Source organism: Microcella sp., assembly GCF_046293215.1.
Taxonomy (GTDB): Bacteria; Actinomycetota; Actinomycetes; order Actinomycetales; family Microbacteriaceae; genus Microcella.
In genome coordinates, this window is sequence record NZ_JBKBPI010000009.1 from 1 (window position 1) to 114,134 (window position 114,134).

109 protein-coding genes, 2 tRNA genes, 1 other RNA gene and 1 pseudogene (1 of these 113 running past the window's edge) are annotated in these 114,134 nt (G+C 68.6%); 29 read left to right on the forward strand and 84 right to left on the reverse strand.

All coding sequences use genetic code 11. The features are described 5' to 3' along the window. Positions 1-90 precede the first annotated feature (90 nt). The 4 genes from ACK4SC_RS08890 to rpsB all read right to left on the reverse strand — a co-directional run bounded on the left by ACK4SC_RS08890 (position 91) and on the right by rpsB (position 3,652). Positions 91-981 carry an EamA family transporter gene (locus ACK4SC_RS08890; protein ID WP_409617179.1) on the reverse strand — a complete coding sequence of 297 codons (891 nt, stop codon included), beginning with the start codon at positions 979-981 and terminating at the stop codon, positions 91-93. A gap of 13 nt (positions 982-994) precedes the next feature. Continuing rightward, complete coding sequence (pyrH, locus tag ACK4SC_RS08895) at positions 995-1,708, reverse strand: UMP kinase (RefSeq protein WP_409617180.1); 714 nt, start codon at positions 1,706-1,708, stop codon at positions 995-997. 116 nt (positions 1,709-1,824) lie between these two features. After that, entirely contained in the window at positions 1,825-2,652 is an 828-nt protein-coding gene (gene tsf, locus ACK4SC_RS08900) for a translation elongation factor Ts (protein ID WP_409617182.1), read from the reverse strand. Between the two features lie 28 nt (positions 2,653-2,680). Continuing rightward, on the reverse strand, positions 2,681-3,652 hold the full coding sequence (gene rpsB, locus ACK4SC_RS08905) for a 30S ribosomal protein S2 (protein WP_409617184.1): 972 nt from the start codon (positions 3,650-3,652) through the stop codon (positions 2,681-2,683). Between the two features lie 349 nt (positions 3,653-4,001). Here rpsB and ACK4SC_RS08910 point away from each other — a divergent pair. After that, positions 4,002-4,406: pseudogene (locus tag ACK4SC_RS08910) on the forward strand (peptidoglycan DD-metalloendopeptidase family protein); the annotation flags it as partial. 54 nt (positions 4,407-4,460) lie between these two features. Here the strand turns inward: ACK4SC_RS08910 and ACK4SC_RS08915 are convergent. Together ACK4SC_RS08915 and ACK4SC_RS08920 are read right to left on the reverse strand one after the other, a co-directional pair. Continuing rightward, a complete protein-coding gene (locus ACK4SC_RS08915; RefSeq protein WP_409617185.1) occupies positions 4,461-5,387 on the reverse strand; it encodes a tyrosine recombinase XerC in 927 nt (308 codons plus the stop codon). 4 nt (positions 5,388-5,391) lie between these two features. Continuing rightward, the gene (locus tag ACK4SC_RS08920) at positions 5,392-7,566 is read right to left on the reverse strand and encodes an MMPL family transporter (RefSeq protein ID WP_409617187.1); all 2,175 of its coding nucleotides are present in this window, start codon (positions 7,564-7,566) and stop codon (positions 5,392-5,394) included. A 92-nt stretch (positions 7,567-7,658) separates the two neighbouring features. Here ACK4SC_RS08920 and ACK4SC_RS08925 point away from each other — a divergent pair, with 92 nt between their 5' ends. After that, positions 7,659-8,183, forward strand: a complete 525-nt coding sequence (locus ACK4SC_RS08925) for a MarR family winged helix-turn-helix transcriptional regulator (RefSeq protein WP_409617188.1) — start codon at positions 7,659-7,661, stop codon at positions 8,181-8,183. Positions 8,184-8,186: 3 nt separating this feature from the next. On the opposite strand, the gene ACK4SC_RS08930 is transcribed toward ACK4SC_RS08925, so the two are convergent. From ACK4SC_RS08930 to rplS, 8 genes are all read right to left on the reverse strand, one after another. Then, positions 8,187-9,122, reverse strand: coding sequence for a phosphodiesterase (locus tag ACK4SC_RS08930; protein WP_409617190.1), 936 nt, complete (start codon positions 9,120-9,122; stop codon positions 8,187-8,189). Next, positions 9,119-10,456, reverse strand: coding sequence for a DNA-processing protein DprA (gene dprA, locus ACK4SC_RS08935; protein WP_409617192.1), 1,338 nt, complete (start codon positions 10,454-10,456; stop codon positions 9,119-9,121). The genes ACK4SC_RS08930 and dprA overlap by 4 nt, the downstream gene beginning before the upstream one ends. Continuing rightward, positions 10,453-11,982, reverse strand: coding sequence for a YifB family Mg chelatase-like AAA ATPase (locus tag ACK4SC_RS08940; RefSeq protein WP_409617194.1), 1,530 nt, complete (start codon positions 11,980-11,982; stop codon positions 10,453-10,455). The genes dprA and ACK4SC_RS08940 overlap by 4 nt, the downstream gene beginning before the upstream one ends. Next, positions 11,982-12,332, reverse strand: coding sequence for a YraN family protein (locus ACK4SC_RS08945; protein ID WP_409617196.1), 351 nt, complete (start codon positions 12,330-12,332; stop codon positions 11,982-11,984). Before ACK4SC_RS08945 ends, ACK4SC_RS08940 begins: the two co-directional genes overlap by 1 nt. A gap of 97 nt (positions 12,333-12,429) precedes the next feature. Continuing rightward, positions 12,430-12,753 carry a DUF2469 domain-containing protein gene (locus ACK4SC_RS08950; protein WP_409617198.1) on the reverse strand — a complete coding sequence of 108 codons (324 nt, stop codon included), beginning with the start codon at positions 12,751-12,753 and terminating at the stop codon, positions 12,430-12,432. A 10-nt stretch (positions 12,754-12,763) separates the two neighbouring features. Continuing rightward, on the reverse strand, positions 12,764-13,444 hold the full coding sequence (locus ACK4SC_RS08955) for a ribonuclease HII (RefSeq protein WP_409617199.1): 681 nt from the start codon (positions 13,442-13,444) through the stop codon (positions 12,764-12,766). Positions 13,445-13,448: 4 nt separating this feature from the next. Beyond that, positions 13,449-14,216, reverse strand: a complete 768-nt coding sequence (lepB, locus tag ACK4SC_RS08960; protein WP_409617201.1) for a signal peptidase I — start codon at positions 14,214-14,216, stop codon at positions 13,449-13,451. Between the two features lie 117 nt (positions 14,217-14,333). Beyond that, on the reverse strand, positions 14,334-14,681 hold the full coding sequence (gene rplS, locus ACK4SC_RS08965; RefSeq protein WP_409617203.1) for a 50S ribosomal protein L19: 348 nt from the start codon (positions 14,679-14,681) through the stop codon (positions 14,334-14,336). A 224-nt stretch (positions 14,682-14,905) separates the two neighbouring features. Here rplS and ACK4SC_RS08970 point away from each other — a divergent pair, with 224 nt between their 5' ends. Then, a complete protein-coding gene (locus ACK4SC_RS08970) occupies positions 14,906-15,565 on the forward strand; it encodes a TetR family transcriptional regulator (RefSeq protein WP_409617204.1) in 660 nt (219 codons plus the stop codon). Next, complete coding sequence (gene map / locus ACK4SC_RS08975; RefSeq protein ID WP_409617205.1) at positions 15,562-16,329, forward strand: type I methionyl aminopeptidase; 768 nt, start codon at positions 15,562-15,564, stop codon at positions 16,327-16,329. Before ACK4SC_RS08970 ends, map begins: the two co-directional genes overlap by 4 nt. Here the strand turns inward: map and ACK4SC_RS08980 are convergent. The 7 genes from ACK4SC_RS08980 to ffh all read right to left on the reverse strand — a co-directional run bounded on the left by ACK4SC_RS08980 (position 16,313) and on the right by ffh (position 21,857). Next, on the reverse strand, positions 16,313-16,753 hold the full coding sequence (locus ACK4SC_RS08980; protein ID WP_409617207.1) for a hypothetical protein: 441 nt from the start codon (positions 16,751-16,753) through the stop codon (positions 16,313-16,315). The two genes, map and ACK4SC_RS08980, sit on opposite strands and share 17 nt — an antisense overlap. After that, complete coding sequence (gene trmD, locus ACK4SC_RS08985) at positions 16,750-17,433, reverse strand: tRNA (guanosine(37)-N1)-methyltransferase TrmD (RefSeq protein WP_409617209.1); 684 nt, start codon at positions 17,431-17,433, stop codon at positions 16,750-16,752. Before trmD ends, ACK4SC_RS08980 begins: the two co-directional genes overlap by 4 nt. A 2-nt stretch (positions 17,434-17,435) precedes the next feature. Continuing rightward, positions 17,436-18,038: a ribosome maturation factor RimM gene (gene rimM / locus ACK4SC_RS08990; protein WP_409617403.1), complete on the reverse strand. Its 603-nt coding sequence runs from the start codon at positions 18,036-18,038 to the stop codon at positions 17,436-17,438. After that, a complete protein-coding gene (locus tag ACK4SC_RS08995) occupies positions 18,038-18,217 on the reverse strand; it encodes an RNA-binding protein (RefSeq protein WP_409617211.1) in 180 nt (59 codons plus the stop codon). Before ACK4SC_RS08995 ends, rimM begins: the two co-directional genes overlap by 1 nt. Before the next feature lie 5 nt (positions 18,218-18,222). After that, complete coding sequence (gene rpsP, locus ACK4SC_RS09000) at positions 18,223-18,690, reverse strand: 30S ribosomal protein S16 (RefSeq protein ID WP_409617213.1); 468 nt, start codon at positions 18,688-18,690, stop codon at positions 18,223-18,225. A gap of 126 nt (positions 18,691-18,816) precedes the next feature. Next, on the reverse strand, positions 18,817-20,238 hold the full coding sequence (locus ACK4SC_RS09005; protein WP_409617215.1) for an amidase: 1,422 nt from the start codon (positions 20,236-20,238) through the stop codon (positions 18,817-18,819). Between the two features lie 35 nt (positions 20,239-20,273). Further along, positions 20,274-21,857 (reverse strand): signal recognition particle protein, encoded by a 1,584-nt coding sequence (gene ffh / locus ACK4SC_RS09010; RefSeq protein WP_409617217.1) that lies wholly within the window; start codon positions 21,855-21,857, stop codon positions 20,274-20,276. Between the two features lie 31 nt (positions 21,858-21,888). Between ffh and ACK4SC_RS09015 the strand changes: the two genes are divergently transcribed. Next, positions 21,889-22,449, forward strand: a complete 561-nt coding sequence (locus ACK4SC_RS09015) for a gamma carbonic anhydrase family protein (protein WP_409617219.1) — start codon at positions 21,889-21,891, stop codon at positions 22,447-22,449. A 15-nt stretch (positions 22,450-22,464) separates the two neighbouring features. On the opposite strand, the gene ftsY is transcribed toward ACK4SC_RS09015, so the two are convergent. From ftsY to ileS, 5 genes are all read right to left on the reverse strand, one after another. Then, positions 22,465-23,337 (reverse strand): signal recognition particle-docking protein FtsY, encoded by an 873-nt coding sequence (gene ftsY, locus ACK4SC_RS09020; protein ID WP_409617221.1) that lies wholly within the window; start codon positions 23,335-23,337, stop codon positions 22,465-22,467. Between the two features lie 63 nt (positions 23,338-23,400). Continuing rightward, positions 23,401-23,823, reverse strand: coding sequence for a nucleoside-diphosphate kinase (ndk, locus tag ACK4SC_RS09025; RefSeq protein WP_409617405.1), 423 nt, complete (start codon positions 23,821-23,823; stop codon positions 23,401-23,403). Next, complete coding sequence (locus ACK4SC_RS09030; protein WP_409617223.1) at positions 23,824-24,231, reverse strand: DUF4233 domain-containing protein; 408 nt, start codon at positions 24,229-24,231, stop codon at positions 23,824-23,826. It lies immediately after the preceding gene. Next, the gene (locus ACK4SC_RS09035; protein ID WP_409617225.1) at positions 24,228-25,586 is read right to left on the reverse strand and encodes a bifunctional folylpolyglutamate synthase/dihydrofolate synthase; all 1,359 of its coding nucleotides are present in this window, start codon (positions 25,584-25,586) and stop codon (positions 24,228-24,230) included. Before ACK4SC_RS09035 ends, ACK4SC_RS09030 begins: the two co-directional genes overlap by 4 nt. 45 nt (positions 25,587-25,631) lie before the next feature. Next, on the reverse strand, positions 25,632-28,907 hold the full coding sequence (ileS, locus tag ACK4SC_RS09040; RefSeq protein ID WP_409617227.1) for an isoleucine--tRNA ligase: 3,276 nt from the start codon (positions 28,905-28,907) through the stop codon (positions 25,632-25,634). A gap of 275 nt (positions 28,908-29,182) precedes the next feature. Here ileS and ACK4SC_RS09045 point away from each other — a divergent pair, with 275 nt between their 5' ends. After that, positions 29,183-30,580 (forward strand): MFS transporter, encoded by a 1,398-nt coding sequence (locus ACK4SC_RS09045; protein WP_409617229.1) that lies wholly within the window; start codon positions 29,183-29,185, stop codon positions 30,578-30,580. Positions 30,581-30,589: 9 nt separating this feature from the next. On the opposite strand, the gene ACK4SC_RS09050 is transcribed toward ACK4SC_RS09045, so the two are convergent. Further along, a complete protein-coding gene (locus tag ACK4SC_RS09050; RefSeq protein ID WP_409617230.1) occupies positions 30,590-31,312 on the reverse strand; it encodes a flavodoxin family protein in 723 nt (240 codons plus the stop codon). Positions 31,313-31,418: 106 nt separating this feature from the next. Between ACK4SC_RS09050 and valS the strand changes: the two genes are divergently transcribed. Genes valS through ACK4SC_RS09065 form a run of 3 tightly spaced genes read left to right on the forward strand, consistent with a single transcriptional unit; the run spans position 31,419 to position 34,757 of the window. Beyond that, entirely contained in the window at positions 31,419-34,007 is a 2,589-nt protein-coding gene (gene valS / locus ACK4SC_RS09055) for a valine--tRNA ligase (protein ID WP_409617232.1), read from the forward strand. Between the two features lie 54 nt (positions 34,008-34,061). After that, complete coding sequence (locus ACK4SC_RS09060) at positions 34,062-34,505, forward strand: N-acetyltransferase family protein (RefSeq protein ID WP_409617234.1); 444 nt, start codon at positions 34,062-34,064, stop codon at positions 34,503-34,505. A 3-nt stretch (positions 34,506-34,508) separates the two neighbouring features. Continuing rightward, positions 34,509-34,757, forward strand: coding sequence for a hypothetical protein (locus ACK4SC_RS09065; protein WP_409617236.1), 249 nt, complete (start codon positions 34,509-34,511; stop codon positions 34,755-34,757). Positions 34,758-34,896: 139 nt separating this feature from the next. On the opposite strand, the gene ACK4SC_RS09070 is transcribed toward ACK4SC_RS09065, so the two are convergent. Further along, positions 34,897-35,106 carry a hypothetical protein gene (locus ACK4SC_RS09070; RefSeq protein ID WP_409617238.1) on the reverse strand — a complete coding sequence of 70 codons (210 nt, stop codon included), beginning with the start codon at positions 35,104-35,106 and terminating at the stop codon, positions 34,897-34,899. Beyond that, on the reverse strand, positions 35,103-35,714 hold the full coding sequence (locus tag ACK4SC_RS09075) for an ArsR/SmtB family transcription factor (protein ID WP_409617240.1): 612 nt from the start codon (positions 35,712-35,714) through the stop codon (positions 35,103-35,105). The genes ACK4SC_RS09070 and ACK4SC_RS09075 overlap by 4 nt, the downstream gene beginning before the upstream one ends. Positions 35,715-35,863: 149 nt before the next feature. On the opposite strand from ACK4SC_RS09075, the gene ACK4SC_RS09080 reads away from it, so the two are divergent. Together ACK4SC_RS09080 and ACK4SC_RS09085 are read left to right on the forward strand one after the other, a co-directional pair. After that, complete coding sequence (locus tag ACK4SC_RS09080) at positions 35,864-37,894, forward strand: M3 family metallopeptidase (RefSeq protein ID WP_409617242.1); 2,031 nt, start codon at positions 35,864-35,866, stop codon at positions 37,892-37,894. Between the two features lie 124 nt (positions 37,895-38,018). Next, positions 38,019-38,405 carry an aldehyde dehydrogenase gene (locus tag ACK4SC_RS09085; RefSeq protein WP_409617244.1) on the forward strand — a complete coding sequence of 129 codons (387 nt, stop codon included), beginning with the start codon at positions 38,019-38,021 and terminating at the stop codon, positions 38,403-38,405. A gap of 13 nt (positions 38,406-38,418) precedes the next feature. On the opposite strand, the gene ACK4SC_RS09090 is transcribed toward ACK4SC_RS09085, so the two are convergent. The 6 genes from ACK4SC_RS09090 to clpX all read right to left on the reverse strand — a co-directional run bounded on the left by ACK4SC_RS09090 (position 38,419) and on the right by clpX (position 44,055). Then, the gene (locus ACK4SC_RS09090; protein WP_409617246.1) at positions 38,419-38,763 is read right to left on the reverse strand and encodes a hypothetical protein; all 345 of its coding nucleotides are present in this window, start codon (positions 38,761-38,763) and stop codon (positions 38,419-38,421) included. Positions 38,764-38,847: 84 nt separating this feature from the next. Continuing rightward, positions 38,848-40,176 (reverse strand): GNAT family N-acetyltransferase, encoded by a 1,329-nt coding sequence (locus ACK4SC_RS09095; protein WP_409617248.1) that lies wholly within the window; start codon positions 40,174-40,176, stop codon positions 38,848-38,850. Positions 40,177-40,201: 25 nt separating this feature from the next. Beyond that, a complete protein-coding gene (locus tag ACK4SC_RS09100) occupies positions 40,202-41,002 on the reverse strand; it encodes a hypothetical protein (RefSeq protein WP_409617249.1) in 801 nt (266 codons plus the stop codon). Continuing rightward, positions 40,999-42,186, reverse strand: coding sequence for a benzoate/H(+) symporter BenE family transporter (locus ACK4SC_RS09105; RefSeq protein ID WP_409617250.1), 1,188 nt, complete (start codon positions 42,184-42,186; stop codon positions 40,999-41,001). Before ACK4SC_RS09105 ends, ACK4SC_RS09100 begins: the two co-directional genes overlap by 4 nt. Before the next feature lie 19 nt (positions 42,187-42,205). Further along, positions 42,206-42,730 carry a pyridoxal 5'-phosphate synthase gene (locus ACK4SC_RS09110; protein WP_409617252.1) on the reverse strand — a complete coding sequence of 175 codons (525 nt, stop codon included), beginning with the start codon at positions 42,728-42,730 and terminating at the stop codon, positions 42,206-42,208. Positions 42,731-42,777: 47 nt separating this feature from the next. Beyond that, complete coding sequence (clpX, locus tag ACK4SC_RS09115) at positions 42,778-44,055, reverse strand: ATP-dependent Clp protease ATP-binding subunit ClpX (protein ID WP_409617254.1); 1,278 nt, start codon at positions 44,053-44,055, stop codon at positions 42,778-42,780. 175 nt (positions 44,056-44,230) lie between these two features. Here clpX and ACK4SC_RS09120 point away from each other — a divergent pair, with 175 nt between their 5' ends. Further along, positions 44,231-44,917, forward strand: a complete 687-nt coding sequence (locus ACK4SC_RS09120; protein WP_409617256.1) for a copper resistance protein CopC — start codon at positions 44,231-44,233, stop codon at positions 44,915-44,917. Between the two features lie 76 nt (positions 44,918-44,993). Here the strand turns inward: ACK4SC_RS09120 and ACK4SC_RS09125 are convergent, their stop codons facing one another. From ACK4SC_RS09125 to ACK4SC_RS09140, 4 genes are all read right to left on the reverse strand, one after another. Continuing rightward, entirely contained in the window at positions 44,994-45,656 is a 663-nt protein-coding gene (locus ACK4SC_RS09125) for an ATP-dependent Clp protease proteolytic subunit (protein ID WP_409617258.1), read from the reverse strand. 35 nt (positions 45,657-45,691) lie between these two features. After that, positions 45,692-46,282 carry an ATP-dependent Clp protease proteolytic subunit gene (locus tag ACK4SC_RS09130; protein WP_409617260.1) on the reverse strand — a complete coding sequence of 197 codons (591 nt, stop codon included), beginning with the start codon at positions 46,280-46,282 and terminating at the stop codon, positions 45,692-45,694. Between the two features lie 172 nt (positions 46,283-46,454). Next, positions 46,455-47,798: a trigger factor gene (gene tig / locus ACK4SC_RS09135; RefSeq protein WP_409617262.1), complete on the reverse strand. Its 1,344-nt coding sequence runs from the start codon at positions 47,796-47,798 to the stop codon at positions 46,455-46,457. 35 nt (positions 47,799-47,833) lie between these two features. Further along, positions 47,834-47,910: transfer RNA gene (locus ACK4SC_RS09140), tRNA-Pro, on the reverse strand. A gap of 151 nt (positions 47,911-48,061) precedes the next feature. On the opposite strand from ACK4SC_RS09140, the gene ACK4SC_RS09145 reads away from it, so the two are divergent. After that, positions 48,062-48,132 (forward strand) — tRNA-Gly (locus ACK4SC_RS09145). 168 nt (positions 48,133-48,300) lie between these two features. Here the strand turns inward: ACK4SC_RS09145 and ACK4SC_RS09150 are convergent. Then, complete coding sequence (locus ACK4SC_RS09150) at positions 48,301-49,722, reverse strand: hypothetical protein (RefSeq protein WP_409617264.1); 1,422 nt, start codon at positions 49,720-49,722, stop codon at positions 48,301-48,303. 32 nt (positions 49,723-49,754) lie between these two features. Then, positions 49,755-50,249, reverse strand: a complete 495-nt coding sequence (locus ACK4SC_RS09155) for an RNA polymerase sigma factor (RefSeq protein ID WP_409617266.1) — start codon at positions 50,247-50,249, stop codon at positions 49,755-49,757. A 140-nt stretch (positions 50,250-50,389) separates the two neighbouring features. Here ACK4SC_RS09155 and ACK4SC_RS09160 point away from each other — a divergent pair, with 140 nt between their 5' ends. Then, positions 50,390-53,953 carry an SCO7613 C-terminal domain-containing membrane protein gene (locus ACK4SC_RS09160; protein WP_409617268.1) on the forward strand — a complete coding sequence of 1,188 codons (3,564 nt, stop codon included), beginning with the start codon at positions 50,390-50,392 and terminating at the stop codon, positions 53,951-53,953. Between the two features lie 130 nt (positions 53,954-54,083). Further along, positions 54,084-54,569, forward strand: coding sequence for a Dps family protein (locus ACK4SC_RS09165; protein ID WP_409617270.1), 486 nt, complete (start codon positions 54,084-54,086; stop codon positions 54,567-54,569). Positions 54,570-54,605: 36 nt separating this feature from the next. Here ACK4SC_RS09165 and ACK4SC_RS09170 read toward each other — a convergent pair whose 3' ends face one another. Genes ACK4SC_RS09170 through ACK4SC_RS09185 form a run of 4 tightly spaced genes read right to left on the reverse strand, consistent with a single transcriptional unit; the run spans position 54,606 to position 58,189 of the window. Beyond that, the gene (locus tag ACK4SC_RS09170; protein ID WP_409617272.1) at positions 54,606-56,087 is read right to left on the reverse strand and encodes an amidohydrolase family protein; all 1,482 of its coding nucleotides are present in this window, start codon (positions 56,085-56,087) and stop codon (positions 54,606-54,608) included. After that, positions 56,068-56,706 (reverse strand): FMN-binding negative transcriptional regulator, encoded by a 639-nt coding sequence (locus ACK4SC_RS09175; RefSeq protein ID WP_409617274.1) that lies wholly within the window; start codon positions 56,704-56,706, stop codon positions 56,068-56,070. The genes ACK4SC_RS09170 and ACK4SC_RS09175 overlap by 20 nt, the downstream gene beginning before the upstream one ends. 8 nt (positions 56,707-56,714) lie before the next feature. After that, complete coding sequence (locus ACK4SC_RS09180; RefSeq protein WP_409617276.1) at positions 56,715-57,698, reverse strand: Fpg/Nei family DNA glycosylase; 984 nt, start codon at positions 57,696-57,698, stop codon at positions 56,715-56,717. A 5-nt stretch (positions 57,699-57,703) separates the two neighbouring features. Further along, a complete protein-coding gene (locus tag ACK4SC_RS09185) occupies positions 57,704-58,189 on the reverse strand; it encodes a ribose-5-phosphate isomerase (RefSeq protein ID WP_409617278.1) in 486 nt (161 codons plus the stop codon). Between the two features lie 118 nt (positions 58,190-58,307). On the opposite strand from ACK4SC_RS09185, the gene ACK4SC_RS09190 reads away from it, so the two are divergent. Then, the gene (locus ACK4SC_RS09190; protein ID WP_409617280.1) at positions 58,308-59,084 is read left to right on the forward strand and encodes an SDR family oxidoreductase; all 777 of its coding nucleotides are present in this window, start codon (positions 58,308-58,310) and stop codon (positions 59,082-59,084) included. A 30-nt stretch (positions 59,085-59,114) separates the two neighbouring features. Here ACK4SC_RS09190 and ACK4SC_RS09195 read toward each other — a convergent pair whose 3' ends face one another. Then, entirely contained in the window at positions 59,115-59,462 is a 348-nt protein-coding gene (locus ACK4SC_RS09195) for a cupin domain-containing protein (protein WP_409617282.1), read from the reverse strand. Further along, positions 59,459-60,880: an NAD(P)/FAD-dependent oxidoreductase gene (locus ACK4SC_RS09200; RefSeq protein ID WP_409617284.1), complete on the reverse strand. Its 1,422-nt coding sequence runs from the start codon at positions 60,878-60,880 to the stop codon at positions 59,459-59,461. Before ACK4SC_RS09200 ends, ACK4SC_RS09195 begins: the two co-directional genes overlap by 4 nt. A 51-nt stretch (positions 60,881-60,931) precedes the next feature. On the opposite strand from ACK4SC_RS09200, the gene ACK4SC_RS09205 reads away from it, so the two are divergent. From ACK4SC_RS09205 to ACK4SC_RS09225, 5 genes are all read left to right on the forward strand, one after another. Further along, on the forward strand, positions 60,932-62,887 hold the full coding sequence (locus ACK4SC_RS09205; protein ID WP_409617286.1) for an alpha-amylase family protein: 1,956 nt from the start codon (positions 60,932-60,934) through the stop codon (positions 62,885-62,887). Positions 62,888-62,950: 63 nt separating this feature from the next. Further along, positions 62,951-65,497 carry an aminopeptidase N gene (gene pepN, locus ACK4SC_RS09210; protein WP_409617288.1) on the forward strand — a complete coding sequence of 849 codons (2,547 nt, stop codon included), beginning with the start codon at positions 62,951-62,953 and terminating at the stop codon, positions 65,495-65,497. A 91-nt stretch (positions 65,498-65,588) separates the two neighbouring features. Then, the gene (locus ACK4SC_RS09215) at positions 65,589-66,602 is read left to right on the forward strand and encodes a mechanosensitive ion channel family protein (RefSeq protein WP_409617289.1); all 1,014 of its coding nucleotides are present in this window, start codon (positions 65,589-65,591) and stop codon (positions 66,600-66,602) included. Beyond that, positions 66,603-67,016, forward strand: a complete 414-nt coding sequence (locus ACK4SC_RS09220) for a globin (RefSeq protein WP_409617291.1) — start codon at positions 66,603-66,605, stop codon at positions 67,014-67,016. 1 nt (position 67,017) lies between these two features. Then, positions 67,018-67,614, forward strand: a complete 597-nt coding sequence (locus ACK4SC_RS09225) for a DUF2510 domain-containing protein (RefSeq protein ID WP_409617292.1) — start codon at positions 67,018-67,020, stop codon at positions 67,612-67,614. Here ACK4SC_RS09225 and ACK4SC_RS09230 read toward each other — a convergent pair. Genes ACK4SC_RS09230 through ACK4SC_RS09250 form a run of 5 tightly spaced genes read right to left on the reverse strand, consistent with a single transcriptional unit; the run spans position 67,595 to position 73,698 of the window. Further along, complete coding sequence (locus tag ACK4SC_RS09230; protein WP_409617407.1) at positions 67,595-68,431, reverse strand: HpcH/HpaI aldolase/citrate lyase family protein; 837 nt, start codon at positions 68,429-68,431, stop codon at positions 67,595-67,597. The two genes, ACK4SC_RS09225 and ACK4SC_RS09230, sit on opposite strands and share 20 nt — an antisense overlap. Before the next feature lie 11 nt (positions 68,432-68,442). Then, the gene (locus ACK4SC_RS09235; RefSeq protein WP_409617294.1) at positions 68,443-68,943 is read right to left on the reverse strand and encodes a MaoC family dehydratase; all 501 of its coding nucleotides are present in this window, start codon (positions 68,941-68,943) and stop codon (positions 68,443-68,445) included. Further along, a complete protein-coding gene (locus tag ACK4SC_RS09240) occupies positions 68,940-70,091 on the reverse strand; it encodes an acyl-CoA dehydrogenase family protein (RefSeq protein WP_409617296.1) in 1,152 nt (383 codons plus the stop codon). The genes ACK4SC_RS09235 and ACK4SC_RS09240 overlap by 4 nt, the downstream gene beginning before the upstream one ends. Next, positions 70,088-72,103, reverse strand: a complete 2,016-nt coding sequence (locus ACK4SC_RS09245) for a biotin carboxylase N-terminal domain-containing protein (protein WP_409617298.1) — start codon at positions 72,101-72,103, stop codon at positions 70,088-70,090. Before ACK4SC_RS09245 ends, ACK4SC_RS09240 begins: the two co-directional genes overlap by 4 nt. A 5-nt stretch (positions 72,104-72,108) precedes the next feature. Next, complete coding sequence (locus ACK4SC_RS09250) at positions 72,109-73,698, reverse strand: carboxyl transferase domain-containing protein (protein WP_409617300.1); 1,590 nt, start codon at positions 73,696-73,698, stop codon at positions 72,109-72,111. Between the two features lie 110 nt (positions 73,699-73,808). Here ACK4SC_RS09250 and ACK4SC_RS09255 point away from each other — a divergent pair, with 110 nt between their 5' ends. Then, complete coding sequence (locus ACK4SC_RS09255; RefSeq protein ID WP_409617302.1) at positions 73,809-74,414, forward strand: TetR/AcrR family transcriptional regulator; 606 nt, start codon at positions 73,809-73,811, stop codon at positions 74,412-74,414. A gap of 40 nt (positions 74,415-74,454) precedes the next feature. Here ACK4SC_RS09255 and ACK4SC_RS09260 read toward each other — a convergent pair whose 3' ends face one another. The 4 genes from ACK4SC_RS09260 to ACK4SC_RS09275 all read right to left on the reverse strand — a co-directional run bounded on the left by ACK4SC_RS09260 (position 74,455) and on the right by ACK4SC_RS09275 (position 78,564). Further along, entirely contained in the window at positions 74,455-74,625 is a 171-nt protein-coding gene (locus tag ACK4SC_RS09260; RefSeq protein WP_409617303.1) for a hypothetical protein, read from the reverse strand. A 32-nt stretch (positions 74,626-74,657) separates the two neighbouring features. Next, complete coding sequence (locus ACK4SC_RS09265) at positions 74,658-75,713, reverse strand: hemolysin family protein (protein WP_409617305.1); 1,056 nt, start codon at positions 75,711-75,713, stop codon at positions 74,658-74,660. Beyond that, on the reverse strand, positions 75,710-77,050 hold the full coding sequence (locus ACK4SC_RS09270) for a hemolysin family protein (RefSeq protein WP_409617306.1): 1,341 nt from the start codon (positions 77,048-77,050) through the stop codon (positions 75,710-75,712). The genes ACK4SC_RS09265 and ACK4SC_RS09270 overlap by 4 nt, the downstream gene beginning before the upstream one ends. Positions 77,051-77,124: 74 nt before the next feature. Then, positions 77,125-78,564, reverse strand: a complete 1,440-nt coding sequence (locus ACK4SC_RS09275) for a GuaB1 family IMP dehydrogenase-related protein (protein WP_409617308.1) — start codon at positions 78,562-78,564, stop codon at positions 77,125-77,127. Between the two features lie 154 nt (positions 78,565-78,718). On the opposite strand from ACK4SC_RS09275, the gene ACK4SC_RS09280 reads away from it, so the two are divergent. Beyond that, positions 78,719-82,492, forward strand: a complete 3,774-nt coding sequence (locus tag ACK4SC_RS09280; protein WP_409617310.1) for a multifunctional oxoglutarate decarboxylase/oxoglutarate dehydrogenase thiamine pyrophosphate-binding subunit/dihydrolipoyllysine-residue succinyltransferase subunit — start codon at positions 78,719-78,721, stop codon at positions 82,490-82,492. A gap of 373 nt (positions 82,493-82,865) precedes the next feature. On the opposite strand, the gene ACK4SC_RS09285 is transcribed toward ACK4SC_RS09280, so the two are convergent. Both ACK4SC_RS09285 and ACK4SC_RS09290 read right to left on the reverse strand, forming a co-directional pair. Next, entirely contained in the window at positions 82,866-83,108 is a 243-nt protein-coding gene (locus ACK4SC_RS09285; RefSeq protein WP_096422484.1) for a zf-HC2 domain-containing protein, read from the reverse strand. Beyond that, a complete protein-coding gene (locus ACK4SC_RS09290) occupies positions 83,105-83,776 on the reverse strand; it encodes a sigma-70 family RNA polymerase sigma factor (protein WP_130284249.1) in 672 nt (223 codons plus the stop codon). The genes ACK4SC_RS09285 and ACK4SC_RS09290 overlap by 4 nt, the downstream gene beginning before the upstream one ends. Positions 83,777-83,806: 30 nt before the next feature. On the opposite strand from ACK4SC_RS09290, the gene aroA reads away from it, so the two are divergent. Genes aroA through ACK4SC_RS09310 form a run of 4 tightly spaced genes read left to right on the forward strand, consistent with a single transcriptional unit; the run spans position 83,807 to position 87,610 of the window. Continuing rightward, a complete protein-coding gene (gene aroA / locus ACK4SC_RS09295; RefSeq protein WP_409617312.1) occupies positions 83,807-85,195 on the forward strand; it encodes a 3-phosphoshikimate 1-carboxyvinyltransferase in 1,389 nt (462 codons plus the stop codon). Beyond that, complete coding sequence (rsgA, locus tag ACK4SC_RS09300) at positions 85,192-86,247, forward strand: ribosome small subunit-dependent GTPase A (RefSeq protein ID WP_409617314.1); 1,056 nt, start codon at positions 85,192-85,194, stop codon at positions 86,245-86,247. Before aroA ends, rsgA begins: the two co-directional genes overlap by 4 nt. Positions 86,248-86,256: 9 nt before the next feature. Beyond that, a complete protein-coding gene (locus tag ACK4SC_RS09305) occupies positions 86,257-87,078 on the forward strand; it encodes an inositol monophosphatase family protein (RefSeq protein WP_409617316.1) in 822 nt (273 codons plus the stop codon). Positions 87,079-87,091: 13 nt separating this feature from the next. Then, entirely contained in the window at positions 87,092-87,610 is a 519-nt protein-coding gene (locus ACK4SC_RS09310; protein ID WP_409617318.1) for a septum formation family protein, read from the forward strand. 9 nt (positions 87,611-87,619) lie between these two features. Here the strand turns inward: ACK4SC_RS09310 and ACK4SC_RS09315 are convergent, their stop codons facing one another. From ACK4SC_RS09315 to prfB, 17 genes are all read right to left on the reverse strand, one after another. Next, a complete protein-coding gene (locus ACK4SC_RS09315; RefSeq protein ID WP_409617320.1) occupies positions 87,620-88,447 on the reverse strand; it encodes a phosphate ABC transporter ATP-binding protein in 828 nt (275 codons plus the stop codon). Between the two features lie 11 nt (positions 88,448-88,458). Then, positions 88,459-89,325, reverse strand: coding sequence for a sortase (locus tag ACK4SC_RS09320; RefSeq protein WP_409617321.1), 867 nt, complete (start codon positions 89,323-89,325; stop codon positions 88,459-88,461). Positions 89,326-89,521: 196 nt separating this feature from the next. Beyond that, positions 89,522-91,339 carry an Ig-like domain repeat protein gene (locus tag ACK4SC_RS09325; protein WP_409617322.1) on the reverse strand — a complete coding sequence of 606 codons (1,818 nt, stop codon included), beginning with the start codon at positions 91,337-91,339 and terminating at the stop codon, positions 89,522-89,524. A 77-nt stretch (positions 91,340-91,416) separates the two neighbouring features. Next, positions 91,417-93,882, reverse strand: a complete 2,466-nt coding sequence (locus ACK4SC_RS09330) for a hypothetical protein (protein ID WP_409617324.1) — start codon at positions 93,880-93,882, stop codon at positions 91,417-91,419. Positions 93,883-93,938: 56 nt separating this feature from the next. Further along, positions 93,939-95,687, reverse strand: coding sequence for a phosphate ABC transporter substrate-binding protein PstS (gene pstS / locus ACK4SC_RS09335; protein WP_409617326.1), 1,749 nt, complete (start codon positions 95,685-95,687; stop codon positions 93,939-93,941). After that, the gene (gene pstA / locus ACK4SC_RS09340) at positions 95,684-96,952 is read right to left on the reverse strand and encodes a phosphate ABC transporter permease PstA (RefSeq protein WP_409617328.1); all 1,269 of its coding nucleotides are present in this window, start codon (positions 96,950-96,952) and stop codon (positions 95,684-95,686) included. The genes pstS and pstA overlap by 4 nt, the downstream gene beginning before the upstream one ends. 121 nt (positions 96,953-97,073) lie before the next feature. Next, positions 97,074-98,051 (reverse strand): phosphate ABC transporter permease subunit PstC, encoded by a 978-nt coding sequence (gene pstC / locus ACK4SC_RS09345; protein WP_409617329.1) that lies wholly within the window; start codon positions 98,049-98,051, stop codon positions 97,074-97,076. A 307-nt stretch (positions 98,052-98,358) separates the two neighbouring features. After that, positions 98,359-99,381 (reverse strand): NAD(P)-dependent alcohol dehydrogenase, encoded by a 1,023-nt coding sequence (locus tag ACK4SC_RS09350; RefSeq protein ID WP_409617331.1) that lies wholly within the window; start codon positions 99,379-99,381, stop codon positions 98,359-98,361. A gap of 24 nt (positions 99,382-99,405) precedes the next feature. Next, positions 99,406-99,627, reverse strand: a complete 222-nt coding sequence (locus ACK4SC_RS09355; RefSeq protein WP_409617333.1) for a helix-turn-helix transcriptional regulator — start codon at positions 99,625-99,627, stop codon at positions 99,406-99,408. Beyond that, positions 99,621-100,094, reverse strand: a complete 474-nt coding sequence (locus ACK4SC_RS09360) for a hypothetical protein (RefSeq protein WP_409617335.1) — start codon at positions 100,092-100,094, stop codon at positions 99,621-99,623. Before ACK4SC_RS09360 ends, ACK4SC_RS09355 begins: the two co-directional genes overlap by 7 nt. Before the next feature lie 41 nt (positions 100,095-100,135). Further along, positions 100,136-100,507, reverse strand: a complete 372-nt coding sequence (locus ACK4SC_RS09365; RefSeq protein WP_409617337.1) for a YccF domain-containing protein — start codon at positions 100,505-100,507, stop codon at positions 100,136-100,138. Positions 100,508-100,572: 65 nt separating this feature from the next. Next, positions 100,573-100,943: a transfer-messenger RNA gene (gene ssrA / locus ACK4SC_RS09370) on the reverse strand. Positions 100,944-101,114: 171 nt separating this feature from the next. Beyond that, positions 101,115-102,587 (reverse strand): MFS transporter, encoded by a 1,473-nt coding sequence (locus ACK4SC_RS09375; protein WP_409617339.1) that lies wholly within the window; start codon positions 102,585-102,587, stop codon positions 101,115-101,117. Positions 102,588-102,638: 51 nt separating this feature from the next. After that, complete coding sequence (gene smpB / locus ACK4SC_RS09380) at positions 102,639-103,115, reverse strand: SsrA-binding protein SmpB (RefSeq protein WP_130284229.1); 477 nt, start codon at positions 103,113-103,115, stop codon at positions 102,639-102,641. 133 nt (positions 103,116-103,248) lie between these two features. Then, positions 103,249-104,163, reverse strand: coding sequence for a permease-like cell division protein FtsX (gene ftsX / locus ACK4SC_RS09385; protein ID WP_409617341.1), 915 nt, complete (start codon positions 104,161-104,163; stop codon positions 103,249-103,251). Next, on the reverse strand, positions 104,160-104,894 hold the full coding sequence (gene ftsE / locus ACK4SC_RS09390; protein WP_096422510.1) for a cell division ATP-binding protein FtsE: 735 nt from the start codon (positions 104,892-104,894) through the stop codon (positions 104,160-104,162). The genes ftsX and ftsE overlap by 4 nt, the downstream gene beginning before the upstream one ends. A gap of 88 nt (positions 104,895-104,982) precedes the next feature. Next, positions 104,983-106,092: a peptide chain release factor 2 gene (prfB, locus tag ACK4SC_RS09395; protein WP_409617343.1), complete on the reverse strand. Its 1,110-nt coding sequence runs from the start codon at positions 106,090-106,092 to the stop codon at positions 104,983-104,985. 96 nt (positions 106,093-106,188) lie between these two features. On the opposite strand from prfB, the gene ACK4SC_RS09400 reads away from it, so the two are divergent. Further along, positions 106,189-106,908 carry a hypothetical protein gene (locus ACK4SC_RS09400; RefSeq protein WP_409617345.1) on the forward strand — a complete coding sequence of 240 codons (720 nt, stop codon included), beginning with the start codon at positions 106,189-106,191 and terminating at the stop codon, positions 106,906-106,908. On the opposite strand, the gene ACK4SC_RS09405 is transcribed toward ACK4SC_RS09400, so the two are convergent. From ACK4SC_RS09405 to ACK4SC_RS09425, 5 genes are all read right to left on the reverse strand, one after another. After that, positions 106,905-107,864 (reverse strand): SDR family NAD(P)-dependent oxidoreductase, encoded by a 960-nt coding sequence (locus tag ACK4SC_RS09405; protein ID WP_409617347.1) that lies wholly within the window; start codon positions 107,862-107,864, stop codon positions 106,905-106,907. The genes ACK4SC_RS09400 and ACK4SC_RS09405 overlap by 4 nt on opposite strands. Positions 107,865-107,987: 123 nt before the next feature. Beyond that, positions 107,988-108,458: a pilus assembly protein TadG-related protein gene (locus ACK4SC_RS09410; RefSeq protein WP_409617349.1), complete on the reverse strand. Its 471-nt coding sequence runs from the start codon at positions 108,456-108,458 to the stop codon at positions 107,988-107,990. Further along, positions 108,455-108,958, reverse strand: coding sequence for a hypothetical protein (locus ACK4SC_RS09415; protein WP_409617351.1), 504 nt, complete (start codon positions 108,956-108,958; stop codon positions 108,455-108,457). Before ACK4SC_RS09415 ends, ACK4SC_RS09410 begins: the two co-directional genes overlap by 4 nt. After that, entirely contained in the window at positions 108,933-109,325 is a 393-nt protein-coding gene (locus ACK4SC_RS09420; protein ID WP_409617353.1) for a TadE/TadG family type IV pilus assembly protein, read from the reverse strand. Before ACK4SC_RS09420 ends, ACK4SC_RS09415 begins: the two co-directional genes overlap by 26 nt. 47 nt (positions 109,326-109,372) lie before the next feature. Next, entirely contained in the window at positions 109,373-109,549 is a 177-nt protein-coding gene (locus ACK4SC_RS09425) for a hypothetical protein (protein ID WP_173826884.1), read from the reverse strand. 126 nt (positions 109,550-109,675) lie between these two features. Here ACK4SC_RS09425 and ACK4SC_RS09430 point away from each other — a divergent pair, with 126 nt between their 5' ends. Continuing rightward, entirely contained in the window at positions 109,676-110,383 is a 708-nt protein-coding gene (locus tag ACK4SC_RS09430; RefSeq protein WP_409617355.1) for an alpha/beta fold hydrolase, read from the forward strand. Between the two features lie 29 nt (positions 110,384-110,412). On the opposite strand, the gene ACK4SC_RS09435 is transcribed toward ACK4SC_RS09430, so the two are convergent. The 4 genes from ACK4SC_RS09435 to ACK4SC_RS09450 all read right to left on the reverse strand — a co-directional run. Continuing rightward, positions 110,413-111,351, reverse strand: coding sequence for a type II secretion system F family protein (locus ACK4SC_RS09435; protein WP_409617357.1), 939 nt, complete (start codon positions 111,349-111,351; stop codon positions 110,413-110,415). Further along, positions 111,348-112,211: a type II secretion system F family protein gene (locus ACK4SC_RS09440; protein ID WP_409617359.1), complete on the reverse strand. Its 864-nt coding sequence runs from the start codon at positions 112,209-112,211 to the stop codon at positions 111,348-111,350. The genes ACK4SC_RS09435 and ACK4SC_RS09440 overlap by 4 nt, the downstream gene beginning before the upstream one ends. Further along, positions 112,208-113,440, reverse strand: a complete 1,233-nt coding sequence (locus tag ACK4SC_RS09445) for a CpaF family protein (RefSeq protein WP_409617361.1) — start codon at positions 113,438-113,440, stop codon at positions 112,208-112,210. The genes ACK4SC_RS09440 and ACK4SC_RS09445 overlap by 4 nt, the downstream gene beginning before the upstream one ends. A 100-nt stretch (positions 113,441-113,540) precedes the next feature. Next, positions 113,541-114,134 carry the 3' portion of an aldo/keto reductase gene (locus tag ACK4SC_RS09450; protein WP_409617363.1) on the reverse strand. 351 nt of this gene lie beyond the right edge of the window, so the window shows 594 of its 945 coding nt (coding positions 352-945); its start codon lies beyond the right edge, outside the window — the gene reads right to left on this strand; its stop codon occupies positions 113,541-113,543.

Below are 114,134 nucleotides of genomic sequence, written 5' to 3' on the forward strand. Positions count from 1 at the left end.
AACCTCGATCCTGGACACCCTCAACCACTGCTTGAGACAGGCGCGCCGCCGGTCACCCCTTGGAATCAATCATCTAGTGGGCGGCACCCGTCAGACAGCGAGGAGCGCGACGCCGGACAGCACGACGACCGCTCCGGCGAGGCGGCGCGCCGGGTGTGGCTCGCGAAACAGCAACCAGCCGGCGAGTGCGACGAGCACGACACTGAGCTCTCGTGCCGGGGCAACGATCGACACGGGCGCGAAGCCGTACGCGGTAAGGATCGCAAGGTACGAGGCGGTCGACAGCACCCCGACGGCGACCGCGACGGGGAGGTGGCGGCGCACCTCCCTGGCGAGGATGCGCGGGGCGTGCCGATCACGCAGCGCAAGCACCGTGAGCACCACCGCCTGCCCCACGAGGCTCCCCCAGAAGTGGCCAAGCGGCGTGAGCCCCGCGCCGGTGACCGCTGCCGCGTCCCACAGGGTGTAGGCCGCAATGCAGACGCCCACGGCCGAGCCGTACACGACTCCGCGGCGCAGACGCGACCGCGCATCGACCTCCGGGCGCGGCCCCGTGCGTGCGCTCGAGCGTGCTGACGCCGTGCCAATGATGACGACTCCCGCGACGACGAGGACGGCGCCGGTGATGCTCACCGGGGCCGGCCGCTCGCCGAGCAGCAGGACGGCCCCGAGCACCGACAGCAGGGGGCCGGTACCCCGCGCCAGCGGGTACACGACACCCACGTCAGCGACGCGGTAGCCGCGCTGCAGCAGCAGCATGTACGCGGTGTGCAGAAGAGCACTTCCCGCCGCCCACCCCACCCAGCCAGCGGAGGGCGCGCTTGTGACGAGGAGCGGGATCGCGAACGGCGCCGCCAACACCGCCGCCGACCCGGCGACGAGCGCGAAGAAGATCGGTCCGGATGCGCCCTGCCGCTTGACGAGGACGTTCCAGGCTGCGTGCGCAACCGCGCCGACGAGAATCAGCAGCGCCGCGGTCACGCGCGTGATCGACTCAGCGGGTGACGCGGGTGCCGAGGGCCTCGCCGCGGATGGCCTTGGCGATGTTCCCCTGGGGTTCCATGCCGAAGACGACCATGGGCATCCCGTTGTCCATGCAGAGGCTGAAGGCGGTGGAATCGACGACCTTCAGGCCCTTGACGAGCGCGTCCTGGTAGGTGATCTCGTCGAGCTTGAGCGCGTCGGGGTTCGTGCGAGGGTCGTCACTGTAGACCCCGTCGACGCCGTTCTTCGCCACGAGAACCACGACGGCCTTGATTTCGAGTGCGCGCTGAGCCGCGACCGTGTCGGTCGAGAAGTAGGGCAGGCCAGCGCCGGCGCCGAAGACGACGACCCGGCCCTTCTCGAGGTGGCGCTCGGCGCGCAGCGGAATGTACGGCTCGGCGACCTGGGTCATCTGGATGGCCGACTGCACACGGACGTCTGCACCGGCCTGCTCGAGGAAGTCTTGCAGGGCAAGCGCGTTCATGACGGTTCCGAGCATGCCCATGTAGTCGGCGCGACCGCGGTCCATGCCGCGCTGGCTGAGCTCGGCACCGCGGAAGAAGTTACCGCCGCCGACGACGATCGCGACCTCGACGCCGCTCGCGGCCGCCTCGGCGATCTCGCGGGCGATCGCACTCACGATGTCGGGGTTCACCCCCAGTTGGCCCCCTCCGAAGGCTTCGCCAGAGAGCTTCAACAGGACACGGCGGCGGGATGCGGACACGGGGCTCCTCGAGGATGTCGCGGTGGTCGTTCGGTTCAGGCTAGCGGTGCGCTGGGCGCAGAAAGAAGGGGTCCGACCCGCAATGATGTGCGGATCGGACCCCGGGTCGGCACGGGTTAGGCGCCGACCTTGAAGCGAGCGAAGCCGGTCACGGTGAGACCGGCGTCTTTCAGCACCTGCGACACCGAGAGCTTGTTGTCGCGGGCGTAGTCCTGCTCGAGCAGGGCGACCTGCTTGAAGAACGCGCCGACGCGACCCTCGACGATCTTCGGCAGGGCAGCCTCGGGCTTGCCCTCGTTGCGCGAGATCTCTTCGACGATGCGGCGCTCGTTGTCGACCGTCTCGGCCGGCACGTCGTCGCGGCTCAAGAACTGCGGGTCGGCGAACGAGATGTGCTGCGCGATGCTGCGCGCCGTCTCGGCGTCGTCACCGGTGTACGCAACGACGACACCGACCTGCGGCGGCAGGTCCTTGTTCGTGCGGTGCAGGTACACGGCGAAGTTGTCGCCGGTGAGGCGAACCACGCGACGCAATTCCATCTTCTCGCCGATGATCGCGGCTTCACCGTCGATCAGCTCGGCGACGGTGCCGCCCTCGGCGGCGGCCGCGAGGCCCTCCTCGGCGGTCGTCGCGCCAGCGGCGGCAACCGCGGCGAGCACCTTGTCGCCGAGCGCGACGAACTTCTCGCCCTTCGCGACGAAGTCGGTCTCGCAGGCCAGCTCGATCATGGTGACCGCACCGTCGCCCTCGTGGGCGGCGATGAGCCCCTCGCTCGTCGAACGGTCGGCGCGCTTGGCGTTGCCCTTGGCACCCTTCAGCCGGAGGATCTCGGTCGCCTTGGCGATGTCGCCGTCGGCCTCCACGAGAGCGTTCTTCGTGTCGACCATGCCGGTGCCGAGCTGCTCGCGGAGGGCCTTGATGTCGGCCAGGCTCACGTTAGCCATGAAATGTGTCTCCTAAAGGTTCAGGTCGTTACTCGGACTCGGGCGCCGCGTCCGAAGCCTCAGCCTCGGTCGTCTTCGCGGCAGCCTTCTTCGCGGGGGCCTTCTTCGCCGGAGCCTTCTTGGCGGGCTTCTCGGCGGGGGCCTCCTCGGTGGCGGGGGCTTCCTCAGCAGCGGCCTCCTCGGCGGGAGCCTCCTCCGCGGCGGGCGTCTGCTCTGCAGCAGCCTCCTCGGCCTGGCCGGCCTCGAGCAGCTCGCGCTCCCACTCGGCCATCGGCTCGACGGCCGACACGTTGCCCTCGGCCTCGGGCGCCTGGTGACGCTGGATGAGGCCCTCGGCGGCGGCGTCGGCGATGATGCGCGTCAGCAGCGCGACCGAGCGGATCGCGTCGTCGTTGCCCGGGATCGGGTACGCCAGCTCGTCGGGGTCGGCGTTCGTGTCGAGGATGCCGATCACGGGGATACCGAGCTTCTTGGCCTCGTCAACGGCGAGGTGCTCGCGCTTGGGGTCGACAACCCAGATGGCGCTCGGGGTCTTCGTCAGGTTGCGGATACCGCCGAGCGACTTGTGCAGCTTGTCGAGCTCGCGCTTCTTGATCAGGAGCTCCTTCTTGGTGAAGCCCTTGGTCGTGTCGTCGAAGTCGATCTCTTCCAGCTCCTTCATGCGCTGCAGGCGCTTGGAGACGGTCTGGAAGTTGGTCAGGAGGCCACCCAGCCAGCGCTGGTTGACGTAGGGCTGGCCGACGCGGGTCGCCTGCTCGGCAATCGACTCCTGCGCCTGCTTCTTGGTGCCCACGAAGAGGATGGTGCCGCCGTGCGCGACGGTCTGCTTGGCGAAGTCGTAGGCCTTGTCGATGTAGGCCAGCGACTGCTGCAGGTCGATGATGTGGATGCCCGAGCGCTCGGTCAGGATGAAGCGCTTGACTTTCGGGTTCCAGCGGCGGGTCTGGTGCCCAAAGTGCACGCCGCTGTCGAGCAGCTGGCGAATGGTGACGACGGCCATGGCCGTACTCCTTCTGTGTTCTCAGTTGTCGCCTCGAGCCGGTTGGCCGGGGCCCTGGTGCCCGGACGCTGTCCCCACCCGCACGGAGGTCGCCCGGTCTCCCGGGCGGTGCAGGACTGATGGGGATGTGCGCCGTATTCGGACACGCGAAGTCAGCCGCCGAGGCGACTGCTGGTCATACTCTAGCACCGCACGGCTCCGCTCCCCCACGGAATCCGCGGGCCGGGGGTTGTCCCCGGAAGCGGTCACGAGCATCCAACCGACCGCCCAGCAGGGCAGGCTCGCCACCGTGCGCCGCCTTTTCACGACGACCGTTGCCGCGGTCGCAATCCTGTTCACGGGCGTCGGGATGCCCGGAGCCGTCGCGAGCGCTTCTCCCGTCATCGACGGGGGCGCCTCCCGCGCGCATCCCGACTGGGCGTGGCCGGTCGACGGTGTGCGCACCGTCGTGCGCCCGTTCGCTGCTCCCCCGACGCCCTATGCGGCGGGCCATCGCGGGGTGGACCTCGCGGCGGAGGGGCCGGGATCTGTGGTTCGGGCCGCAACGCACGGGGTCATTCACTTTGCGGGTGTCGTCGTCGATCGGCCCGTCGTGACCGTGCGCGCGGGGGCGGTGCTCGTCACGGTCGAGCCCGTCGCGCCCTCCGTTGAGACGGGTGACGTGGTCCGCGCGGGCGATGCGATCGGGGCGCTTGAGGCGGGGCACTGCGCGTCATCGAGCTGCGTGCACATCGGGGTGCGGGTCGACGGAGAGTACGTTTCGCCGCTGCTGTACCTCGGCGGACTGCGCCGGGCTGTGCTGCTGCCCCTAGGCGCGGGGGTGGGCGGTGCGGTAGGCGGCGGCCAGCCGTTCGGCGCTCACGTGGGTGTAGATCTGCGTCGTGCCGAGACTCGCGTGCCCGAGCAGTTCTTGCACGGCGCGCAGGTCCGCCCCGCCATCGAGGAGGTGGGTCGCCGCCGTGTGGCGGAAGGCGTGCGGGCCGGCAGGGCCAGAGCCGGGAAGCTCGGCGAGCAGGCTGGCGACGAGCGCGTAGACCGCTCGCGCCGACAGCCGGCCACCGCGAGCACCGAGGAACAGAGCGTTGGACGGCGAGGAGCCGGCGGCGAGCACAGGGCGCCCACGTTCGAGGTATGCGGAGAGGGCCCTCGCCGCGGGAACGCCGTAGGGCACCACCCGCTCTTTGGCTCCCTTGCCGAGCACCCGCAGCGTGCGCCGCCCCGGGTCGACGGCGTCGAGGTCGAGACCCACGAGCTCACTCACACGCACCGCGCTCGCGTACAGCACTTCGACGACGGCGAGGTTGCGCAGCGCCCCCGGGTCGTCGGTCGAGGCGTGGTCGGCGAGCCCGGCTAGCAGGTCGTCGATCTGCGTTCTCGTGAGGACGCGGGGAAGGGAGCGGTCGGGGCGCGGTGCGCGCAGTCGCACACCGGGGTCGGCGGCGGCGCGACCGGTTCGCGCGAGCCACGCCGTGAAACCTCGAATCGTCGACGTGCGCCTCGCCAGAGTCGCTGTCGCGAGACCACTGTCGCGCTGGTGCCACGCCCACTCGCGCAGCAACTCAAGGTCGATCAGCGCGGGGTCGGGCTCGGCACCGCGGTCGTCGATGAAGTCGGCGAGCGTGCGCAGGTCGGTCGCGTACGCCCGCACCGTGTGCCGCGACACTCCGCGTTCGAGCGCGACAGAGCGCAGATAGGCGTCAATCGCCTTGCTGAGCTCAGTCGATGCCGCGTGCACCCCTTCAGGATGCGCGGTCTTCGCCGTCACCGCCGTCCGGCGCGCCCGCGCCGACCAGCTGCGGCTCGGCGGCGTCGCCCTCGGCCGGGTCGACGATGCTCGACATCTGCTGCGCGTTCAGCCCACGCTCGTCGGCCTCGGCGATCGTCACCTGCGGCTTGCGCGGCCAGAAGAAGCGGTCACCGGCGATGAAGGCGAAGGCGGGAACGATCACCGTGCGCACGAGCAGAGTGTCGATCAGCACGCCGATGCAGACAATGATGCCGATCTGCGTGAGCGTGATCAGCGGCAAGACTCCCAGCACCGCAAACACGGCGGCGAGCAGGATGCCCGCGCTCGTGATGACGGCGCCGGTTGCCGCGAGTGCACGGATCATGCCCTCCCTGATGCCCAGCCGCGCGGACTCCTCCTGCGCACGCGTGACGAGGAAGATCGAGTAGTCGATGCCGAGCGCCACGAGGAATAGGAAGCTGAACAGCAGCACCGTGGTGTCGATCGCGGGGAATCCGAACACGGTCTGGAAGAGGATCCAGCCGATACCGACGGCGGAGAAGTAACTCGCCACCACGGCACCCAGCAACAGCAGCGGAGCCAGCAGGGCCCGAAGCAGGATCACCAGCACGATGAAGACCAGCACGAGGATCAGCGGAATCACGACCGCCTGGTCGCGCTCCTGAGCGGTGGCGACGTCGAGCGCCTGCGCGTCGATACCGCCGACGAGCGCGGTGCCGGAGCCGATGTCATCGAGCGCGGCGCGCATCCGTTCAATGGTGGCGAAGGCGGCGGCACTCTCGGGGTCGGCGTCGATCGTGATGTCGAGTTGTGTCCACTCGTCGGTGGCCTCGCCGAGCTGTCCGGCGTCGACGCCGTCGAGCTCGAGCAGGGCCTGCAGGGTCTCGTCGGCCTCGTCGGTCGGCACGATGACAGCCGCGGGCGAGGTCGCACCGGCCGAGAACGCATCCGCCAGCACCTCCTGGCCCACGACTGCCTCCGGCTTGACGATGAAGCGCTCGTTCTGCGACAGGCCAATATTGGCGCCAACCAGTCCCGCCGCGAAGCCCGCGAGGGCGATGAAGCCGACGGTGGCGACGATGACCGGGCGGCGGCTCACGCGGCGCCCCAGGCGACCCCAGGGGCTCTTGGCGACGAAATCGGGAGCGCCGAAGCGCGGGATGAACGGCCAGAACAGCCCGCGACCGAACAACACGAGCGCCGCCGGCAGCACCACGAGCCCGAAGAACATGGCGATGACGATGCCGATGGCTCCCGCCAAGCCGAGCGCGCGGTTGCCGGACAGTTCGGCAAAGAGCAGGGTGGCCAACGCGAGCGCCACGGTGCCTCCGGACGCCAGAATCGCCGGGGCCGTCCCCCGTACAGCGCGACGCATCGCCTCTCGGCGATCCTCGACGAGGCGCAGCTCGTCGCGGTAGCGGGCGATCAGCAGCAGCGCGTAGTTCGTCGCGGCGCCGAACACGAGCACCGACAGGATTCCGGTGACGCTGGCATCCAGTTCAATCCCGATCGCGTCGGCGACAAGCCTGGCCGTCGTCCCGGCAACCTGATCGCCGAGGCCGACCACGGCGAGCGGCACGAGCCAGAGCCACGGGCTGCGATAGGTGAGGATCAACAGCACGGCCACCACCAGCACCGTCGTGCCGAGCAGCGTGAAGTTAGCGCCCTCGAACACCGCCGCGAGGTCGACCTCGAAGCCCTCGGCACCCGTGAGGTAGACCGTCGCGCCCGTGAGCCCGTCCGATGCCGCCGCGCGCAGTTCCTCTGCGCGCTCGGCACGAGCGCCCACGCTCGTGATCGGGTCGAGCGGAACAACCACGAACGCCACGGTCTCGTCGTCGCTGACGACGGGCGGCACGAACTCGACCTCGGCGATCGCCGCGAGTTCCGCGGTGTTCTCGGCCAGGGTGGCGAGTTGCTCGTCGGTCAGGGTGCCGTCCTCCGCAGAAATCACCAGAATCGCGCTCGTGCCCTCGGCGGACGGGAACTGTTCCTGCAGTTGCTGTACCTGCACCGACTCTGCGGTGTCGGGGAGCCCCACCGGGGGTGCCGCATCGTTTTCCTCCTGGCCCGACAGGGCGATGAGGGCACCGGCTCCCAGCACGGTGACAAGCAGCACGAGCCACGAGGTGGCCTTCGAGGTGATGAGGCGGAGGTAGGCGGACACGCGCGGCCTTTCACGGGGCGGGGTGAGGATCGGGTTTAGTTCGATAGTCGAACTACTAGATGTTCGAAAAGATAGCGCCTAGACTCCATTGCATGCAAACGCACTCACCGGATGCTCAGGGTCGCCCGTCGGCGGGTCCACCGGCGCGTCCGGCAACCCAGTCGTTGCGCGAGCTGCTCGACGTTTCGGACGAGTTCGCCGCGGCGCTTGCGCACCGGCTGGAGGTCAACATGACCGACCTGGATGCGATGCAGCACCTGATCATGGCGGGCCCCCTGTCACCGAGCGCCCTGGCAAAACGTGTTGGGCTGTCGACGGCGGCGATGACGACGGCGATCGACCGGCTCGAAGCGGTCGGTCACGTCCGTCGCACCGCGAATCCAGATGATCGGCGAAGCGTCCTCGTCGAGGCGCGGCCCGAATCACAGGCGAGGGCTATGGCGATGCTCATGCCGATGATCGGGGCGGTCGACGCGGTACTCGACGATTTCGACGAGCACGACCAGGCCGCGATCACGCGGTACCTTGCACGGGTCGTCGAGACCTATCGCGGCCACAGTGCGCGACTCGGCAGCGGCGACGGGCCGGCACCCGCTCCCGGACGACGGACCGGGTAACTCTTAGACGTCGCTCGCCGCCGCCTCGGTCATGTTGAGGTGCGAGCTCTTACTCGACAACTGCTCGAGCCGCTGCTCGGGCGTCATCGCCTCAATCATCGGCCGGAAGGTCGCCGCGAATCCGGTGACCTCGGGGCCCGGGGTGACGGGAATCGTCGACGAGACGATGGCGTGCTCGTATACCGAGATCACATCGAACGACTGGCCACCGTCGACCCCCGACAGCAAGCGCTCGCGATCGGCGCCGAGGTCGAGTGTGTAGCAGGTCGCTGACGCGACGTGCACGGGAATGCCCGCGAAGGTGCCGTGTGTGGAGTAGTGCAGGTGGCCACCGAGTATCGCCCGAACGTCGCTGCCCTCAAGCACCGCGGCGAGCGCCGGCTGGTCGTGCAGTTCGAGCACCGACATGACCTCAAGCGGAGTGGGGACGGGAGGATGGTGCACGGCAAGGATGCTGCCGAGGGGCGCGGGGGTGGCGAGCTCTGCGCGCAACCAGTCGAGCTGGCTCAGCTCGAGTTCTCCGTGGTGGTAGCCGGGAACTGTCGTGTCGAGCGAGATGACCCGCAGCCCGTCCAGGTCGTACACGCGGTCTTGCGGGGCGTCGCTCGGCTCTTGGTCAAACAGCAGTGACGAGTAGTGACCACGGTCGTCGTGATTGCCCATCACCCAGATGAGTTCGGCACCCATGCGATCGATAACCGGCTCGACCGCCGCGCGCAAGCGACGGTAGGCGTCGGCTTCGCCTAGGTCAGCCAGATCGCCGGTGAAGACGACGGCGTCGGGGGCGAGTGCGCTGCGTTCGATGCGGTCGAGGGCCGCCGCCAGTCGCTGGTCGACGGGAACCTTGCCGTACAGATCGCGGCCCTCGCCGAGCAGGTGCGTGTCGGAGAGGTGGATGATCGTGCGCAGCGGAGGCGGGTACTGGCCGAGCTGGGTCATGGGCGCATGCTACCGCTCCGCGATGACGACGATTCAGGCTTTTCCTCCCCCTTCTTCTTTCGTGGGGACGGCAGGCGCCAGTGGCCGCTCTCGTTGTCGATCGCACGGTCGTCGAACTGCAAGAGGCCGAGCGCCGCCTGCACGTCAGCAACCGCGAGGCCGGACGCTCGCGCCAATTCGTCGACGCTTTGCCACCGGCGGGGCCGCAGCGCGTCGGCAACCCGAACCACGGCGGGTCGATCGCCGCGCGCGCCGCGAGGGCCGCCCGCGTCGTGACCGCGCGGTGAGTTGAGGTCGACCGTGCCGAAGCTCAGTCTCGCATCGTCTCGAGGGGCGTCGGCGAGCCCCGAGGCGAGCTCGATGATGTCGCCAACGGAGGTGATGCACTGCGCCGCCGCGTCGCGCAGCAAGCGGTGGCAACCCGCGCTCGCCGCCGACGTGATGGGGCCGGGGACCACGCCGAGGGGAACGCCGATTGTCGCCGCATGGTGCGCGGTGTTGAGCGCTCCAGAACGGTGGCCCGCCTCGACCACCACGACGGCCGCACTCAGGGCAGCGATCACCCTGTTGCGCTGCAAGAACCTCCACCGAGTGGGCGGAGTGCCGGCCGGCGTCTCGCTGACGACGGCGCCGCACTCGATGACGCGCCGAAGCAGAGCGTCGTGGCCGCTCGGATACAACCGGTCGGGGCCACCGGCGAGCGCGGCGATGGTGTCTCCCTGTGCGGCGAGCGACGCGCGGTGCGCGGCACCGTCGATACCGTACGCCCCGCCCGACACCACGACGAGGTCACGGGAACAGAGGCCGGCGGCGAGCTCCATGGCGACGTGCTCGCCGTAGCCCGTGGCCGCGCGGGCACCGACGAGGGCGATTCCGGGCCTGCGCAGCAGGGAGGCGTTACCGCGCACCCACAGCAGGTGGGGCCGATAGGGGCCGAGCGCGGCGAGTGTGTCGGGCCAGCTGTCATCGTCGGGCACGAGCATCCGGGCGTTCACCCGCCCGGCGAGCTCGAGCGCGCGCACAACGTCGGTGGAGCGCAGCCGCGGAGTCCAGCGCGTGAGTGCCGCTGCCGCCGCCTCGGCGCCGATCTCGCCGTGCGAGAGGCGCATGATCGTTGGCGGGTCGGCTCCGTCAATGAGGGCTCGGGCCGCCGCGACCAGCCCCGCGCCGTCGGCCAGCGCTCCGACGGCCGCGTCGCCAGGCTCGGCGACGACATGCCAGAGGGTTCGGGCCACCAGGTCGTCGCGCTCGTCGTCGCTGCTAACGGCCTTGCCGACGCCCTCCAGCAGCGCATCGAGCTGGGCAGGGGCGATGCGCCACCCTCCCCCGCTCACGCCGGCACGCCCTTGCGCAAAAACAGCGCTCGCCCGACGTGGTCGAGTCGGGGAGCTGTCGCGCCGTCGAGGTCAGCGACACTCCAGGCAAGACGCAGCACGCGGTCATAGCCGCGCATCGTGAGGGCCCCGCGTTCGAGCGCACGGTCGAGGGGGCCACGGGCGGAGCTCGGCAATCGCCACTCGCGCGACCGCAACACCGGCCCGGGCACCCGAGAGTTGAGGTCGATGCTGAGCGACGACCAGCGCTCGGCGGCGGCAGCGCGTGCCGCGCGCACGAGTTCGCGGGCGCCCGCCGTGGTGAGTCCGGTGCGGTCGGGCGCGGTGAGGTGGGCCGCCGACACGCGTCGGACGCCGAATTGCACGTCGATGCGGTCGAGCAGCGGCCCGGAGAGTCGCCCGAGGTAGCGGCGGCGCATCATCGGGGTGCAGGTGCATTCGTCGTCGACCGTTCCGGCGTTGCCGCACGGGCACGGGTTCGCCGCCAACAGCAGCTGGCACTGGGCGGGAAACCGCGCGACCGAGCGGGCGCGGTGAATCGTGATCCACCCCGTTTCGAGGGGCTGCCGCAGGGCGTCGAGCACGCTCGCCGAAAACTCGGGAGCCTCGTCGAGGAACAGCACGCCGTGCGCCGCCCGGGAAATCGCGCCGGGCCGCACGATGCCGCTGCCTCCGCCGACGAGCGACGCCATCGTCGCGCTGTGGTGCGGCGCCTGAAACGGCGGTCGCACGATGAGCGTCGAGACCGGTTCGCCGCAGAGCGAGCGCACCGATGACACGTCGATCGCGGCCGCGGTGTCGAGATCGGGCAGGATCGCAGGCAACCGGGTGGCGAGCATCGTCTTGCCCGCTCCGGGAGGACCGTGCATCAGCACGTGGTGACCGCCCGCGGCCGCCGTGACGAGCGCCTGCACGGCGTCGGGGTGGCCCACGACATCAGAGAGTTCGGCCTCGCCGGACGACACCGCCTCTGCCGCCGCGCGGTGCACGGCCTCGCACGGCACATCATCAAGCTCGGCCCCGTGGTGAATGAGCACGGCCCGCAGCGACGGCAACGCCACGACATCAACGCCGGGCACGAGCGAGGCCTCGTCGGCGTTGCCGCTCGGCACGATGACGCGGCGCGCCCCTGAGCGCTGAGCAGCCAACACGGCGGGCAGAACTCCGTGCACGGGCCGCAGCCGGCCGTCGAGCCCGAGTTCGCCCAGGTGCACCGTGTCGGCGATCGCCTCGGCCGACACCGTGCCGCCACTGGCGAGTGCCGCGACCGCGATACCCAGGTCAAACCCCGAGCCGTGTTTCGGCACGGCTGCTGGCGACAGGTTGACGGTGACACGGCGGTTCGGCAATTCGACGCCCGAGTTCAGGGCGGCCGAGCGCACGCGGTCTTTCGCCTCGCCGAGAGCGGCGTCCGGCAGACCGATGATGGCGAAGGCGGGCAGCCCCGACGACAGGTCCGCCTCGATCTGCACCAGCGCGCCGTCGACCCCGTTCAGCGCAACGGCGTGCGTGCTAACAACGGGCATCAGGCCACCTGCTCGACGTGTTCGACGAGCGTCTGGCCGGGCGCGGTGACGACCGCAATCGCATCCAGCCGGATCGCCGCAACCGGCCCGTTCTCGGCGCACCAGGCGGCCGCAAGCCGGCGCAAGCGGGCGAGCTTCTGCGCCGTGATCGACTCGAGCGGATGCCCGTACCCGGTGCCGCTACGTGTCTTCACCTCGACGAACACGACCGTGTGGTCGCGCTGGGCAACAATGTCGAGTTCGCCGGCTCTGCAGCGCCAGTTGCGGTCGATGATGCGGTAGCCGGCGGCCTCGAGGTGGTCGGCGGCGATCTGTTCGCCGGTGAGCCCGACGATGTCTTTGCGTGCCATGCGCGTAAGGATGGCCGCGCGCACGGGGCGAGGTCAGCGGCAGCAGCGCATCCGAGGCCCCGCGGTGCTGACGCCAGCCTGGGGAGGAGCGGTCGCGCTACTCGTCGAGCGCGAGTTCTTTCGGCAGCTTCAGGTCTTTTTTGCCGAGCTCTTCGACGTTCACGTCTTTGAAGGTCAACACCTTGACGCTCTTGACGAACCGGTCGGAGCGGTAGACGTCCCACACCCACACGTCGGTGAGTGTCAGCTCAAAGTAGAAGTCGCCCCCGACCTCGCGAACCACCTGTTCGACCTCATTGGCGAGGTAGAAGCGCCGCTCGGTCTCGACCACGTACTGAAACTGCGACGCCACGTCGCGGTATTCGCGGTAGAGAGCCAGCTCGACCTCGCGGTCGTAGTCCTCGAAATCCTCGTCGTCCATTGCGGTCAGTCTAGACCTCTACGGCCGACGCGCCACGCGCATCCCCCGTGCCCGCCGGCGCGCGAAGCCAGCTGTGCCGGTGCCGGGGCGACGGCCCGTGCTCGGCGATTGCGGCGAGGTGCGCGGCCGAGCCGTAACCCTTGTTGCCGTCCCAGCCGTAGACCGGGTGACGGGCGTGATCGGCGCGCATGAGCGCATCCCGATGCTCTTTGGCGATGACGGACGCGGCGGCGACCGACGCGCAGTCGCGGTCGGCCTTTGCCCGAGTGCGGATGCTCGGTGGGCTCATCAGCGCAGGGCTCAGCCAGTCGTGCACCCCGTCGACGAGCACCTCGGCGGCAGCAACGTCGACGCCGGCGGCGTGCAGGGCAATCAGCGCGCGACGCCCGGCGAGGCCGAGTGCGGCGACGATGCCCACCTCGTCGACCTCGGACGGCTCGGCCTCGCCGACGGCGATCGCGAGTGCCCACTCGTGCGCGAGCGGCACGAGGCTCGCGCGTTTCGTCGGCGACAGCAGCTTCGAATCGCGCAGGCCCGCGGGATGCTCGCCGCACGTCGGCAGGATCGCGCACGCACCGACCGCGACGACACCGGCCAGCGCCCCGCGGCCGACCTCGTCGACGCCGATAACGACGGGGGCGCCGGCGGCGAACAGGGCCCGCTCGGCCTCGAGGGTGGCGTCGGTGGGCACGGCGTTACTCGGCGCGTTCGACGCCGTCGAAGGTGAGGGGGTAGTTGTCGAGCCAGATCCAGCGGTCGAGCGGCCAGCTGATGACGATGGCGCGGCCGACGACGTCGTCGAGCGGCACGAAGCCCTCGGCATCCCCGGTGCGGTTGTAGCGGGAGTCGCTCGACTCGTAGCGGTTGTCCCCCATCACCCAGAGAGCGCCCTCGGGCACCGTCACCTGAAAGTCGATGCCGCTGACGTCGGAGGCGCCGGCAGGCGTGCGCACGTACGGCTCGTTGATCGGCACCCCATTGATGAGCAGCTGGCCCAGGTCATTGCAACACACGACACGGTCGCCGCCGACGCCGATGACACGCTTCACGAGGTGCTCTTCGCTGTCGCTTGCGCTCAAGCCCACGAGCGAGAGCAGCCAGTCGCCCGCCGCCTCGACGGGCGTGCGCGGCTGCGGGGGCGCGCTGCGCAACCAGGTACCGGGATCACGGAATACCACCACGTCGCCACGGCTCACCGGCACGAGCTCGGGCACGAGCTGGTTGACGATGATGCGGTCATCGACCTCGAGCGTGGGCTGCATCGACTCGGAGGGAATGAAGAACGAGCGGATGAGAAACGTCTTGATGAGGAACGAGATGATCAGCGCAGCGGCGATGATGATGACCACGTCGCGAAGGAAGGTCGCGACCTGACGCCCCGCACTGGGTGACGACGATTCTGTCGTGCTCGCGCCGGGTTCGGCGTCGGCGGCCGAGGTGGGCGGCGCGGTCTCGTCGGTCATGTCTCCCCAGGGTTCGTGCCGTCTCAGTCTAGGGGCCGAGGTGGGGCCGGGAGACGCCGATGGCCCCCGCCGAGAAAAACTCGTGGGGGCCATCGGGATGACATGTGAGCGCTCGGCTCAGCTCTCGCGCTTCTCTTTGATCTTGGCCTTCTTGCCACGCAGGCCGCGGAGGTAGTACAGCTTCGCGCGACGCACGTCGCCGCGGGTGACGACCTCGATGTGGTCGATGACCGGCGAGTGCACGGGGAACGTGCGCTCGACACCGACCTGGAAGCTCACCTTGCGAACGGTGAAGGTCTCGCGGATGCCCTCGTTCGAGCGGCCGATGACGACACCCTGGAACACCTGAATACGCGAGCGGTTGCCCTCGACGATGTTGACGTGAACCTTGACGGTGTCACCGGGACGGAAGTCGGGGATGTCGGTGCGCAGCGATGCTGCGTCGACGTGGTCGAGGATGTGCATGGTGATTCGCTCTCTGCGCCGCCACAGGTCGGACGCGGGTTTACGGGATTCGATGGGGTGTGCCTGGTCCGAAAAATGCTGGTCCCCCCATGGCAGGACTCAGCCGGAGCACAAGGGGAAATGATGCCATACTGAGCCGATTCCAGCCAAATGGCGAGCAGGCCCTGCCACACTGGTCGGGCTTGTTGTTCCGCATCACCGAACCTCCGGGGGGAGGACCACGCGTGGCCCACGACATCCTTGACGCTCCGGCACTCGCGACCGATCGGGTCGTGATGCGCACGGAACCGGTCCAGCAGCGCTCAGCAGAGCGCATCGAGTTGCTGCTCGACGCTGCCGCCCACCTCATTGACGAAGACGGCATCGACGGCGTCACGACGAGTGCCGTGGCGAAACGCTCCGGGTCGTCCGTGGGCGTCGTGTACCGCTACTTCCCGAACATCCAGTCCCTGCTGCGCGCTCTCGCCGTTCGCAATATGGAGCGCTTCCTCGATCGCGTCGAGCAGGGTGTCAACGCGTCAGGACCGGTGCCGTGGTCGTCGTTCGACTCCACCCTGAACACCTTCGTCGACATGACCCGCAACGAGCCCGGATTCCGAGCCCTGCGCTTCGGCGATGTCATCGACCAGCGGTTCATGAACCCTGAGCTCAGCAACAACCAGATTCTGGCGCGCAAATTTGCCGAACAGGTCGGCGACACCTACTCCCTCACCCCGGATGCCGACCTCATCTTCCACATGGAGGTGGCCGTCGAGATCGCGGCGGGTCTGCTCGCGCGCGCCTTCCAGCTCGACCCGGCGGGCGACGAACGGTTCATCGAGACGACGCGCCAGCTGTGCGGCGACTACCTGCGCACGAACATCCCCCTCACGGCGCCCGCATGATCGAACTGCGCACCCCCGACGAGATCGAGCAGATGCGGCCCGCCGGGCGCTTCGTCGCGAGCGTCATCGAGGCCACCTCTCGCGCCGCCGATGTCGGCGTCAACCTGCTCGAGCTGAACGCTCTGGCCCACGACATGATCCGGGCAGAGGGTGCGGAAAGCTGTTACATCGACTACCACCCCTCGTTTGGCGGATCGCCCTTCGGGAAGGTCATCTGCACCTCCGTCAACGACGCGGCCCTGCACGGACTCCCCCACGACTACGTCTTGCGCGACGGTGACCTGTTGTCGTTGGACTTCGCCGCATCCGTCGACGGCTGGGTGTGCGACTCGGCCGTCAGCGTGATCGTGGGTGAGCCGCGCGCGGGCGACCAGGAACTCATCGACACGGTCGAACGGGCGCTCGCCGCGGGCATCGACCAGGCGCGGGCCGGTCGGCGCATGGGCGACATCTCCGGCGCGATCGGCGACGTGGCCTACGAGGCCGGCTACCCCGTCAACCTCGACTTCGGTGGGCACGGTGTGGGCCGCACCATGCACGGTGAGCCACACGTGCCGAACGATGGGCGCCGCGGCCGGGGGCTCAAGCTGAAGCCCGGGCTCGTCATCGCCATCGAACCCTGGTTCATCCCCGACACCGACGAGATCTACACCGACGCCGACGGCTGGACACTGCGCAGCCGCACGGGCACGCGTGCCGCCCACGCCGAGCACACCGTCGCCATCACGGCCGACGGCCCGGTGGTGCTCACGGCGCGGAGCTGACTCCCGCCTCGATCACGGGCGCGTACTCACCTCGGCGCATGCGCAGCGTGGTGCCGGCCATCGTCACGCAGGCCGTCACAGCCGCGGCGATGAGCAGAGGCCAGAGCAGGAAACCGGCAATAAGCGCTGCCGGGTCGAGCGACGTGAGCACCGTCACCACGACAATCAGCACCTGAACCCCGAGCAAAATCTTCTCACCGCTCGTGAGCACCGCCGGGCGCCTGGCCATCACGATCAGGTGGTTAATGCCGAGCGAGACGGCAAGACCCGGCAACACGAAGGTGCCGGTGACAACCGCCTGCACCGAGGGGAGAAACGCGAACGCCCCGAGCGCCTGCACGACCCATGCGGCGATGCCGGCGACCGCTGCCAGGACAGCGAGCAACGGCTGCGCCCACAGCCACATGCGCTCACCGCTGGTCACGTCTCCCCCAACAGGTCGGGGCGGATGCGCGCCGTGCGCTCTTTCTGCTGCTCGCGTCGCCAGGCGGCGATCGCCGCGTGGTTGCCGCTCAGCAGGATGGGCGGCACGTCATGGCCGCGCCACGTCGCCGGCTTGGTGTAGCTGGGGTACTCGAGCAGGCCGTCTTCGTGGCTCTCCTCATCGAGACTCTGGGGGTTTCCGACGACCCCGGGAACGAGGCGGCCGACAGCTTCGATCATCGCCATCGCTGCGACCTCCCCTCCGTTCAGCACGTAGTCGCCGAGGCTCAGCTCGCGCACCTCAATGCGCTCAGAGTAGTGGTCGATCACGCGCTGGTCGATGCCCTCGTACCGCCCGCACGCAAAGACCAGGTGGGGCTTGTGGGCAAGCTCGCGCGCTGCAGCCTGCGTGAAGCGGTGCCCGGCGGGGCTCGGAACGATCAGGGTCGTTTGGTCGGTGATGAGGGCATCCAGCGCCTCTCCCCACGCTTCCGGTCTCATGACCATGCCGGCGCCGCCGCCGTACGGGGTGTCGTCAACGGTGCGGTGCCGATCGTGGGTGTGGGTACGCAGGTCATGCACGCCGAACTCGATGAGCCCGGCGGCGCGCGCCTTACCCAGCAGCGACACGTCGAGCACGCCGAAGAAGTCGGGGAAAATCGTGACGACGTCGACCCGCACGGCTACCGCTCGCTGGGTGGGGTCGCTGCGGAATCAGCGGCGTCGTCGAGATCGTCAAACAGCCCGTCTGGGGGCGTGACGACGAGGGTTCCCGCCTCGATATCGACGCTCGGTACGATCGCCGAGACGAAGGGCACCAACACGTCGCGCTCACTCGTGCGCACGACGAGGAGGTCTTGAGCGGGAAGATGCTCGACCCGGACGACCTCGCCGACGGCCTCGCCGTCGCGAAGCACGCGCAGGCCGACCAGCTGGAAGTCGTACCACGCGTCGTCTTCCGGCTGCTCGTCGGTGGGCTGCTCGATCCAGAGGATCGCCTTTGCCAGAGACTCGGCGGCCGAGCGGTCGGTGACGCCGTCGAAGAAGCCGACCGGCTGACCGTTGTACCAGCGCAGTTCGGTGAGCGTGAGGTTCTGCCCGTGCCAGGGCGACGTGGTCGGCACCTGCAACGAGAAGGTCGCCCCCGGGGTGAAGCGCCGCTCGGGGTCGTCGGTGAACAGTTCGAGCTTCAAGGCGCCCTTGAGCCCGTGGGCTTTGGTCAGTCTGCCGACCCGAAGCCTCGTGGACGGCGAACCGGGTGGGTCGGCTTTAGCCGGCGCCACGATCAGGCGTCGGTGTCGACGACGTCGACGCGAACGCGCCGTCCGTCGGCGAGCGACGAGATGACCTGGCGCAGAGCCTTGGCGGTGCGACCGCCGCGGCCGGAGTTCTGCGACGCGACGACGACGTCGTCGGGGTGATCGACGATCCCCTTGACGAGATGCTCCAGCGTGTCAGCAAGCACGACGATTAGGCCTTGTCAGCCTCGGCGTCGGCGGCGGCCTCCTCGGCGGGGGCCTCCGTGGCCTCGGGGGCCTCGTCGGCGGCCGGGGCCTCCTCAGCTGCCGGAGCCTCCTCGGCCTTCTTCTCGGCCTTGGGCTTCAGAACCGGCTTCTTCTTCTCGTCGATGACGAACTCGGGCTTCGGCTCGGCGGTCTTGACGGTGCTCTTGGCACCCTTCTCGCCCTTGAAGGTGCCCCAGTCGCCCGTGAGCTTGAGGATAGCGAGGACCTGCGGGGTCGGCTGCGCGCCGACGCTCAGCCAGTACTGGGCCCGCTCGGACTGCACCTCGATGAACGAGGGCTCTTCGGTCGGGTGGTACTTGCCGATCTCTTCGATGACGCGGCCGTCGCGCTTGGTGCGCGAGTCGGCGACGACGATGCGGTAGTACGGTGCACGGATCTTGCCCATGCGCTTGAGGCGAATCTTGACAGCCACGTTTCTCCGGAAAGTGTTGATGATGGGTGGCTCGCCGCCAATTGTGTGGGGCACACTCGGCGCGAAAGCTCTATAGGGATGCTCTGCGCGCCTGATAGAGGGTCGGGCGCGCGAACACTCGACCGCCTATTCTGGCAGATTTTCGGCCCGCTCGCGGACGGGGGCGGTGCCGGGGGTACCGGCCACGCGCATCCACGGGGTTCGTTTCTCGAGTTCGGCGGCGACGGCGAGCACGAGGGCCTCGCCCGCCCCGTCGGCTGCGGGGTGCGCAACCAGCTGCACGCCGATGGGAACGGCCGCCCCGTCGTGCCAGCCGACAGGAACGACAGCGGCGGGCCAGCCGAGCAGATTCCACGGGGCGGCATACGGCGCGTAGGCGATGTTGGCGCGCATGTTGGCGATCCAGCCGCGGCGATGCCAGCCCTCGGCCTCCGGGCCAGGCTGAGCGAGCGCGGGGGTCAGCAGGATGTCAACGTCGTGCGTCGCGGCGAGCATGCGATGGCGCAGCGCCTCAACGGGTGCTCGGCGCAGCCCGCCGAGCCGCGCCAGCACCCGACCGGCCCGAATGTGCGCGCGCACGCGCGGTTCGAGGTCGCGAAGGCGCAGCCCCTCGTGTGCGGCGTCGGAGCCCGCCCCCGCGAACCAGCGTGCGAGCGCCGGCAGCGGGTTCGCCGGATACGGCAGGGCGAGGTCGACGACCTCGTGGCCCGCCTCTCTCAGCGTGCGCGCCGCGAGGTTCGCCGCGTCGCCGAACTGCGCGTCGAGTCGCGCCAGCGCGGTGGGAGTTTCCAGGGCGAGGCCGACGCGAAGCGGGCGGGACGGCGGGGCGGGCGTGGCGAGCTCGGGTCGCCCCGCCATGACCGACAACACGAGGGCGGCATCGGCCACCGTCGTCGCCACCGGGCCGTTCTCGCTCATGCCGAACCAGCTGTGCGCGCCCATCTCGGCGGGCACGAGGCCCGGGCCCGGCTTGAGTCCCACCACGCCGCAGTTGGCGGCGGGGATGCGAATCGATCCCATGCCGTCGGCCGCGTGCGCGACGGGCACCAGCCCGGCGGCAACCGCGGCCGCTGAACCGCCGGAGGACCCGCCCGACGTTCGCGCGAGATTCCAGGGGTTGCGGGTCGTGCCGTAGACCGAGTCTGTCGTGCCGAACACGCACAGCTCAGGAACCCGCGTGAGGCCCACGACAACTGCCCCCGCCGACCGCAGCCGCTCGACCACGGGGTGGTCGGCCGCCTGCGGCTCGTCACGCGTGGCGGCGCTGCCCTCGCGCATGGGCTCGCCCGCGACGGGGATGTTGTCCTTGATCGCGACGGGGACGCCCGCGAGCGGAAGCTGCTCGCCCGCGGCGACCCGAGCATCCACGACCGCTGCCTCGGCGAGCGCCCTCTCGGTGCGAACGAGCTGGAACGCGCCGACGGTCGCGTCACCAGCGGCAATGCGAGCGAGCGCCGCCGTCACCTCGGCGACCGCGGTGCTGCGACCGTCGCGCACGGCAGCGGCAATCGCCGAGGCGGTCGGGGGTGCCGTGTGGGCGTCAGTCACGTCGCTGTGCCTGGTCAGTCGCGGGGCGCGACGCTCTAGCGCCCGAGGAACTTCTGCAACGCCTCGAGCTCCTCGGGGCTGGGGGCCTGGCTACCCGCGCCCGCCCCTCCGCCGGCGAGGCCGAAGCCCGAGCCGGTCGCGGCGCCGCTCGCAGACCCGCCCTGCGCCTTCGCGGCCTCTTCGGCCGCTCGCTTCGCGGGGTTGCCTGAGCGCGAGCCCGACTTACCCTTCTTCTTCGCGGCCTTGCGGGCGCTGCGGGCGCCGGGGCCTCCGCCCATGCCGAGCGGGCCCATGCCCGGAATCTGGGGCATGCCGCCCTTGGCGACGGTCTTCATCATCTTGGCGGCCTGCTCGAAACGCTGCACGAGCTGGTTCACCTCGGTGACGGTCGTGCCGGACCCCTTGGCGATGCGCAGGCGTCGCGAGCCGTTCAGCAGCTTCGGCATGCGGCGCTCGGCGGGCGTCATCGAGCGGATGATCGCCTCGGTGCGGGTGAGCTCGGACTCGTCGAAGTTGTCGAGCTGCTCTTTCATGCCGCGGGCCCCCGGCAGCATGCCGAGCATGCCCTTGATCGAGCCCATGTTCTTCAACTGCTGCATCTGCTCGAGGAAGTCCTCGAGCGTGAAGCTGTCGGTCGCGAACTTCTCGGCCGTCTTGCGGGCCTGCTCCTCGTCGAAGGCCTTCTGCGCCTGCTCGATGAGGGTCAGGATGTCGCCGAGGTCGAGGATGCGGCTCGCCATGCGGTCGGGGTGGAACGGCTCGAAGTCGTCGAGACCCTCGCCCGTCGACGCGAACATGATCGGGCGCCCGGTGATGCTGGCGACGCTGAGCGCCGCACCACCGCGTGCGTCGCCGTCGAGCTTCGAGAGCACGACGCCGGTGAAGTCGACGCCCTCTTGAAACGCCTGGGCCGTCGCCACGGCGTCTTGACCGATCATCGCGTCGATGACGAAGAGGACCTCGTCGGGGTCGATGGCCTTGCGGATGCTCGCGGCCTGCTTCATGAGTTCGGCATCGACACCGAGGCGACCGGCTGTGTCAACGATGACGATGTCGTGTTGCTTGTCGGCGGCGACCTTCATCGCGTCTTTCGCGACCCGAACGGGGTCGCCCACGCCGTTGCCCGGCTCTGGCGCGTAGACGGTCGCGCCCGCCTGCTCGCCGACAACCTGCAGCTGTTGCACGGCGTTCGGGCGCTGCAGGTCGGCGGCCACGAGCAGCGGCGTGTGGCCGTCGCTCTTCAGCCACTTGGCAAGCTTGCCCGCCAACGTCGTCTTACCGGCGCCCTGGAGGCCGGCGAGCATGATGACGGTCGGCCCCGACTTGGCGAACTGCAGGCGGCGCTGCTCACCGCCGAGAATGGTGACGAGCTCGTCGTTGACGATCTTCACCACCTGCTGGGCGGGGTTCAGCGCCCGGTTCACCTCGTCGCCGAGAGCGCGTTCGCGCACGCGGCCCGTGAACTCTTTCACCACGGGCAGGGCGACGTCGGCGTCGAGCAGCGCGCGGCGGATCTCGCGCACGGTGCCGTCCACGTCGGCGGGGCTCAGCTTGCCCTTGGTGCGCAGCGCGCTGAAGGTCTGAGTGAGCCGGTCGGAAAGCGTGCCGAAAGTTGCCATGATGCGCCCCATTCTAGGTGGGGCGGTCTGATTGACTGGGCCGAGCATCCCGCTGAACCTGGAGGGTCACGTGCGCCGCACCGTGTTTGGTAAGTCTCCCGTGGTCGCCGAGAGCGCCTTCGTCGCCGAGACCGCGACCCTCGTCGGCGATGTTGTCGTCGACGATCGTGCCGTGATCATGTACGGCGCCGTGCTGCGCGCCGACCGCGATCGTATTCGCCTCGGGGCGCGCTCCAACCTGCAAGACAACGTGACCGTGCACGGCGACCCCGGCCACCCCACACTCGTGGGCGCGGGGGTCAGCGTCGGGCACAACGCGATGCTGCACGGCTGCACGATTGAGGACGACTGCCTCATTGGTATGAGCGCGACCCTGCTCAACGGGGCGGTCATCGGCCGCGAGTCACTGGTGGCGGCGGGCGCCGTCGTGTTGGAGGGTACGCGCGTGCCGCCGCGCTCATTGGTCGCGGGAGTTCCGGCGAAGGTGCGCCGAGAACTGACCGACGAGGAGGTCGCCCACATTCGGCGCAACGCCGAGACGTATCAGCTGCTCGCGGCGGAGCACCGCGCGGCGGCGGAACGCGACGACTAGGGCTCGCGGCGGCCTCTAGGGAACGAGACTCTGGGCGAAGACGTGGGGCGTGAAGCCCGTCAGATCAGCGATTCCCTCGCCCTGGCCGATCAGCTTGATGGGAATGCCCGTCTGCTGCTGCACGCGCAAGACGAAACCACCCTTCGCGCTGCCGTCGAGCTTTGTGATCACGAGCCCGGTGACGCCGGCGTGTTCGATGAAGGCCTGAGCCTGGGCGACACCGTTTTGTCCGGTCGTGCCATCCAGAACGAGCAGCACCTCGGCGATCGGAGCGAGCTTCTCGACCACGCGGCGCACCTTGGCGAGCTCATCCATCAGCCCCGCCTTCGTCTGCAGTCGCCCGGCGGTGTCGATGATGGCGATGTCGGTGCCGTCGGCGATGGCGCGCTCGACGGTCTGGTAGGCGACGCTCGCAGGATCTTGACCCTGCTGCTGAGGCCGCACAACGGCGGCGCCCGCGCGCTCGGCCCACGTGGCGAGCTGGTCGACGGCGGCCGCGCGGAAGGTGTCAGCGGCACCGACGACAACGCTGCGCTGATAGCCGGTCAGGAACTTGGCGAACTTGCCGATCGTGGTCGTCTTGCCCACGCCGTTGACGCCGACGACGAGCACCACCGCGGGGCGGTCGCTGAGGCGCAGGGTGGGGTCGTGGGCGGCAAGGCGCTCTTCAATCGTCTCGCGCAGCAGTCGCTTGACGTCTGCCGGATCGGTGATGCGCAGCCGGTCAACCTCAGCACGCAGGTGCTCGAGGATCTCGTCGGTGAGGTCGGGCCCGAAATCTGCGCCGATGAGGGCGGCCTCCAGGTCGTCCCACATTTCGTCGTCGACGGTCGGGGTTGAGAACAGCCCGCGGAGTGCTCCCCCGAGGCTCCAGCTGCGTTCGGCCATGCGACCCAGGCTAGTGGCGCGACGCCGGGCGATCGGTGTGCGGCCCCGGACCGACGGCGCCGACTACCCGAACCAGAGGGCGAGCTCGCGGGCTGCCGTCTCGGGCGAGTCGGAGCCGTGAACAAGGTTCTGCTGCACCTTCAGGCCCCAGTCGCGGCCGAGGTCGCCGCGGATCGTGCCCGGCGCGGCCGTCGTCGAGTCGGTCGTGCCGGCGAGCGAGCGGAACCCCTCGATCACGCGGTTGCCGGCCACGCGGGCGGCAACAACCGGGCCGGACTCCATGAACTCGATGAGCGGCTCGTAGAACGGCTTGCCCTCGTGCTCGGCGTAGTGCTGTGCGAGCAGGTCACGGTCGGCCTGCACCATGCGCAGATCGACGAGCTGGTAGCCCTTTGCCTCGATGCGGCGAAGGATTTCGCCGGTCAGGTTGCGGGCGACGCCGTCGGGCTTGATGAGGACGAGGGTCTCTTCGATGCTGGTCACGATTTAGTTCTCCTGATCGGTGGGGTGTTCGGCAAGATGGCGACGCTTCGCCTCGTCGAGCTGACGGCCGCGCACGAGGCTATAGATCCAGTAGCCGACGAAGATCGCTGCCGTGACCGCGGCGAGCGGCTCGACAAATCCCGTCGCAAGCAGCAGCACCTGCAGCGCTCCGCTATACCAGTAGCCCCACGAGTAGCGCGCCAGACGAATACCGATCGCGAGCAGCACGATCAGCACGACGCCGCCGAGGAAGGCGAGCGCGGGCGGGTCGGTCACCCGAATACCGAACAGAGCAATCGCGCCGAACAGCACGACGACGATCTCCATGCCCATCGTCGCCGTCATCAGCGACTCGGTCGCCGTTTTCTCGCGCTTCGGGCGACGGGGGGCGGCGTCTGCGGTCTCGGTCACAGTGCTCCATTGTCGCCGGAAAGGATGGAGAACGCCTGACCGACCAGCGTCACCGATCCGGTCACCAGCACTGCGCCGGTCGGCTCGCAGCTATCGCGGGCGATGGCGATCGCCTCGTCGAGTCGCGGGGCGAGCTGCACGCGATCGGGCCCGGCGATCTGCACGACAAGCTCGGCAAGCTCGTCGGCGGGAATCGCCCGTTCAGCGTCGGACTGCGACACGACGAAGCGCTCGACCACCGGATCAAGGGCGGCAATGATGCCGTGCGCGTCTTTGTCATCGAGGACGCCGACGACGGCGGTGACCGCGGTGAAGGCGAACGATCCCATCAGGGCCCGGGCGAGCGCCTCAGCGCCGTGCGGATTGTGGGCCGCGTCGACGATCACGGTCGGCTCGGTGGCGACCACCTGCAGGCGGCCAGGGCTCGTCACCTGGGCGAGGCCCTCGGCAAGTACCTCGGGGCTGAGCGGCTGCGTCCCGGCACCGAGGAACGACTCGACGGCGGCGATCGCGACCGCGGCGTTCTGCGCCTGGTGCGGCCCGAACAGGGGAAGGAGCAGCTCGTCGTACGTGCCGGCGCGACCGCGCACGGTCAGGGCCTGACCACCGACGGCGAGCCGAGCATCCGTGACCTGAAAGTCGACCCCTTCGACGATGACCGTCGCCTCGTCGAGCTCGGCAGCGCGGGTGATTTCGTCCATCGCCTCGGTCGTCTGCAGGGCGGTGACGACCTGCGCTGCCGGCTTGATGATGCCCGCCTTCGTGCGGGCGATCTCGGCGACCGTGCGGCCGAGGCGGTTCGTGTGGTCGAGCGCGATCGGGGTGAGCACGGCGACGTCGCCATCGGCGACGTTGGTCGAATCCCACTCGCCGCCCATGCCGACCTCGACGACGGCAACGTCGACGGGCGCGTCAGCGAAGCAGGCGAAGGCGAGCACCGTGAGTGCCTCGAAGTAGGTGAGTGGCTGCTCGCCGTTGGCGGTCAACTCGGCGTCGACCATCAGCAGGTAGGGCTGAATGTCGTCCCAGTTGTCGGCGAGCGCCCGGTCGCTGATCGGCTCGCCGTCGATGACGATGCGCTCGTTGACGCGCACGAGGTGCGGGCTCGTCATGAGCCCCGTGCGCAGACCGTGGGCGCGCAGGATGCTCTCGGCAATGCGACTGGTCGACGTCTTGCCGTTCGTGCCGGTGACGTGGATGATGCCGTAGCTGCGCTGCGGGTCGCCCAGCAGTTCGACGGCGCGGCGGGTCGGCTCGAGCCTCGGCTGCGGAGCGTGCTCACCGATGCGGTCGAGCAGCTCGGCATACACCCGATCGGCGTCGGCGCGGTCGGCGTCGTGCTGGTCGTCGCTCATGCATCCATCCTTTCAGGCTGTCCGGTGCTCACGCGGGTCGGATGCTCAGGCGTCGGCGGCGCGCGTGACGGCGACGCGGATGCGCCCCGCGCCGACCGGCACCGCGTCGTCGGCGGACCCGAGTTCGGCGACCGACGTCTCGAGCGCCACGGCGAGGGTTTCGCCGGCGACGAGGTCGCGGTGCGCATCGATCGCCGCCCGGGTCTCAGCGGTGTCTGCCGTCACGGTCAGGTGGATGCGGTCGCTGACCTCCAGGCCGGCGTCCTTGCGTGCCTGCTGGATGGCGCGCACGGCATCCCGCGCGAGCCCCTCGGCCTCGAGCTCGGGGGTGAGCGTCGTGTCGAGCAGGGCGAAGCCGCCGCCGGGCAGGAACGCGACAGCGGCGTTCTCGTCGGCGAGGTCGAGCTCGAGCGTGTACTCGCCCTCGACGAGCGGCACGCCGCCCACGACGACGGTCTCGCCGTCGACGCTCCAGTCGCCGGCCTTCGCGGCCTGGATCACCTGCTGCACCTGCTTGCCGATGCGGGGGCCGGCGGCGCGGGCGTTGACCGCGAGGCGGCGGGTGATGCCGTGAGCCTCGACGAGCGAGTCGTCGAACTCGACGAGGTCGACCTGCTTGACGTTCAGCTCGTCGCGCACGATGTCGGCGAACGGCTCGAGTGCGGTCACCTCGGGCGCAACCACGGTGAGGCGCGCGAGAGGCAGACGCACACGGAGGCCGCGGGCCTTGCGCAGGGCAAGGCCCGAGCTCGCCAGCTGGCGCACCCGGTCCATGGCCGCGACGAGCGCGTCGTCGGCGGGGAACTCGTCGGCCTCTGGCCAGTCGGTGAGGTGCACGCTCTCGCCGCCGGTGAGGCCACGCCAGACCTCCTCGCTCACGAGCGGGGCAAGCGGGGCGGCGACGCGGGCGAGCGTCTCGAGAACCGTGTGCAGCGTGTCGAACGCGGCACGGTCATCCCCCGACCAGAAGCGCTCGCGTGAGCGGCGCACGTACCAATTCGTCAGCACGTCGGCGAAGTCGCGCACGGCGGCCGCCGCCATCGGCGAGTCGAGGTTCTCAAGCTCTGCGGTGACCGTCTCGACGAGGCCGCGGGTCTTCGCGAGCAGGTAACGGTCGAGCACGTTGTCGGAGTCGGTGCGGCGCTGCGCATCGGTGAGACCTGCGGCGTTCGCGTAGAGCCCGTAGAAGTAGTACGTGCTCCACAGCGGCAGCAGGAACTCACGCACGCCCGCGCGGATGCCCTCCTCGGTGACGACAAGGTTGCCGCCGCGGATGACCGAGCTCGACATGAGGAACCAGCGCATCGCATCCGCGCCGTCACGATCGAACACCTCACCGACGTCGGGATAGTTGCGCAGGCTCTTCGACATCTTCTGCCCGTCGTTGCCGAGCACGATGCCGTGGCTGATGACCTTCTTGTATGCCGGGCGATCGAACAGCGCGGTGGCGAGGATGTGCATCGTGTAGAACCAGCCACGGGTCTGCCCGATGTACTCGACGATGAAGTCGGACGGATTGTGGCTGTCGAACCAGTCGGCGTTCTCGAACGGGTAGTGCACCTGCGCGAACGGCATCGAGCCCGAGTCAAACCAGACGTCGAAGACGTCCTCGATGCGGCGCATCGTCGATCGGCCGGTCGGGTCGTCGGGGTTCGGTCGGGTGAGCGAGTCGATGAACGGGCGGTGCAGGTCGACCTCGCCGTCGGCGTTGCGGGGAAGCTCGCCGAAGTCGGCCTCGAGCTCCGCGAGGGAGCCGTACACGTCGATGCGCGGGTGGTTCGGGTCGTCGCTCTTCCACACCGGGATGGGGCTGCCCCAGTATCGGTTGCGGCTGATCGACCAGTCGCGGGCGCCCTCGAGCCACTTGCCGAACTGGCCGTGCTTGACGTTGTCGGGAACCCAGGTGATCTGCTCGTTCAACTCGAGCATGCGGTCGCGGATCTCGGTAACGCGCACGAACCAGCTCGACACGGCCTTGTAGATGAGCGGGTTGCGGCAGCGCCAGCAGTGCGGGTAGCTGTGCTCGTAGCTGCGCACCTGCAGCAGGCGCCCCGCCTCACGGATGAGGCCGGTGAGCGTCTTGTTCGCCTCGAACACCTGAAGGCCGGCGACATCGCTCACCTGGTCGAGGAACTTGCCGCCGTCGTCGACCGAGATGATGACCGGGATGCCCGCTGCGGCACACACGTTCTGGTCATCTTCGCCGTACGCGGGCGCCTGGTGCACGATGCCGGTGCCCTCGCCGGTGGCGACGTACTCAGCCACCAGGATCTGCCAGGCGTTGTGCATGCCGAACGTCTCGACGTCGGCGTAATAGTCGAACAGGCGGTCGTAGTGCACGCCGTCGAGTTCGGCTCCGACCACCGTGCGGGTGACCGCGGTCTGCGCGTCGGCGGCCGACTCGTAGCCGAGGTCTTTGGCGTAGGCCGGGAGCGTGTCCGCGGCGAGGAGGTACAGCGACTCGCCCTCGACCGCGTCGTGCGCGCTTGCCGCGCCCCGTGCATCCGCCGCGCCGTTCGGGCCCGCCGGCACGATCGCGTACGTGATTTCGGGTCCGACGGCGAGCGCCGCGTTCGTCGGCAGCGTCCAGGGGGTCGTCGTCCAGGCAAGCGCCTTCACGCCGGTCAGCCCGAGCGCCTCGGCCTTCGCGCCGACGAGCGGGAAGGTGACCGTCACCGACTGGTCTTGACGCATCTGGTACACGTCGTCATCCATGCGCAGCTCGTGGTTCGACAGCGGCGTTTCGTCGCGCCAGCAGTAGGGCAGCACGCGGTAGCCCTCGTAGGCGAGACCCTTGTCGAAGAGGGTCTTGAAGGCCCACAGCACGCTCTCCATGAACGAGATGTCGAGCGTCTTGTAGTCGTTCTCGAAGTCGACCCAGCGGGCCTGGCGGGTGACGTAGTCTTCCCACTCTTTGGTGTAGACGAGCACGCTCTCGCGGGCCTTCGCGTTGAAGGCCTCGATGCCCATGGCCTCGATCTCTGCCTTCTCGGTGATGCCGAGCTGCTTCATCGCCTCGAGCTCGGCGGGCAAGCCGTGGGTGTCCCAGCCGAAGCGGCGGTGCACCTGCTTGCCGCGCATGGTCTGGAAGCGCGGGAAGAGGTCTTTCGCGTAGCCGGTCAGCAGGTGGCCGTAGTGCGGCAGGCCGTTGGCGAACGGCGGGCCGTCATAGAACACCCACTCGTCGCAGCCCTCGCGGTTCGCCACGGAGCGGCGGAACGTGTCGGTCGTTGCCCAGTAGTCGAGCACCTCGCGCTCGAGCTCGGGAAAGCGCGGGGAGGCGACGATGCCGTCGGTGTCGCGATGCAGCGGGTAGCCCATGGTGTCTCCGGTCAGTGGATGCGTCAGCTCACGTACCGCGAGGACGACCGGCCGAAAAAGGGCCCGCCGCGGTACCACCCCGCTTGCTCGCACCCCCGCCGTCGGGGACGCGCGCCTCTCACTCACCGGCTGTGACGGGCCTGACCCGCTCGGTTCTACTGGCGGCCTGGGCCGCGTTCTTCCGAGGACTCCCCGGTGATGGCCGGATCGCAGTCGATGCGCCGATTCTAGCGGGATGCGGGAATAGGCGCGGCACCGCGTACGCTCGACTACTCGTGACTGACAACGAACGTGGCAAAGCGCCCACCACGTCCCCCTCGGCGAGCACCGCGGCCCCCCGCGAGCTCGCAGCACCCTCCGACCCCCGCACCGCGCGCCGCGCGCGCTGGGCGTCGCTCGTCGGAACCTCGCTCGAGTCCTACGACTTCTACATCTACGCCTACTTCGCGGCCTTCTTCGTCGGCCCGCTCTTCTTCGACCCGCTCGGCGGGTTTGGGAGCACCCTCGCAGCGTTTCTCTCGATCGCGCTCGCCTTCGTGATTCGACCCGTCGGAGCGATCATCTTCGGCCACATCGGCGACCGCCTGGGTCGCCGGACGACCCTGATCGTCACCGTGACGCTCATGGGTGTCGCGACGGGCCTGATCGGCGTGCTGCCCACCTACGAGCAGGCCGGCTGGTTCGGCGCCGCGATTCTCATCGTGCTGCGCCTGCTGCAAGGCATCTCACTCGGCGGCGAGTGGGGCGGCGCTGTGCTCATCGCGACCGAGCACGAGAGCCGCGCGAAGCGCGCCTTCGCCGCCGCGATGCCGCAGCTCGGCTCGCCGATCGGCTCGATTCTGTCGGCCGGCGCCTTCATCTGGCTGACTCTCGCGCTCACGAACGAGCAGATCACCGAGTGGGCGTGGCGCCTGCCGTTCCTCACCGCGATTCCGCTGCTGCTCGTCTCGCTGTACCTGCGCGTCACCGTGACCGAGACCCCCGTCTTCCAGGCCGTGGCGACGACCAACAAGCGCGTGCGCGTGCCGCTCGCCGAGCTGCTGAAGCGCCAGCCGGTGACCATCCTCGTCGCCGTTGGCGTCGCCCTGCTCGGCATCGGTTCGTACTCGCTCATGAACACGTACACGATCAACTACGGCGTGACGGTGCTCGAATTCGAGTACTACGAACTCTTGATCGCCACGACCATTGGTGGCCTGCTGCAGCTCGTCACCATTCCGCTCTTCGGCGCGTGGGCGACCCGCATCGGCTCGGGCCAGGTTGTGGCGTGGGGCGCGCTCGGCACCCTGCTCGTCGCCTTCCCGGTCTACTTCTTCCTGCAGTTCGCGAGCTTCCCCGTTCTCGTGGCGATGATGGTGATCGGCGGCATCCTGCCCACCATGAGCTGGGCGGCCCTCGGCGGCATTTTCACCGAGCTGTTTGACGAGCGCTACCGCTACTCGGCGCTCGGCTTCGCCTACTCGCTGGCTGCCGTCGTGTCCGGCTTCGTGCCCGCGCTGACGCTGACGATCGGCGAGCTGTCGGGCAACGCCTGGTGGCACCCCGGCGTCGTGCTCGCCGCCATGAGCGTCATCACGCTCGTCAGCGCCCTCATCGCGATCCGGATGCGCGTGGACCGCGATGAGGACGATCCGGCCGCCACGCGCATCCCCGCGGCAGCGACAGCCGAGTAGCTCTGGCGACTAGGTGCGGAGGTCGGGGTAGCCGAAGCGCTCCCCGGCCTCCCACCGCTCGCCGACATTGCCGTAGGCCGGATAGCCGCCAGCGTCCTTCAGCAGTCGCGCCAGGTGGAGGAGATTCCACGTGAGGAACGTCGTGTTCTGGTTCGTGAAGTCGTTCTCGGGTCCCCCCGAGCCGTCGTCGAGGTAGCTCGGGCCGGGGCCGGCCTCGCCCACCCAGCCGGCGTCCGCGCCGGGCGGAATCGTGCATCCGATGTGCTGTAGCGCGAAGAGCGTCGACATGGCCACGTGCTTCAGCCCGTCCTCGTTGCCGGTGACGATCGTCGCGGCGGCCTTGCCGTAGTAGACGTATTGGCCCTTGTCGTTCGTCTCACTGCTCATGGCATCGAGGCGCTCGATGAGCCGGCGCAGCACCGAGGGCGAATCGCCGAGCCAGATGGGCGTTCCGACGACGAGGATGTCGGCAGCGGCGATCCTGGGCCACAGCTCGGGCCAGGCGTCCATCGGGAACCCGTCCTCGCGCATGTCCGGCTGCACGCCGGGGGCGATGTCGTGATCGACGAGGCGCACCATGTCGACGTCGACGCCGGCCGCGCGCATGATCGATGCGCTGCGGTCCATGAGGCCCTTCGTGTTGCTCGTTCCGGGACTCGGGGTGAGGGTGCAGTTCAGGTAGATCGCGGTCAGATCGTCGTAGCGGGCGGGGGGCTCGGGGCTGACAGACATGCGGGTCACGGTAGGCACAGCCTCGCGCCGGTAGGATGGATGCACACCTCACACTCAGGCACCTTTACCCTCTGACACGGTGCCGCCCATAGCGAAGCGAGCCCCCATGAGTACCGCCAGCCTGCCCGACAAGCCCGCCCTCGAGGGACTCGAAGCGAAGTGGGGTGAGGTGTGGGAGCGCCAGGGCACGTACCGCTTTGATCGCGCCGCCGCCGAGGCCGCTGGCAAGTCGTGCGTCTACGCCGTCGACACTCCCCCGCCGACCGCCTCGGGCTCGCTGCACATCGGCCACGTGTTCAGCTACACCCACATGGACCTCGCCGCCCGCTACCAGCGCATGCGCGGCAAGCACCTGTTCTACCCGATGGGCTGGGACGACAATGGCCTGCCCACCGAGCGTCGCGTGCAGAACTACTACGGCGTGCGCTGCGACCCGTCGCTGCCCTACGACCCCGACTTCACGCCGCCGTTTGAGGGCGGCGACAACAAGTCGTCGAAGGCCGCCGACCAAGTGCCGGTCAGCCGGCGCAACTTCATCGAGCTGTGCGAGAAGCTCACCGTCGAAGACGAGAAGCAGTTCGAAGACCTCTGGCGAGCCCTCGGCCTCAGCGTCGACTGGTCGCTCACCTACCGCACGATCGGCGACGAGGCGCAGCGCGCCGCCCAGCGCGCCTTCCTGCGCAATCTCTCGCGCGGCGAGGCGTACCAGGCCGACGCGCCCACGCTGTGGGACGTGACCTTCCGCACGGCGGTTGCCCAGGCCGAGCTCGAAGACAAAGAGATGCCCGGCGCCTACCACCGCGTCTCGTTCCACACGCCCGACGGCGGCACGATCGAGATCGAGACGACCCGGCCGGAGCTGATCGCGGCGTGCGTGGCGCTCGTCGCGCATCCCGATGACGAGCGCTACCAGCCCTACTTCGGCACGACCGTCCGCACCCCGCTGTTCGGCGTCGAGGTGCCGGTCGTCGCGCACCGGCTCGCGCAGCAAGACAAGGGCTCGGGCATCGCCATGGTCTGCACCTTCGGCGACGTGACCGACGTCATCTGGTGGCGCGAGCTCGACCTCGCGACCCGCCCGATTCTCGGCAAAGACGGCCGCATTCTCGCCGACCCGCCCCCCGGCATCGACGGCGCCGCGGCTGAGGTATACGCCGAGATCGCCGGCAAGACCGTGTTCAGCGCGAAGGCGCGCATGGTCGAGTTGCTCGCCGAATCGGGTGACCTGCATGGTGAGCCGCGAGCGATTACGCACCCCGTGAAGTTCTTCGAGAAGGGCGACAAGCCGCTCGAGATCGTCACCACCCGCCAGTGGTACATCACGAATGGCGCCCGCGACGAGGCCCTGAACGCCCGCCTCATCGAGCGCGGCACGCAGGTGGCCTTCCACCCCGACTTCATGCGTGTGCGCTACGAGAACTGGGTCGGCGGGCTGTCGGGCGACTGGCTGATCTCGCGCCAGCGCTTCTTCGGCGTGCCGATCCCCGTCTGGTACCGCCTGGACGAGCAGGGTGAGATCACGGGCGACCCGATTGTGCCGAGCGAAGACCAGCTGCCGGTCGACCCGTCGTCGATGCCCGCACCGGGCTTCGACGAGGCCCAGCGCGGGGAGCCGAACGGCTTCGTCGGCGAGGTCGACATCATGGACACCTGGGCGACCTCGAGCCTCACGCCGCAGATTGCCGGCAAGTGGGAGGACGACCCGGCGCTGTTCGACCTGGTGTTCCCCTACGACCTGCGCAGCCAGGGCCAAGACATCATTCGCACCTGGCTGTTTTCGACCGTGCTGCGCGCCGAGCTCGAACACGGCACGGTGCCGTGGACGAACGCGGGCATCTCGGGCTTCATCGTCGACCCCGACCGCAAGAAGATGTCGAAGTCGAAGGGCAACGTGGTCACCCCCGCCGCGATGCTCGAGTCCCACGGCTCCGACGCGGTGCGCTACTGGGCAGCCAGCTCGCGCCTCGGCACCGACGCGGCCTTCGACCCGCAGAACCCGAAGCAGATGAAGATCGGCCGGCGCCTCGCGATCAAGGTGCTGAACGCCGCGAAGTTCGTCTATTCGTTCCCCGCGCCGGAGGCGGCCGAGGCTGGCAGCCACGCTGTCACCGAGCCGCTCGACATCGACATGCTCGCCACCCTCTCGGAGGTCGTCGAGACGGCGACCTCCGCGTACGACGGCTATGACCACGCGCGGGCGCTCGAGGTCACCGAGCAGTTCTTCTGGACGTTCTGCGACGACTACCTCGAGCTCGTTAAGGAGCGTGCATACGGCTCGCAGGGCGAGGCCGGGCAGGCGAGCGCCGTCGCGGCCCTGCGCCTCGCGATCGACGTCATGCTGCGCCTGCTCGCGCCGGTGCTGCCGTTTGCGACCGAGGAGGTCTGGAGCTGGACGCACGACGGCAGCGTGCACACCGCCGCATGGCCGACCGTCGACGAGATCGGTGTCGAGGCACAGCACGGCGGGCTGCTCGCGCTCGTGTCGCAGGCCCTGATCGGCGTGCGCCGGGCGAAGACCGACGCGAAGGCCTCGCAGAAGACACCCGTGACCCGGGCCGTGCTCGCCGCCCCCGCGCTGCTGTCGTTCGCCGCGGACGACCTGAAGGCCGTGGGGCGCATCGCAGAGCTGGAGCTGACGGAGGCCGACGAGATCGCGGTCGTGTCGATCGAGCTGGGCGAGCTGCCGACGAGCTGACCGCCGCCTGACATCTGCTGGCGGCGGGACGCGCACCTTTGCCACACTGGTGCGATGGTGCAGGTGCGGCCGATCGACGACGGTGATCACGCGCGCTGGCGCGAACTGTTCACCGCGTACGGCGTCTTTTACGAAACCGACTTCCCGGCGAGCGTTCTCGACGGCGTGTGGGCGTGGATTCGCGACCCCGAGCATCCGCTGCTCTGTTTTGTGGCCGTCGACGATGCGGGCACGATCGTCGGATTCGCCCACGTGCGCGAGCAACCCGACACGTTCACCGCGGGGCCCGGCTGGTACCTTGACGACCTATTCACCGATCCGGATGCGCGGGGCCAAGGAATCGGAACGGCCCTGATCGCGGCGATCAGCGAGCACGCGGCCCGTCACGGCGGAGGAACCCTGCGCTGGATCACGGCGGCCGACAACGAGCGCGCCCAGCGCGTGTACGACCGGGTGGCGACACGCACCACCTGGGTCACCTACGAGAAGGAGATCTGAGCCGTGCAATTGGGTACTCGATGGGCCGTCGGCGATCCTCCCCCGGCGCAACTGACCCCCGATGTGGTCGCGGAGGTTCACCGCGTCGAGGGCGAACTGCTCGGGCTCGACACGACCCAGTGGCGGTGGACCCTGACCTGGCTCGAGGGTCGGCCGGTCGTGCAATTGGACGACGGCACAACGATCCGGGTGAGCCCGAGCGGGCAGGTTCACGTCTCGAACGAGGACGACGCCGACGAGCTCGACCGCTAGACAGACTCGCACCCCGCCTCACGCGGCGGGAGGCCCGGGGCGTATCTCCCGGCCGGTGGCGGATGCTCGGAACATCCGTTGTGTGCCACCGGTTGCTGCGCCGCGTGATGCGGGGTGCGAGGTGTGACGTTCGGGCGGGCTACTGCGCGATCCCGAACCGGAACCCTTCAGTAGCCCGTCTGCGGTCAGTCTCTGCCCGCAGCCTGAGCGCCTGCTGTTCGTGAGTTGCGCGCTCGCTGGGCATCTTGGCCCAGGCGATCAGGGCAACGCCGGCAGCGAGCGCCAGCCGACGAACGACCGGTCGCCGGCTGGCGACGCGGGGAACTACGGGGATGCTCATGGTCGTCATGACGCGTCCTCCTCGGTGATCTCGTGCCCATCGAGCACGGGGAATGCGAAGTACTGAATCTGGACGGGTCGGGAACCGACGACCCGTTGGCCGCGATGCTCGGCCGCAAACTGACTGACCAGATCGAAAATCTGCGTGTTCAGTTCGCCAAGCTGCTCGGCGGTCACGTGGACACTGGCGGAGTGCAGCATGGTGGAGTGTTGCCACCGCTCGGTGAGTTCGGCCATGCCGCGTTCGACGATGTCGCGCACCCCCGCCTCGCGGTGGTGCAGCCACTCGCGCATGATGACGCGACTCGCTTGCTTGCCCGCCTCACTCTGGTCGAGTTCGGGCCCGCCCATCGTGATGGGCCCGGGAGTGCGCTCCCACCAGCGCTCGCGGGCGGTGCCGCGCCCCTCGACCTCTCGCACGTAGCCGTGCTTCTCGAGCTGGCGCAGGTGGTAGCTGGTGGCCCCGCTCGACTCTCCGAGCCGCTCGCCCAGGGTGCTCGCGGTGTGAGCACCGTAGGTCGACAGCGCCTCGATGATCTGCACGCGCAGCGGATGTGCCAGCGCCTTCAGGCCATCCAGGTCGGCAATGCGGCCGTCGAGATCGTCGGTGGAGGTCATGTGATGAGCATAGCCATGCAAAGTTCTCTTTGCAAGTAGTTCTTTGCAATAGTTTTTTTGCAACGGCTTCTTTGCTGTTGAATGTGGGACCGGGAGCGAGGGGGTGTATGGCCGCACCGCGCTCACGCTTGGCGGCCTACAGTGGCGGGATGACGAATCCGTTTTTCGCGCCGAGCACCCTGCCCTACCAACTGCCTCCCTTCGCCGAGATCCGCGACGAGCACTACGCCGAGGCGATCGACGCCGGCATGGCCGAGCAGCGCGCCGAGATCGCCGCGATCACCGCGCAAGACGATGAGCCGACATTTGCCAACACCATGGAACCGCTCGAGCGCAGTGGCCAGCTGCTCATGCGCGTGCTGCGAGTGTTCTACAACCAGTCGAGCGCCAACTCGTCTGACGCGACGAACGCGCTGGAGGAGCAGTACGCTCCCCTGCTGTCGGCGCACCAGGATGCGATCACACTCGATGCCGCACTGTTCGCCCGCATCGACGCGTTGCATTCACGGCTGGACGAGCTCGACCTCACGGACGAGCAGCGGTATCTGATCGAGCGGCGCCACACCGAGATGTCGCTCGCCGGCGCGGGGCTCGACGACACCGCCAAGGGGCGCCTTGGCGAACTGAATGGCCGCCTGTCGACGCTCACCACGAAGTTCGAGAAGAATCTCCTGGCTGACACGAACGACCTCGCCGTCGTCGTCGACGACGTGGCCGAGCTCGACGGACTGACCTCGGGCGAGATCGCCGCCTGCGCGCAGGCCGCCGCCGACCGTGGGCTGGACGGCAAGTACCTCGTCTCGCTCGTGCTGCCAACCGGTCACCCCTACCTCGCGTCACTCACGAACCGCGAACTGCGCGAACGGATCATGGCCGCATCACGAGCGCGTGGGGGACGGGGTGGCGACCACGACAACCGCCAGGTGCTGCTCGAGATCGTACGTCTGCGGGCAGAGCGCGCTCTTCTGCTCGGGTTCGACAACCACGCCGCATTTGTCGCGGCCGACCAGACCGCGAAGACACCCGAGAATATCGCCGCCATGCTCGAGAAGCTCGCCCCAGCGGCGGCACAGAATGCGCGGGCCGAGCAAGACAAGCTTGAGGCCCTTGCCGGTCACCCCATCGAGGCGCACGACTGGGCGTTTTACAGCGAGAAGGTGCGCGCCGCCGATTTCGACGTCGATACCGCCGCCCTGCGTCCGTACTTCGAAGCGGAGCGCGTCCTGCAGAAGGGCGTGTTCGCCGCCGCCACCCAGGTGTTCGGCATCACCTTCACCGAGCGCACCGACCTCGTCGGGTACACCGACGGCGTGCGGGTGTTCGAGGTGCACAACGAGGACGGCAGCGAACTGGGTCTCTACCTGCTCGATCTGTACACGCGCGACTCCAAGCGCGGCGGTGCGTGGATGAACGAACTCATCGGACAGAACGAGTTGCTTGATCACCCGACCGTGGTCGTCAACAACTTGAATGTGCCGAAGCCCCCGGCGGGCGAGCCGACACTGCTCACCTTCGACGAAGTGAACACGTTCTTCCACGAGTTCGGCCACGCCCTGCACGGTCTGTTCGCGCACGTCACCTACCCGCACTTCACGGGCACCAACGTGTACCGCGACTTCGTCGAGTTCCCGAGCCAGGTGAATGAGATGTGGATGCTGTGGCCCGGTCTCGTCGACGATTACGCCGTTCACTACGAAACCGGCGAACCGATTCCGGCCGAGACGATCGAGAAGATTCGCGCGAGCGAAACGTGGGGCGAAGGTTTCGCGACGAGCGAGTACCTGGCTGCCGCCCTACTTGACCAGGCGTGGCACCGTCTCAGCCCGGAGGAGGCGAATGCGGTCACCGACGTCGCCGCGTTCGAAGCGGAGGCGCTCGCCCGCGTCGGTCTCGACAACCCGGCCGTGCCGACCCGCTACAGCTCAACGTACTTTGCCCACACCTTCTCTGGCGGCTACGACGCTGGGTACTACAGCTACATCTGGAGCGAGGTGCTCGACGCCGACACGGTCGAGTGGTTCAGAGAGAACGGCGGCCTGACGCGCGCGAACGGCGACCGCTTCCGCGAGTACGTGCTGGGCATCGGTGGGAAGCGCGACCCACTCGAGGCGTACCGCGAGTTCCGCGGCCGCGAGGCCCGCATCGAGCCGCTGCTCGAACGCCGGGGGCTTGCGGCCTAATTGTCAGCTTCGTCGCAGGCGCAATCCCTAGCCACGCGTCGAGCACGCGCGTAACGTGTCGTCACGCAGTACGGACACGATGACGAACAACGACGGAGAGGGTGGACTCCCGATGGATATGCGCATGATGATGGCCGACGCGATGGTCGAGGGCATGGACATGGAGGCGATGCAGAACCTCATGGAGGCTGCCGCCGCCTGCGAGCAGGCGTGCACGATGTGCGTGAGCAGCATGTTGGGCATGGACGGCATGGAAACGTGTAGCGCCCGCTGCATGAATTGCGCCGACATGAGCAACACGATGATGCGCATGATGATGCGCCCTGCCGGCATGGAGATGGACGCCATGATGGCCGCCATGCAGGCCAGCATGATGATGGCGAAAGCGTGTTCGGCCGAGTGCTCGATGCACGCCGACATGAACGATCACTGTCGCATGTGCGCGAAAGCGTGCGACGAGCTGGTCTCGGCGTGCGAGGCCATGATGGCCTCGATGCGTCAGATGAGCTGACGGTTCGAAGGCCCTACCCACCTACGCCGACGCGGAGCACACTGTGCTTCGCGTCGGCCGTTTTCAGCACGTCGTAGACCGCGTGCAGCGACACCGGGGCGCCCGGCAGAAGCTCGCCCGTAAGGTCGGCGTGGTTCCACAGCACGATCGACTGGTCGTCGCACAGGGTGACGACTTCGATCCAGCCGCCCACCGATGTGGCCACGACGATCGCGTCGCGCCACTTACCCGGCGTCGCGGACGACACGCGCTCCTGTATCGGCGAAACTGCGTGGCCCGCCGCGCTCGACGTGCACATCGCGTCGCAGTCAATCAGCGAGTGCTGGCGCTGCGAGTGCGAGGTGGAGTCGGCGAACATGCGGCAACGATACGAAGGCGCTGCCCCCGGCGCCAGCGATCGCGTCACACGGCGCAATACGCGGCAACTGTCGCAGTGTGCTCCCTAAAACCAGATGCTGAGGCGCGGCGCGATCGGGCTGCGCAAGAGCGCGTCGGCGGCGACGGCGGCGCGCGGCGTCTGCTCGGTAATGCGGCCAGCGGCGGCGAGGGTGGACGCGCTCACGCCCCCGAGGTACAGCGAGCCGAGGGCCCGCACGTCCAGCGCGAGGTGCGCAGAGCCGTCGGGCGCCTCCCCGTCGAGCGGCGCGCACTCCCCCGACCCGTCGGAGTGGGCGGTGAGCAGGTAGCGCCCGCCGGCGATGCCGTCGGGGTCATCCACGTCAAGCACGAGGCTGCCCTCGGCTGCGTAGCCACGCGCGGCGAAGGCGGCCGGCACGTCGAGGATGCGCACCCACAGATGATCGGTGACGTCCGTCGTGCGCACGGCACGTGCATCCGCGACCTGCCAGCGCAGCGGTTCGTCGACGCTGCGCAGGCCGACCGTAATCTCCGAGACCAGGTCGAGCTCGAGCAGGTACCGCCACAGCGCGGCGTACGCGTCGGGAGTTGCCGCGATCAGCTCCGTGACCGTCACGCGGTGCTTCGTGAAGTCGCTGCCCTGCTCGGCGACCCGGTAGAGCGCGAACCCTTGCGGCTCGCCCGTGCCGTCGTCGTAGCGCACGGCGCGCAAGGCCCCGGCGTCTTTCTTCGTGTCGCCCGTCAGAGCGAACATGCGATCCCACAAGCGCGGCCAGCGGTCGACTTCTCCGGGCACCGCGCGGCGCGCGCGGCGTTCGATTTCGGGTGCCTGCTCACGCAGCACCGTGCGCTCGACGAGGTGTACGCGGCCGTCAGGAACGGAACCGGACCAGGTGGCGCGGCGCTGCTCGATCGAGAGGGATGCGGCGAACGCGGCGGGCGAGAACCCAAAGCGTCCGTAGATGGTCGCCTCCGAGACCGTCAGCACCGCGAGCGGGGCGCCGTGTTCACGCGCAGCGGTCAACTCTGACTCGAGCAGGGCGCGGGCGATGCCGCGGCGGCGGTGCGTTGGCGCGACCGTAACCGAGCTGATGGCCCAGGCCTCGACGTCACGCTCGCCCGGGGTGGTCAGCCGGGTCGGCCACGAACTGACGGTTGCGACCGGGGTCGCCGAGTCGGCGGCCGAGTCGTCCCACACGGCCGCGAGGCGACTGTCGCGAAAGGGGGTGAAACGGTCAGCGAGCTCGCCATCCTCGGGGTCATCGGCGTAGAAGCCGCGGAGGTCGGCGCGCAGCCACGCAGCGCACTGCGCCTCGTCATCGAGATCGACGAGACCGAAGCGGAGACCGCGGGCGGCAAGCGTGGACGCCTGTTCGGCGGGAACGGGAAGGGACTGGAACGGGTGACGCGGCATGGCGCCAGGCTAGCGGTCGGCCTCGTCAGTCGTCGGCGCTCTCGGAACCGACACAGGTGCCTCGACGCAGTAGCTCGATCGCGACCACCTCAACGGGCACGCCGGATGCGCTGGCTTCGTTGCGCAGCAGTGTCGCGATCGGCCCGGGGACCGTCAGCACGAGCGCATTCGGGTCATCGTCAGAGCCGTGCAGCGACGTGCGCCCCGCTACGGGCGGCACGGGGTGACGCGGTTCGTCGCGCACAAAGATCGCGAGCACCGGTACGACGACCGTGCCCAGCACATCGAGGATGGCGATGACGCCGAAAACCCGCCAGTACAGGTCGCCGTCGTCGCCCGGAATGTCGCCCTCGGTCACGATCGGAAGGATCAGCATGATCGCCACGATGCCGATCGCCACGAGTGTGGCGGCGAGCCCGATGCGAATGGGACGTCGACGACGGCCGGCGAGAAGCAACAGCAGGTTCGCGTGCGCGAGGCTCACCGCCAAGACCCCGGCGACTCCAAACGCCTGCAGCCAGGTGTCGAGGTCGGGCAGGTTCCAGTCGCGCCAAATCAGCACCATGCCCGTCACCAGCGCGGCGAGGCTGGCAAGCAGTCCGGCTGCGGCGACGATGCGCATCGAACGGTCAGCAATCGCGAGGTGGCACAGCGCCGTAATCGACGCCGCGCCGAACAGCACGGTGGTGAGCAGGATCTTGCCCTGCGTCTCGCCGAAGTCGCCGCCCAGCAGGGCGACGATCCCCACCACGGCGGCCGCCGAGAACGAGATGATGATGCCGTAGATGGCACCCTTGCGGGCCGCGGAGATGATGTCGGGGTTCATGGCGCCTCACCCTGTTCTTCCGGCAGCGCTGCCGGGCGCGGTGACCGCGTGCGGGTCACGAGCATCACGATAGACCCGGCGAGCAGTCCCCAGAAAGCGCTTCCGATTCCGGCGACGACGACGCCCGAGGCGACGACGACGAGGGTGACCGCGGCGACGACGCGAGTATCGGGCGGTCCGAAGGCCGCCACGAGTCCCGACGCGAGGGCCGAGAACAGCGCGAGGCCCGCTACGGCGATGATCAGGATCGGCGGCGCGGCCGTCACGAGCGCCGTCGCTGCGCCGGCCGCAAGCCCCAGCACGATGTAGGTGACGCCGCCGGCGATCGGGGCGATGAAGCGCCTCGAGGGGTTGGGATGCGCATCCGGACCGCCCATCAACGCGGCGGTGATCGCCGCGAGATTGAGCGCGAAGCCGCCGAAGGGGGCGGCGAGCACGGTCGCGGCGCCGCTCGACGTCAGGATGGCGCGGGCGGGCACCTCGCGGTAGCCGAGGGTGGAGAGCACCGCGAAGCCGGGCACGTTCTGCCCGGCCATCGTGACGATGAACAGCGGGACGCCGAGGCTCACGATGACGGCAACATCGAACGCGGGCGGCGTGAGCGCGAGCACCGGCGCGAGCGGCGCCTCGGCAACCGCATCGGCACCGGTGATGACGATGCCGACGATCGCGACGAGCATGGCGGCGGGAACGGCCCACCGCGTGGCGAAGCGCAGAAGCACCAGCCAGACGACGATCACCGGCGCGGCGAGCACCGGCTGCTCGATCAACGCCGTCACGGGGGCGATGCAGATCGGAACGAGGATGCCCGCCAGCATGGCGCCCGCGATCGGCATCGGGATGCGGGTCATCGCGCGGCCGAGCGCCGGCCAGAGTCCCGTGATGGCGAGCAGCACCCCGCACACGAGGAACGCGCCGATCGCGGCGCCGTAGTCGTCGGTGACACCCTGGGCGGCCACCAGCACCGCGGCGCCCGGCGTCGACCAGGCGAACGACAGCGGCAGGCGGAAGCGCCACGACAAGAGCCCGGCGAGCAGCGCCTGCGCGATGCACAGGATCAGCAGGCCGCTCGCCGCCTCCGCGGGTGATGCGCCCACGGCGATGAGCCCGGCGATGACGAGTGCGAACGAGCTGGCGAAGCCCGTCAGCGCGCCGATGACCCCGGCGATGATCGGCTGCAGCACAGGCTGAGCCTACTGGCGGTCAGCTGCCGTAGCGGTACCAGTGGCGCACGTGGTCGCGGTCGCGTCGCGCCTGCCAAAACTCGATCTCGGTGGGAGCCAACGCCCACGCCGCCCAATCGGGGTTGACCTCGTCGCCCGTTTCGGGACGCGCGCGCCAGTCGGCGGCCGCCACGTCGGCGGGTAGTTCTTCCACCTCGCCAGTGACGCGCACCTGGCGGCCGCGGTCGGGCCAGAAGAACGTCATCGCCGCGCTGGGGTTCGCGGCGAGGTCGATGCCCTTGCGGGTGGATCGGGCGCCCGCGAAGATCCACTGTCCGCGGTCGAGGTCTTTCAAGATCAAGGTGCGGGCCGTGACATGACCGGTCGGGCCCGCGGTCGACAGGGTGAAGGCGTGCGGCTGCAGGACCCCGTGGGCCAGCGCATCGTCGAGCCACTGCAGAAACAGCACCTGCGGGTCGTCGGGCGCGTGCGCGCGGTCGAAAACGGGAAGGTCATCGGGGAAATCGGGCAGTGCCCGGAGGCGGGAGCGCAGCGTGTCCGACATGACCACAAGGTATCTCTGGTGCCTGACAGCGCGCCCGGGTTGTGAGCCTACGCCGACTTCTCGCGACGGGCGGGGCGGCGAGGCACGATCGTGGGGGCCGCGTTGTCGATAACGGCCTCGCGCGTGACGATGACGCGTTGCACGTCGTCGTCGCTCGGCACGTCGAACATGATCGGGCCCAGCACCTCTTCGAGGATGGCGCGAAGGCCTCGGGCACCGGTTTGTCGCAGCACCGCCAGGTCAGCGATGGCGTCAAGGGCCTCGGGCGAGAACTCGAGCTCGACGCCGTCAAGTTCGAACATACGCTGGTACTGCTTGATGAGTGCGTTGCGCGGCGTGGTGAGGATGTCGATCAGCGCGTCGCGGTCGAGCGGTGAGACGGTCGTCACGACGGGCAGACGCCCGATGAACTCGGGGATCAGCCCAAACTTGTGCAGGTCTTCGGGAAGTACCTCGCTGAACAGATCGAGTTCTTTCGACTTGTCGTGCAGCGGAGCACCAAAGCCGATGCCGCGCTTGCCGGCGCGCTGGCTGATGATGTCTTCAAGGCCGGCAAAGGCTCCGGCGACGATGAACAGGACGTTTGTCGTGTCGATCTGGATGAACTCTTGGTGGGGGTGTTTGCGCCCACCCTGGGGCGGAACGCTCGCCACGGTGCCCTCGAGAATCTTCAGCAGCGCCTGCTGCACGCCCTCGCCCGAGACGTCGCGGGTGATCGACGGGTTCTCTGCCTTGCGAGCGATCTTGTCGACCTCGTCGATGTAGATGATGCCCGTCTCGGCGCGCTTGACGTCGTAGTCGGCGGCCTGGATGAGCTTCAACAGAATGTTCTCAACGTCTTCGCCGACGTAGCCCGCTTCGGTGAGGGCCGTGGCGTCAGCCACGGCGAAGGGAACATTCAGGCGCTTGGCGAGGGTCTGCGCGAGGTACGTCTTGCCGCAGCCGGTCGGGCCGATGAGCAGGATGTTGCTCTTCGCGATCTCGACGTCGTCGGCCTTCTGATCGGCGGGCTGAATGGTCTGCCCGGCGCGGATGCGCTTGTAGTGGTTGTAGACGGCCACGGACAGCGCGCGCTTTGCCGCCTCCTGCCCGATGACGTACTCGCCGAGGAAGGAGTAGATCTCGCGCGGCTTCGGCAACTCAAACTCGGCAGACGCCGCCTCACCCGACTCGGCGAGGCGCTCTTCGATGATCTCGTTGCACAGCTCGACGCACTCGTCGCAGATGTACACGCCGGGGCCGGCGATGAGCTGCTGCACCTGCTTCTGGCTCTTGCCACAGAACGAGCACTTGAGCAGGTCGGCGCTCTCTCCGATGCGAGCCATGAGCGCCCCCCTTCCTCACCGTGGACGGTGTTTGTCGAGCCTAACCCCCTGCGCCGACGTTCGCGCACGCGCTCTCCCCCGGGCGCGTCGCGCTCGCCTCGCTGCGCAGTCGCGCCGACCCCCGACCGATGGCGCACAGAGACCGTCAGGGTGGCGCCGATAGCGTGGCAGCACCATGACTGAGACACCCCGCCCTCGGCGCCGCGGCGCACTCGCACCGGCCGCGCTCGTCGCCGCCGGTCTGCTGACCCTCGCCCCCGTGCTGCCCGCCACCGCGCACAACTTTGTCGTGTCTACGAACCCCGGAATCGACGCGACCCTCACGCTCCCCCCCGAGCGCTTCGAGATTCTCACCAACGAGACACTGCTCGACGTGGCGGGCGACGGCACCGGGTTCGCCCTGCAGGTCACCGACGAACAGGGCCTGTTCTACGGCGACGGATGCCTCGTCGTCGACGGCGTCGGCATGAGCATGGGCGCCTGGCTCGGCGACGGCGGCACCTACACCGTGTCGTACCAGTTCATTTCGGCCGACAGCCACACCCTCTCGGGCACCTACCAGTTCGACTACCAGCCCGACCCCGCCGCGACGATTACGCCCGGCAGCGAGGCGCCGCTCGCCTGTGGCGACCCCGCGCCCGGCACCGCAGTCGAGGCGACGCCTGACCCCGAGGTCGTCGCACCCGACGCGACCGCCGAGCCCGCGCCGGAGCCCGGCGAAACGGACTCCCCCGCGACCGACGATGCGTCCGCCACCACGGGAATCCCCACGGGGCTTGCCGTCGGCATCGGCCTCGGCGTGCTGGCGCTAATTGCCGCGATCATCGGCGGCGTGGTCGTCGCGCGCCGACGCCGCGCGTAACGCTTCGTGACGAGCGCGAGCCCCGCATCCCGAATTCGGATGCGGGGCTCGCGTCGTTCGCGGAACGTGCCGAGCGCTAGCTCGCCGTCAGCGCCGGCTGGGTCTTGCGGCTCGTCAACACCTGATCGATGAGGCCGTACTCGAGCGCCTCCTGCGCGATGAGGATCTTGTCGCGGTCGATGTCTTTGTGCACTTCCTCGACGGTCTTGTTCGAGTGCTTTGACAGCGTCTCTTCCAGCCACTCGCGCAGACGCGCGATCTCTTTGGCCTGAATCTCGATGTCGGAGGCCTGCCCGCGACCCGCGTCGCCCGTGGCAGGCTGGTGAATGAGCACGCGGGCGTTCGGCAGCGCCAGGCGCTTGCCGGGCGACCCGGCGGCGAGCAGCACGGCGGCAGCAGACGCAGCCTGACCGAGTACCACCGTCTGAATCTGCGGGCGGATGTACTGCATCGTGTCGTAGATCGCCGTCATCGCGGTGAACGAGCCACCGGGCGAGTTGATGTACATCACGATGTCGCGCTCGGGGTCTTGGCTTTCGAGCACGAGCAGCTGGGCCATGATGTCGTCGGCGCTCGCGTCGTCTACCTGCACGCCGAGAAAGACGATGCGGTCTTCGAAGAGCTTCGCGTACGGGTCTTGACGCTTGTACCCGTAGGCCGTGCGCTCTTCGAAGCTCGGCAGGATGTAGCGGCTCTCAGGCATGAGGTGCGCGGGAATTCCGGCGGTGGGCATCTGCATGATCAGTCCTTCGTGTCTCTCGTCTACCGGCCGGGTTACTTCGCGTGCTCGGTTCCGCCGCCGCCGACCACGTCGCTCGCGGACGACCGGATGTGATCGACAAAGCCGTACTCGAGGGCTTCATCGGCGGTGAACCAGCGGTCGCGGTCGCCGTCTTCCATGACCTGCTCGACCGTCTTGCCAGTCGCCTCGGCGGTGATGGCGGCCAGTCGCCGCTTCATGTCGTTGATGAGGGCGGCCTGCGTCTGAATGTCGCTCGAGGTGCCGCCGAAGCCGCCGTGCGGCTGGTGCAGCAGCACGCGAGCGTTCGGCGTGATGTATCGCTTGCCCTTGGTGCCGGCGGTGAGCAGCAGCTGCCCCATGGAGGCGGCCATACCGATCCCGACGGTGACGATGTCGTTCGGCACGAACTGCATCGTGTCGTAGATCGCCATGCCCGCGGTGATCGAGCCACCGGGCGAGTTGATGTAGAGGTAGATGTCCTTCTCGGGGTCTTCGGCCGCAAGCAAGAGCAGCTTCGCCGCGATCTCGTTGGCGTTCTCGTCGCGCACCTCCGAGCCGAGCCAGATGATGCGGTCTTTCAGCAGCTTGTCGAAGACGTTGTTGGGCAGTGCCGGTTCGGCCATTGAGAAAGCTCCTTGGGGTCGTCTCTGTGCAACCGAATCTACGCGACCGCCATGCCAGGGCCTGGCCGTGTTCGCCGTGGGCAGAGCGGGTGTCGGCTGGTCTTCAGGAAACGACACCGGGCCCGCACCCTCACGGGTTGCGGGCCCGGTCGATACGGGATGCGCGGAGCGCCTAGTGCTCGTGGCCCTCGTGATCGTCGTGGTCGCCCTCGGCGACAGCGTCACCGACCGGCGCGGTGGCGGCCGCGGTGAAGCGCGACAGGTCGACCGCGGCACCCGCCGTGTCGACGACCGTGACCTTGCTGAGCGCGACCGAGAGCGCCTTCGAGCGGGCAACCTCGCCGACCATGCCGGGGATCTGGCCGTTCTGGTCGAGGATCTTGATGAACTCGCCCGGCTCCATGTTGTACTGCTGCGCGCCCTGGATGAGGAACTGGGTCAGCTCGTCCTGGCTGACCTTCACCTCCTCCTTCTCGGCAAGCGCATCGAGCAGGATCTGGGTCGTGAACGTCTTGCGGGTGGAGGTCTGCACCTCGGCGCGGTGCTCGTCGTCTTCGAGGCGACCCTCGTTCTCGAGGTGACGGTGCACCTCGTCGTCGATCAGAGCGTCGGGAACGGGGATCTCGACCTGGCCGAGCATCCACTCCAGTAGCTTCTCGCGCGCCTCGGCACCCTGACCGAACGACTTGCGCTGGGCTAGCTGCTCGCGAATGTCGTCTTTCAGCTCACCAATGGTGTCGAACTGGCTCGCGATCTGGGCGAAGTCATCGTCGGCCTCGGGCAGCTCGCGCTCCTTCACCGACTGCACGGTGACCTCGATCTGCGCCATCTCGCCCTCGTGGTCGCCGCCGAGCAGCTTCGACTCAAAGGTGGTCGACTCGCCAGCCGTCAGCGTCTCCACGGCCTCGTCGATGCCATCGATCAGCTCGCCCGAACCGACCTCGTACGAGATCGAGTTGGCGCTGTCGACCGTGTTGCCGCCGACAGTTGCGACCAGGTCGAGCTGAACGAAGTCACCCTTGCCAGCCGGACGATCGACGGTGACGAGCGTGCCGAATCGGGTACGGAGGTTGTCGAGTTCAGCGTCGACCTCCTCGTCGGTGACCTCGGTCGCCTCGACGGTGATCGTCTCGGACTCGTAAGCCGGCAGATCGAAGTCGGGGCGAACATCCACCTCGACCGTGACCTCGAGGTCGCCCGAGAAGTCTTTCTCGCTCGGCCAGGCGGTCACGTCGGCCGACGGGCGTCCGAGAGCGCGGATGCCCTGCTCGGTGATCGCGGCGCGGTAGAAGCCATCGAGGCCTTCGCTGACCGCGTGGTTCAGTACCTCGGCGCGGCCGACGCGCTGGTCGATGATGGGCGGCGGCACCTTGCCCTTGCGGAAGCCGGGAATCGTGACCGACTCGGCGATGTGCTTGTACGCGTGCTCGATGCTGGGCTTCAGCTCATCGGGGGTGACCGTGATGACGAGCTTCGCGCGCGTCGGGCTGAGCTTCTCGACCGTGGACTGGACCAAAGGGGATCTCCTGGGTGTGTGGACGTGTGGGGGCCTGGTCGGGGCGACAGGATTTGAACCTGCGGCCTCCCGCTCCCAAAGCGGGCGCTCTACCAAGCTGAGCTACGCCCCGCGACCGTGACCGTGACCATGCGCGCGTCACGACGAACGGTCGCGGACGAAAAATGGCCGTAGCGAGTCTAGCCGAGTTGCCGCGTGCGCCCGCCGACCAGGCTCCTCCGTGCGCTACGCTGGTGCACTGCGCGGGCTTTCGAGCCCGTCGCGGGGATGTAGCTCAATGGTAGAGCCTCAGTCTTCCAAACTGATGGTGCGGGTTCGATTCCCGTCATCCCCTCTGATGCCCTGACGGGTGGCGATACGCCGCCCGTCAGGGCATTTGTGTTGCGGCGAATCGACGGAGCGATGTCCGCGCCGTCGCCACACGACGACCGTCGCCGGTGTGTCGGGGGATGACACACCGGCGACGGTTGGCGTTGAGTGACGCAGCGAGCCTGCTCGCGCTCTACCGGTCTTCGACGACACCCTCCTCCATGGGCATGATGTCGAACTCCATGGGCTCCGGCAGTTCGATCACTCCCTCCACGAGCGAGACCACCCCCGAGAACCAGCCGTCGGGCATTGCGAAGGCATAACCGGGCACGAGCCAGGCATTTCCGTCGGCGTCCCACATGAGCAGCAGCGTCGGCGTCGCGTCGTCGAGGGTGACGGTCACCACCTCAGGTTCTGGCATCGGATCGGGCATCGGCTCGGGAACCGGCTCGACGGTCGGCTCAGGAGCGGGCTCGACGGTCGGTTCCGGCTCCGGCTCGGTCGGCTCGGTGGGGTCAACCGGATCGACCGGCTCAATCGGCTCGACCGGCTCGACCGGCGCGACACCGTCCCCGGGACTGCCTGGATCTGAACTGCCCCCCTCACCCGGTGCGGGCTCGTCGACGGCGCCCTCGGTGCGTGCCATTCCGCTCGACACCGGCGTATCCGCGGCGATGAAGCTCACATCACCCTGGAAATCGGGTCCGGGAGCAGCACCCCAGCGCCAGTCTGCAAGGCGCTCGACCGCCTCGCGCGCTGACACGGTGCCGAAGGATCCGCGCTCGACCGCCTCGACGGCGTGGCCGCTAGCCCACTGAATGTCGCCGGTCGCCGACCACGACACCGACCAGTCCAGCGCCGTGCGCTGCCCGTTGACCACGAGGTGACCGGTCGCGGTGGTTTGCCACTCGTCGGTGTAGACGACGACCTGATCGGGAGAGATCCGGAGTCCCGCTCCCGCGAACAGCTCCGCGGCGAGCGCCTGGGCCTCCGCCCCCATCGGGGCGAGGCTCGGACTCGGCACCTCGTCGCGGAATGGGATCGGGTTCGAGTACCACCAGGTGCCGGTTCCCACCCAGGTGGTTGTCACCGCGGGTGCGCTGCCGTCTTCCGGACCAATCACGTAACTCGGGTAGTCGTCGCTGAACCACTCCGAGCGCTCGACCGATCCGTCGACGCCGTACAGGGAGGCGATGCGGGCCAGCGTGTCATCGGGGGTCCCGACCCGACGCAGCTCGTACACGGATCCCGTGCCGCCCGCTGTGCTGAGTCCATCTCCCGCGAGGTACTCGTACTGCACCCACGGCATGATCATGGCGTCGGCACCCATGGCGGCCTCGGCGCCGGCGATACGGGCCCCGTCGGAGCTAGACGCGGCGGTGAATAGGGGCGGCTGGGTCGCCGTGAGCGATCCGCCAATGACGAGTGCGCCGACGCTGACGGCGGCGACCGCGGTGAGGGAGCCGGCGGCGACCTGCGCCACGCGTCCGCGGTTGACCATGCGCGGAGCCTTGCGGCTCGGCGCACCGGTGACGATGTCAGTCGAGAGGTCGGGAGCACCGACGTCGAGTGACCGCTTCAGGCGACCGTCGAGGTCGTCGGGTGTGGTGTTCATGCCCTGATTACGTCGCGGGGCGGGCGATTCTTTCAGGTCGAATCAGAAACTTTTCCGAGTAGATCGGCGAGGCGGGTGCGGGCACGGTGCAGTCGGATGCTCGCGGCGTTCGCTGTGATGCCGAGCGCCGTCGCGACCTCGGCGGCCGTGAGACCCTCGACGACGCCCAGCGCAAGCACCTCGCGGTCGCGGGCCGACAGCGCGCGCCACGCCTCCGCGAGGGCACGGTCGGCCACGACGATGTCTTCGGCCGAGGGCGCCGAATCCTGAGCGGTCAGTCGGGCGAGCACGCTCGTGCGGGAGGCGAGCTGCCGACGGTGGTTGGCGACCACGTACGAGGCGATTCGGTACAGCCACGGCAGTTCTTCGCCGTCGGCGACGCGGTCGCGCTTTCGCCACGCAATGGCAAACACGTCGGCGGCGAGATCGTCGACGGCGTCACGATCGACGCGTCGCGCAAGGTAGGCGCTCACCGCACCGAGGTGCTGCGTGTAGACCGCCACGAACGGGTCATTGTCGGGGGGCACGTCGCCATTGTGGAGCCCGGCCGCGACGCTCGCCGCCTGCGACACGTTTTCCCGTCGCCCGGTTATCCCCAAGGCTCATTCGTCCCCAGGGACTTTTGTATCTGTTGTCACGACGTTTCCGCGCACTAGCGTGTGGCGGCATGAGGCCCTCCTCCGCGCGCGGAACAGCGAGTTTCCCCCGCTCACCCCACGACCTGCGCTCCACCGCGCAGTGCCCGGCGTGCTTCACCGAATTGCGCGCCGTTGTCTGCCAGTCGTGCGGGCTGAACCTCGCGCATCCGCTCGCCGCAGAGCTGGCTTCCCTGTCGGCAACGATTGCCGACGAGCTGGATGCACGACTCCGGCTGATCGATCGCATGCGTCGCGAACCGGTCACCGCGGTCGCCGCCGTGCCCCCGGCACCTCCCGCGCCCGCCGCCGCGTCCGAGATGCGCGAGAGCGCGGGCAGACTAACTCAGGAACCCACGGAGGTCTCGGGCCGACGGCCGCGTCGCTCGGGTATCCAGATCGCTCTGGTGGTCGTCGGAATCGCCCTGCTCAGCGTGTTCGCACTGTTCGGAGTGATCTACGTCTTCATCGCCTATGGCGTCGTGGCGCGGTCGGTGATCATTGCGCTTGCATCGCTGGCCACCCTTATCGCGGCGAGTGTGCTCGCGCGGCGCGGCCTCGGCGCCACTGCCGAGGGTCTCGCCGCCCTCGGAACAGTCGTTTTGGTCCTCGACGCGTGGGCGGTGCGGCGCACCGATATTGCGGGGCTTGCCGGCGTTCCCGAGACCGGCTTCTGGGGCGGGGCGCTGCTGGTCGTTGCCGTCGTTGCCGTGGTGTGGGCACGGCTGGGCGGCCACCGCTCCCCCCTCCTGGTCGGTGCGAATCTGATTCCGGTCAGTGCGGCGCTCCTGACGGTTCAGCTCGCCTCCGACCTGCCGCGCGGCGCCGCGCCATCGCTCGCCGCCCTCGCGGCCTCCGCTGCCGCGGTTGTCGTCCTTGCTGCTGGCGCACGCGCCTTCCGCACCTCGCACGCGCCTGTCGTCGTCGAGGCTGCCTCGCGCACTCCCCTGCTCAGCCTGATCGTCGCCGCGGTCGCCGCCATCGCCGGAGTGGCGATGCTCAGCCACTCGGGGTGGTGGTGGGGTGCGGCGGTTGCCGTCGGTGTTGCGTTCCTGACGGGTGTCGCCGCGTGGCTGCTTGCACGCGCGAGCGCCTCACCCGCGGACACGACGATTGCCGCGACGCTCGCCGTGTGTGGCTCGATGGGGCTCATCGCCGGACTGGTCATTGCGGCAGCGTCGACAGACTCGGAATCCGCCACTCTCGCCATCTCCCTGCTCGCACCGGCCACGCTGGTGGCGATCGCCGACGTTGCCCGTCTGCGCACGACGAGGCTTCCTGCGCGGCTACCCCTCACCGCTACTGCGATCAGCGCCGCCGTCCTCACCGCTCTCGCCGCGACGCTCGCGCTCGTGATCGTGCTCACTGCGGTGACCGACGCCGTGATTCGCGCCGACAACGCTCGAGGCGCGGGCGCCGACGTGCTAGGGGTGAGCTCTCTGGAAATCACCGCCCTTGCCGGCCTGGCCGCGGTGCTCGTCATCGTCGGTGGCGCCTCGCGCATCGGTGATCGCCTCAGTGATCCGGGGCGTGCACTTCCCGTGGCAGCCGGGGCAGGACTCGTCGTCGCGCTGACCGCTGTCGCGATGCCCACGTGGTGGGCGCTGATGACCTATTCCGCAGTGGTCAGCATCGGTGCCGCCGCGGCCGCCACGCTGCCGCGCACCCGCGGCGACGGGAGTGGCCCGCGGTCGATCCGTCTTGGGCTCAGCGTCGCCGCGGTGTCTGCCGCCCTTGTCGCGGTCAGCCTGGGCTGGACGATCGACGGGGGCTGGTGGGTCGGCATCGTGATCGCCCTGGTCTCGCTCGGGATCGGCCGCCGCGTGACCACCCGTTCGGGCACCCGCGCAACGGCAACGGCGGTCAGCGGCCTGCTGGTGATCGCATCAGCGCCCAGCATTGCGTCGATCACGCAACTCGACGCAATCGCTCTCACGCTCGCCGTTGCCTCGCTCGTCGTCATTCTCGGACGATTGGTGAACGCCGACAGCCTTGAGCGGCACTTGCTGAGCATGAGCGTCCTGCCCGTCGGCCTCTTCCTGTTGATCGCCCAGCTCCTGGTCGCCCCGACCACGGCCAGCCTGCAACCCGCCGCGGGTGCGCTTGTCTTCCTCGTCGCGATCAGCGTCGTGTGCGCCGACTCGCGGCGCGGCGCCGGACGCTTTGCGGGCTTCGCGGTCATCGGCGCGTTTTCGACGCTCGGTCTCACGGCTGCACTCGCCACCGCGCAGACCGTACGCAGCGTGGCGGCGCTCACCGACGCGTCGCGTCGCGTGGCGGACACCGACCTGGCTCTCGCCGCCCTCAGCGCCCTCGCGGTGCTGGCTGTCGTCGGAGCACTCACGGTTCGTGGCCGCGAGCGAACGGCGCTCGACATCGGCCTCGTCGCGGTCGGCGTCCCGGCCACGATCGTCGTCACCGACGGGGGCCAGGTATCCCTCGCCCTGACGGTGTGCACCGTGCTCCTCCTGGCCCTCGCCGTCAGCCGTGACGGCCTCGTCGGCTCGCAGAGTCCCCGTCGGTACCTCGGTTGGTTCGCGCTCGCCACAGCGACCGCAGCGCTGTGGAACTTCCTCGCCGGCCGCGGCATCGACAACCCCGAGCCGTACACCCTGCCTCTCGCGGGCGCGCTCCTTGCCATCTCCGTAGTGCTCGCGCGCGTGCCCACGGCGGGGCCCGCGGATCGCCGCGTTTCGGGTCCCACCATCATCGCGGTGAGCGCCCTCGCCGTGGCCGGCATTCCGCTCGCCGCGCTCGCCGGCGACGGACCCGTCATGCGCGGCTCCGGCGTGGGCGTGGTGGCCACCGCCATCGTCTTGGGCGTCGTCATCGGCCGGGTGCACGCCGGACTGCGCTGGCAGGGCCTGCCCCACCTACTGCTCGGGGTCGCGGTCGTCACGCAGGTGGTGCTCGCCGTGAGCGTGACGGTACGTGTCGGCCTCGAGGCACGCAGCACCGGCGGCGCGCCGGTCGATGTGCTCCTGCAGGTGGCCGCCGTGCTCATCGTCATCATGCTCGTCGGCACGGCGGCGGCGACGTGGAGCACGCTGTCCGCCACGGTCGGGCGCGCTGTCCCGCGCGTCGTCGCAGCGACCACGGCGGCAACCGCGGGCGCCGCCGCGCTCAGCGCTGGCGTCATCGGAGGCGCCGGGGCGATGGAGCAGGTCGAACTGATCACGATTCCGCTCGCGCTCGGGCTTCTGCTTATCGGTACCGTCGAGCTCGACCGCCGCACCACCGCGCGCAGCCTGCCGTGGCTGACCCCCGGGTTCGTCGCGCTCTTGGTGCCAACCCTCGTTGCCGTCGACGTCGACGGGGGCGTCTGGCGCATCGCGGCACTCGGAATCGCTGCCACGATCATCCTCATCGGCGGCGTGATTCGACGGCTCCAGGCGCCGTTCCTCGTCGGCGCGATCGTGCTCCTCGTTCACGCCGGCATTCAGACCTGGCCGCTCATCGCCGCAATCGGACAGAGCATCGAGTGGTGGCTATGGCTCGGCGTCGCCGGGGTGGCCATCGTCGCTGTCGCCGCCCGTTACGAGCGCCGCGTGCAGAACGTGAAGAACACGGTGCGCCGCATCTCCGAGCTGCGCTGACTCACCGGGCGCTGACCGTCACCTGACAGTCGCTTGGAGCACGCTGGAAGTCGTGTGCACGGGCGCTGATGACGCAATAGCGTGGAAAAAGCCCTGCCGATCGTGGGGCACCACCAACAGAGAGGACGACATGACTGACGTCGCCGCAGCCCCTGAGCAGACGACTGACCCCGACATGATCTCGGGCGTCTCGCAGTATCTCGCTCCCGTGGTGATCAACTTGAGCGCCCTCGCTCTGGAGGGCAAGCAGGCGCACTGGCACGTGCGCGGCAGCAACTTCCAGGCCGTTCACGAATTGCTCGACACCCTCGTCGACCACGCGCGCGAGTGGAGCGACATGGCCGCCGAGCGTATCGCGGCACTCGGCCTGCCGCTCGACGCGCGCACCGCGACGGTCGCGAAAGAGACCACGGTTCCGCCCGTGCGCGCGGGCTTCCAGAAGACCGACCTGCTGATCGCCGACATCATCGCCGGTATCGATGCAGCACTCGTGACGCTGCGCGCAGCGATCGCGGGACTGGACGAGCTTGACGAGGTCAGCCAAGACATCGCCATCGCGATCACCAACGGTCTCGAGCAAGACCGCTGGTTCCTCTTCTCGCACATCGCCGAGTAGGCGAGCCGCGAGAGCGCTCGCGACGCCGCTGCGGCCCTAGGCCGTGGCGGCGTTGTGCTGCGCGGCGACGGCCGGCCCGAAGGTGGGGCGACCCGCCATCAGCGTGTGTGCCACCGGCATCGACCGCAGCGCCCGCGCATCCATGTCCAACGGATCCGTGTCGACCAGAACGAGGTCGGCGTGCTCACCCGCGGCGACGCGGGTGCGCGTCGACGACGCCAGGGCCTCGGCAACCGTGATGGCCTGCTCGCCGTGGAACGGCTCACGCTCATCGCGTGTGCGGGCCGTCGCAGCCGAGATTGCGATCCACGGATCGAGCGGCGCCACAGGCGCGTCCGATCCCAGAATCACGCGCGCACCCGAGTCGATCAGGTCGCGCAGGGGGAACGCGCGGTGCGTGCGGCCCGGCCAGTACCGCTCGGCCACATCGCGATCGTCCATCGCGTGCTCGGGCTGCACACTGGCCGTCACACCGAGGGCGGCAAAACGCGGCAGATCGCTGCGCCGCACCAACTGTGCGTGCTCAATGCGGCCCCCGTGCCCGAGCCTGGCGAAGGCGTCGAGCGCGAGCCGGTTGGCAGCGTCTCCGATCGCGTGGATTGCCAGCCCGAAGCCCGCAGCGTGAGCGCGGGCCATGAGCGGCTGCAGGTCGCACGGGGGCACGGTGAGCAGGCCGTAGGCGTGCTCCGTCGCGTCCGGGTAAGGGTCGCAGCAGTACGCGGTGCGGGTATTGAGCGAGCCATCGGTGATGACCTTGAGAGGACCCACTGACACCTCGCCGGCGACCGGGAGACCGCTGCGCAGGCGCTGGGCGATTGCGCGGTCGAGATGCTGGGGATACACGCCGAACTCGACGCGCAGGGCGTCAAACCCGCTCGCGACACGGCGCAGCCAATCGTCGAGATTCCACCGCATCTCGAGGTCGACAATGCCGACGACACCGCGAGCGGCGGCATCGGCGGCAGCCTCACGCACCCACTCGTCGATGGTTGCGTCGCTGGCCGAATCGAGTGCCCTCGTGACGGCGAAAGCGGCCTCCTCGCGGAGCAGACCATCACCGGAGTCGACACCGAAACGCACCATGGCCGCTGAGTTGAGCCACACGGCATGAACGTCGGCGCTGATGAGCACGAGCGGACGATCGGCGAGAACCGCGTCGAGCACGGACGCCGTCGGAGTGTCGGGCCACAGGCCGTCACGGAAGCCGGCTCCGACGACGACCTCGTCGCTCGTCGTGCGTGCGGCCAGGGCGCTGCGCACGATCGCGGCGGCCTCGGCCGCCGACTCGGCCTCACCGACGTCGATGCGTCGCCGCGACTGCGCCCACTGCGTCATGTGCACGTGCTCGTCCCACAGGCCCGGCAGCACAAAACGACCGTCGGCGTCGATGACGTCAGCCCCCGCGGCAATATCGAGCGCCCCGGCCGGGGCGATGGCCGCGATGATGCCGTCACGCAGGACAAGGTCGACGGGGTCGTGGCCGCCGAGAGGACGGGCGTTACGAACGGCGCGGATCATGCACCCTCCTCATCTCGCGGGCGAGCCCGGCATGCGCGTACGGTCCGTCACCCTCGAGCTCGTCGATGATTCGGTCGACAACCTCGGCCGACTTGTTCTGACTGAGCTTCAGCCGCGCGTCGATGCGGGTGACCCGCAGTCGCAGCCCGACCGTCCCGCGGGCGACCCTTCGAGAATACTCCTCGTCGAACGCGAGGCTTCGCCCGTCGTCCCCCATGGCGCGCTCGAAATGATCGGTGAGGTCGGCGAGTACGCGAAAATTCTCGGCGTCGTCGAGAATCTCGGGCACGCCGTAGAGGTGAGCCGTGACGTGATTCCAGGTGGGCACGATGTCGCCCGGCGCGTACCAGCTCGGCGAGATGTAGCCGTGCGGTCCCTGCGCAATGACGAGCACCTCGCTCTCGCCCAGCCGATGCAACTGCTCATCGGGGCGGCCGACGTGGCTGACGAGCACGATGTCGTCTCCGGTGCTCGCCGCTTCGTCGAGAAGGACCGGGTAGTGCGAGGCGACGATGCCCGTTTCCGGAACGTGGGAGACGATCGTGGCCCACGGATTCTCGCGCACGAGCCGACGGATTTCGATCCGGTCGTCGAGCACGTAGTGCGGTGTGTGACGCATGGCGTCCCCTAACGCTGACAGGTTGGGCAGTAGTAGAGCTTGCGGGCGGCGGCGAGCTCGAGCACGATGTGCGTTCCGCACACCCGACACGGCAGCCCCTCGCGCTTGTAGACCCAGTGGCGGTCGGCGCGATTGCGCATGGCCAGGGCGCGGGCCTCGTCGTCGAGTCCGTCCATCGTGAGCATCTGCCCCGTGTCAACGCCAACGCCGAGCAGGTAGCGCCAGTCGCGCCAGAGCTCACGCACCGTGTCGTCGCTCAACTGCGAACCTGGGATGTGCGGGTCCAGCCGCGCGCGGAACAAGATTTCTGCGCGATACACGTTTCCGATACCGCTCACGACCGACTGATCCATCAAGAGCAGCCCGATCGGGGTGCGGCGTGTCCTGACGCGTTCGAGCATGCGCTCTTCTCCCTCGGCGGGGTCGTCAACCAGCGGATCAGGACCGAGCTGGCTGATCACCTGCTGCACCTGGGCGGCATCAATCACCTCGCACGCGGTCGGACCGCGCAGGTCAGCGACGGCCGTGTCGGTCAGCAGTCGCGCCCGCACCTGGCCGACGGGGTCCGGCGGGAAACCCTCGAGCACGGCGGTCTCCGTCTCCTGCTCGGCCATACGCAGGCGGGTGCGCCGCGGCGCGCCGATCGACGCGAGCGAGTCTTCGTGCTCGCCGACGACGGTGTCGTCGGCGGCCCCGCGCATCCCCGTCTGGCCCATGCGGCCGCGCGAGGCGCGGGTGGTGGCGTCTCGCGCGACCGCGCCCGCGAAATCCCACGCCCCGTAAATGCCGAGGTGCACGCGGAGGTACAGCGCCTCGTCGAACTCGAGAAAGAGCTGCTTGCCCACCGCGCGCGACTCGGTCATCGTGCGCCCGTCGATCAGCGCGGCTCCCTCGGCGAAGCGCCCCTGCGGCGACGACGCGGCAACCGTCTCACCGACGAAGTGACGCTCGAACTGCCGGGCGATGCGATGGACGGAGTGACCCTCGGGCACGGCGGCTAGTGCAGCTCGTGGCCGGCGATCTGCCCGGTCGTCTCGTACTCGCCGAGCTGGCCGATACGACGCACGTGGCGCTCTTCGCCGGGGAAGGGGGTCTGAATGAAGATGTCGATGAAGCGCAGCGCCTCGTCAACCGAGTGCTGGCGGGCACCGATCGCGATGACGTTGGCATCGTTGTGCTCGCGCGACAGCACGGCAGTCGCCTCGTTCCAGACGAGCGCGGCGCGGATTCCCTCGACCTTGTTCGCGGCCATCTGCTCGCCGTTGCCCGAGCCTCCGAACACGATGCCGAGCGATTCGATGCCGGCCTCGCGGTCACGCGCGACGGCCCGCGCAGCGTTAATGCAGAACGCCGGGTAGTCATCGAGCGGGTCGTACGAGGTCGGGCCATGGTCGATGACCTCGTGACCCTGGCTGGCCACGTGCTGCTGCACCGTTCGGCTGAATTCGAGTCCGGCGTGGTCGGTGGCAACGTGGATGCGCATACCGGCAATTCTAGGCGCGGGCCGAAAGGCCCTGGCGCGCCGTGCACGTCCTGCGACAGGCTGGGTGAGGCAGCGCAGACCGCGCTCACCCAGCACTGTCGAAGGAGACACGATCCCCATGGCACGCACGATTGTCGTCACAGGAGCAGCGAGCGGAATCGGCAAGGCAACAGCCGAACTGCTGGCCCGGCGCGGAGACACCGTGATTGGGGTGGACCTCGACGGAACCGACATCAGCGCCGACCTGACGACGCACGAGGGTCGCGATCACATGGTGGCTCGCGTCCGAGAGTTGTCGGGCGGCACGATCGACGGCGTCGTCGCGAACGCGGGGCTCGCCCGTGAGCTCCCCGCGACCGTGGGCGTGAACTACTTTGGTGCGCTCGCGACCCTGGAGGGGCTCCGCCCCCTGCTTGCCGGTTCCGACTCGCCGCGCGCGGTCGCGACCGTGTCCATGGCCTCGCTGTTTCCCGTCGACGACGAGTTGCTCGACGCCATGCTCGCCCACGACGAGCCCGCCGCTCTTCATCGGGCGCAGGAGCTGATTGACGCGGGCACCGCCTCGACGATCTACGGCACGACGAAGCGGGCGTTGGCACGGTGGATTCGCCGGAACGCCGCGAGCGCCGAATGGGCGGGCGCGGGCATCCCGCTCAACGCGGTGGCACCGGGCGTCATGCGCACGCCGATGACCGCGAACATGATCGCCACCCCGGAGGCCGAGCAGCAGTTGCTCGAGATGGTGCCGATGCCGCTCAACGGGGTCGGAACGCCCGAAACGGTTGCTCACCTCATCGGGTACCTGACGAGCGTCGAGAACACGCACCTGTGCGGCCAGGTCGTCTTCATCGACGGCGGCAGCGACGTCGTGATCCGCGGAGACTCGACCTGGTAGGTCGGATGCTCGGACTCGACTGATCGAGGTTCAGACGATGTAGATCTTGCGGAGCGTCTCGTGGACTTCCCACTCGGTCTCTTCGCCGTCTTCGAGACGACCCACGCTGCCCGGAACCAATTCGGTCTCGGTGCCGTCGTCGCGACGGAGAATCGCCCTGCCCTTCAGCACGATGAAGATCTCGTCGACCTCGACGTCGGTCACCGTGCCGGGGGTGATTTCCCACACCCCGACCTCCCAGTCGTCGATCTCGGTGAGGGCGGCGACACCGGTCGTGGGCGAGCCGGCGACGACCTGATCGGCGTCAACCGGCTCGTGCTCGAGGTCAATCTCGAGGGCCTGCAGCACGGTGGCTGCGTCGAGAGGCAATGTGCTCACGAGTCGAAGCCTAGGCCGACGGCGTCGAGGGTGCGAAGAAAAAGGTTGCGGCGCCCCTCGTTGTGATCGGCGCGGTCGAGCGCCCACCGCACGGCCTGCACGGCCGGGAACGTCGCCGGCTCGGGCGGGAAGGGCAGCGGCATGTCGCGCACGGCCTTCAGCGACGTGCGCTCGGTCTCGAGCCCTGATAGCTGGTCGAGCATGACGTCGGCCGCGAAGCGGGTTGCGGCGACGCCGAGCCCGGTGAAGCCCGCGGAGTAGGCAACGCGGCCGCCGTGCGCCGTCGCGTGGAAGGCGAAGAATCGACTCGAGGTGTCGATCACTCCCGCCCAGCGGTGGGTGAATCGCAGTCCTTCGAGCTGCGGGAACGTCGTGAAGAAGTGGCTTGCGATGCGCTCGTAGCTTTCTCGCCGATCCTCGTACTCGGGGCGGATGCGGCCACCGAAGTGGTAGATGGCGTCATAGCCGCCCCACAGGATGCGGTTGTCGGCCGACAGTCGGTAGTAGTGGAACTGGTTCGCCGAGTCGGCGACCCCCTGCCTGCCGGACCAGCCGATCGACGCGAGCTGAGCATCCGAAAGCGGCTCCGTCATGAGCACGTAGTCGTACACCGGCACCGTGTGCAGGCGGTATCGCTTCAGCAGCGACGGAAACGCGTTGGTGGCGAGCGCGACGCGGCTCGCGCGCACTACTCCCCCGTCGCGAAGGCGCAGCTCGACCGCGTCGGGCTCGGCGCGTAGATCAAGCACGGGCGACGATTCGAAGACCTCGACGCCGGCCTCGAGGCACGCGGTCAGCAGTTCGCGCGCGAGCTTTCCCGGATGCGCGAGCGCCGTGTCGCGGGTCGACCAGAGGCCGCCCTCGTAGGTCGGTGACGCGATCTGCGCGCGCATCGCCTCGGCGTCGTAGAAGTGCTCAGTCTCGCCGTCGTGTGCGTCGGCGAGTTCTGCCACCTGGTAGGGCTCCGTGGCGACGGCAAACGAGCCAACGCGCTCGAAGTCACACTGCCAGTTGCGCGCCTCAACCGTCTGCTGAATCTCATCGAGGTTCTGCATGCCGAGGCGGTCGAGCGTCTCGAGCTCGTCGGGGTACCGGGCGTCGCCGTTCTTCTCGCCGTGGGTGAGGCTCGCTTCGACAAAGCCGCCGTTGCGGCCCGAGGCCGCCCAGCCGATCGTTCGTCCTTCCACGAGCACGACGCGCCGGTCGGGGTCGCGTTCTTTGGCGCGCAGGGCCGTCCAGAGGCCGGTGTATCCGCCACCGACAACCGCGAGGTCGGCGTGGATCCGACGGGTGAGCGGCGGCTGGGGCTCCCGAGGCGGCAGGTCGTCGAGCCAGAAGACGCTCAGCCGGGAGCCGGCGAGCGCGTTGCGCACGAGCGCGGGGTCTGCGGGGCGTCGTTCGAATACCGTGGAGGCCATAACCTCCAGAATGCCAGAGGTTATCCACGTGGACAACAAATGAGGCGGGCAATGGAGCATCCTCTCGGACTCGACACGAGCATCCTCGACCGGGCACGACGGCCCGAGACATCTGATGCCGACTGGGCGGCCTTTCGCGCCCGGGCCGAGCGGGAGGCTCCTCGCCTCGCCTCGCTCTTCGCTCGTGTCTACGGCGACGACCCCTCGGTCGCCCAGCATCTCGAAGCGTTGCTCGGCGAACTGGCGCTCAGCTGGCAGCGCCGGCCCGCCGACCTGAAAGAACTCGACGCGGCGCGCGAGGCGGATCCCACCTGGTTCCAGTCGAACCGGATGCTCGGAGGCGTTTGCTACGTCGACCGCTACGCGGGCGACCTGGAAGGCGTGCGGGCGCGCATCCCGTATTTCCGCGAGTTGGGCCTGACCTACCTGCACCTGATGCCGTTGTTCTTGGCGCCGGAGCCCAACAGCGACGGCGGCTATGCCGTGTCGAGCTACCGCGAGGTGAACCCGGCCCTCGGCGACATGGCCCAGCTCACCCAGCTGGCCGCCGACCTGCGCGCGAACGGCATCGCGCTCGTCGTCGACTTCATCTTCAACCACACCTCGAACGAGCACGAGTGGGCGCGGCGCGCGCTCGCCGGCGAGAAGGAGTTCGAGGATTACTACTGGATCTTTCCTGACCGCACGATGCCCGACCGGTACGAGCGTACGGTGCGCGAGATCTTCCCCGACGACCACGCCGGCTCGTTCGTGCCCATGCCCGACGGATCGGGGCGCTGGGTGTGGGCCACGTTCCACTCGTTCCAGTGGGATCTGAACTACGCCAACCCCGCGGTGTTTCGGGCGATGGCCGGCGAGATGCTGTTTCTCGCCAACCAGGGCATCGACGTGCTGCGCATGGACGCGGTCGCCTTCATCTGGAAGAAGCTCGGCACGAGCTGCGAGTCGCTTCCCGAGGCGCACCTGCTGCTGCAAGCCTTCAACGCCGTGTGCCGCATCGCCGCCCCCGCCCTGATCTTCAAGAGCGAGGCGATCGTGCACCCCGACCAGGTGGTCGAGTACATCTCGCCAGACGAGTGCCAGATCTCGTACAACCCCCTGCAAATGGCGCTCATCTGGAACTCGCTCGCCACCCGCGACGCCCGCCTGCTGCAACAGGCGCTCGATCGCCGCCACAACCTTCCCCCCGGCACCGCCTGGGTCAACTACGTGCGCAGCCACGACGACATCGGCTGGACCTTCGCCGACGAAGACGCGGCCGAACTCGGCATCAACGGCTTCGAGCACCGGCGCTTCTTGAACAACTTCTACGTGGGGCGCTTCCCGGGCAGCTTCGCCCGGGGCATCCCGTTCCAAGACAATCCGAAGACAGGCGACTGCCGCATCAGCGGGGCGACCGCGTCGCTGACCGGGCTCGAGGCCGGTGACCCCGGCGCAATCGACCGGATTGTGCTTGCCCACTCGATCGCCCTGTCAACCGGCGGCCTGCCGCTCATCTACCTGGGTGACGAGGTCGGGCAGACGAACGACTACTCGTACCGCAACGACCCGGGCAAGGCCGACGATAGCCGCTGGTCGGGCCGGCCCTTCTTTCCCGAAGAGCGCTACGCCGAGCGCCACGATCCGACGACCGATGCCGGACGGCTGTACACGATGCTGACGGCGCTCATCGAGCTGCGCCGCCGCACGCCTGAGTTCGCCGGGGGCACCCTCATCGGCTTCGACGCGAAGAACCCGCACGTGCTGGGGTATCAGCGACCGGGCGTGTACGAGGGGATGGCCACGCGCATCCTGTGCTTCGCGAACATGGCCGATGAGCCGCAGACGGTCACGGCGCTGACCCTGTCTGGTCAGCCGCCGACCGGCGTCGACCTAATCACCGGCGAGCGGCGGTCGCTGCGCGCCGACCTCACGATTCCCGAGCACGGCATCGTCTGGATGCGCGTGGTCGACGACCCGGCGCTCGCCTCGGTGAACGACGGGGCGGCGCTCGGGCCCGCGCACTAGGCTGGGCGGCTGTGCGGCCACGAGCCGCGCCACTCACGTCCGTCGCCGAAGGAGGCCGCAACCGTGCCCGCAGACAACCTCACCCGCGTGGAGGCGAGCGAGCGCTCGTCACTCGTATCGACCCAGAGCTACCGCGTCGAGCTCGACCTGACGACCGGGCCGGAGGTGTTTCGCTCGACGTCGACGGTGACGTTCACGGCGACGCCCGGCGCCTCGACGTTCATCGACGCGATCACGCGCGACGTGCACGCGGTCACCCTGAACGGCGTCGAGCTTGACCCGGCCGAGGTGGCCGACGGAATTCGCATTCAGCTGCCGAACCTCGCCGCCGAGAACGAGCTGACGGTTGTCGCCGACCACGAGTACACGAACACGGGCGAGGGCCTGCACCGTTTCGTCGACCCGGTCGACGGCGAGGTGTACCTGTACTCGCAGTTCGAGGTTCCCGACAGCCGACGCGTGTTCGCCGTGTTCGAACAGCCCGACCTGAAGGCCACATTCACCTTCACGGTGCGCGCCCCGAAGCACTGGAAGGTCGTCTCGAACGGCGTCACGCCCGAGCCCACCGTCGAGGGTGACAGCGCGGTCTTCGCCTTCCCCGAGACGCAGCGCATCTCGAGCTACATCACTGCCATCGTCGCCGGCCCGTACCAGAGCGTGCACTCGGAGCTCACCTCGAGCGACGGCCGCACCATCCCGCTCGGCATCTACGCCCGCGCGTCGCTGTTCGAGTACCTCGACGCCGACTACATCTTCGACATCACCCGCAAGGGCTTCGCCTACTTCGAGTCGAAGTTCGACGTGCCATACCCCTTCGAGAAGTACGACCAGTTGTTCGTGCCCGAGTTCAACGCCGGTGCGATGGAAAACGCCGGCTGCGTCACCTTCACCGAGGTGTACGTGTTCCGCTCGAAGGTGACCGACGCGGTCAAGGAGCGTCGCGTCGTCACGATCCTGCACGAGCTCGCCCACATGTGGTTCGGCGACCTCGTCACCATGAAGTGGTGGAACGACCTCTGGCTCAACGAGTCGTTCGCCGAGTGGGCCTCCACGATCGCCACCGCCGAGGCCACTGAGTGGACGGAGGCCTGGACCACCTTCCAGGCGATGGAGAAGAGCTGGGCATACAAGCAAGACCAGCTGCCCTCCACCCACCCGATCGTGGCCGACATCCGCGACCTGGAGGACGTGCAGGTCAACTTCGACGGCATCACCTACGCCAAGGGCGGCAGTGTGCTGAAGCAGCTCGTGGCGTGGGTCGGCGAGGAGGACTTCTTCGCGGGCGTCTCGAACTACTTCAAGAAGCACTCGTGGGGCAACACCGAGCTGGTCGACCTCCTGCGCGAGCTGGAGGCGACGAGCGGCCGCGAACTGACCGAGTGGAGCGCCAAGTGGCTCGAGACGGCCGGCGTGAACACGCTGCGCCCCGAGCTCGAGGTCGACGACAACGGGGTCATCACCTCGTTCGCTGTGCTGCAGAGTGCGCACCCCGACTACCCCACGATTCGCCCGCACCGCATGGCGATCGGCTTCTACGACCTGCACGACGGCGCGCTCGTGCGCACCCACCGTCACGAGCTCGACGTCGACGGCGAGCGCACCGAGGTCGCCGAGTTCGTCGGCATGGCCCGCCCCGCGCTGATCCTGCTGAACGACGACGACCTCGCCTACGCGAAGATTCGCCTCGACAACGCATCGCTCGAGACCGCCATCGCCCACCTGAAGGCGATTGAGAGCCCGCTCGCGCGCGCCATCGTGTGGGGTGCGGCCTGGGACGCGACGCGCGACGGTGAGACGGCGCCGCGCGACTATGTGCGGCTCGTGCTCAACAACATCGCGAGCGAGACCGAGTCGACGACGATCCGCACGACGCTCATGCAGCTCGCGCAGGTCGCCCGCACGTACGTCGAACCGTCGACCCGCGACGAAACGGTTGTCGCCGTCGCCGATGGGCTCTGGCAGCTGGCCGCCGAGGCCGAGCCGGGCAGCGACGCGCAGTTCCAGTTCGTGCAGTACTTCGCGAACATGGCCGCGACCCCCGCCCACGTGGCGACTCTCAGCGGGCTGCGCGACGGCACCATCACGCTGCCGGGCCTCGAGGTCGACACCGACCTCGACTGGCTGCTCATCGAGGGCCTCGCCCTGAACGGCGCGATCGGCACAAGCGAGATCGACGCGGCGCTCGAGAAGGACAACACGTCGAACGGCCAGCAGGCCGCCGCACGCGCGCGCGCCGCCCTGCCCGGAGCCGACGCGAAGCGCGCCGTCTTCGACCAACTGGTGAACGATGACAGCGTGCCGAACGCGATCGTGCGCATGACGACGGTGGGCTTCCAGCACGCGAACGGCCCCACGGGCTTCGCCGAACTGGTCGACCCGTACTTCGAGTCCCTGGTTTCGGTGTGGGAATCCCGGTCGTACAAGATGGCCGAGTACCTGATTCTTGGCCTCTACCCGGCGCCGCTCGCGAACGAGAACCTCATCGTGAAGACCAGGGCGTGGCTCGAGGCCAATGCCGACCAGCCGGCAGCCTTGCGCCGCATGGTCAGCGAGAACCTCGCGGGCGTCGAGCGCGCGGTTGCAGCGCAGCGACGCGACGCGCGCGCGTAGCTGGCCCCGAGCATCCCGCCCCGCGTATTCGATCGACGGATGCGCGGGGCGGCACTGGCGGGCCGCGCACGCTGAGTAGGCTGGGCGCGTTATGGACGAGTTCACCTGGGCCGGGTTCTTCGAGGCGCTCGGCGTCTTCATCGAGGAAAACGGGACGGTCTTCCGCATCCTCGGCGTGGTGATCGGCGCCGTCATCCTGCGGTGGATCCTGCTCATCTCGATCGGTCGCGTCGTTGACCGCGTCGTATCCGGGGTGAAGAAGGCCCAGGCGGTGGAGCACACGGTCGAGTTGAGCGCGTCGCCGCTGCACGCCGTGCGCGTCGTGCAGCGCACGCGCACGATCGGAAGCGTGCTGCGCAACGTCGTCACCTGGTCGATCGTCGCCGTCACAATCGTGCTCATTCTGAGCGAACTGAACTTCTCGGTCACAGCCCTCATCGCCTCAGCCGGCGTGCTCGGCGCCGCCCTCGGCTTCGGGGCCCAAAGCCTCGTGAAGGACATGCTGAACGGCCTGTTCATGGTCTTCGAAGACCAGCTCGGGGTGGGCGACATCGTCGACCTCGGAGAGGTCTCGGGAGTCGTGGAGGCGGTCGGGGTGCGCGTCACCCAGGTGCGCGACGTCAACGGCACGCTGTGGTTCGTGCGCAACGGCGAGATTCTGCGGGTCGGCAACAAGTCGCAGGGGTGGGCGCGGGTCATCATCGACCTGCCCGCTCCGTACACAAGCGACGTCGAGGCGGTCGAGCAGACGATGCTCGAGACGGCCCAGAAGATGGCCGACGATCCGCGCTGGCGGCGCAAGGTGCTCGAGAAGCCCGAGATCTGGGGCATCGAGTCGATCTCGGCCGAGGCGCTCGTGGTACGCCTCGTGATGAAGGTGCGCGGCCCCGATCAGTTCGAGGTCGCCCGCGAATTGCGGCTGCGGCTGAAGCTCGCGCTCGACGAGGTCGGGGTGGCCCTGCCCGCACTCAACCGGGTCGTCATGGACGGGCTCGACCAGGCTGGCAAGCGCACCGAGCAGAAGCCGGGTGGGCGCGCGACGACTGCGACGAAGCCGCTGCCGAAGCAGGCGGCTGCGAAACCTGACACGTCGAAGGACGCCTAGGTGGCCGAGCTGAGCTGGGGCCCCACGGGCGGCCCCACCGAGACGTTTTTCGAGCAGGTGGGCGGGCACGCCACCTTCGAGAAGCTGGTGCGTCGCTTCTACGCGGGCATCGAGCACGACGAGGTGTTGCGCCCGATGTACCCCGACGACGACATGGACGGAGCCGTGTGGCGGCTCACGGCCTTCCTCGAGCAGTACTGGGGCGGGCCGACCACGTACAGCGAGCAGCGGGGGCACCCGCGGCTGCGCATGCGCCACATGCCTTTTCACGTGAACCCCGACGCTCGTGATCGGTGGCTGTCGCACATGCGCGCCGCGGTCGACGAGCTTGACCTGTCGCCCATGCACGAGGAAGCGCTGTGGGACTACCTGCAGCGCGCCGCGCACGCCATGGTGAACACCTTCGAGGAGTGAGATGACGAGACCGACGCAGGCTGGCTGGTACCCCGACCCCCACGGCGGGGCCGGCGAACGCTGGTGGGACGGCGAGGAGTGGTCGGAACGCACTCGCCAGCCCTACATGGCGGCCCCGTATGAGCCCCAGCGGGCCCCCGAGGGCACGAACCCCACCACGATCTGGATTTGGCTGCTCGCTCTCGCCCCGCTCATCAGCATCTGGCAGGCCGCGACGCTCGATGTGAATGCGCTCGTCGAGCAGGCGATGCAGGGCGTCGAGATCGCGCCGGACGGCACCGTCACCGGCACCCCAAACACGTCCACCGGCGCCGCCGACTTCACCGGCCTGTTCCTGTGGCTGGCCGGCGTCGGGGCGGCGGTACTCGACTGGCGGGCGCTCAAGGCGCGCGGCATCGATCGGCCTTTCCACTGGGCGTGGGCGATTCTGTGGAGCCTCGTCTACGTGATCGGCCGCTCGGTCGTGGTGCGCCGCCGTACGGGCACCGGCTTCGCCCCCATGTGGACGACGATCGCCCTGCAGGCGACGCTCATCGTCGTGGCGATCAGCATTGCCGCGCGGATCGTCGACGCGACCCTTACCCGCGTTCCTCTGTAGCCGAACTCGAAAAGGCGCGGTCGGACGCGCGCGCCACGACCGCTCGGGCGTGCCGCAAGACCGGCTCATCGACCATGACGCCGTCGAAGCGGAAGACCCCGCGCTCGCCGCGCGCGGCCGCGAGCACCCTCTCGGCCCAGGCGACGTGGTCGGGGTCGGGCGCGTAGGCCCGGCGCACGACTGCCACCTGGGAGGGGTGGATGCACGCGGTCGCGGCAAATCCGAGCGCCGCCGCATCGCTCGCCTCCTCCTCGAGGCCCGCCTCGTCGGCGATATCAAGGTGCACGGTGTCGATGCTCGCGACGCCGCGGGCAGCGGCCGCGAGGTGGACGGTGGCGCGCACGTGCTGGACGACCGCGCGGTAGCGGCCCCGGGCATCCCGGCTCGCGGTGCCCCCCATCGAGGCAACGAGGTCTTCGGCGCCCCACATGAGGGCGACGACGCCGGGCACGGCGGCGAGCTCGGCCGCGGCGACGACGCCCGTGGCCGTCTCGCAGAGCCCGATGACGGCGTAGCCGCGGGCGGCGAGGGCGCGCAGCGCGACCGGGTCCTCAGCCTTCGGGACCATGACCGTCGTGTACTCGGTTGCCGCGAGGGCGGCGAGGTCGGCATCGGCGTCGGCCGTGCCGAGCGGGTTAATGCGCACGATGGTGCGCACGGGATCGAGGCGACTGCCCGCCACGTGACCCCGCGCATCCCGTTTCGCGTCGGGCGCGACCGCGTCTTCCAGGTCGAGGATGACCGCATCGGCCCGCTCGGCGGCCTTCGCGTAGCGCTCGGGCCGGTCAGCGGGGCAGAAGAGCAGGGCGGGCCCCATGGCGAACGCCGTCACGGCTGGTGGCCCTCCCGCCAGACCAGCACGGCCCGACGGGCCTCACCGACGATGTCACCGTGCTGATTGCGTCCGGTGTGGGCGAGCGTCACGATGCCCTGGCCGGGTCGGGACTCGGACAGACGCTTCTCGACGACGAGCGTCTCGCTGTAGAGGGTGTCGCCGTGGTGCAGCGGATGCGGGAACCGCACGTCGGTCAGCCCGAGGTTCGCGACGATCGTGCCCTGGGTGAGCTGCTGAACCGAGGCACCCACCATGACGGCGAGTGTCATCATCGAGTTGACGAGCCGCTCGCCGAAGGGCTGCTCGGCCGCCCACGCCGCGTCGAGGTGCAACGCCTGCGGGTTCATCGTGAGGGTCGAGAAGAGCACGTTGTCGGCCTCGGTCATGGTGCGCCCGGGGGCGTGCACGTAGACCGTGCCGACCTCAAACTCGTCGAACCACAGGCCGCGCTGCTCGATGCGGCGCGGCTGGTAGTTTTCGCTGGTCGCCGTCATGCGGTGAGTCCCAACTGCCGGGCAATGACCATCAGCTGCACCTCCGTCGTGCCCTCGCCGACCTCGAGCACCTTCGAGTCACGGTAGTGGCGAGCGACCGGGTTTTCATTCATGAAGCCGTAGCCGCCGAAGATGTGGCTGGCGTCGCGGGCGTTGGCCATGGCCGCCTCGCTCGAGATCAGCTTCGCCATCGACGCTTCCGCCTTGAAGGGCTTCTCGGCGACGATGCGCTGGGCCGCCTCGTAGGTGGCGAGCCGAGCGGCGTGCACCCGCGACTGCATGCGCGCGATCGTGAAGGCCACGTGCTGGTTCTCGCCGATCGCTCGGCCAAAGACCGTGCGCTCCTTCGCGTAGCGCAGCGCCTCCTCGAGGCAGCCCTGAGCGGCGCCGGTGCAGAGTGCAGCGAAGGCGACGCGCCCCTCGTCGAGGTACTCGAGGAAGTTGGCGTAGCCACGGCCGCGCTCGCCGAGCAGGTTCTCTTCGGGCACGCGCACGTTGTCGAAGCTCAACGGGTGGGTGTCGCTCGTGTGCCAGCCGACCTTGTCGTAGGCGGGGTGCACCGTGAAGCCGGGGGTACCGCTCGGCACGATGATTGCCGACAGTTCGGGGTTGCCGTTCTCTTTGCGGCCGGTCACTGCCGTGACGGTGACGAGGCTCGTGATCTCCGATCCGGAGTTCGTGATGAACTGCTTGGAGCCGTTGATGACCCACTCGCCATCGACAACCTCCGCCGTCGTCTGCGTGGCCCGCGCATCTGATCCGGCGCCCGCCTCGGTGAGCCCGAATCCGGCAAGGGCCCGGCCGCGGGCGAGGTCGGGCAGCCACTGCTGCTTCTGTTCCTCCGTGCCCTGGCGGAAGATCGGCATCGCGCCGAGTCCGACGCCCGCCTCGAGGGTGACGGCGATCGACTGGTCAGCGCGGGCGAGCTGCTCGACCGCGATACACAGGTCGACGTAGGTCTTGCCCTGGCCGCCGTATTCTTCCGGGAAGGGCAGCCCGAACAGCCCCATGTCGCCCATCTGCCGGATGATGTCGTACGGCAGCTCACGCTTCGTGTCGTACTCGTACGCAGCGGGTGCGACAACGGTGTCGGCGAACTCGCGCACCTCGTCGCTGAGGCGCTGCTGTTCTGGGGTGAGGTCGATCATGCGGGGTCTCCTTGGTCGCCGTCGGGCCGGGGTTCTGGCTCGTCGGGGTGGATGCGGGCGACGACCTGGTCGAGTGCGACCTGGTCGCCCACGGCGACCTCGAGGGTCACCGTGCCGGCGACGGACGCGAGCATGGTGTGCTCCATCTTCATCGCCTCGATCGTGACGAGGGGCTGACCCTCGACGACCGTGTCTGCGGTGGCGGCGCCGAGGGCGACGACGGCGCCGGGCATGGCGGCGCGGATCGTCGGGTCGGCGGCGCCCGGGGTGCGGGTGAGTCCCGCCCGGTGCTCCGCGATGCGGGCGGCCCGCGTCGGGCGCGCGAGCCGGTGCGTGACGCCGTCGACGTGCATCCAGGTCGCGTCGACGGCGCGCACGACGTGGGCAGTGACGCGTCGTGATTCGTGAGTGACGGTGACGCTGAGCGCCTCGGCGGCGGCGTCGAGAATGCGGATGCTCGGGGCGAGCTGGTCGATAACCGACGCGTCTATCGCGACCTCCTCGCCGTCGATCAGGTAGCGGGGGGCGCGGTGCGGGCCGAGGCGCCAGCCGCTCGGCCGACTCCAGGCGGACCGCGCGGCCCGCTCAGCCCGGTCGTGCTCGACGAGCGCGGTGATCGTGCGGGCGAGGGCGGGCGTGGCGGGGGCTGCCAGCTCGCTGCGCTCGATGAGCCCCGTGTCGAGAGCGCCCGTCTGCACCTCGGGTACGGCGATCAGTCGGCGCAAGAAGGCTGCATTCGTCGGCACCCCGAGCACGATGGTCTCGGCGAGCGCCGCATCGAGCCGGGCGAGCGCGGTCGCCCGGTCGGGCCCGTGCGCGATGACCTTCGCGAGCATCGGGTCGTAGTCGGAGCCGACGACGAGACCGTCGAGGAGGGCACTGTCGACGCGCACGCCCTCGCCGCTCGCCTCCGCGAGGAAGGAGACGGTGCCGGTCTGCGGGGTGAAGCCGCGCTCGGGGTCTTCGGCATAGAGTCGCGCCTCGACCGCGTGGCCGCTGAGCGCGAGCGGCGGCAGCTCGAGCGGCTGACCCGCGGCGATGCGCAGCTGCTGCTCGACGAGATCGACGCCCGTCACGAGCTCGGTCACGGGATGCTCGACCTGCAGGCGCGTGTTCATCTCCATGAAGAAGAACTCGTCGGGTTTCGCATCGGAGACGAGGAACTCGACGGTGCCGGCTCCGCGGTAGTCGACGCTGCGCGCCACCTCGCAGGCGGCCTCGCCGATCGCCGCGCGCGTGGCCTCGTCAAGCAACGGCGAGGGGGCCTCCTCGATGATCTTCTGGTGGCGCCGCTGGAGGGAACACTCCCGCTCCCCCAGGTGCACGACGGCCCCGTGCGCATCGGCGAGCACCTGCACCTCGATGTGGCGGGGGCTCTCGACGAAGCGCTCGATGAGCAGGGTGTCGTCGCCGAACGACGAGCGCGCAACTCTGCGGGAGGCGACGAGCGCGTCGGCGAGCTCGTCCCGCTCGCGCACCACGGTCATCCCCTTGCCACCGCCGCCGCCCGAGGGCTTGATGATGAGCGGGAACCCCACCGTGCCCGCCGCGTCGATGAGCTGCGCGTCGCTCCAGCCGGCCTCCCCTGCGCCGGGCGTCACCGGCACACCGCGGGCGGCGACGTGCTCGCGGGCGCGGATCTTGTCGCCCATCGCCTCGATCGCGCTCGCCGGCGGGCCGATCAGGGTGACGCCGAGCTCTTCGAGGCGGCGCGCGAAGGCCGTGTTCTCGCTGAGAAAGCCGTACCCGGGATGCACGGCCTCGGCCCCCGAGGACAGGACCGCCTGAACCACCCTCTCGATGTCGAGGTAGCTCTCGGCGGCGGGGGCCGGGCCGAGGCGCACCGCGAGGTCCGCCTCGCGCACGTGGCGCGCATCCGCGTCGGCGTCGCTGTAGATGGCGACGGAGCGGATGCCGAGCGCACGGAGCGTGCGAATCACGCGGCACGCGATCTCGCCGCGATTCGCGACGAGGACGGTGCCGAGCAGGGGCGCGGTCGAGGTGTCGGTCATGCGCGTCACATCCGGAACAGGCCGAAGCGCGGCTCGGGTAGCGGCGCGCGGCTGACGACGTCGAGGGCGAGGGCGAGCACCTGGCGGGTGTCGGCAGGGTCGATGAGCCCGTCGTCCCAGAGGCGGGCGGTGGCGTAGTAGGGGTCGCCCTGCCGTTCGTACTGGGCGCGGATGGGGGCCTCGAAGGCCTCCTGCTCGTGGGCGGGCCAGTCGTCACCGAGCTGGTCGCGGCGCACGGTCGACAACACTTTCGCCGCCTGCTGGCCGCCCATGACCGAGATGCGGGCGTTCGGCCACATCCAGAGGAAGCGCGGCGAGTAGGCCCTTCCGCACATCGAGTAGTTGCCGGCACCAAACGAGCCGCCGATGACGACCGTAAGCTTCGGCACGCGGGTCGTCGCGACGGCGGTGACCATCTTGGCCCCGTGCTTGGCGATTCCGCCCGCTTCAGCGTCGCGGCCGACCATGAAGCCCGAGATGTTCTGCAAGAACACGAGCGGGATGCCGCGCTGGTCGCACAGCTCGATGAAGTGCGCGCCCTTCATCGCCGACTCGCTGAACAGCACGCCGTTGTTGGCCACGATGCCGACCGGGTGGCCCTCGATGCGGGCGAAGGCGGTGACGAGGGTCGTGCCGTACTCGGGCTTGAACTCGCTCACCGACCCCGCGTCGACGATGCGGTCGATGACCGTGTGCACGTCGTAGGGGGTCTGCACGTCGACGGGCACGACGTCGAGCAGCGTCGCGGGGTCGTGCGCGGGGGCGGGCGATTGGTCGGGCGAACCGACGGCCCACGCCGGCTCGCGGGGCGGCGGCAGGGTGGCAACGATGTCGCGCACGATCTCGAGGGCGTGGGCGTCGTCGTCGGCGAGGTGGTCGACGACGCCGGAGGTGCGGGCGTGCAGCTCGCCGCCGCCGAGCTCCTCCGCGCTGACGACTTCGCCGATCGCCGCCTTCACGAGCGGCGGCCCGCCGAGGAAGATCGTGCCCTGCTCGCGCACGATGACCGTCTCGTCGCTCATCGCTGGGACGTAGGCGCCGCCGGCCGTGCACGACCCCATGACGCACGCAATCTGCGCAATGCCCTCGGCGGATGCGCGTGCCTGGTTGAAAAAGATGCGTCCGAAGTGGTCGCGGTCGGGAAACACCTCGTCCTGCAGCGGCAGGAACGCCCCGCCGGAGTCGACGAGCGCGATCGCCGGAAGCCGATTCTCGAGGGCGATCTCTTGGGCCCGCAGGTGCTTCTTCACCGTCAGGGGGAAATAGGTGCCGCCCTTGACCGTCGCGTCGTTGGCGATGACCATGACCGGCCTACCGTGCACGAGCCCGATGCCCGTGATCAGCCCGGCACCGGGAGCCTGACCGTCGTAGAGGCCGTCGGCGGCGAGCGGAGCGATCTCGAGGAAGGGGCTGCCCTCGTCGAGCAGTCGGTCGACCCGCTCGCGGGGCAGTAGCTTGCCACGCTCGATGTGCCGCTGCCGCGACGACTCACTGCCGCCGAGCGCCGTCGTCGCGAGCTTCCGGCGCAGTTCGTCGACAAGGTCGGCCATGGTGGCGCGCGGTGCCTGATCGGCAGGCGTCTCAGCTGTCGTCATTGACTGCCCATTTCGCTTGTGGCGGTGGGGCCGGCGGTTCCGGTCGGTTAGCGGTGACTAACTGACAGAAATGTTAGTCATGACTAACTGGAATGTCTACACTGGCGCACATGAGCATCGTGTCGCCCCGGGAGCGCGCCAAGGCGGAACGCCGTGACGCCCTGCTTGCGGCGGCGGCGAGGCTGTACGCCGAGCGCGGCTTCGAGCGGGTGTCGCTCGACGACCTCGGCTCCGCCGTCGGCGTCAGCGGGCCCGCCGTCTACCGCCACTTCGCGGGAAAGCAGGCCGTGCTTGCGGCCCTGCTCGTGGACGCGAGCGCGGGGTTGCTCGACGGGGCGCGCGCGGTGCTGGACGAGCGTGCGGACGGACCCTCCAGCATCCCGGATGCGCGTTCCGCTCTCGCAGCGCTGGTCGCCTTCCACGTCGCCTTCGCCGTCGAGAACCCCGACGTCATTCGCGTGCAGTCGGCCGACCTGGAGAGCCTCGCTGAGACGGACCGGCACACCGTGCGGGGTCTTCAGCGCCAGTACGTCGAGCTGTGGGTCGACGTGCTCGAAGCACTGCACCCCGATGCCCCGCGGCCCCTGCTGCGCACCCGCGCCCACGCGGCGTTCGGCCTCATGAACTCGACCCCGCACAGTGCCCGCGGCTCGGCGCGCGAGACCCGCGCGCTGCTCGCCACGATGGCCGAATCGGCACTGACCGCGCCCGCCTGAGCGCGCGGCTCGGGCGCGAGGTGCGGCGACGCTGCAGCGCTCAGTCGGCGTCGGGGCCAGCGACGTCGCCCGCCTCGGCCGCCGACTCCTCACTCGGCCCGGCGATAACCGCTGTCGACTCGAGCGCCCCGCCGGCGGGAAGCTGCGCCTCGCGCAGCGCCCGATCGATGGCGCTGCCGAGCTCAGCCGCCCGGTCCGTTTCGGTACTCATGCCCTCACGCTACGCCGCTGCGCCGGCGGGGTCTACCCGTAGTGGCGGCGGCGGGTGGCGTCCTGCACCTCGCCGACGAGCTCCTCGATGATGTCTTCGAGGAACAGCACGCCCGCGGTGCGGCCCTCCGCGTCAACCGAGCGGGCGAGGTGTGAGCCCGAACGACGCATGAGGGCAAGGGCGTCTTCCAACTCGGCGTGGGCGTCGATCGACACCAGACGGCGAATGCGCTTCGGCGGCACGGGGTCGTCGAACTCGTCCTCGGGGAGGTCGATCACGTCCTTGAGGTGCAGATACCCCGTGGGCTCGCCGGACTCGTCAACGAGCGGGTAGCGGCTGAAGCCGCGCTGGGCGACGCCGCGCTCGACGTCGAGAGCGGAGGCGTCCTCCGGCAGCGTGACCAGCGCCTCCATGGGAACAGCGACGTCGCCGACGGTCTTGTTGGTGAACTCGAACGCGGCGCCGAGCGTGCCCGTGACGTCGGTCAGCAGCCCCTCCCGCGTTGACTGCCTGACGATCGTCGCGACCTCGTCGAGCGTGTACGTGCTCGTCGCCTCGTCTTTCGGCTCAACGCCACACAGGCGCAGGATGCCGTTCGCGATCGCGTTCAGGCTCCAGATGACGGGCGAGAAGATGCGCGCGATCGTGACGAGCGGCGGAGCAAGAATGAGCACCGCGCGCGTCGGCAGCGAGAACGACAGGTTCTTCGGCACCATCTCGCCGAGCACCACGTGAAGATACGACACGATCAGGAGCGCGATGATGAACGCGATCGTCGACACGACCTCGGGAGGCAGCCCCGTCAGGCTGATCGGGATCTCGAGGATGTGATGGATCGCCGGCTCTGACACGTTCAGAATCAGCAGCGAACACACGGTGATGCCGAGCTGGCTGGTGGCGAGCATGAGGGTGGCCCGCTCCATCGCCCACAGCGCCGTCTTCGCGGCGCGCGACCCCGCCTCAGCACGCGGCTCGATCTGCGAGCGCTTGGCCGAGATGACCGCGAACTCTGCACCGACGAAGAACGCATTGCCCGCGAGCAGCACGACGAGCCAGACGAGCCCCCACCAATCGGCTGAGCTGATCATGACGCCCCCTCCGTCGACGACGCATCAGCGTGCACCGGGGTGAAGCGCACGCGGTCGATGCGGCGCCCGTCGAGCCGTTCAACGCGGAACACACCCGCATCGATCTCGACCGTGTCGCCGACGCGCGGCAGACGCCCGAGCTCGGCCATCAGCCACCCGGCCACGGTCTCCCACGGCCCGTTCTCGGGCACCGTCACGCCTGCGCGGTCTGCCAGCTCGTCGGGGCGAAGGATGCCCGGGAACGTCAGCCAATCACGCGCGCGGACGACGTCGACCATTGCCCGGTCGTGCTCGTCGGCAACCTCGCCGACCAACTCCTCCACGAGGTCTTCCAACGTGGCCACCCCAGCCGTGCCGCCGTACTCGTCAACGACGATCGCCATCTGGTAGCCCTGCCCGCGCAGCTCGGTGAGCAGCGTGTCCAGACGCATCGTCTCGGGCACCCGCAAGGCCTCTGACTGCAGGGCCGAGGCGGGCACGTCGGCGCGCCGGTCGTGCGGCACGGCGACAGCCTGTTTGACGTGCACGATGCCCAACACGTCGTCGAACGACTCGCCGACGACGGGGAACCGCGAATGGCCGGTGCGGCGAGCCAAATCGATGATGTCGACGGCGCTGTCACCGCGCTCGACGCTGGCGACGCGCGGCCGCGGTGTCATCACGTCTTGCGCCGTGAGCTGCGAAAAGGCCAGGGTGCGCGACAGCAGGGTCGCCGTGTCGGCCTCCAGCAGGCCGTGCTGCGCAGAGCGGCGCACGAGCGACGACAACTCTTCGGCGGTGCGGGCCCCGCTCAACTCTTCCTTCGGATCGATGCCCATCGCGCGAAGAATGCGGTTGGCGGTGCCGTTGAGCACCCGAATCGCTGGTCGAAACACCGTCGTGAACAACCACTGGAACGGAATGACGACCTTCGCGGTCTGCCGCGGCAGCGCGAGGGCGAAATTCTTCGGCACGAGTTCGCCGATGATCATCGACAGCAGCGTCGCTATGAGGATCGCCGTCACCGAGCCCACGGGTCGCACCGCGCCCTCGGGAACCCCGATCGCCGTGAGCGGCCCGGCGAGCAGGCGCGAGATCGCCGGCTCCATCGTGTAGCCGGTCAGCAGGGTCGTGAGGGTGATGCCGAGCTGCGCGCTCGACAGGTGCGTCGACGTGATTTTCAGCGCCGCGATCGTCATTCCCAGCCGGGTCTCGCCGCGGTCGCGCCGCGCCTCCAGCTCGGAGCGATCAAGGTTGACGAGCGCAAACTCGCTCGCGACGAACAGCCCGGTGCCGATTGTCAGCAGCACGCCGATGCCCAGCAGCAGCCATTCGTCGCCGAGTAACTCAGCGCCCACGGGTGTCCCTCAGGATGACGAGGGTGGCGGTAGACGGAGGCTCCATGGTGGTGTCGAGTATAGGCGTCGCCACCTCACCACGAGACGGGCAACGCCTTGCCCTCCTCATACCCGGCCGCGGACTGCACCCCCACGACGGCGCGCTCGTGGAACTCGGGCAGCGTCGACGCTCCGGCGTACGTCATCGAGCTGCGCAGCCCCGATGTGATCATGTCGAGCACGTCGTCGAGGCTCGGTCGCTGCGGGTCGAGGTAGATGCGCGAGCTCGAGATGCCTTCGGCGAACAGGGTTTTCTTCGCCCGTTCGAAGGCGTCGAGTCGGCGGAAACGCTGCTCGACGGCCTTCGTCGACGCCATACCCCACGAGCTCTTAAACCAGCGGCCCGTCTCGTCGACCTCGATCTCGCCGGGCGCTTCCAATGTGCCGGCGAACCACGAGCCGATCATGACTGCCGACGCACCGGCGGCGAGCGCGAGGGCGACATCGCGCGGGTAGCGCACTCCCCCATCGGCCCAGACGCGGGCCCCCAGCTCGCGAGCGGCGGCCGCAGTTTCGAGCACGGCGGAGAATTGCGGGCGCCCGACCGCGGTCATCATGCGCGTCGTGCACATGGCGCCGGGCCCCACGCCGACCTTGAGAATGTGCGCACCAGCCTCGACCAGGTCGCGCACGGCGTCGGCGGTCACGATGTTGCCCGCAACGATCGGCACGCCAAGGTCGCGGGCCGAGACCGCGCGCAACGCTGTGAGCATCTGCTCCTGATGCCCGTGGGCTGTGTCGAGCACGAGAACGTCAACACCCGCCCGCACGAGCGCCGCGGCCCGCTCGGCGGGATCGCCGTTGACGCCCACCGCGGCGGCCACCCGGAGGCGACCGTGCGCATCCACGGCCGGCTGGTAGAGAGTGGCCCGCACGGCACTGCGCGCGCTCAGCGAGCCGACGATGCGCCCGTGGTGGCGGACGGCGACCGCGTCGACGCCGGCCGCATCGATCAGATCGAAGGCGCTGCGCGCATCCGTGACGTCTTCGTCGTCGATTGACGGCACCGGGTCACCGACGAGATCGCCGATCACGGCATCGGGCAAGACGTGCCGCAGGCGCGCCGCCGGGATGCACGCGGTCGGTTCGCCGTCGTCGTCGACGATCGTGACGAGCGCCCCATCGGTGTCTGGCACCCGGCGCCGTGCCTCTGCCACCGTCGTCTCGCGGCTCACCGTGACGAGCGGATCGAGCATGGTGGGCGCGGCCTTGATGGCTCGAATCGCGGCATCGAGCTCTTGCAGGGGAAGGTCTTGCGGCAGCACGCCGAGACCGCCCCGGCGGGCGAGCGCCGCGGCGAGGCGCGGCCCCGTGACCGACGTCATGTTGGCGGCGACAATCGGCGTGTGCATGCCGGCCGGGTCGTCGACCGTGAGGTCAACACTGAGGCGACTACCGGCCGCCGAGTGCTGCGGCGTCAAGAAGACGTCGGAGTAGGTCAAGTCGTGGGCGGGGATCTCGTTCGCAAAGCGCACACGACAACGGTACAAGCGCTTGTGCACAGGTGCAGGCTCACGGTCAACCCGACCGTTCGCCACCGCACGAGGCGTTACGCTTGAGCGGTGTCGCCATCGTCGGCGGCGCGTCGAGAATTAACCCTCCAGCAGAAGCGAAAGTGGGCGGTCGGCTGTGTCAAGCCACGTGTCCGGTACCGGCGCCGAGGGCGGCGCCTCCGGAGAGTTCGGTGCCAACGAATGGCTCGTCGATGAACTGTACGAGCAGTACCGAGAGAACAAGGATTCGGTCGACCCCTCGTGGTGGCCGATTCTCGAGAAGTACGAGCAGTCGACGGCGACTGTGGCCAGTAGCGCGCCAGCATCGGTCGCGGTCGCGGAGGCGACTCCGGTGACGCCCACCACGGTCACCGGCGCAGACGACCCCACGACAGCTCTGCCGAGCGCCTCGACGGGCGGTTCGGTCGGGTCGATCAGCATCGGCTCAGCGCCCGTGACGGGGAGCCAGCCGATTGCGAAGACGACGGCCCGCGCGCCGCAGCCGCAGCCGATCCCGGCCCAGGCTCCCGCGACGGCTCCGGCTCCGGTCATTGACGAGGCCGCCGCCGAGAAGCAAGACGAGGTCACGCCGCTGCGCGGCATGGCGAAGACCCTGGCGACCAACATGGATGCGTCGCTCACGGTTCCGACGGCGACGAGCGTTCGCACCATCCCCGCCAAGCTGATGATCGACAACCGCATCGTCATCAACAACCACCTGAAGCGCGCCCGCGGCGGCAAGGTGTCGTTCACCCACCTGATCGCGTGGGCGATGGTGAGGGCACTGCGCGAGTTCCCGAGCCAAAACGTCTACTACGACGAACAGGACGGCAAGCCGGTCGTCGTGACGCCGGCGCACCTGAACCTCGGCATCGCGATCGACATCCCGAAGCCCGACGGCACCCGGGCGCTGCTCGTGCCGGGCGTCAAGAAGTGCGAAACGATGACGTTCGGCGAGTTCCACGCGGCGTACGAAGACGTCGTCAAGCGGGCCCGCGACAACAAGCTGACCGCGGCCGACTTCCAGGGCAACACCATCTCGTTGACGAACCCCGGCGGCATCGGAACGGTGCACTCGGTTCCGCGGCTCATGAAGGGCCAGGGCGCCATCATCGGAGCCGGCGCGCTCGAGTACCCCGCCGAGTTCCAGGGCATGTCGCAGGCGACCCTCGCCGAGCTCGGCGTCGGAAAGACGATCACGCTGACGAGCACGTACGACCACCGCGTCATTCAGGGCGCCGGCAGCGGCGAGTTCCTGAAGAAGGTGCACGAGCTGCTGATCGGTCAGCGCGAGTTCTACGAGCAGATTTTTGCTGACCTGCGCATCCCGTACGACCCGATCCACTGGGCGCAAGACATCCACGTTGACCTCGCTGACGATGTCAACAAGACGGCGCGTGTGCACGAGCTGATCAACTCGTTCCGGGTGCGCGGTCACATGATGGCCGACGTCGACCCGCTCGAGTACCGCCAGCGACGCCACCCCGACCTCGACATCTCGAGCCACGGGCTGACGTTCTGGGACCTCGACCGCGAGTTCGTGACCGCGGGCTTCGGCGGCAAGCGCACCATGCTGTTGCGCGAGATCCTCGGAGTGCTGCGCGACACGTACTGCCGCACCGTCGGCATCGAGTACATGCACATCCAAGACCCCGAGCAGCGCCGGTGGTTCCAGGAGCGACTCGAGAAGCCGTACCAGAAGCCGACGCACGACGAGCAGATGCGCATTCTCGGCAAGCTCAACCAGGCCGAGGCGTTCGAGACCTTCCTGCAGACGAAGTACGTCGGGCAGAAGCGCTTCAGCCTGGAGGGCGGCGAGTCGCTCATTCCGCTGCTCGACGAGGTCGTGCAGCGCGCGGCGGAGGAAGACCTCGACGAGGTTGCGATCGGCATGGCCCACCGCGGGCGCCTGAACGTTCTCGCGAACATCGCCGGGAAGACCTACGGTCAGATCTTCCGCGAGTTTGAAGGAACGCAGGACCCGCGCAGCGTGCAGGGCTCGGGCGACGTCAAGTACCACCTGGGTACCCAGGGCACGTTCACCTCGGCCAGCGGCAAAGAGATCGAGGTCTACCTTGCCGCGAACCCCTCGCACCTGGAGGCGGTCAACGGCGTTCTCGAGGGCATCGTGCGGGCGAAGCAGGACCGCAAGGCCGACGGTAAGTTCTCGACGCTCCCCGTGCTCGTGCACGGGGACGCAGCCATGGCTGGCCAGGGCGTTGTCGTCGAAACCCTCCAGCTGTCGCAGCTGCGCGGTTACCGCACGGGCGGCACCGTGCACGTCGTCGTCAACAACCAGGTGGGCTTCACGACCCCTCCGGGTGAGGCGCGCTCGTCGATCTACTCGACCGACGTCGCGAAGACGATCCAGGCGCCGATCTTCCACGTCAACGGCGATGACCCCGAAGCGGTCGTGCGCGTAGCCGAGATCGCGTTCGCCTACCGTCAAGAGTTCAAGCGCGACGTGATCATCGACCTCGTCTGCTACCGCCGCCGCGGGCACAACGAGGGCGATGACCCGTCGATGACGCAGCCGCTCATGTACAACCTCATCGAGGCCAAGCGCAGCGTTCGCACGCTCTACACCGAGGCGCTCGTCGGCCGCGGCGACATCACCGAGGAAGAGTTCGAGAACGCGCACAAAGACTTCCAGGAGCGGCTGGAGGTGGCGTTCGCCGAGACCCACGCGGCCCAGACCGGCACGATTCCGGTCGTCGGCGGTGATGCCCCGGTCGAGGAGGCCTCGGGCGAGCCCGACACGACCGCCGTCGACATCACGGTTGTGCAGCACATCGGTGATGCGCACGACAACCCGCCCGCCGGGTTCACGGTGCACACGAAGCTGCAGGCGATGCTGAAGAAGCGCGTCGAGATGAGCCGCAACGGCGGCATCGACTGGGGCTTCGGCGAACTGCTCGCCCTCGGCTCGCTGCTCATGGAGGGCACGCCGGTGCGCATGGCGGGTCAAGATTCGCGCCGCGGCACGTTCGTGCAGCGCCACGCCGTGCTGCACGACCGGGCAAACGGCCAAGAGTGGTTGCCGCTGGCAAACCTCAGCGAGAACCAGGCGAAGTTCTGGATCTACGACTCCCTGCTCAGCGAGTACGCGGCGATGGGCTTCGAGTACGGCTACTCGGTCGAGCGCCCCGACGCGCTCGTGCTGTGGGAGGCGCAGTTCGGCGACTTCGCGAACGGCGCGCAGACCATCATCGACGAGTTCATCTCGTCGGCCGAGCAGAAGTGGGGTCAGCGCTCGAGCGTCGTGCTGCTGCTCCCCCACGGCTACGAAGGCCAGGGTCCCGACCACTCGTCGGCCCGCATCGAGCGCTTCCTGCAGCTCGCGGCAGAAGACAACATGACGATCGCGCGTCCGTCGACGCCGGCGTCGTACTTCCACCTGCTGCGCCGTCAGGCGTACGCGCGGCCGCGTCGGCCGCTCGTGGTCTTCACGCCGAAGGCGATGCTGCGACTGCGCGGAGCTACGAGCGAGGTGGCCGAGTTCACCCAGGGCCGCTTCGAGCCGGTCATCGACGACGCCACGGTGACCGACCCGCAGTCGATCCGTCGGGTGCTGTTCCACTCGGGCAAGATTCACTACGACCTGAAGAGCGAGATCGCCAAGCGCGAGACGCAGGGCGTGGCGCTGGTGCGCCTCGAGCAGTTCCACCCGCTGCCCGCCGAGCAGATCGCCGCCGTCATCGACCGGTACCCGAACGCCGAGCTCGTGTGGGTGCAGGACGAGCCCGAGAACCAGGGTGCGTGGCCGTTCTTCACGATCGAGCTCGCCAAGCGCGGCATGAAGCGCGTGCGCGTGGTCTCGCGTCCGGCCTCCGCGTCGCCGGCGACGGGCTCGTCGAAGCGCAGTGCGGAAGAGCACGCCGCCATCATGGACGCGGCGCTCAGCGACTAAGGGCGAACGCGATCGGTCCGTGGATGCTCGGCCGCGCATCCACGGACCGTTTGCGTTGACGGGCGCTATACGCGGCGCGCCCCTGGGTGTCGGTGGGCGCCGGTGGACGCCCCTGGGTGCCGGTGGGCGCGGGTGTGCGCCCCTGGGCGTCACGACCGTCGGCGAGACAAGGGTTTCGGCCGAGACACGGGTTTCCCGGGCCTTGTCTCGACGGAAACCCTTGTTTCGACGACAGTGATGGGGTGGTGACGCGGTCGCCAGCGGGGGCGCGACGGGGTGGTGACGCGGTCGCCAGCGGGGGCGCGACGGGGTGGTGACGCGGTCGCCTGCGGGATAGCGCAACGGAGCGCGCCGGGGGCGCGACGCCTGCGCGCTACGCGCGGTTGTCGAGGTTCGAGATCGCTCCGAGGACGAGCTCGCGCAACTCGTCGGGTGCCTTTTCTTGGCACGCCTCTTTCACCTTGTTGGTCAGGGTGAGGCCGACGAGGTGCTCAGCCGAGCAGTCGTCGCAGACGGCCATGTGGTCGCGGATGTCCTGGCACTGCTGGGGGCTCAGCTCGTTGTGCAGGAACTCCTCGAGCTCGGCCTTGGCTTTGTCGCAGCCGCAGTCGGTCATGTCGTGCTCCTGGTGGTGGTGGGGGTCGAGTCGGGGATGGCGTAGCCGCGCTCTCTCGCGTAGTCGGCGAGCTTCTCGCGCAGCTGTCGGCGACCGCGGTGGAGGCGACTCATCACGGTTCCGACCGGCGTTTTCATGATGTCGGCGATCTCTTGGTAGGCGAAGCCTTCAACGTCGGCGAGATATACCGCGAGGCGGAAGTCTTCGGGGATCTCCTGCAGCGCGTCCTTCACGGCGCTCGCGGGCATCCGGTCGATCGCTTCAGCCTCGGCCGAGCGACCAGTGGACGACGTGGCGGACTCGGCGCCGCCGAGCTGCCAGTCTTCCAACTCCTCGAGCGCACCCTGGTAGGGGTTGCGCTGATTCTTGCGGTACTGGTTGATGAACGTGTTCGTGAGGATGCGGTACAGCCACGCCTTCAGGTTCGTGCCCTGTTCGAACTGCGCGAACGCAGCGAAGGCCTTCACGAAGGTCTCTTGCACGAGGTCGGCGGCGTCGGCCGGGTTTTTCGTCATGCGCATCGCGGCGCCATAGAGCTGGTCCATGAACGGCAGAGCCTGCTCTTGAAACAGTGCTCGCTTGGTTTCGGCCTCGTCAGTCATCGAGCGCCAGTGTACTGACGGGGCATCCGTGACAAGCGTCGCGCTCAACGAGCACCGTCCTTTCATTCCCGTGCGTGCCGACTACCCTGATAACCGATGCTCGTCTCGAATAATTCCGGCCCCCGCTTTTCGCCGTACGGCGACGAAGACCGCACCGAGGCCGCGACCGGCGGCCCCACGGACACGCGCTGGCTCGCCCCGACCGCCGCGGACCCCCTGAACGCCCGCATCATGCTTCCCGGGTCGAAGTCGCTCACCAACCGCGAGCTGGTGTTGTCGGCGCTGGCCGACGCGCCGTCGCTGCTCCGCCGCCCGCTGCACTCGCGCGACACGCGACTCATGGTCGAGGCACTGCGCTCGCTCGGTGTTGACATCGAGGAGGTCGACGGCGACGGCGCCTTCGGCCCTGATCTGCTCATCACTCCGCCCGACGAGCTCACGGGATCCGTGTCGGTCGATTGCGGGCTGGCCGGCACGGTGATGCGCTTCGTGCCTCCCCTGGCCGCCCTGGCGCTCGGCCCCGTCGCGTTCGACGGCGACGAGTCGGCGCGTCGGCGCCCCATGCGCACGACGATCGAGGCCCTGCGAGCGCTCGGTGTCGACGTCAACGATGACGGTCGCGGCACGCTGCCCTTCAGTCTCTGGGGTCGCGGGGCGATTCGCGGCGGCGAGCTCGCGATCGACGCGAGCGCGTCGAGCCAGTTCGTCAGCGGCCTGCTGCTTGCCGCCCCCCGCTTCGAGGAGGGCATTGTGCTGCGCCACACGGGCGAACACTTACCGTCGATGCCGCACATCGAGATGACGGTGCAGTGCTTGGCCGACCGTGGTGTGCGCGTCGACAGTCCCGAGCCGGGCGTGTGGGTGGTCGAGCCCGCCCCGATCGCCGGACTCGATGTCACCATCGAGCCCGACCTCTCGAATGCCGCACCGTTCCTCGGCGCCGCCCTCATCGCCGGCGGCACCGTGACAGTCGACGGCTGGCCTGCACGCACGACGCAGGTCGGCGCGGACCTCACCCACCTGCTGCCACACTTCGGCGCCACCGTGCGTCACGACGCCGACGGCGCTGTCACCGTCGACGGCGGGGAAGGTCTGCGTGGTGGCCGCGCGATCAGCGGCGTCACCCTCGACCTGTCGACCGGGGGCGAACTTGCCCCGGCCCTCGTCGCGCTCGCCGCGCTCGCCGCGGGTCCCAGCACCATCACCGGCATCGGGCACCTTCGCGGCCACGAGACCGACCGGCTCGCGGCGCTCACCGCCGAGATCACGGCCCTCGGAGGCGCGATTCGCGAACTCGAGGACGGCCTCGCCGTCGAACCCGCCACCCTCTCAGGTGGCCCGTGGCGCGCGTACGAGGACCACCGGATGGCCACGGCGGGCGCGATGATCGGGCTGGTCGTCGAGGGCGTCGAGGTCGACGACATTACGACCACGGCGAAGACACTGCCCGAGTTCCCCGAACTGTGGCAGGGCATGCTCGCATGAGTTGGCTGCCTCCCGTCGACGACGATGACGACGAGCCCTGGGGCGACTACGACGAGAGCGCGGTGCGCGAGCGGCCGAATCCGAAGGCAAACCGACCCCGCACGAAACAGCGTCCGGCGCACGACAACGCCGTGGTGGGCCGGGTGGTCACGGTTGACCGCGGCCGCTATCTCACCCTGATCGACGAGGGCACCGACTCCGAGCGGGAGGTCCTGAGCACCCGCGCGCGCGAGCTGCGTCGCACCGCGATCGTCACAGGCGACCGGGTCGACGTGGTGGGCGACGTCAGCGGCGCCGAGGGGAGCCTCGGACGCATCGTGCGCGTGCACGAGCGGCGCACCTTGCTGCGGCGCAGCGCTGATGACACCGACGCCGTCGAGCGGGTGATCGTCGCGAACGCCGACCAGCTCATGGTCGTGGTGGCCGCCGCCGACCCCGAGCCCCGCCCCCGCCTCATCGACCGCTACCTTGTCGCCGCCTATGACGCCGGCGTCACCCCGCTCGTCGTCGTGACGAAGACCGATCTCCGCGATCCTGCCGAGCTGATCGCGCCGCTCAGCGCGCTGGGGGTCGAGATCGTGACGAGCGCCGCATCCGACCCGCCGCTCGATCGGCTGCGCGCACTGCTGCACGGCCGCACCACCGTCGCTGTCGGACACTCCGGGGTCGGCAAGTCGACGCTCGTTAACGCGCTCGTGCCGGGCGCGGGGCGCGCGACCGGCATCGTCAACGCGGTCACGGGCCGCGGGCGTCACACGTCGAGTTCGACCGTGTCGCTGCGGCTGCCCGACGGTGACGGCTGGATCATCGACACCCCCGGGGTGCGTTCGTTTGGGCTTGGCCACGTCGACCCGGCGAACATCCTGACGGGCTTTGCCGACCTCGCCGCCGTGGCGGAACGCTGTCCGCGGGGGTGCACGCACCTCCCTGATAGCCCCGACTGCGCTCTCGTCGAGGCGGTCCAGGCCGGTGAGCTTGGCGAGGCGGGCGCCGCGCGGCTCGACTCACTGCAGCGGCTGCTCGCCACCCTGATGCGGCCGAAGGACTACTAGATTCGGTCTGTGACCGACAGCGCCTCGACCCACGCCGACGACCTCGCCCTGGCCCTCAGGCTTGCCGCCGCCGCCGACGAGGTGTCGCTCGCGCGCTTTCAATCGCTCGACCTGGAGGTGACGACGAAGCCTGACCGCACCCCCGTCACCGACGCCGACCGCGCGGTCGAAGAGACGATTCGTGCGGGCCTTGTCGCCGAGCGCCCCCACGACGCGATCTTTGGCGAAGAGTTCACGGCGGCGGCGGATCGCACGGAGGTCGCCGGGCGTCAGTGGATCATCGACCCGATCGACGGCACCGCGAACTTTTTGCGCGGCGTGCCGATCTGGGGCACCCTCATCGCGCTCGCTGTCGACGGTCGCCCCGTCGTCGGCGTGGTCAGCTCCCCCGCGCTCGAGCGTCGATGGTGGGGCGCGACGGGCCTGGGGGCATGGATGACCCGCACCGGAGCACTCGCGGGTGCCGAACCGGCCCGACTGCGGGTCAGCGGCGTCTCGACGCTCGCCGACGCGGTGGTGTCGTACAACAGCCTGCCCGGCTGGGCCGATGCGGGGCGCCTCGACCAGGCCATCGCGCTCGCCCGGAGCGCGTGGCGGGCCCGCGCCATCGGCGACATGTGGTCGTACATGCTCGTCGCCGAGGGCTCGCTCGACGCGGCCGGGGAGTTCGACCTGCAGCCATACGATATGGCGGCGCTGCAGCCCATCATCGAGGAGGCGGGTGGCCGGTTTACCTCGGTCGACGGCGAGGAAGGCCCGTGGCACGGCAGCGCGCTCGCCACCAACGGTGTGCTGCACGACACCGTGCTCGACATCGTCAGAAATCGCTGACTATGCTCGCCGTGTGACCCGCCCTCGCCTCTTCGCCCGCCGCCTATCGCTACTCGCCGTCGCTGCTGCCGCCGCGGTCAGCCTGGCCGGATGCTCGCTTCTGGGATCCACGTTCGGCGGCGACTCGACGCCCCGCGGCGACGACGGCCAGGTCGTCGAACAAAACGACAGCGCCGATGTCTTCAGCATCCGGGTCGGCGACTGCCTGAACGACGCCTCCGCCGGTGACGAGGTCACCGAGGTTCCCCTCGTGCCGTGCAGCGAGCCGCACGACAGCGAGGTCTACGCGTCGATCATCATGACGGGCGACGCGTTTCCCGGGAACGACGCCGTGATCGCCGAGGCCGACGACGCCTGCTTCGAGCGCTTCGAAGAGTTCGTCGGTATCCCCTACCTCGACTCGATCTACGACTTCAGCTACTACTTCCCGACGGAAGGCAGCTGGGCGAACGGCGACCGCGAGATTCTCTGCGTGATCTACGACCCGGCGGGCCAGAAGCTCACGGGCTCGCTGGCCGGAATAGAGCGATAACGACGCGAATCACCCAAAGCGACCGTTGACGTAGTCTGCAGTCCGTTCGTCTTCAGGGGTAGAAAACACTTTGTCGGTTAGGCCGTGCTCGACGATCGTGCCGGGCGTTCCTGCCTCGGCAAGGAAGAACGCACACTGGTCACTCACCCGCTGCGCCTGCTGCATGTTGTGTGTCACGATCACGATGGTGACGTCGCGCTTCAGTTCCATGATCGTCTGCTCGATTCTCCGAGTGGAGGTGGGGTCGAGCGCGGAGCACGGCTCGTCCATGAGCAAGACGCGGGGCTTGACGGCGAGCGAACGCGCGATACACAGACGCTGCTGCTGACCTCCGGACAAGCCGCCGCCTGGCGCGCCGAGACGATCCTTGACCTCCTTCCATAACCCCGCCTTCGTCAAGCACTCCTCCACAAGATCAGCCTTTTCCTGCTTGCTTGCTTTCTGTCCCGTCAGCGTGAGTCCGGCGAGGACATTGTCGTGGATGCTCATCGCCGGGAACGGATTCGGCTTTTGGAACACCATGCCTATCGCGCGACGGGCGTCGGTCGTGCGCAGACCGGCGTCGTAGATGTCCTGCCCGTCGACCAGAACCTCGCCAGCGAGCGTGGCGCCGGGAACCAACTCGTGCATCCGATTCAGGATGCGCAGGAAGGTGGACTTGCCGCATCCGGATGGACCAATGAGCGCGGTGACTTCGCCCGCCTCCATGCGCAACGAGACGCGGTCAAGTACTTTGTGGTCGCCGAACCAGGCGCTGATGTCGTGCGCTATAAGAGTGGCGAGCCCGCCGCTCGCGGGTGCGGCGAGGGGTGCATTGATTGAGGCGTCGATGGTCATGAGGGGATCCTTTAGAGGAGGTTGGGTAGCAGGATGCTGACCTGCTCGGACAGTGCGGACCCGATCCACAGGGCAACGGGGAGGGTGACGATCCAGGAGTGCCACCGGCCCCACCGTCGCATTGCAACGATCGTGACAACGACGACGACGAGACCGAATTGGGCGAGCAACAACACGGGGAGCCATGCGGACGGATCGCCGCCCATCGCAGCCTCCTCCGGCCCGAGAGAGCCGATACGTAGCACGGGAGCGGGTGTCGGTGCCGCCTCGGTGCGCAGTTCTGCGTCGACGCGAAGCACCCCAGTCGGCAGGAACCGCGGACCGTCGGCGGTCACGAGAGTAAGTCGCCCGCCAAACTCGCCGAGGTCGGGCGGTTGCGGGTCGCCCTCGCGGCGAACCCCCACAACTTCGTAGGTGAACTCTCCCTGCCCGGTCATGACCTCGATCATGTCTCCGGCAGCGAGTAACTCAATTCCCGCGAACGGGGCTCCGTATGCCCCGGAGCGCCCCATGATCACGCTGACACCGCGCTGTCCAGGAAGCGCGGTGTCCCGACGGTGCCCCGGGCCAGAGATCGTCACGGTGGACGTCGACCCCTCAAGCACCACCTCTGAGATTCCGAGCTTCGGAACCGACAGGAGGGCGACCGGGGTCCCGAGTGGCGTGAGGTTGCCGTCATCGTCGATCTGAGCCACGGGCGCTGTTGCGTCAGCAAGTTGGTATCGAAAGTCTCCATACAGCGATTCCTGATCGCGCTCGTGTTTAAACGACGACAGGAAGATCATCTGAGTCGCGAAGCCAACGAGGATGACGCCGGCGATCGTCAGCGCGGCTCCGAGAGCGAGCGCTCGACGCGGCCCGGAGGGCTTCGCGATCATGCGATTCAGTTCAGGGCGTGCGGGTTCGTAGCTGTCGGCCAAGCGAGTGCTGAGCGTTGCGACGCCGCGCTTTGCAGTGCGTCCGCCCGCAAGTGCGCCGCGCCGCGTTGCCCTCATTGCGCGGCGCAGTGCCGCCCTGGAGGTTTCCAGGGCGGCACTGCGGCGAGATTGATCGAGTGTCACAAAACTCGTCTCGCTACTTGGTAACCGTCAGCTTGACAGTGGTCGACTTGGCCGCGACTGTGGCCGAGCCTCCGTAGGCGACTGACAGGGTGTAGGTCCCCGGCTTGAGCTTCGGCAGGGTAACCGTCACCTTGCCGCTCTTCAGCGTTCCAGTTCCGAGAGTCTTCGACCCGTTCTTGATCGTTACCTTGCCCGTTGCTGCGACACTGTTCGGAACCGTCACAGTGACAGCCACCTTGGGGCTCACCGTGGTGCGCACCGTCGCGGCAGTCGCCTTGACCGTCGCCACAGCCTTGGCCGTTCGAACGACGACGCTCGACGACTCCGACGAGTCAACGCCAGCGAGTCGCGGAACGAACACAGCGCGAAGGTTGTACGTCGCGGGAGTCGTCGACGACTTGGTATTGATCGTCCACGTGGCGTTGGTCGCACCCGCTGCAACCGAACGCTCGCCGAGCTTCGTCGCCCCGTTGTAGAACTCGACGACGCCACCCTGGTTGCCGTTCGACAGCGTCGAGGCGGTCACGGTGAAGCTCGAGCCGTACCGCGGCGCGGTGGTGCTCGCCGACAGGCTCACCGAGCTTGAGGCGAGCGTGAACGCGCGGTTTGAGGTGTCACCGCACGAGTTCGGTCCCGTCGTGGCCGTCAGCAGGCCGAAGCCGTATCGCTGGATGACGTCCGGCTGCGAGCACACCAGCGAGCGTGTTCCGGCGAACATCCAGTTCGTGAGCGAGCGGGGGTTGTCGACCTCGGCACTCGGAACGACGTGGTACACGTTGCGCGTGATGACGTTCCACGACGGGTCGAGGATGTAGCTTCCCTCGGCGCCGAGAACTGGGTTTTGCCCGTTCACGGCCCGAAGCTCCGAATTGAAGCGACGATCCGGAACACCATCGACATCGTTGCCCTGCGTGATCCACTGAGCAATTGAGAAGGCCACAAGAGCGCCCGGGTCTCCGACGGTGGCGGCGCCATCGTGTTCCTGCACCAGCAGCGGCTCGCCGCCGCCAGGGTTGGGGTACAGATCCTTAGCAGCGGTGGTTCCAGCGCTGATCGCGGCTTCAGTGATTCCTACCTGACCTATCCAGAACGATCGGGTGCCCGAACCCGCCTGCGGAATGTAGGCATTGATCGGGACAGCCGTCTCGCCTCCGACGAGCTGGTAGCTGTCGTTCACGACCTTCGAGTAGTCGCCATTCGAATCGAGAACGACGCGCGTCACGAGCCCGTTGTAGATGCTGTACAGCGACGCAGTGCCGACACCGTTCGAGTCGACTGTGTCTGCCGAGGAACCCTTCGCGAGGTCGGGAATGACAGAGTCTGGTGACGTCGCGTACGTGACCGCATCAATCGCGAAAGGAACCCACGCGAGAACACCACTCGCGGTCCGCTCCGCTGCCGGCGAGTTCGACGACGAACGCGCCCAGTCGACCTGCCCGGCGGTGCTCGCGGTATCCCACGAGTACGTGACCGGAGAGCCCGACTGCGTCACCGTAAGAGAGGTCTGCGGCGTCTGACCGAGGGCCACGCGCAGAACGTTGACGCCATTGCCGGAGCCATTCGGGCGATCGATCAACGGGCCACCCGGACGCGTCTGGATCTTGCGATCGCCAAGCGCGTCGTAGGAGGCGAGTCGATCGAATCCACCCACGGTTCCGAGCGACTTCCCGAGACCGTCGGAAACGAACTGGGTCGTGTCCGATCCCACGCCGACGAGAATGCCGTACCGGCCGTCGGCCGGGTCAGCATTTGCCGGGGTTACGGCAGCGCCCACCAGGAGCGCGCCGACACCAAGCCCTGCGGCGAGCTTGGCGAAGGACTGTGCCTTCATGATTGTTCCCCTTTCTGGAAACAGCGGATCCGCCACCCGGGGTGGGTGGATCACGGACCACATCTTTAGCTGGCGCGTCACAGCGCCAACGCTCCGCGCCGGAGCAAAATCGGACCGGACAGGATGCATGGCAGGCCAAATAGTGCCGCGCCCGCGATGCCGTATTGTGCGGCAGACCATCCAGCGGTACCAGTGAGCACGGCCTCGACGTCCGAGGGCGGACTCGGAGTCACGGGTGTCGGCGTTGCGTCCTCATCGGCTGATGTTTCATCCGGAACGAATCCACCAAAGTCGATATCAGGGTCGGTGAAGTCCTCGCCGAAATCGCCGCCCAGATCGTCAGGCGTCGGCGTGGGCGTCGGTGTCGGCTCCTCCGCCGGCGGCTGATGCTCCTTGCACTCCGGCTTCGTCACCTCGGCCCGAATCGCGGCTACCGTCTCGAGCGCCTGCTCCACGAGAGCGGATGGCAGGGGGAGGTACCCAGCGGGCAAGGAGCCACGCGCCTCGCCCGGCCGCTGTCCGGGACCTACCGCGAATTCGATCAGGTTTGCGTAATCAGCAAGCGCATCCAGATCGGTAGAGCAGAGATTCACGGCAGCGTACGTCGGCAGGGTAAGCGGGTACGCCCCCTTCACCTTTCGATCCGCCGAGTTAGCGAGGGTGCCCGGCTGTGCTCCAGCGGTCATCCCGTTCAAAGCCGACAGAAGCGCATCCTGATTAGGTCCGAGTGCTTCGCCGGCAGCATTGACAAGTCGTGCTGTGCCTACGGCGTACCGGGAAGCGCTCGGCGTGTCGACGATGGACATCGCGAAGCGTCGCCCAGGAATTTGCGGCCCGCCGGAAACAAACGACGGGGGTACCCGCGTGTCATCCCACACGACTCGTGCGCCGGCATCGGCTCGCCTCGTGCGAAGCGCCCCCTCAAGCATGTCGTTCATGTACGGGCGCATGTTCAGCGTTCCGTACCCGGGTTCCGGAATAGACGGAAACTGCCGGTAGGTGGTGAGGTCGGCCTTGGGGAACGTGTCTACAGGGTCAGCGTCAAGATCGAGATCGAAGTAATAGGGGTTCACCCGTGCCCCCCACGGGTCGGGGGTGCCGTCAAGAAACGCTCGCGCATCCGGATCGCTGAGAACCCAGCTCCACAGAGCTTTGTTCGCATCCGAACTACCCAGGGCTACCATGAGGCCTTCCGGCTCGGCCTGCTGGCTGAAGAATTGGAACTCTGGGTTGAGCGCTATGAATTCCGGATCGTGACGGAGGCTACGCGGGTTCTGCGCGACGGCGGGCACTGCATTGCCGTTCGGCACATCGGCTCGATAACTCTGCGTTAGCAACTTCGCAACCAAACGCTGATTGAGGACGATATCCGCAAGCAACGTCCCGTTGCGCGGGCCGACCGGAGAGTTTGTCGCCACGAAGTAGTCGATCGTGAAGCCAACCGTCAGAGCGCTGACCGCCACCGGCGCGTACAACACAGTTGTCCCCTCGGTGAGTTGCGATGGTGAAATGGGTTCGCCCACAAACGCGAGCCCCGCAGCTCCCGGTGTCGTGCTGAGCAGCTGGCGCCTCGCCTCCTCATCCCCGATCTGCGAGTACCCGTAGGTCGTGCCCGCGGCGCACAGCGCGTTTTGCCAGGAGGTCATCGCCTCGGCGACCAGTTCAGTGCCCACCGTTCGGCGTTCGGCCTGCCCGAGCGCGCACGACAGACCCACTGGCTCGAATACCAGGGGGATCTCGACTCGCTGAGCCCAGGCACTCGCACTGAGCGGAGATCCCGTGATGCGCGACCCCGGATCACGAGTGAAGGATGATCCGTCAAGATTCAGGTCGCCACGAGGCACGACGACGAGCCAGCAGTCCCTGGCGAGCTCTGCAGAGCCAACGGCAAGCGGGGCGCCACACCCGAGGTGCGGTGCTTCCAGTGACGTCTGCAGCTCGATGATTGCGGAACCCGTGCCGTCGGCGCCGGTGCGGGCCGCCGAGACTTCGTTCGTAGTCGCCGAGGTGAAATAGTCGGCAACGGTGAAGCTTTGACCACCGCGGGCGGAGATGAAAGGGATGCCGAAGGCGCGCAGGTTGGGATTGCTCCGGGGCGGCGGGATGAGCTGATCCGGTCCGTACACCTGCTCGGGGTCTTCTCCCTCGATCAGCGAGCGATTGGCGGCGTTGACTCCCATCAGCCCCGCGAAGGTGCTGCTCGGTGCGCCGAACTGACACGTCTCGGGTCGGACCGGCGAACCCTTGGGGCTCCAGCACTGCATGATCTGCACGTAGTCGCGCCCGAACTCCGACGGGTTCGTTTCGCGGAGTCCGCTCCATCGAACCTCGACTCCCTGACTCACGAGGTCGACTGTCTGATTCACGGTCACCGTAAAGTTTGCGAACGCGTCACTTCCCGGGATGTCGGTATTACGTTCCGAGTCGGACCATCGCACCGTCACGGCGCTTGCAGTTTGACCGGCTGAGGCTGCCTGAGCAGCGAGCGCCGTGAAGTGGAGACCCAATCCGAGGTCGGCCGCAAGCAGGGTGACGAGAACCACCGCCCAGCCCGGCCTGCGGACCCAGGGGCGCAACTCGCGCTGAGTTCGCCTCGCGCTCATCGCCGACCCCCACGTGCGGCACCGGTAACGAGCAGCGGGGGCACCACCACAGCAAGGATGGCGACGAGTGCGACCGCGAGCACAGCCCAATCGATCGGTTCCCAGCCGTCCGCTGACGGGGCCGAAACAGGGATTGCACGGATGGATGAACATTGTCCCGTGTCGTCGTCGCAGGCGACCGGACCGCCGACGGTCACACCTGTTCCGCCGCCGGCACCAATACCCCCGGTGAACCCACTTTCACCGGGGGTCTCGGTAAACGGGTCGCCTTCGCTCGTCCCGTCGTCTCCAGATCCAGCGTCGCCGCTGTCCCCTGAACCGTCACCACCGCCCGAACCGTCGGCCTCCGACCCCCCGGACGTCGAGCCTCCTCCAGCCGCTCCTCCAGAAGCGGAACCGCCCGCGGCCGGCGGCGTGTCTGTCTCTTTGGCGCCGCCGGTGCCGTCAGAACACTGAGTAACTCCCTTCTTGTCGCACTCGCTTGGTTGGGGCGCGCGAGCAGCGAGGGTGTTCGTTCCATCGGATGAGAACGTGGGGTTGTTGCACTTTTTGATATCGATCGACTTGGTGTCCGCTCCGGGAATGCGGCGTACCTGGTCGAGACCCGCTTTGGCTAGGTTGATGGGCAGAGGCGAATACCCCAGAACCTCCGCCTGCTGTTGCCCTTCGCAGAGAACATAATTTGCAAAGGCGGCTAATGAACGACCCCGGTCGTCCGTGAAGCTCCCCGAGGTGGCGGTGGGCACGATCATGTAGGAGTACGACGACAGCGGATACGCGCGCTTGTCGGCGTTGTTATACACTCCGCTGAGGTTTTGCGTCAGGTAGGCGGGTGAGTTCCGATCCTGGTTGATTGTCGCGCCCAGGAGGCCGACCGCAACGTTGGAGGCCGTGGGCTCGACGTAGTAGCCCGCCTTATTAAGGACCTTTGCGACCGGGTATCCCGTCTTTAAGGCGTACGAGTACTCGACGTAGGTGATGGTTCCCTCGTTGGCGCGCTGTGCGACGTAACCCGAGACACCCTGCGAGTTGGGTTGCGCAACAAATCCTGCACCGGCCAACGTGGGGTAGTTCGAGGTTTGCCCGCAGGGCGTGGAGCGTCCCACCTTCTTGCAGTACGCGTCCCAGATCGACCGGTGCTGTGCAGCCATCCAGCCGGTGAATTGGGCGGTTGACCCGGAGCCGTCAGAACGCACTACGGGAACGATGCGCCTGGCAGGGAGTGCCAGTCCCGGGTTGTCGGCCGCGATCGCCGGGTCATCCCAGGTCGTGATGACCCCGGTGAAGATTTTCGAAACGGTATCGCCGGACAATCGCAGATTGGTAATCGGCTGGCCACCCGCACGCAGGTTGTACATGAAGGCGGTACCGCCCGCGACGATCGGCATGTAGGCGAAAGGGCGGCTCGGCAACGCGTCGAGTACACCATTGTCGGTCAGACCATATGGCGTCTCTGAGACCGCGTAGTCGACAGTGCCCGCTTTGAATTGGTTACGGCCGTCGACCGAGCCCGTGCTCGCATAATTCACGCGAAGACCGAACTGTTGCACGTTGCGTCGCCACTGATCAACTGCGTTGGCGCTCCAGCTGGACCCGCCCCCTGAGATCGGCACATAGTCGTTGGCTCGCGCGGCCTCGACGGGCCCCGTCGTAGCGGGCAAACCGACCGGCGCGAATAGGGCGAGTACGAGCGCAGCGAACAAGACGCGCGTCACCCTCTGCGGGCGAGCGAAACGAGCAATCACGAGGGTTCTTTCTGACTGTTGCGAGTGGAGCCGGGGACTGTCCTCGTCGCCGCGCGCGCGGTGCGTCGAGAACGGACGTCGTCGACGACGACAGCGAGGCGGTACCCGACGGCGATCAGTACGCGGTGTGCCGCCACACGCACGAGGCGCACTGTGCGTCGTGCCACGGGCGCAATCGGCGCGAGAATTCGTGCGACACGGCGGCGGCGGGCGTCCCGCTTGGCGACGGTTTGCCCGCCGATGATGCGCGCAATCACAAACAGGATCAACACGAGCATGAGCAGCACGACAGCCGTTCCGAAGCCACGCGCGATCATGTTCGGCTCGGGCGACTTGACGAACTGGAAGACCGCCAGCGGCAAAGACACCATCGGGCCGTTAAGCGGATCGGTGTTGAGGGCAGCTGTGAAGCCACTCGTGAGCAAGACGGGAGACGTCTCGCCGATTCCCCGTGCGGTGGCCAGGATAATCGCGGTCGTGAGGCCCGATCGACTGGTAGGCAACACGACATGCCATACGGTGCGCCACTGCCCTGCGCCGAGACCGATGGATGCTTCTCTCAACGTGTGCGGCACGAGTCGGAACACCACGTCCGCAGCGCGGATCATGATGGGAAGCATCATGACGGAAATGGCGAGAGCCGCAGCCATTCCCGACTTCTGAAGCCCGAAAACAAGGATGAACGTGGCGAAGATAAACAGGCCAGCCACGATCGAGGGCAGCGCGGTCATGGCTTCGACAATCGTTCGCACGAAGCGCGCGTATTTGCCGGGCACCTCTGTGAGGAATAGCGCGGTTAGCACGCCGAGCGGAATCGTCACCGCGAGCGCAATCGAGATCTGAATGAGGCTGCCGGCGATCGCATGGAGCACTCCACCCTCGCTGAGCGGGTCCAACGGACCTGCCAGCGACATGTCCTCCGTGAAGAAGCTGAGGTACGGCAGCGCCTCGGCACCACGGATGGCGGTGAAGCCGACGACAAAAATGAGTGCGATAACCACCGTTGCCGCCAGCGAGTGGATGGCCACCGCAACGATGCGGTCAAGGACGGCTGGACTGCGTTCGTCAAGCGACACGAGCACGGTGTAGAAGACGACGAAGGCGACGTAGGCGATGAGGAAGAAGGGCAGCGGACCGTTGATCGGGGCCCACTGGGTGGTCAGGAGCGTTGTGAAGGCGAGAGACGCAATGATCGCCCCGATCATCGACAAGAGGTCGAGAACGCGAAGCCCGTGGGTCTGTCGCCGACGTTCAACGACAGGCACCTCGTCTATGCCGCGGATGATGGCGTCGAAGGAGGAATCAGTTGGTGCTGCGGGGGGCTCAGTCTGCGTCGTTGAGGCGTCATCAGACGGAACTGGACGTTCAATGATTGTCATCGGTGCCTCAGCTGCTCGCCCCGGAACGCGATCGCGCCACGATTGTCGAGGCGGCAAAGTTCACGACCAGCGTCATGAGGAAGAGCGCAAGTCCCGCCGCCATCAGTGCCGACATTCCAAATTCCGTTGCTTCGCCGTAGCGAAGCGCGATCAATGAGGAGACAGAACTTGCGCCGTTTTCGAGGATGCGCGGCTGAATAACGAACACGGGCGAGATGATCATGTAGACGGCGATGGTCTCCCCGAGGGCTCGTCCGAGTCCCAACATGGTGCCGCCGATCATTCCCCCCGCGCCGAAAGGCAGCACGACAGAGCGGATCATGGCCCATCGTGTCGCGCCAAGTGCGAGTGCCCCCTCCCGCTCGCCGACCGGTGCTTGGTCGAACACCTCGCGCATGATGGACGTCACGATCGGCGTGATCATCAGCGCGACGACGATTCCGGCGATGAAGGTCGATGAGGTGTAGACGGTTGTCGTCGCCAGGGGATCACCCGCGTCAGCCGACTGCACGTTCAGGAACGGAACCCAGCCAAAATTTGTCGAGATCCACCGTGCGACCGGAACGATGGCCCCCTGAAGAAAGAAAAAGCCCCACAGTCCGAACACGACGCTCGGGACTGCCGCCATCAGGTCCACCATCGTCACGAGTGGGCGACGAATGCGGATCGGCGCGTACTGCGTGATGTACAACGCCATGCCGACAGAGAGCGGAACGGCGAAGAAGATTGCGACGAGGGCGATCAATACGGTTCCGACCAGCACGGCGGCGATCCCGAATCGCCCACCGTCCGGCTCCCACGCCTGTTCGGTCAGAAAGCTCCAGCCTGCGACCTCCAGCGCCTGGGAGGCCCGCGCAAGGAGGAAACCCCCGACCAAGAGCATGATCACGAGGACCGCGCTACCAGCTGCGACGGCCGTGCCACGAAAGACGACGTCGGCAGGACCGCGGCGGGTCACCACGGCCCTCGGTTGCACAGCGGTCACGGCACATCCTCAGGGATTTCAGGGGATGCTCAGCGGTACTGAGCGAGCTAAATCTGAGGCTGATGGATTTCGAAATGGGGTGAATGGGGTAAACGGCGGGAACCGAGTTGGCGACTAATCAACGGCCAGTTGGTGTCAAGTCAATGAATGACACGACAGCGAAACCGCGTTCTACCCCCAAGCGGGGGTCGTCGCGCCGGGAGCGGCGTTGTCGCCTCAACACCAATCGTTCACGAAATCCAGACGAAAGTTCCGAACATCGGGCGCTCGTCGAACACGCGGAGAACGTGGTGAGCTGACAATCTCGTCAGCCGAGCGTCACCACGAGTTTGCCCGCGACCTGCTTCGCGGCGAGCCTGTCGAGCGCGGGGCGCGCGTCTGCGAACGGCACCACCTCCGTCACCGCTGACGCGATGCTGCCCTCTGCCAACTGGCCCAGCACGCGGGCGACATCGTCGCCGGTCTCCTTCTGCATGACCGACGCAATACGCTGCGATGCCACCACGTTGGCGAGCGGAACCCGAAACAGCTGCCGGTCGAAGCCTTCGAACACCGGCCCGCCGACCCCGTCGGCGCCCACGATGACGAGCGTGCCGGGTAGGGTGAGCGCCCGCCGCAGCACGTGCAGCGGTCGGCCATCGGCGGTATCGATCACGACGTCGAACGTGCCCCAGCGCGATGGATCACTCTCGCGCGCGTAGTCGATCAGCCGCTCCACGCCGAGGCTGCGCACGAAGTCGAACTTGCGAGCGCTGACCACGGCGGTCACGTCGGCCCCGGCGAGCGCCGCGTACTGCGCGGCGAACGCGCCGACGCCGCCACCCGCCCCGACGACGAGCACGCGCTGGCCCGCCTCCACGCGGGCGACGTCGCGCACCGCCTGCAGGGCGGTGACGGCCGAGATCGGGATGCTCGCCGCATCCGTCATCGAGACCGCCGAGGGCACGAGCGCGAGCTTCCGTGCGGGCGCGACGGCGTACTCGGCGAGGGCACCGGCGCCTGACCCCGCGACGTGGTCGCCCACGGCGATGGTCGTCACCTCCTCGCCGATGGCGACGACCTGACCGGCGAGGGCGAGACCCGGGACCGGCTGACGAGGGGTTCGCCAGCCGACGGCGGGGCGCACCATGAGGGGTCGCCCGGCCAGGAGGTGGATCGTGCCCGCATCGGGGCTCATGGCCTCGACGCGCACGAGAACCTCACCACGCCGCGGTGTCGGCACGGGGCGCATCTCATCGGCGAGCACATCGCTCGTGCCGTACCCGCGCTGCACGAGCGCGCGCATGGTCGTCGGGATGATCGGGGGGACGGTCGGGGTCGCGCTAGTCATCGGGGTGCCTTTCGGGGTGGGCGCTCACGCGCCGTCGGGGTAGCGGAAGATGTCGTCGAGGCCGACCCCGAAGACGCGGGCGATCTGGAAGGCGACTTCGAGAGAAGGCGAATACTTGCCCTGTTCGATCGCGTTAACCGTCTGCCTGGTGACGCCGAGCGCGTCGGCGAGCTGGCCCTGGGTCATGCCACCGTGCTCGTCGCGCAGGTCGCGAATGCGGTTGGTGACACGCGTCGGCTTCACCACGACGGCACCCCCGTGCGGTGCATGACGATGCGCGCGATCGACGACAGGATGCCTGAGGCGACGAAGCCGACGAGGATCGCGTTGGCGATCCAGAAGTGCTCGACCTCGAGGATGGCGAGAATCATCGCGGCGACTGCGCCGATGATGATGAAGGATGCGCCGACCTGATCGGAGAGCCGGTTGATGGCGCGGTCGCGCATATCGGTTCGCCGCGCACGCTCGCCGCCGAACATTCCGACGATGATCGTCAGCACTATTCCGATGACGATCGACCCGCCGATCATCCACGCGATCAGGTCGCCATAGGGGGTTTCGCTGAGCGGAGCGCCGTCTGCGCGGCGAACGAGCAGCGTCAGGTAGGTGGCGTAGGCGCCGATGGTGACGGCCAGTTGAATCCACGCGCCGCGGTGTTCGAAGCTCATCGCGAGCATCCCCTCGATCGTTCGGGTGTCAAGAATTCTTGACACCCGAACGGTAGGGCACGCGCAGCATGCGTGTCAATAATTTTTTACATGTCGACGATCTGCTTGCCGAGCGGCAGCAACGCGACGGGCACCATCTTCAGGTTCGCCCACGCGAACGGGATGCCGATGATCGTGATCGCGAGGGCAAGAGCCGACAGGATGTGCCCGATCGCGAGCCACCAGCCGGCGAGGACCACCCACACGATGTTGCCGAGCGCGGACCCCACCCCGGCGGTGGGTCGATCGACCACGGTCTTGCCGAACGGCCACAGCGAATACACGCCGATGCGCCACGCGGCGATGCCCCACGGAATCGTGACGATGAGCACGACCATGATCAGGGCCGCCAACGCGTAACCGAGGAACAGCCACAGGCCCGACAGAATCAGCCAGATCACGTTGAGGATGAACCGCATGGCCCCAGTCTGGCAGGACGCCACGACACGGCTTCAACCCTCCGACAGTGCGTGACAGCGGCTACTCGTGGAGATGGGGGGAATCGAACCCCCGTCCACTGCTGTGAGCCTGAGCCTTCTACGGGCGTAGTCTGCTGAGACGTTCTGCTCGGCCCCGACCTTTGTTGCAGACCCCTAGGTCGACGGGCCCAGCCTCAGTAAAAGTCCCGTGTGGCCCTGAGACGCAACCACACAGCAAGCCTCCTCACTGACGCCAGCGACCGGGGCGGAGGCGAACCCGGGCTGACGGACTATCTACTCTGCCTTAGGCGGCGAGAGCGAAGTCGGTGCGCTTAGCATTGGCACCTATTGGTTACAGGGAGCGTTTACGAGACAACCCTGCATCCTCGACCCGCTTCTCACAGTTTCGCAGGCAGTGTCGAAACCGATCATCCCCGTGGGGCTCGCATCGTGCATCCCATCGTCCGAATGGAGCATGGATGCTCGTGCGAGCGAGTCGCTGTCACGCACTGTGGAGTTTCGTGAGCCGTTGGCTGCCGTTCGGGCCGGCCACCGGCGTTCTCACACGCTCGCGGGATCCGCGGCGTAGCCCTTCAGTATAGCCGCGCTAGACCTTGTCGGGAACCCTGCCCGCACGCCGAGCACGGAGGTCGACGACGGCGACGATGAGCGCGATCGACACGAACAGCACGATCACGCCCCCGGCGTTGCGGTAGGCGTCCTGGTAGACGACCAGCTGCGAGAACATGCCCTCCTCGCGGTAGACGGTCGCGTAGAAGGCCGACACGGCCGCGGCGAGGCCGACGGCGGTGCCGACGCGCTGGCCGACCTGGCCGATCGAGCCGGCGACGCCGCCCGAGGTCACGGACACTTCCGCAAGGGCGAGGGTCTGGTTGGGGGCGATGACGGCCCCACCGCCGGCCCCGGCGACGAGCATTGCGACCGCCATCGCCCACGGCACGGCGATGGGCGGCAGCAGCAGGGCCGAGGCGACCGCTCCGCCGAAACCGGCGAGCACACCGACAAGACCGACGACGACGATCAGGCGCCCGTATCGATCGACGACCTTCCCCGAGTAGAAGGAGGTCACGGCGCTCGCCAGGGCGAACGGGATCGTGACCATTCCGGCGTACACGGCGGGAAGGTCAAGCCCGAGCTGCAGGAACAGCGTGAGAGTGAGGAAGGTTGCCGGCATGGCGGCGAAGTAGGCCATCGCCAGCACGGTGGCGTTGCGGTAGCTGCGGATGCGAAACAGCGTGAAGTCGATGATCCCGGTGCGGCCGGCCGCGAGGTACCGGCGCTCCCACGCGACGAACAGCGCGGCGATGACGACGAAGGCGCCGAGGAACCACCAGCGCGCCGGGTCGTCGTCGGGGCTGCCGGTCGTGAGCACGAAGGGCAGCATCAGCGCGAGCACGCCCACGCCGAGCAGCGCGGTGCCGACGAGGTCGAGGTCGGCCGGGCCATCGGAAGCGGGCTGGGTGCGCGGCAGCAGCTTGTAGGCGAACGGCAACAGCAGCAGCACGAGCGGTACGTTCATCCAGAAGATGAGGCGCCAGCCGACGTCGTCGCTGCCGAGGCTGACGAAGAGGCCGCCGAGGGTCGGCCCGAAGGCGGTCGAGAGCCCGATGACCGCGCCGAAGATGCCGAACGCGCGCCCGCGCGCCGGGCCCTGGAAGAGCTGCTGGGTGAGCCCGAGCACCTGCGGCATGAGCAGCCCGGCCGAGATGCCCTGCAGGATGCGCGAGCCGATCAGTACTTCGACGCTCGGCGCGATGGCGCAGAACAGGCTGGCAAGCAGGAAGACGACCAGCCCGGCGAGGAACATCCGTCGCCGCGAGTTCAGGTCACCCCAGCGGCCGGCCGGCACGAGCACCACGCCGAACGCCAGCACGTAGCCGGCGACGATCAGCTGCACCTCGGTGGGGCCGGCGCCGAGCGCTTGCTCGATCGCCGGAATGCCGACGTTCACCTTCGATAGGTCGAGAATCGTGAGCGACGCGACCGCGACGGCGATCGCGAACGCCTGCCACCGGGTGCGGTCGGAGTACGTCACCTCGTCGCGCGCGCCGTCTGCCACAAGGGTCGAGCATAGACCGGGGGATGCTGTGCGCCCGGTGAGCGCGCTCCTCTACTCGCCGAGGCGGTTGCGGCTGCGCATGGCCCGCTCGGCCTCGCGCTTGTCCTGCTTCTCGCGCAGCGTCTGGCGCTTGTCGTACTCGCGCTTGCCCTTCGCGACCGCCAGTTCGACCTTCGCGCGGCCGTCGCTGAAGTAGATGCTCAGCGGGATCAGCGTGTAGCCGCCCTCTTTGGTCTTCTGGCTGATCTTGATGATCTGCTGCTTGTGCAGAAGAAGCTTGCGCTTGCGGCGCGGGGCGTGGTTCGTCCAGGTGCCCTGCGAGTACTCGGGGATGTGCACGGCATCAAGCCACGCCTCTCCCCCGTCGATGAAGCCGTAGCCGTCGACGAGGCTCGCGCGCCCTTGACGCAGCGACTTCACCTCGGTGCCGCTCAAGACGAGGCCGGCCTCGAAGGTGTCCTCGATCGTGTAGTCGTGACGCGCCTTGCGGTTGGTCGCCACGACCTTCTGACCCTGCTCTTTCGGCATGGCGCCCCTCCTTTCCACTCAGCGCGTCGGGTGACCGTCACGGGCGCGCGGGGCAGCGCGCAGCCCTCCAGCATAGCCCGGCTCCGAGCATCCATTTCGGGCGGATGCTCGGTGCGCGACGGGCGCGCACGAATCAGACGCGCAGATACCGGCTGATCGCGACGTTCGACGCGATCGCGGCGAGCACTCCACCCGCGATGAGCAAGACGGGGGCGACCAGCAGGGCGTCGTCGACCGTGACGAAGCTCGTGCCCGGGAGGGTTTGCGTCAGATAGCCCTGCACGAAGAAGTGCACGATCGCGATGACGGCGCCGCCGGCGAGCAGCGAGCCGAGCAGGGCCGCGACGACCCCCTCGAGCACGAAGGGGGTCTGGATGAAGCGGTTCGAGGCTCCGACGAGGCGCATGATGCCGAGTTCGCGGCGACGCGAGAAGGCGCTCAGACGGATCGTCGTGGCGATCAGCAGTGCGGCCGCGACGAGCATGAGGGCGGCAATGCCCACCGCCGTGAGGCTCGAGGCGTTCAGGATCGCGAAGATCTGGTCGAGGTAGCTGCGCTGGTCGACCACCGACTCGACCCCGGCGAGACCCGCGAGCGCGTCGGAGAGGATCTGGCTCTGCTCGGGGTCGACGAGGTTCACCCAGAACGCCTCGGTCATGAGTTCGGGCGTGACGAGGGAGGCGATCGCGTTGCCGGCGAACTGGTCTTGGAAGTTCTGGAACGCGAGCTCTTGGTCTTCGAAGTAGTAGGCGTCGATGAACGGTGCGAGAGTTGCCGACTGCAGTTGTGCCTCGACGGCGGCGATCTGGTCGTCGGTCGCGGCCTGCTGGTCGCAGCTGCCGGCCGTCGTGAAGTCGGTGCAGAAGTAGACGGCGACCTGGGCGCGGTCGTACCAATACGTCTTCATCTGGGTGATCTGCGACTGCAGGAGGATCGCCGTGCCGACGAAGGTGAGCGAGATGAAGGTCACGAGCACGACCGAGACGACCATCGAGAGGTTGCGGCGAAGCCCCTGCCCGACCTCGCTGAGAACGAGTCCGAGCCTCACGGGGTGACCTCCGCGGGGCCGAACGACTGCTCGCGCACGAGCGGCACGGCCTGGGTGTAGCTGCCGCCGCGCTCGTCGCGCACGATGCGTCCGCCGACGAGCTCGACGACGCGGCGCTGCAGCCGGTCGACGATGCCGACGTCGTGGGTCGCCATGACGACGGTCGTGCCGTTGGCGTTGATGCGCTGCAAGAGCGTCATGATGCCGTCGGAGGTTGCGGGGTCGAGGTTTCCGGTCGGCTCGTCGGCCAGCAGGATCGACGGCTTGTTGACGACGGCGCGGGCGATCGCGACGCGCTGCTGCTCACCGCCCGAGAGCTCGTGCGGGAAGCGCCCGCCCTTGCCGTCGAGGCCGACGGTCGCGAGCGCGTCGGGCACCGCTTCGTGAATGAAGCCCTTCGACTTGCCGATGACCTGCAGGGTGAAGGCGACGTTGTCGAACACGGTCTTGTTCGGCAGCAGCCGGAAGTCTTGGAAGACAACCCCGAGGTTGCGGCGGAAGTACGGCACCTTGCGGCTCGAGATGCGGCCAAGGTCTTGCCCGAGCACGTGGATCTGACCCGAGGTGGGGCGCTCTTCCTTCAGCACGAGGCGCAGGAAGCTCGACTTACCCGAGCCGGACGCGCCCACGAGGAAGACGAACTCGCCGGCGAGAATCTCGAGGTCGACGGCATTGAGCGCCGGCCTCGCGTTGCCGCGGTACACCTTGGTGACCTCATCGAATCGAATCACGCCGGTCAGCGTAGGCGGGGGCGCGGGATGCACGGGGTTGCCACGCGCGCGCCACCTCGACTCTCAGGCGCCCCTTACGTGCGCCGGCCTAGTCGGTGGGCTTTTGCTTGCGCCACTTAATGCCCGCGGCGATGAACGCGTCGAGGTCGCCGTCGAACACCTTCGAGGGGTTGCCCTCCTCGTACTCGGTGCGCAGGTCTTTCACCATTTGGTATGGGGCGAGCACGTACGAGCGCATCTGGTCGCCCCAGCTGGCGGTGATGGTGCCGGCCAGCTCTTTCTTCGTCGCGGCCTCCTGCTCTTTCTGCAGCAGGAGCAGGCGCGACTGCAGCACACGCATGGCGGCGGCTCGGTTCTGAATCTGGCTCTTCTCGTTCTGCATCGAGACGACCGTGCCGGTCGGCAGGTGGGTGATGCGCACGGCCGAGTCGGTGGTGTTGACGCTCTGGCCGCCGGGGCCCGAGGAGCGGAAGACGTCGACCCGGATGTCGGATTCGGGGATCTCGATCTCGGCCGTCTCCTCCATGAGCGGGATGACCTCGACCGCGGCGAAGCTCGTCTGACGCTTGCCGGCCGCACCGAACGGGCTCATGCGCACCAGCCGGTGGGTGCCCGCCTCGACGCTGAGCAGCCCGAACGCGTGCGGAGCGTCGATCTGGAACGTCGTCGACTTGATGCCCGCCTCTTCGGCGTAGGAGGTGTCCATGACGGTCGCCGAGTAGCCGTGCTGCTCGGCCCAGCGCAGGTACATGCGCTGCAGCATCTCGGCGAAGTCGGCGGCATCGACGCCTCCCGCGCCGGCGCGAATCGTCACCACGGCGGGCCGGTCGTCGTACTCGCCGTCGAGCAGGATCTGCACCTCGAGGTCGCCGAGCATCTTCTCGATGCCCGCCAACTCCTCGGCCGCCTCGGCGGCCGAGTCGGCGTCATCGGCCTCGCGGGCCAACTCGATGAGCACCTCGAGGTCATCAAGGCGCTGCTCGAGCTCGGTGATGCGCTTGAGCTCGGCCTGCTTGTGGCTGAGGGCACTCGTCACCTTCTGGGCGGCGTCGACGTCGTCCCAGAGGTCGGGGGCAGCCGCCTTCTCGCCCAGCTCGGCGATCTCTGCACGCAGGCGGTCGACGTCGACGACGGCGCGGATGTCGCGGAAGGTGGAGCGGGCGGCGGCGATGCGCTCAGAAAAATCGAGGTCGATCATTGTGTCTCCAGCCTATCGGCGTGGCCTGGGGCGCCTTCGAGCGCTAGGGTCGCTCGTGAGCCGCACCGCGCATCCCGATGTGTGTAAAGGAGCCCCGTGTCGACCGCCACGCTGACTGCCGCGCTGACGCACCGTCTCGCGCTGTTCGCCGCCGGGCAGCTGCTGCTCACGCTGATTTTCGCGCTCGCAGGCGTCGCCGAGCCGTTCGCGGCGGCCGGCGCCTGGTGGCCGGTCACGGCGATCGTCGTGAACGTTGTCTCGCTCGTGCTGATGCGCTGGTGGCTGCACCGCCACGACCGGCGCCTGCGCGACGTGTACCGCGTCGAGCCGCACCGGGTGCCGCGCGTGCTGGGGCTCGTTGCCCTCGTGACGGTGATCGCACTCGCGCTCGGTGCCGGCGGAACCCTCGGGCTCGGCGCGCTGCTGTTCGGCGACCCCCAGCTGGCGGTTGGCGCGCTCGTGCAGCCGCTGCCGGCGTGGGCGATCATTCCGGTGGTGGTCGTGTTTCCGCTGACGACGGCCGCCGTCGAGTTGCCGCTGTACTTCGGCATTGTGCTGCCCGAGCTGCGTGAAAGGGGTCTCGGCGAAGGGAGTGCCGTGCTGATCGCGGGTGGCGCGCTCGCGCTGCAGCACGTGGCTCTGCCGCTCAGCGCCGACCCGGCGTTTATCGCGTGGCGGGCGCTGATGTTCGTCGCCTTCGCGATTTTTCTCGCCCTCGCGCTGTCACGCAGGCCCGTGCTGCTGCCCTACCTCGTGGGCATTCACTACCTCCTCGACCTGGCGGTCGCCCTGCAGTTCGCGGGGGTCGCGCGCTAGGTGCTGCTGTCGGGCGCGGGTGGTGCTGACAGGGTGCTCGCCGACGACTGTGTGCCCGCGGACGCGTCCGCGCTCGACGGGGAGTGGGCGCTGGAGGCCGAGCGCACGCTCGACACCGACTGTGCGCTCGCGGCCGACTGCGCACTCAGCGGAGTGGCCACCTCGAGCGACATCTCGGCAGCCATCCGTGCCGCCGGATGCATGTCGGCGTCGACGGGATGCTCGGGGGCGGGAACCGTCTCGGTGGGCGCCGCCGGAATGTCGGTGAACGCGGTCGACGGCAGATCCTTCTCGCCATTCACGATCGCCTCGACGATGCGGGCGGCGACCGCCTCGGGGAGGTAGCCGGTCGGGAACTTCGGCGTCTCTCCCGCGATGGGGTGCCGTGACAGCTCGGTTTCGGTGTGGCCGGGCCGGGCATCCAGGACGCGGATTTTCTGGCGGCGCAGCTCGCGCGCGGCGACCTGCGTGAACGCGTGCAGGGCCGTCTTGACGGCGGAGTAGGCGGCGAGCCCGTTGGTGGGGCTCTCGGCGACGAGGCCCGACAGGGTGACGACGAAGGGCTCTCCCCCGGCTTCGGCGCTCTTCGCGAGCGAGTCGGTGGCGGCGCGCATGACGCGCACGGGCCCAGCGGCATTGACCTGCCAGAGCTGCTCGAGGGTCTCATTCGTGAGTTCGGCGACGGGGCCGAACGCGACGACTCCGGCGGCGTTGATGACTCCGTCGAGCCTGCCGTTGGCGGTGACGGCCGTCGCGACGAGGGTGCGGGCGAAGTTGGGGTCGGCCAGGTCGCCGGGCACGAAGGTCGCCGGGATGCCGAGCGCTTCGAGGTTGGTCATGTTTCTCGCGCTGAGCGTGAGCTTCGCGCCGCGCTCGTGCAGCATGCGCGCAATGTGCCGGCCAAGGCCGCCCGTTGCGCCCACGACGATGATCGACGCGCCCTCCAGGTTGGTCATGCGGTGAGCGTATCGGCCGCACTCTGGGAACGTGCATGGGGCACTCAGAAAACTCAGTGAGCGCGCAGGTTTGGTGTTGCGTGTGTTGACGGCGCGGGTGTGGCGCCGCGGGAACCGTGGCCGCTACTGCAGCACGCTGCGGGCGGTCGCCGTCACCTCGATCGTCAGCCCCTCTGGCACGAACAGGGTGACGACGGGCGGGCGCCAGGCGGCCTCGAGCGTCACTTCGGCGGAGACCCCGTCGGGGGTGCGGGCGGCGACGAGGCGCAGGGCCTCGAATCCCGACGTGGGCGCCTCGCTCAGGTACGCGCTCACGTCGCGCGCGACGCCGGCGTCGTCAAGCCTCGGTCGCAGGCTGCCGTCGGGCGCGCGCACCGCGTCAAGGTCGAACGATTCAGCACCGACGAGCGCGGCCCCGTCGGCCAGCGTGAACAGTCGCTTGCGTTCGAGGTAGAGCGAGGTGGCGGCCGACACCAGCAGCACGACGACGAGTCCGAGCGCGGCGTACCCCGCGATGAGCGGGAGGATCGATCCGGTGTCGTCGGCGAGCATCCGGGATGCGCGGGGCGCCGTCGCGCGCGCTCGTCGCCTCATCGCGCGCCCCAGAACCGCGAGACCTGCTGGGTGGCGGCTGCGTCGATGGGTATGGCGAGCGGCGTGCGCAGGTCGAGCGCGTCGGGGACGAGCGGCAGAGGCACGCGCGCGCTGACCTCGACCGTGACCCAGCCACGGCGGGTGTGGCAGGCGGCGGGGTTGGGCTGGCACGAGATCGTGAGGTCGACGGCCTCGGCAGCGACCCCGTGGTCGGCGAGTGCGAGCTCGAGCGCCCGCGCGGCCGCGGCGCTGCCCGCGGCGGTGTCGGGAGCCTGCACGAAGACGCGGGCTGCGTGGCGGGCCGCCCCCTCGGTGGCGAGCGCGGCGGACTGGATCGTAGCGAGCGCGACGATCAGGTACACGAGCGGAATGAGCAGGAGCATCCCGGCGGTGATGAATTCGAGTGAGGCGGAGCCGTCGTCGGCGGCCGCACGGGAAAGGAGACGGCGCCGGGCGTCGCTCCGCCGTCGAGTCTCAGCGCAGCGGTTCGAGCGCCGCACGGCCACTCACCTCCAAGGCTCCGTCGATGCCGAACAGGCCCACCATCGGCAGCGGCGCGCGAACCGTCACCACGACGACGGGATGCTCGCCGAACGTTCCGAAGCCGGCGCCCACGTCACCGGCGTAGCGCGGCCCGATCGCCGTCGCGATGAGCTCGCGGGAGCGCTCAACGCCCGCCTCGAGCGAACTGTCGGCGAGCGCCGCGAAGCGCGCCCCCTCGGCAGCGGCGTCGATCAGCGTGGTGCGCACGTGCAGGGCGAGAGCCAGCTGCAGCATGGCCAGCAGCACGAGGGTGAGCAGGGTGCCGACAAGCACGAATTCGACCGGGGCCGAGCCGCGGTCGTCGTCGAGTCGTCGGGGCAGCATTCGGGTATTCGCGGTGAGGGATGCGGGTGGTGACTGGGGCCGGCAGGCTAGAAGGTCGCGACCCGGTCGATCGCCTGCTGGAAAACGCCAGACAGGGCGGGGCCGGCGAGCGCCCAGATCAGAATGACGAGGCCCGCGGTCATGAGCGTGATGAGCACCCAGCCGGGCACATCCCCTCGATCGTCGTCGAGGTGGCGGGCGAGTCGGGCGCGGAGACGGGACATGACGATTCCTTCCGGGGGCGGGATGAACGCGAGCAATAATGCGTGGCTTCGCGCGGTGAGTGGTGACCTGTCCACAGGTCTGGGCAGCGGGGCGCCGGTGTCGGTGGTCGGGCGTAGCGTGACCGCATGAATATCGTTTTGATTCCCGGGTTCTGGCTCGACGGCGACTCGTGGCGTGACGTGGCCGACCCCCTGCGCGCGGCCGGGCACGCCGTCCACGCGGTGACACTGCCGGGTCTGGAGTCGGTCGACGCCGATCGTGCCGACATCGGGCTCGGCGATCATGTTGATGCCGTCGTGCGTCTCATCGACGAGCTTCCGGGTGACCGTGTACTGCTCGTCGGCCACAGCGGCGGCGCGGCGGTCGCGTACGCGGCCGTCGATGCGCGACCCGATCGGGTCGCGGAGGTCGTGTACGTAGACGCGGGTCCGCTCGGCGACGGGCAGAGCGTCAACACCGAACTGCCCGTCGTCGGCGGCGAGATTCCGCTTCCCCCGTGGGAGGCGTTCGAGCCGGACGACCTCGTTGACCTCACCGACGAGCTACGCGAGGCATTTCGCGCGCGGGCGATCCCCCAACCGGCGCGGGTGGCGAGCGACCCGCAACGGCTCACCAACGACGCACGCACCCGGGTACCGGCCACCATCGTGTGCTGCGAGTTCCCGTCCGCGATGCTGCAGCAGTGGGTTGCCGCCGGCGAGCCGATGGTGGCCGAGGTGGCCGCGATCGACGAGGTGCGCTACGTCGACCTGCCGACCGGTCACTGGCCGCAATTCACGAAACCCGCCGAGCTCGCAGAGGTCATCGCCGAGGTAGCCGCTCGGCACGGCTAACCGACCTGATCGCGTCCGGTGCGGGCAGCCTAGAAGCCGAATTGCAGCACCAGCAGGCCCGGGTACACCGCGAACAGCACCGTCACCGGCAGGATGAGGAACACGAGCGGGATCAGCATCGCGACCTCGCGGGTGCCCGCCGCCTCCAGTAGCGAACGCTTGGCGTCGTCGCGAGCGTCCGCCGCCTGGGCTCGCAGCACCTCGGTCAAGGGCGTACCCCGTTCGATCGCCGCCAACACCTGATCGACGAGGCGCGACACCGACGGGATCGCCAACTCGTCGCGCAACTCGGCGAGACCCTCCGCGATCGGCTGGCCAGCCGCCTGCCGAGACACCACGCGGTCGAGCTCGCCGGCCAACTCTCCACTGCCCATGCGGGCAACCCGACGCAGCGCCTCCACGATGGACTCCCCCGCCGCGACGCTCAAGGCGAGGAACTCCACGACGGTGGGGAATTCCTGGGCGATGCGCTGGGAGCGGCGCTTCGCCGCCCGCGCGAGCACAGCATCCACGAGGGCGATACCGGCGATCGCGCCGGCGCCAATTCCGACAATGGCGACGGGGATGACGGCCAGCGACTCGCGGCCGGCGACGACTCCGAGCGCCGCGCCCGCAGCAGCACCGATGAGGGCGCCGGACAGCTGCCGGGTGCGTTGGCCGCCCACCGTCGCGGACGATCCGGACTGCCGCAGGCGCGTACGAATGGTCGCCTCGCCGCCGAGGACGGACTCGAGAAGGCGCGTACCCCGCTCGGCAAGCGGCGCGAGCAGCGCGCCGAGCACGGGCAACGGGTCGGAGCGCCGCGGGGCGACAAGCTGGGCTGCGATCGGGCTGACATCGACGAGGTACGGCGCGAGGCGCTGGTCGAGCCGGGGGCGGCCGATGCGTGGCACGGCGCTCGCGAGCAGCCACAGCCCGAGGCCGAGGGTGCCACCGGCGACGAGGGCGGCCGCGAGGGCGGGATTCACCGGAACCACCGTCCCTCTTCGGGCAGGCGACCGATCGCGACCATCAGTCGGTACGCCACGAGGGTTGCCGCGAGGCCCGCGGCGACGAGCGCAACGCCACCCGGAGTGTTGTAGGCGGCCTGAGCCTCCGGGCGCGAGCCGAGCATGAGCAGCACCACCCAGGGCGCTGCGACGCCGAGCCGCGCGGCCGTGCGCACCCACGACTGGCGCGCCTCCACCTCGCCGCGCACCGCCACCTCGGCACGCAGGTAGTGCGACAGCGACCGCAGAACGGCGGGCAGCTCCGTGCCGCCCACCTCCCTCGCCATGCGGAGCGTCTCGACAATGCGGTCGGCGACCGGGTCGGCGAGGCTTCGCTTCAGGGTGTCGAGGCTTTCATCGAAACGGGCGGTGCGCATCCAGTCGCGGCGAAACGCGACGAATGCCGGGCGGACCGCGTCGGGCGCGCTGTCGCCCAGCGCGCTGATCGCGTCGGGAAGCCCACGCCCCGCACGGATGCTCGACAACAGCAGGTCAACGACATCAGGCCAGAGGGCGCGCAGCGCGCGGCGCCGGGCGGCGGCGCGGGCGCGCAGGAGCAGGATCGGAGCCACCGCGCACACGGCCGCCGCCGCCGGAGCGAGGGCGAGAACAGGGACCAGGAGGAGGACGAGGCCCGCGCCGATGACCGCGAGCACCACCATCACGGCCACGAGCACGGCGGGAGACACCGCGGCGAGGCCGGCGCGTGCGAGCAAATCGGCGAGGCGTCCCGGGGAGCCGGGGCGAGCATCCGCCGGTTTCGGGGTTCGAGGCCAGAGCCAGGGCGAGGCGACCAGCAGCACTCCCGCGGCAAGGAGCAGGGCGACGACGACGGTCATGCGGCGTGGCCGATCACGGGGCGCGGGTCGAGCCCCGCGTCGGCGAACTTCTGGGGTCGGGGCGGAAGCGAGCCGGTGGCGACCAGATTCCCGAGAGCATCGCGGACGAAGAGGGGCGCAACCGTGATTCCGTCGGCGGCGACCGCGCCGGTCGGGGCAACGATCTCTCGCACGCGACGGCCCCTGTCGGGAGCGAGCTCGAGGTGCACGACGATGTCGATCGCGCTGGCGACCGTCGGCACGACGAACGAAGAGTCGATGTTGCGGCCGGCCAAGAGGGGCAGCGTCGAGAGCTTGATGAGGGCATCCCGTGCGCTGTTCGCGTGCAGCGAGCACATGCCCGGCATTCCGCTGTTCAGGGCGATGAGCAGGTCGAGCGACTCGGCCTCACGCACCTCGCCGACGACCAGGCGGTCGGGGCGCATGCGCAGCGCCTCCTTGATGAGGCGGCGCAGGGTGATCTCGCCCGTGCCCTCGAGGTTGGCGCTGCGGCACTGCATCGCGACCACGTCGGGGGCGTCGAGGTCGAGTTCGAAGGTCTCCTCCACGGTGATGATGCGCTCGCTCGGGCGGGCGCTCGCGAGCATGGCGCCGAGCATCGTCGTCTTGCCGGTGTGCGTCGCGCCGCTGACGAGAATGTTGCAGCCGGCCAGCACGCTCATGCGCAGAAACTCGGCCGCTTGCGGGGTAAGCGACCCAAGTTCGACGAGGCGCGTCAGCGAGCGGATACGCTGCGAAAACTTGCGCACGTTTACCGCCCAGTGCCGCCGCGTCACGTCCGGAATCGCCACGTGAAGGCGGGAGCCGTCGGGCAGGCTCGCGTCGACGAACGGCGAGCTCAAGTCGACCCGGCGACCGGTGGCCTGCAGCATGCGCTCGACGATCACGCGCACCTGATCGTCGGTCAGCGTCAGCGGCACGCGCTCGGTGACACCGGAGCGGGCGACGAAGATCGCGTCGGGCGCGTTCAGCCAGATCTCTTCGACCTCGGCGTCGTCGAAGTAGGGCTGCAGGGCGCCATACCCGGTGAGGCCGGCGAGCACCTCGCCGTGCGTGCGCACCTCATCGTGGATGCGCGGCAGCGCGCCCGACAGCGACCGCTCGGCGTAGACGCGCAGCTCTTCGCGCACGAGGCGCTCGGCGGCGTCGGGATCGCGGTGCAGGTCGACGCGCTCGCTGCGCACGCGGGCCCGCACCCGGTCGGTGATGGTGGCGACGGGGGTGGACATGCGCGACATTGTGCGCGGGGGCGGGGCGAGCATCCGAGTTTCTGTCCACAAGAGCGTCGGGGCGCTCGCGCCAGCGGATGCGCGCGACCGCGCGGCGGCGCTACTGCCAGGCGAGGGCCGAGCGCGCCGCCCAGTACTGCGCCGGCTCGACGGCGAGCGACGACGTCGCTGTCAGCTGGCTCGGCGCCAGCGGGGCCGCTGCGACGTTGGCCGCCAACTGCTGTTCGGTCACGGCCCCGGTGAGCGCAATGTCGACGAAGGGTTGGGCGAGGGCCCAGCCGAGGGCGGCCGCCTCGGGGGCGACACCCGTCGCCGCGGCGAGGGCGGCCGCCCACGGCGTCGCGGGCTCACCCTCCGGCGTCGAGGCGAGGCGCCCGTTGGCGAAGACCTCCTTGGCGACGACGACCCATCCGGCCTCGTGGGCACGCTCGAGCGCGTGCCCTACCGATGGCTCGAGCACGTTGATGGTCGCCTGGACGGCAGAAAACGGGGTGTCGTTGAGGCCTCGGGCCGCATCCAGCACATCGCCCTGGTGGGGGCCGCTGGTGCTGATGCCGACCCGCACGCCGTCGGCGGCGAGCTCCCGCAGCCGGTCGAGCAGCGCGCCGTCGCCCAGCGCGGGGCTGTCCGGGGTCACCGAGTGAATGAGGTACAGGTCGGGCGAGGCGCCCAGCGCGGCGAGCGTCTGCGGCCA

Coding starts and splice junctions, on each gene's coding strand:
- ACK4SC_RS09110 (WP_409617252.1), bottom strand. CDS start 42,730: ATGTCGGACACGCTGCGCTCCCGCCTCCGGGCACTGCCCGATTTCCCC.
- ACK4SC_RS09185 (WP_409617278.1), bottom strand. CDS start 58,189: ATGCGCATCCACGTTGCCACCGACCACGCCGGACTCGAATTCAGCCGA.
- rplS (WP_409617203.1), bottom strand. CDS start 14,681: ATGCACATCCTCGACCACGTCGACGCAGCATCGCTGCGCACCGACATC.
- ACK4SC_RS09235 (WP_409617294.1), bottom strand. CDS start 68,943: ATGACGGCGACCAGCGAAAACTACCAGCCGCGCCGCATCGAGCAGCGC.
- rpsB (WP_409617184.1), bottom strand. CDS start 3,652: ATGGCCGTCGTCACCATTCGCCAGCTGCTCGACAGCGGCGTGCACTTT.
- ACK4SC_RS09430 (WP_409617355.1), top strand. CDS start 109,676: ATGAATATCGTTTTGATTCCCGGGTTCTGGCTCGACGGCGACTCGTGG.
- smpB (WP_130284229.1), bottom strand. CDS start 103,115: ATGCCGAAAGAGCAGGGTCAGAAGGTCGTGGCGACCAACCGCAAGGCG.
- aroA (WP_409617312.1), top strand. CDS start 83,807: ATGCTCGTCTCGAATAATTCCGGCCCCCGCTTTTCGCCGTACGGCGAC.
- ACK4SC_RS09120 (WP_409617256.1), top strand. CDS start 44,231: ATGACTGAGACACCCCGCCCTCGGCGCCGCGGCGCACTCGCACCGGCC.
- ACK4SC_RS09130 (WP_409617260.1), bottom strand. CDS start 46,282: ATGGCCGAACCGGCACTGCCCAACAACGTCTTCGACAAGCTGCTGAAA.
- ACK4SC_RS09095 (WP_409617248.1), bottom strand. CDS start 40,176: ATGCCGCGTCACCCGTTCCAGTCCCTTCCCGTTCCCGCCGAACAGGCG.
- prfB (WP_409617343.1), bottom strand. CDS start 106,092: ATGATCGACCTCGATTTTTCTGAGCGCATCGCCGCCGCCCGCTCCACC.
- ACK4SC_RS09165 (WP_409617270.1), top strand. CDS start 54,084: ATGACTGACGTCGCCGCAGCCCCTGAGCAGACGACTGACCCCGACATG.
- ACK4SC_RS09125 (WP_409617258.1), bottom strand. CDS start 45,656: ATGCAGATGCCCACCGCCGGAATTCCCGCGCACCTCATGCCTGAGAGC.
- ACK4SC_RS09285 (WP_096422484.1), bottom strand. CDS start 83,108: ATGACCGACTGCGGCTGCGACAAAGCCAAGGCCGAGCTCGAGGAGTTC.
- ACK4SC_RS09190 (WP_409617280.1), top strand. CDS start 58,308: ATGGCACGCACGATTGTCGTCACAGGAGCAGCGAGCGGAATCGGCAAG.
- ACK4SC_RS09160 (WP_409617268.1), top strand. CDS start 50,390: ATGAGGCCCTCCTCCGCGCGCGGAACAGCGAGTTTCCCCCGCTCACCC.
- ACK4SC_RS09265 (WP_409617305.1), bottom strand. CDS start 75,713: ATGATCAGCTCAGCCGATTGGTGGGGGCTCGTCTGGCTCGTCGTGCTG.
- ACK4SC_RS08930 (WP_409617190.1), bottom strand. CDS start 9,122: ATGACCCAGCTCGGCCAGTACCCGCCTCCGCTGCGCACGATCATCCAC.
- ACK4SC_RS09240 (WP_409617296.1), bottom strand. CDS start 70,091: ATGATCGACCTCACCCCAGAACAGCAGCGCCTCAGCGACGAGGTGCGC.
- lepB (WP_409617201.1), bottom strand. CDS start 14,216: ATGACCGACGAGACCGCGCCGCCCACCTCGGCCGCCGACGCCGAACCC.
- ffh (WP_409617217.1), bottom strand. CDS start 21,857: ATGGCAACTTTCGGCACGCTTTCCGACCGGCTCACTCAGACCTTCAGC.
- ACK4SC_RS09290 (WP_130284249.1), bottom strand. CDS start 83,776: ATGAAAGGACGGTGCTCGTTGAGCGCGACGCTTGTCACGGATGCCCCG.
- ACK4SC_RS09320 (WP_409617321.1), bottom strand. CDS start 89,325: ATGATCGCGAAGCCCTCCGGGCCGCGTCGAGCGCTCGCTCTCGGAGCC.
- ileS (WP_409617227.1), bottom strand. CDS start 28,907: ATGGGCTACCCGCTGCATCGCGACACCGACGGCATCGTCGCCTCCCCG.
- ACK4SC_RS08940 (WP_409617194.1), bottom strand. CDS start 11,982: ATGCCCGTTGTTAGCACGCACGCCGTTGCGCTGAACGGGGTCGACGGC.
- ACK4SC_RS09170 (WP_409617272.1), bottom strand. CDS start 56,087: ATGATCCGCGCCGTTCGTAACGCCCGTCCTCTCGGCGGCCACGACCCC.
- ACK4SC_RS08945 (WP_409617196.1), bottom strand. CDS start 12,332: ATGGCACGCAAAGACATCGTCGGGCTCACCGGCGAACAGATCGCCGCC.
- tsf (WP_409617182.1), bottom strand. CDS start 2,652: ATGGCTAACGTGAGCCTGGCCGACATCAAGGCCCTCCGCGAGCAGCTC.
- ACK4SC_RS09070 (WP_409617238.1), bottom strand. CDS start 35,106: ATGACGACCATGAGCATCCCCGTAGTTCCCCGCGTCGCCAGCCGGCGA.
- ACK4SC_RS09150 (WP_409617264.1), bottom strand. CDS start 49,722: ATGAACACCACACCCGACGACCTCGACGGTCGCCTGAAGCGGTCACTC.
- ACK4SC_RS09365 (WP_409617337.1), bottom strand. CDS start 100,507: ATGCGGTTCATCCTCAACGTGATCTGGCTGATTCTGTCGGGCCTGTGG.
- ACK4SC_RS09060 (WP_409617234.1), top strand. CDS start 34,062: ATGGTGCAGGTGCGGCCGATCGACGACGGTGATCACGCGCGCTGGCGC.
- ACK4SC_RS09225 (WP_409617292.1), top strand. CDS start 67,018: ATGACGAGACCGACGCAGGCTGGCTGGTACCCCGACCCCCACGGCGGG.
- ACK4SC_RS09410 (WP_409617349.1), bottom strand. CDS start 108,458: ATGAGGCGACGAGCGCGCGCGACGGCGCCCCGCGCATCCCGGATGCTC.
- ACK4SC_RS09315 (WP_409617320.1), bottom strand. CDS start 88,447: ATGACCATCGACGCCTCAATCAATGCACCCCTCGCCGCACCCGCGAGC.
- ACK4SC_RS09230 (WP_409617407.1), bottom strand. CDS start 68,431: ATGGGGCCCGCCCTGCTCTTCTGCCCCGCTGACCGGCCCGAGCGCTAC.
- ACK4SC_RS09420 (WP_409617353.1), bottom strand. CDS start 109,325: ATGCTGCCCCGACGACTCGACGACGACCGCGGCTCGGCCCCGGTCGAA.
- ACK4SC_RS09350 (WP_409617331.1), bottom strand. CDS start 99,381: ATGACTAGCGCGACCCCGACCGTCCCCCCGATCATCCCGACGACCATG.
- valS (WP_409617232.1), top strand. CDS start 31,419: ATGAGTACCGCCAGCCTGCCCGACAAGCCCGCCCTCGAGGGACTCGAA.
- ACK4SC_RS09445 (WP_409617361.1), bottom strand. CDS start 113,440: ATGTCCACCCCCGTCGCCACCATCACCGACCGGGTGCGGGCCCGCGTG.
- ACK4SC_RS09080 (WP_409617242.1), top strand. CDS start 35,864: ATGACGAATCCGTTTTTCGCGCCGAGCACCCTGCCCTACCAACTGCCT.
- ACK4SC_RS09100 (WP_409617249.1), bottom strand. CDS start 41,002: ATGAACCCCGACATCATCTCCGCGGCCCGCAAGGGTGCCATCTACGGC.
- ACK4SC_RS09200 (WP_409617284.1), bottom strand. CDS start 60,880: ATGGCCTCCACGGTATTCGAACGACGCCCCGCAGACCCCGCGCTCGTG.
- ACK4SC_RS09260 (WP_409617303.1), bottom strand. CDS start 74,625: ATGAGTACCGAAACGGACCGGGCGGCTGAGCTCGGCAGCGCCATCGAT.
- ACK4SC_RS09255 (WP_409617302.1), top strand. CDS start 73,809: ATGAGCATCGTGTCGCCCCGGGAGCGCGCCAAGGCGGAACGCCGTGAC.
- ACK4SC_RS09440 (WP_409617359.1), bottom strand. CDS start 112,211: ATGACCGTCGTCGTCGCCCTGCTCCTTGCCGCGGGAGTGCTGCTGGTC.
- ACK4SC_RS09325 (WP_409617322.1), bottom strand. CDS start 91,339: ATGAAGGCACAGTCCTTCGCCAAGCTCGCCGCAGGGCTTGGTGTCGGC.
- map (WP_409617205.1), top strand. CDS start 15,562: ATGATCGAACTGCGCACCCCCGACGAGATCGAGCAGATGCGGCCCGCC.
- ACK4SC_RS09425 (WP_173826884.1), bottom strand. CDS start 109,549: ATGTCCCGTCTCCGCGCCCGACTCGCCCGCCACCTCGACGACGATCGA.
- ACK4SC_RS09050 (WP_409617230.1), bottom strand. CDS start 31,312: ATGTCTGTCAGCCCCGAGCCCCCCGCCCGCTACGACGATCTGACCGCG.
- ACK4SC_RS09245 (WP_409617298.1), bottom strand. CDS start 72,103: ATGACCGACACCTCGACCGCGCCCCTGCTCGGCACCGTCCTCGTCGCG.
- ACK4SC_RS09075 (WP_409617240.1), bottom strand. CDS start 35,714: ATGACCTCCACCGACGATCTCGACGGCCGCATTGCCGACCTGGATGGC.
- ftsY (WP_409617221.1), bottom strand. CDS start 23,337: ATGGCCGAACGCAGCTGGAGCCTCGGGGGAGCACTCCGCGGGCTGTTC.
- ACK4SC_RS09085 (WP_409617244.1), top strand. CDS start 38,019: ATGATGATGGCCGACGCGATGGTCGAGGGCATGGACATGGAGGCGATG.
- ACK4SC_RS08925 (WP_409617188.1), top strand. CDS start 7,659: ATGCAAACGCACTCACCGGATGCTCAGGGTCGCCCGTCGGCGGGTCCA.
- ACK4SC_RS09205 (WP_409617286.1), top strand. CDS start 60,932: ATGGAGCATCCTCTCGGACTCGACACGAGCATCCTCGACCGGGCACGA.
- ACK4SC_RS09175 (WP_409617274.1), bottom strand. CDS start 56,706: ATGCGTCACACACCGCACTACGTGCTCGACGACCGGATCGAAATCCGT.
- clpX (WP_409617254.1), bottom strand. CDS start 44,055: ATGGCTCGCATCGGAGAGAGCGCCGACCTGCTCAAGTGCTCGTTCTGT.
- ACK4SC_RS09090 (WP_409617246.1), bottom strand. CDS start 38,763: ATGTTCGCCGACTCCACCTCGCACTCGCAGCGCCAGCACTCGCTGATT.
- ACK4SC_RS08950 (WP_409617198.1), bottom strand. CDS start 12,753: ATGGACGACGAGGATTTCGAGGACTACGACCGCGAGGTCGAGCTGGCT.
- rsgA (WP_409617314.1), top strand. CDS start 85,192: ATGAGTTGGCTGCCTCCCGTCGACGACGATGACGACGAGCCCTGGGGC.
- ACK4SC_RS09250 (WP_409617300.1), bottom strand. CDS start 73,698: ATGACGACAGCTGAGACGCCTGCCGATCAGGCACCGCGCGCCACCATG.
- ACK4SC_RS09215 (WP_409617289.1), top strand. CDS start 65,589: ATGGACGAGTTCACCTGGGCCGGGTTCTTCGAGGCGCTCGGCGTCTTC.
- ACK4SC_RS09035 (WP_409617225.1), bottom strand. CDS start 25,586: ATGAGCGACGACCAGCACGACGCCGACCGCGCCGACGCCGATCGGGTG.
- ACK4SC_RS09405 (WP_409617347.1), bottom strand. CDS start 107,864: ATGACCAACCTGGAGGGCGCGTCGATCATCGTCGTGGGCGCAACGGGC.